Here is a 114,249-nt window from a genome sequence, read left to right on the forward strand (position 1 = left end):
CCGCCGACGACCATCCCGGCACCCCGCGGCTGTTCACCGAGCGTTTCGGCCACCCCGACGGACGTGCCCGGATGCTGCCGGTCGACCACGTCGAACCGGACGAGGGTGTCGACGACGGGTTCCCGCTGACCGTGACGACCGGCCGGGTGCTGGTGCACTACCAGTCCGGTGCGCAGACCCGCCGGGTCGCCGAGCTCGCGGAGGTGTCGCCGGAGGTGTTCGTCGAGGTGCACCCGGACACCGCCGCCCGGCACGGTCTCGGCGACGGCGACCTGGCCGACGTCGTGTCCCGCCGCGGGACGACGACGGCGCGCGTCCGCTGCGTCGCCACGCTGCGCCCGGACACGGTGTTCTTGCCCTTCCACTTCGGCGGCGTGGGGGCGGCGAACAACGTCACCAACCCGGCCCTGGACCCGGTGAGCCGGATGCCGGAGTTCAAGGTGGCCGCGGTGCGGCTGGAACCCGCCGGGACCGGGCGGGACACCACCGTCGGAGCCGCCGGAGCCGCTGACACCGCCGGAGTCGCGACCGACGGCCTGGCCCCGGCGCTCACGGTGGGGGCCGGAACGGCCGCCCGAGCGAGCCGGTCCGCGCGCTGATCCGTCGTTCGCGCGCGTCCGGACGCGCGCGGGCCGTGGATCACCGCGCGAACCGTGGATCACCGCGCGGGCCGGGGATCACCCATGGCGGGTGGTCCCCGCGGTGGCCGGACCCCTGGTGGCCGCGGCACCTGGCACGGGCTCCGCCGCACCTCGCACGCCCTCGGCCCGCCTCGTCGGTCCCGGCACGGGCGCCGAGGTGGGCGGAACCCGTGCGGGGTCCCGGCTCACGGTCTGCGCCCGCCGAGAATGAGGACCTCGTAACGCCCGTGCAATGGCGGGCGTTCCCCTCGTAACCCCCCGTTCCTACCGTCGATGGCATGAGCAGGCGCGTGGTGGTGATCGGGCACGGCATGGTGGGTGCCCGTTTCGTGGAGGAGGTCCGCCGGCGCGACCCCGACGGCGAGCGGGTGTCGCTCACCGTCCTCGGCGCGGAGTCCCGCCCTGCGTACAACCGGGTGCTGCTGTCCACCGTGCTCGCCGGCGGGCTGCGACCCGCCATGGTCGCGCTCCCCGTCGTCGACGGCATCGACCTGCACACCGGTGTCGCGGCGACCGGGATCGACCGGGCCGCGCGCGTCGTCCGCGCCGCCGACGGCACCACCCACCCCTACGACGAACTGGTCCTCGCCACCGGCTGCCGGGCCTGGCTCCCGCCGGTCGACGGCCTCGCCGACGCGGTCGACCGTGACGTGCCCACCCGCGGTGTGAGCCTGTTCCGCGATCTCGACGACTGCGAGCGCATCCTCGACGCGGCGGTGCCGGGCGCGCGGATCGCCGTCGTCGGGGGCGGGCTGCTCGGGGTCGAGGCCGCCCGCGGGCTCGCCGGACGCGGCGTCGCCGTCACCCTGGTGCACCCGCGCACCCACCTGATGGAGCGCCAGCTCGACCCGGGCGCCGGAGACGTGCTCGCGACCGCGCTGCGCGGGCTCGGCGTCGACGTCCGCTGCGGGGTCGGGGCCAAGGCCTGGGATCCCGACACCGGCCTGGACTGCGACGACGGCTCCCGGGTCGCCGCGGACCACGTCGTCGTCGCCGCCGGGGTGCGCGCGAACGCCGGGCTGGCCGCCGACGCCGGGCTCGCGGTCGACCGCGGGATCCTCGTCGACGACCGCCTCGCCACCGACGACGGCCGGGTGCACGCCGTCGGCGACTGTGCCCAGCACGCCAGTGCCCCGGGCGGGCTCGTGCAGTCCGGCTGGGAGCAGGCCGCCGTCCTCGCCGACCTGCTGACCGGCACCGACCCGGCAGCGCGCTACCGCGGCACCCGCCCGGTCACCCGGCTCAAGGCCCGCGGCATAGACCTCGCCGCCCTCGGCGACCCCACCGCGGGCGACGAGGAGCTGCGTGTCTCCGACCCACGCCGCGGCCGCTACGGCGTGCTCGCGCTGCGCGACGACCGCGTCGTCGGGGCCGTCCTCATGGGGCTCCCCGACGCCGCGGCCATGATCACCGAGCTGTACGACTCCGGCGCCCCGGCCCCCGAGGACCGGCTCGCGCTGCTGCTCGGCCGGGCCTTGCCGGGGGAGGCGTCCTCCGCCACCGACCCCGTCCGCATGCCGGGCACCGCCGTGGTCTGCCGCTGCAACAGCGTCACCAAGAACACCCTGGTCAGCGCCTGGCGCGCGGGCGCCCACGACGTCGACGCGCTCTCGCGGCGCACCCGGGCCGCCACCGGCTGCGGGAGCTGCCGCGACGTCGTCTGCGGGATCCGGGATTGGCTGGCCGACATCGACCCGCCGCAGGAGAGTGCGGCATGAAGGAGCAGAGCATGAGTCGTCTGGTCGTCGTCGGGAACGGCATGGTCGGCCACCGCCTGGTCGCCGCCGTACGGGACCGTGACACGGCGGGGGACTGGGAGATCACCGTCCTCGGCGAGGAGACCCGCCGCGCCTACGACCGGGTCGCCCTGTCCTCCTACGTGGACGGCAAGTCGGAGGAGGAGCTGCGCCTCGACGACGACGAGCTGCGCAGCGATCCGCTCGTCACCTACCACCTCGGCGACGCCGTGGCCTCGATCGACCGCGACGCCCGCCGCGTCACCACCGCGTCCGGCCGCACCCTGACCTACGACGCGCTGGTGCTCGCCACCGGCTCGTACCCGTTCGTCCCGCCGGTGCCCGGCAAGGATCTGCCCGGCTGCTTCGTCTACCGCACCCTCGACGACCTCGACGCGATCAAGGCGGCCGCCGCGGCGGCAGCCGACGACCCGGCCCGCAAGGGGCGGCCGTCGGCGATCGTCGTCGGCGGCGGGCTGCTCGGCCTGGAGGCGGCCCGCGCGATGCGGCTGCTCGGGCTGTCGCCGCAGGTCGTCGAGATCGCGCCGCGGCTGATGCCGGTCCAGGTCGACGAGGGCGGCGGCGCGCTGCTCAAGCGGCTGGTCACCGCCCAGGGCATCGCCGTGCGGACCGGGGTGTCGCTGTCCGCGGTGTCCGCCGACCGCGGTCGGCTCGTCGGAACGCTCTCCGACGGCGTCGAGCTCGACGCCGACCTCGTCGTCTTCTCCGCGGGCATCCGCGCCTCCGACCAGCTCGCCCGCGACTGCGGCCTGCCGGTCGGCGAACGCGGCGGGGTCTGGGTCGACGACCGCTGCCGCACCTCCGACGACGCCGTGTGGGCGATCGGCGAGTGCGCCGCCCTGGAGGGCCGCACCTACGGCCTGGTCGCGCCCGGCTACGCGATGGCCGAGGTCGTCGCCGACCGGCTGCTCGGCGGGCAGGCCCGGATGACGCCCGAGGAGCTGGACATGTCCACCCAGCTCAAGCTGCTCGGCGTCGACGTCGCGAGCTTCGGCGACGCGCACGCCACGACCGAGGGCGCGCTGGAGATCGTCGTCAACGACCCGGTCGAGGGCACCTACTCCAAGCTGGTCGTGTCCGACGACGCGTCCACGCTGCTCGGCGGGGTCCTGGTCGGCGACGCCTCGCGCTACGGCTCGCTGCGCCCGCTGGTCGGGTCCCGGCTGCCCGACGACCCGGTCACCCTCATCTCGAAGGGCGGGGCCGAGCCCGACGCGTCGGCGCTGCCGGACTCCGCGCAGATCTGCTCGTGCAACGCCGTCACCAAGGGCACGCTGTGTGCGGCGATCGCCGACGGCGCGCACACCGTGCCGGAGCTGAAGGCGTGCACCCGCGCGGGCACCACCTGCGGCTCGTGCGTCCCGGCGCTGGCCCGGATCCTGGAGCAGCAGGGTGTCGAGGTCTCGAAGGCCCTGTGCGAGCACTTCGACCACTCCCGCGCGGAGCTGTTCGAGATCGTCGCCGGGGCCGGCATCCGGTCGTTCTCCGACCTGGTCGCCCGCTTCGGCCGCGGCTCGGGCTGCGACATCTGCAAGCCGGTGGTCGGGTCCATCCTCGCGTCGCTCTACAACGAGCACGTCCTCGACGGTGAGCGCGCGACGCTGCAGGACACCAACGACCACTTCCTCGCCAACATGCAGCGCAACGGCACCTACTCGGTGGTCCCGCGGATCGCCGGTGGCGAGGTGACCCCCGAGGGCCTGATCGTGATCGGCGAGGTCGCCCGCGACTTCGGGCTCTACACCAAGATCACCGGCGGGCAGCGGATCGACATGTTCGGCGCCCGCGTCGAGGACCTCCCCGCGATCTGGCGACGCCTGGTCGACGCCGGGTTCGAGTCCGGACACGCCTACGGCAAGTCGCTGCGCACCGTGAAGTCCTGCGTCGGCACGACGTGGTGCCGCTACGGCGTGCAGGACTCGGTCGGCCTCGCCGTCGAGCTGGAGCTGCGCTACCGCGGGCTGCGCAGCCCGCACAAGCTCAAGTCCGGCGTCTCCGGCTGTGCGCGCGAGTGCGCCGAGGCCCGTTCCAAGGACTTCGGCGTGATCGCCACCGAGCACGGCTGGAACCTCTACGTCGGCGGCAACGGCGGCTTCACCCCGCGTCACGCCGAGCTGCTCGTCTCCGACGTCGACACCGAGACGCTCGTCCGCACCATCGACCGGTTCCTGATGTTCTACGTCCGCACCGCCGAGCGGCTGCAGCGCACCGCGCCGTGGATCGAGGCGATGGAGGGCGGGCTGGACCACCTGCGCGCGGTGATCGTCGACGACTCGCTCGGCATCTGTGCCGAGCTCGACGCCGCGATGGCCCGCCACGTCGACTCCTACGCCGACGAGTGGGCCGGCGTCCTGGCCGACCCGCAGAAGCTGGAGCGGTTCGTGTCCTTCGTCAACGCGCCCGACACCCCCGACCCCACCGTCCGCTTCGTCGAGGAGCGGGGACAGAACGTCCCGGCCCCCGGCCGTCCCGACGAGCCCGTCCTGATCGGCCTCCCGGAGGTGTCCTCCCGATGAGCACCCAGCTCGACGCGTCCACCACCACCAGCACCGCCAGCACCATCGCCACCAGCACCGGAGCGACCACGACCGCCGCGCCCGCCCCGGCCGGGACCGAGCCCACCGGCTGGCTCACGGTCTGCCCGGTGGAGCGGTTGCAGCCCGGCCGGGGTGTCGCCGCACTCGTCGGCGACACCCAGGTCGCGTTGTTCCGTCTCGCCGACGGCTCGGTGTACGCACTGGGCAACATCGACCCGTTCACCGGGGCCGCGGTCGTCTCCCGCGGCATCGTCGGCGACCGCGGCGGCGAGCCGACCGTCGCCTCGCCGCTGTACAAGCAGGTCTTCGCCCTGCGCGACGGCCGCTGCCTGGCGGGTGCCGACGAGGGCGACGCTGTGAGCCTGCCCGCGTTCGTGGTCCGGGTGATGGGCGAGGAGTTGCAGGTCGGGCTACGGTGAACACCCCTTCCCGTACCGTCGTGCCCACCACCACCCGCGACGCTCCCGGCCATCTCCGCGCGTCCTCCGCGCCGGCCGGCCGGGACATCGGAGGAACGGAGAACCGGTGACCCGATCCGCCGCACGAGACGTCGCCGCCGCGCCCGACGCGGCGGCGGTGCCACCGCTGGCCGGGTTCACCGTCGGGATCACCGCGGCCCGGCGCGCCGAGGAGCTGGCCACGATGCTGGAGCGCCGCGGCGCCACCGTCCAGCACGGGCCCGCGCTGCGCATCGTGGCCCTCGCCGACGACGCCGACCTGGAGAACCGCACCCGCGAGCTCGTCGCGGCACCACCGGACATCACCGTCGCGACCACCGGGATCGGCTACCGCGGCTGGATCGAGGCCGCCGACGGCTGGGGGCTGGGCGAGGAGCTGCTCGTCGCGCTCGGCCGGTCGGAGATGCTGGCCCGCGGGCCCAAGGCGCGCGGCGCGATCCGCGCCTCGGGCCTGGTCGACGCCTGGTCCCCGGAGTCGGAGTCCACCGCCGAGGTGCTGGAGCACCTGCTCGACCGCGGCGTCGAGGGGACCCGGATCGCTGTACAGCTGCACGGCGAGCCGCTGCCCGACGTCGTCGACGCGCTGGAGATGGCGGGCGCCGAGGTCGTGACGGTGCCGGTCTACCGGTGGGCACCGCCGCTGGACCTCGCCCCGCTGGACCGGCTGATCGACACCACCCTGACCGGCGGGATCGACGTCCTGGCGTTCACCAGCGCCCCCGCCGCGGCCGGGATCCTCGCCCGTGCCGGGGAGCGGGGTCTGCGCGAGGACCTCCTCACCGCGCTGCGCGGCCCCGTGCTGGCGCTGTGCGTCGGCCCGGTCACCGCGGCACCGCTGGAGGCGCTCGACGTGCCGACCGTGCAGCCGCAGCGCTCCCGGCTCGGCGCGATGGTGCGGACCTGTGAGTCCGTCGCCCCGGCCCGTGCCCGCAGGCTCCCGGTCGGCGGCCACCAGCTGGAGCTGCGCGGATACGCGGTGCTCGTCGACGGCAGGTTCTGCCCGCTCCCGCCGACGCCCATGGCGTTGCTGCGGCTGCTCGCCAGGCGGCCCGGCCGGGTCGTGTCCCGCGCCGAGCTGCTCGCCGCGCAGCCCGGTGGGGCGGGCGACGAGCACGCCGTCGAGAACGCCATCGCCCGGCTCCGCGCCGCACTCGGTGTCCCCGGCCTGGTGCAGACCGTGGTGCGCCGCGGCTACCGGCTCGCACTGGAACCCGAGCACGGCGCGCACTGCGCCGAGGACCCGGAGGTGACCCGGTGACCGGACTCCCGCTGCTGCTCGTCGCGCACGGGTCGCGCTCCGACGCCGCCGACGCGGTGATCCGGTCGCTCGCCGAGGCCGTCGCCGCGCGCGGCCCGCAGGTCGAGATCTGCTACGTCGACGTCCGCGGTCCGAAGGTCGTCGACGCCGTGATCGGGCTGCAGGACCGCGGCCACGACGGCGCCGTCGTCGTCCCCGCGTTCCTCGCCGCCGGCTACCACGTCCGCACCGACCTGCCCGCCCAGCTCGCCGAGGCCGGCGCCGACCCGGCCCGGTTCGCGGTGACCCGCTCCATGGGGCCCGACCCGCTGCTCGCCGCCGCGGCCCTGGACCGGTTGCGCACGGCCGGCTACCGCGACGGCGACGCCGTCGTCCTCGCCGCGGCCGGCTCGTCGGACCCGTCCGCGGTCGCCCAGGTGCACGCGAGCGCCGGGATGCTCGCCCGCCGGGTCGGCCGTCCCGTCCCGGTCGGGTTCGCCGCCACCGGCAGCCCGTCGGTGGCCGAGCTGGTCACCCGGCTGCACGACGCCGGGGAACAGCGGGTCGCGGTCGCGTCCTGGCTGCTGGCACCCGGTGTCTTCCAGACACGGCTGCTCGGATCGGGCGCCGACGTCGTCGCCGACCCGCTGGGCGTGCACGACGACGTGGTCGCCGCCGTCCTCAAGCGCTACGCCGCCGGGGCCGCCGCGGTGCTCGCCGCCTGACCGTGCCCCGGCCCGACCCGGACCTGGTCGCCCGGCTGCGGGCGGCGGGCTGCGTGTTCGCCGAGGACGAGGCGGCGCTGCTCGCGACCGCGGCCGACGGCCCGGAGCGGGAGGCACTCGTACGGCGTCGTATCGCCGGTGAACCGCTGGAACACGTCCTGGGCCGGGTGGACTTCGACGGGCTGAGGGTGCGGATCACCCCCGGGGTGTTCGTGCCGCGCCGTCGCAGCGAGGCACTGGTGCACGCGGCCGTCGCCGCGCTGCCGGACCTCGCTCCCGGGCACCGACCGCTGGTGGTCGACCTCTGCTGCGGCTGCGGTGCGCTGGGCCTCGCCGTCGCCCGCCGGGCCGCCGCCGACCGTCACGGCGCCGACCGTCATGTCGCCGACAGTCGCGCCGCCGACTCCCGCGCCGTCGATCTCCACGCGGCCGACGCCGACCCGGTCGCCACCGCCTGTGCCGCGGCGAACCTGGCCGGGATCGGGACGGTGCACACGGGCGACCTGTTCGCCGCGCTCCCCGGCCGGCTGCGGGGCCGGGTCGACGTGCTCGTCGCGAACACCCCCTACGTGCCCAGCGGCGCGATCGCGTCGATGCCCCCGGAGGCCCGCGACCACGAGCCCCGCGCCGCGCTCGACGGCGGCGCCGACGGCCTCGGCCCGGCCCGCCGCGTCGCCGCCGGGGCGGGGGAGTGGCTCGCTCCCGGCGGGACGCTGCTCATCGAGACCGGCACCGCACAGGCGCCGGTGCTGGCGGAGGTGTTCACCGCGCACGGGCTCACCGCCCGGATCGGCACCGACGACGACCGCGGCGCGACCTGGGTGCAGGGCCGCGCTCCCCGCTGACCGGGGCGTCTCGGTCGGCGACGACGGGTCACCCGGTGGTGATCACCAGGCGTCCGGGCCCGTCGGCGGTCCAGGCCCGCTCGACGTCGGCCAGCTCCGCGGTCCGCACCGGCACGTCGAGACCCTCGGTGACGACGGCGTCCAGCAGCCGCGGCAGCTCGGCGAACAGCAGCGCCGGGTCGATGCTCCCGCCGCCGCTGCCGGTGACCTCGATCCGGCGGGCGCGCAGGATCGCCGCGTCCAGCTCGACGGTCCGCCCGGCGAGCGAGCCGATCTGCACGTAGCGCACCGGCCGCCCGCCGTGCTGCAGGCTGTCCGAGCGCAGCGCGTCGAACGCCGCGACCGCGACCGGGCCCCACAGGTAGTCGAGGACGACGTCGGGACCGCCGTCGAGCGCGGCCACGAGCGCGGCCGTCGTCGCGGCGGGGTCCTCGCCGATCCGGATGCCGACGACGCGGTCGTCGGCGCAGACCCGCTCCAGCGCGGCGGGGTCGCGCCCGGCCGCGACCACCCGGCCCGCGCCGTGGTGCAGCGCGATCCGCACCGCCAGCGAGCCGGAGGCGCCGGTCGCACCCAGGACCAGGACCGTCCCGCCGGTCGGGACACCGCGGTCGGCCAGCGGCATCCACGACGACATCGCCGGGTTGACCACGGCCGCGGCGAGCTCGGTCGGCAGCGCGTCCGGGACGGGCACGGCCCAGCCGGCCGGGACCAGTGTGCGTTCGGCGATCGTCCCGTACGGGTCGGGGCAGCCACCGGTGTAGACGCGGCGGCCGTCGAGCTCGGCGATCCCGTCGACGCCGGCGACGAACGGCAGCCGATCCCCCGCGGAGTAGTGGCTGCCCGCGGCGACCGAGCGCACCAGCTGGTGCACCCCGGCGGCGAGCATGCGCACCTCGACCGTCCCGGCGACCGGATCGGGATCCGGGAAGTCGGCGTACGCGGGCGGGGTGGTGAACGACGTGACGACAGCGGCCTTCATGGGGCACCTCCGTTGAACATTGTTCAAATCCAGGTGGCCTACACTCCTCTGAACACTGTTCAACGTCAAGGGGGGCCGGTGGCGCTGCACCGCGAGGCCATCGTCGACGCGGCGTTCGAGCTGCTCGCCGACGGCGGGCTCGACGCGATCACCGCCCGCGCGCTGGCGGCTCGGCTCGGGGTGCGTGCGGGCGCGCTCTACTACCACCTGCCGGACATGGCGGCGCTGCGCGACGAGATGGCGACGCGTGTCGTGCGGCGGGTGCTGCAGCGCGTCGGGGAGGCGGCCGGGTCGGACTGGGCGACACTGTTGCGGACCGCGGCGGCCGGCACCCGGGACACGCTGCTGGGCTACCGGGACGGGGCGATGCTCGTCGCCGGCACCCGCCTGCTCGACGACGAGGCGCTGCGCTCCCTGGAGGTGCCGCTGGCCGCGCTCGTCGCCGCGGGGTTCGCCCCGCTCGACGCCCAGCGCGCGCTGGCCACGGTGAACGCCTACGTCGTCGGGTTCGTGATCGAGGAGCAGGAGCGCCGGGACCCGGTCCGCGGCGCCGCGTACACCGCCGAGCACCGCCGGGCCCGGCTCGACCCGGATGCGCAGCCGCTCAGCCACGCCCTGAGCGACGAGGTCGTCGCACTGCCGGAGGGGGCCTTCACCTGGGGGGTGGAGGCGATCGTCGCCGGGATCGGCGCGCGCCGTGGCGGGTGAGGCCGGTCAGCGCCTGCGGTGCTCACGGGGCAGCCGGCCGTCGACCATCAGGATCCCCTCGGCCCGCAGCCGGGCCGCCTGCTCGGCGGCGAGGTGCGGGGCCGAGCGCCCGTCGGAGCGCAGCACCCGGTGCCACGGCAGGTCGTGGCCGTCCTCGGCGAGGATCCGGCCGACCAGACGCGCCGAGCGGATCCCGGCGAGCTCGGCCACCTCGCCGTAGCTGAGGGTCTGCCCGGGCGGGATCGACCGGACGACCTCGCGCACCCGCTCCAGGATCTCGGAGTCCACGCCTGCAGTCTGACGCTGTCGGTGCCCCGTGGTCTCATCGCCCCATGAGCCGAACAGCCACCGAGCAGGCGTCGCCGCGCCTGGTGCGTGCGGACCCCCGGCCCGCTCCCGCGCGGGAGTGGACCGGTGCCGCCGCGCGGGTGCTCGCGCACGAGCGCGGCGCGCTGCGGGTGCTGGGCGGGCCGGGCACGGGCAAGACGAGCCTGCTGCTCGACGCGGTGGTCCGGCGCATCCGGGCCGGTGAGCCGCCCGGGTCGGTGCTCCTGCTGGTCGGCAGCCGCCGCGCCGCGGAGGAGCTGCGGGGCCGGCTGACGTCGCTGCTCACCGCGGGCGGCGGCGAGCTCGCCGGGGACTTCGGGGTGCGCACCACCCGTGAGCTGCTGGTGCGGACCGTGCACTCCTACGCGTTCGGGGTGCTGCGGCTGCACGCCGCGCGCCACGAGGACCCGCCGCCGCGGCTGCTGGCCTCGGCGGAACAGGACGTGGTGGTCCGCGAGCTGCTCGCCGGGGAGATCGACGGCTGGAACGGCACCGTCCCCGGCTCGGGCTGGCCGGAGCGGCTCGACCCGGCCCTCGGACTGCCCGGGTTCGCCGCGGAGCTGCGGGAGCTGCTGCTGCGGGCGGCCGAGCGCGGGCTGGGTCCGCGGGAGCTGGCCGAGCTGGGGCGTGAGCACGGGCGTGAGGAGTGGGTCGCCGCGGCCCGGTTCTTCCGCACCTACGAGGAGGTCACGTTGCTGCGTGGGTCGGCGGGGCGGGGCGCCCCGCAGGTCACGGCGCCTGCGCTGGACTCGGCCGAGCTCGTCGCCGCGGCGCTGGACACCCTGGCCGCGGACCCGGACCTGCGTGAGCAGGAGCGGCGCCGGGTGCGCCACCTCCTGGTGGACGACGCGCAGGACCTCGACCCGCAGCAGATGGAGCTCGTCGCGGCGCTGGCCGAGCACGCCGGTTCCACGCTGCTCGCGGGCGACCCCGACCAGGCGGTCCTGACCTTCCGCGGCGCGGACCCGCAGGGCCTGACCGTGCTCGACGCGCCCACCGAGGTCCTCACCGTCGACCACCGCCAGCGGCCCGGGGTGCGGGCGGCGGGCCTGCGGGTGGCGGAGAAGCTGCCGGGCGCCGGGGTGACCCGGACCCGGCGCGGCCCGGAGCAGGACGACGGGGCCCCCGAGGCCCCGGACGGTCCGGACGGCCCGGACGCGGCCGGGGTGGGTGAGGCCCTGCAGGTCCGGGTGTTCGGGTCGCCGTCCGCGGAGGCCGGCTGGATCGCCGACCGGCTGCGGCGCGCGCACCTCGTCGACGGGGTGCCGTGGTCGGACATGGCGGTGCTGTCGCGGTCCGCGCGGCGCACCCTGCCCGCGCTGCGCCGGGCTCTCGCCGCGGCCGGGGTCCCGCTGGCCGCACCACCGGACGAGGTGCCGCTGCCGCGCCAGCCCGCCGTCGTGCCGCTGCTGCTGGTGCTGCGCGCGGCCTGGCGACCGTCCGCGATCGACGCCGACCTCGCGACCGCCCTGCTCACCTCACCGTTGGGCGGCGGTGACCCCATGCGGATGCGACGGCTGCGCCGCGGCCTGCTGCGGATGCACGCCGCCGCGGGGCACGACGTCCGGACCTTCGCCGACGACGACCGCGTCGAGGCGGGTGAGGTCGACCCGGCCGCGGCGAGCAGCGATCCGCTGCTGGTCGAGATGCTGCGCGACGCGGTCGCGGGCCGGCCCGACCCGCTGCCGATGCTCTCGCCCGCCGAGGCGGCACCGATGCGCGACGTGGGCCGCCTGCTCGACACCGCCGCCCGCTCCAGCGGTGCGGGTGACCAGGTCGAGGAGACGCTGTGGAAGGTGTGGCGGCGCACCGGTCTGGCGAAGCGCTGGAGCGAGGCGAGCGCCCGTGGGGGGCCCGGCGGCGCGGCCGCCGACCGGGACCTCGACGCGGTGCTGGCCCTGTTCGACGCGGCCGCCCGCTACACCGACCGGCTGCCCGGTGCCGACGTCGGCGGGTTCCTGGAGTACCTGCTCGACCAGCAGCTGCCGGGGGAGACCCTGGCCCCGCAGGCCCCCCGGGGCGGCGCGGTCGAGCTGCTCACCGCGCACGGCGCCCGGGGCCGGGAGTGGACGGTCGTCGCGGTGCCCGGGGTGCAGGAGGGTCTGTGGCCCGACGTACGGCTGCGCGGCAGCCTGCTCGGCCACGAACGGCTCGTCGACCTCGTCGGCGGGGTCGCCGCCCCCGACGACGCGGTCTCCCGCACGGCGCCACTGCTCGCCGAGGAGCGCCGGCTGTTCTACGTCGCCTGCACCCGTGCCCGGACGACGCTGCTGGTCAGCGCCGTGCAGGGGGAGGACGAGCAGCCCTCCCGGTTCCTCGACGAGCTCGACCCCCGCCCCGCCGACGCCGCCGAGGCCCGCCCGGTGCACCGGCCCGAGCGGTCCCTGGTGCTGGCCGAGCTGGTCGGGGAGCTGCGTCGCGCCGTCACCGAGCCCGACCACGGCGACCCGGGGCGCGCCGCGCGTCGTCGCCGGGCGGCGACCCAGCTGGCCCGGCTCGCCGCGGACGGCGTCCCCGGGGCCCATCCCGACGACTGGTACGGCGTCGCCGAGCTGTCCGACGGCGCCCCGCTGCGCGCCGAGGGCGAGCTCGTCCCGATCTCCCCCTCCGACGTCGAGACGATCGCCGGCTGCCCCCTGCGGTGGGTGCTGTCCCGGCACGGCGGCGACGAGACCGGCGCGCTGTCGGCGGTCACCGGGTCCCTGGTGCACGCACTGGTCCAGGCCCGTGCCGCCGGGGCCGACCCGGCGGAGCTGGAGGAGGCACTGCGGTCGGCGTGGCGGCGACTCGACACCGGGGCCCCGTGGTTCGGGCGTCGCGAGCTGGTCCGGGTGCGCGAGATGCTCGCCGCCTTCGACGACTGGGTGCGCCGCAGCCGTGCCGAGGGGCTGGAGCTGGTGGCCGTCGAGCAACCGGTGCAGCTGGATCTGGACGCCGGGGACGACAGCGAGGGTGACGACCCGGGGGCGCCGGACGGCGGCACCGTCTCCGGTGGCGAGACACCGGACGGCCCCGCGCTGCTGCCGGTCGACACCGACGGCGGTCCGGGGCGCGGCGGCGGTGCCGTGCGGGCGGCGCGCCGGGTCCGGCTGCGCGGTCGGGTCGACCGGCTCGAACGCGACGACCAGGGGCGTCCGGTCGTCGTCGACGTCAAGACGGGGAAGACGGCCACCTCGGCGAAGGCCACCGCCGAGCACCACCAGCTGGCCGTCTACCAGCTCGCGGCCTCGCTCGGCGCGTTCGACGAGCTCGTCGGGGCAGGGGTGGAGCCGGGCGGGGCGCGGCTGCTGTTCCTGGCCGACCGCAAGGCGAGCGGCGAGGCCAAGGAACCGCAGCAGGCGGCGCTGCGCCCGGAGGAGATGGGGCACTGGCGGGACGTGCTGATGACCTGTGCCGAGGACTCGGCAGGGGCGGTGTTCGTCGCCCGCGCCGGGCCGGACTGCGACCGCTGCCCGGTCCGTACGAGCTGCCCCGCGGTCGAGACGGGCCGCACGGTGGTGGACGGGTGAGCGGGCCCGGCCCCACCGAGCGGACGCCCCGTCGGTCAGGGCCGGTGGTCAGGTCACGCGCGCCGGTCGGGCCCGGCGGTCGGCGACGCGGTCGATGACCAGCGCCGCACCCAGCCCGAGCGCGACCGCGGCGCAGAATCCGCCGACGGTGTCGGTGGCGTAGTGCGCCCCGAGTCGCACCATGCCCGCGCCGACGGTGCCTCCGGCCAGCAGCGCCGTCGCGGCCAGGGTGGCGACGGCAGGTCCGGTGCGGGCCACCGGCAGCAGCCCCACCAGCAGCAGGGCGACGACGAGCCCGATCGAGACCGCACCGCCGGTGTGGCCGGAGGGGAACGCGTAGCCGTCCGCGGTGGCGGTGCCGATGGTGCGCCCGATCAGTGGTTTGAGCACCGTCGTCGCGATGCCGGTCAGGCCGGGGCCGACGACGGCCAGCACGGCCAGCCGCGGTCGTCGCAGGTACAGGGCCAGCCCGGCGAGCAGCAGCGCGAACAGCACGACCGTCGGCGGGGAGCCGAAGGTGACCGCGTCCGCGAGCAGCGAGCCCGACCGGTGTCCCAGCGCGTCCACCACGGCGTCGGCGTCGCGGTCGATCCGCCCGGCGGTCGCGTCGCCGCGGTAGGCCCAGGCCAGGACCGCGAAGACGGCGACGGCCGCCGCCACGATCAGTGGCGCCGGCCGTCGCAACGGTCCCAGCAGGGACGGGTCGTCGGGAGTGGGGCGCACCTGGCCCAGGTTAGCCCGCGCTGGCGAGCCCCAGGGCGGTCGCCAGCCGTCGCAGGTCGCCCTCCGGCTCCGCCATCCCGGGCGTGATGAGCTGGGCGCAGACGTGGTCGGCGCCGGCGTCGAGGTGCTCGTCGAGCCGGGCCGCGACCTGCTCCGGGGTGCCGTGCGCGACGAGCGCGTCGATCAGGGCGTCGCTGCCGCCGTCGTCGAGATCGGACTCCGCCCAGCCGAGCCGCTTCAGGTTGTTCCGGTAGTTGACCAGGCTCAGGTAGGGCTTCTCGACGGCCGGGCGACCGAGGGTGCGCGCAGCGGCCGGGTCGTCATCGAGCACGACCTTGTGTTCCGGCGCGATCAGCGCCCCGGCGCCGTAGCGTTCGCGCGTGGAGCGGGTGTGCTCGGGCGTGGTCAGGTACGGGTGGGTCCCGGCGGACCGGTCGCGGGCCAGGTCGAGCATCTTCGGGCCCAGTGCGGCGACCGCGCGGCCGTCGGTGGGGACCTCGAGCTCGTCGAGCCGGTCGAGGTAGGCGACGAGTGCGGCGTACGGCCGGGTGTAGTCGCTGGTGGCCTCCGGGTGCCCGACGCCGATCCCCAGCAGGAAGCGTCCCGGGTGCCGCGCCTCGATGCGGTGGAACGACTCCGCGACCTCGTCGGCGGGGGTGGCCCAGATGTTCACGATGCCGGTCGCCACCGCCAGCGAGGTCGTCGCGTCGAGCAGCGACTCGGCCAGCGCGAGGTCGCCGGGCGGTGAGCCGCCGACCCACACCGCACCGAACCCGAGCTTCTCGATCTCCGCGGCGAGATCGGGGGACAGCCCCGTCTCGTGCCGCCAGACGCCGTACCGGCCGAGGGAAACACTCATGGTGGTGACTACCACCGCGCGGGTCCGATCATTCCCGGTCCTACGATGGTCCCTCCACTACGCGAGAGGCTGGAACAGCAGTGATCGACCTCAAGGCGGCCCGACAGGACCCGGACACCTTCCGCACGGCGCTGTCCCGTCGCGGCGCGTCCGCGGACTTCGACGCCCTGCTGGAGGTCGACGCCCGCTGGCGAGAGGCCACCGACCGCGTCGGCAGCCTGCGCGCCGCGGCCAAGCAGCGGCCCAAGGGCAGGCCCACCCCGGAGCAGGTGGAGCAGTTCAAGCAGGAGAAGGAGGAGCTGCGCGCGGCCGAGGACGCCCTCGCGGTGGCCGACACCGAACGGTCCGAGATCCTCGCCCGCATTCCGAACCTGCCCGACCCGACCGCCGCCGACGGCATGGCGGAGGAGGACGCGGTCACCGTCCGCACCTGGGGCACCCCGCCTGCCTTCGACTTCCCCCCGCGCGACCACCTGGACCTGGCGTCGTCGACGGGCCGGGTCGACATGGCCCGGGGTGCGCGGCTGTCCGGGTCGCGGTTCGCCTACCGCTTCGGCGACGTCGCGCGGCTGGAGATGGCGCTGTTCCGCTACGTCATGGACAAGCTCGCCGGCGAGGGCTTCGTCCCGGTGCTCGGCCCGGTCCTGGCGAACGAGCGGGCGATGTACGGCACCGGCTTCCTGCCGACCGAGGCGTCGAACCTCTACGAGCTGGAGAAGGACGGCCTCTACCTCACCGGCACCTCCGAGGTCGCGCTCGCCGGGATCCACATGGACGAGATCGTCGACCTCGACGCGCTGCCCGCGAGCTACGTCGCGTTCTCGACGAACTTCCGGCGCGAGGCCGGTGCGGCGGGCAAGGACACCAAGGGCATGTTCCGGGTGCACCAGTTCGACAAGGTCGAGATGTTCGTCTACTGCCTGCCGGAGAACTCCCGGGACGTGCACGAGGAGCTGCTCGCCCACGAGGAGTCGATCGTGCAGGAGCTGGGGCTGCCCTACCGCGTGCAGAACATCGCCGTCGGCGACCTCGGCAACCCGGCCGCGAAGAAGTACGACATCGAGGCCTGGTTCCCGGTGCAGGAGCGCTACCGGGAGATCACCTCGTGCTCCAACACCACCGACTACCAGGCGCGACGCCTCAACGTCCGGTTCCGCCGCGAGGCCGGGGCGCCCACCGAGAACGTGCACACGCTCAACGGGACCGGAGCCACCGCCCGCGCGATGCTCGCGATCATGGAGAACTTCCAGGACGCGAACGGGACGGTCACCGTGCCGGAGGTGCTGCGGGCCCACGGCGCCCCCGCGACGGTCGGCACCCCGCCGGCCTGATCGCTCTACCGCAGACGGGGTGACGCGCGCGACCTCCTGACGGAGCAACCGAACGGGGTCCCGTGCGTCCTGCTTGCGTGGAGAAACCGGGGAGTGGTGTGTCGCGGGGCGGGGAACGCCCGGACACCTCGCAGCACACCGCCGTCGGTGGTGGGCGCCCCCTCGGGCCCGACGCCCGTCGGCCGTCCGCCGTGCCGTCTCCCGAGCCGTCCGCTGTGCCGTCTCCCGAGCCGTGGCCGACCGGACGACGGGCCCGGGCGCGCCGCGCGGGCGTGACCTCCGGCGCCGAGATCGCCGAGGCTACCCGCGGGCCGTCCGCCGCCGCCCGGGGCGCCCTACCGGGGCCCGTGTCCCCGGTGCCGCGGGCCCGCGGGCCCGTCCGCGCCGACGGCACCGTCGCGGCCGCGAGCGTCGGGGACGGAGCGGAACGCACCGTGGAGACCCGCGCCGTCGCCGCGCGCCGGTCGACGGGCAGGCACCTCGCCCCGGACGCCGTGCCCGGTCCGCGCCGCGGGCCCCGGCCGCCCACCGCAGCCACGGCGGAGGTCGGTGGCACCGCAGCCAGGCCGGTCCCGCCGCGGACCTCGGCCGAGCCGACCCCCACCGCGCAGATCCCGAGAGCGCAGATCCCCACAGCGCAGATCCCCACAGCGCCGGCGCCGACTCCGCCGGCGTCGACCCCCGTGCTGCGGACCTCGAATGCACGGGTTCCCGCAGCCCCGGGGCCGATCACCACCACGTCCCGCCTCCGCCCCACCGAACGCGGAGCCCGGGCCACGGCCGCCCGGGCCGGCCGCCCGGACCGAGCCGGGCACCCGGACAGAGCCGTACGCCCGGACCGCGCCGTCACCGGCCTGCGCCGCCGGATCGCGCACGGCGCCGGGGCGATGGCGCTGGTGCTCGTCGCCGCCGCCGGGCTGACCTGGACCGTGCTCGTCCCGCCGGACGGCACGGCCGGCGCCGACCCGGCGACGTCCGCGCTGGACAACCAGCTGCCGCCCCCGCCGCCCCCACCTCCGCCACAGCAGTGGCGTCAGGTCGGCGGCGACGAGTTCGACGGCTCCCGCGTCGACCGCTCCACCTGGACCGTCTACAACTCGCCCGGCGGGTTCGGCAATGGCCTGCGCCGCCCGTCCGCCGTCGGCGTCGGCGACGGCCTGCTCACCGTCACCGCTCGCCCCCGGGCCGCGGGCGGGGGTGTCTCCGGCGGCGTCGCGATGCACGACGGACAGCTCTACGGCCGCTGGGAGTTCCGCGCCCGCACCGACGCCGGCACCGGGTACAGCCCCGCGATCCTGCTCTGGCCGGACTCCGAGCGGTTCCCCGACGACGGGGAGCTCGACATGATGGAGATCCCGTTCGGCGCCCGGCACGCGGCCACCGCCTTCGTCCACTACGGCGCGCAGAACCACATCCTGTCGACCGCCAGCCCCGGCGACTTCACCCAGTGGCACACCTTCGCGCTGGACTGGCTGCCCGACCGGATCAGCTGGTACGTCGACGGGGTGAAGAAGTGGGAGGTCACCGACCGCCGCGCGATCCCCACCACCCCGATGCACCTGGCCATCCAGCTCGACCAGGGCCCGGCCTCCGGGTGGATCCCCGCTCCGGACGCGTCCACCCCCGACGAGGTGCGACTGCAGGTCGACTGGGCCCGCGTGTTCGCACCCGTCGACGACGCCGGATAGCGCCCGAGACCGAACCGGGACGACGGCGGGGGCCGGGCACCGCTGTCGGTGGGGCCGGGTAGAACGGTCCCCGTGGACCCCACCCCCGCCGAGCTGGCACGTGCGCTCGGTCTGCACCCGCCGACCGAGGAGCAGGCCGCGGTCATCGCCGCGCCTGCCGGGCCCGCGCTCGTCGTCGCGGGGGCGGGGGCCGGCAAGACCGAGACGATGGCGGCCCGCGTCGTCTGGCTCGTCGCGACCGGCCGGGTGCTGCCCGAGCAGGTCCTCGGGCTGACCTTCACGCGCAAGGCGGCGCAGCAGCTGGGCACCCGCGTCCGGTCCCGGTTGCGCCGCCTCGCCGGGGCCCGGATCCTCGACGACCTGGACCCGTCGGGCGCCCGGCGCGCCGCGCTGCTGGCGGGCGAGCCGACCGTCGCCACCTACCACGCCTACGCCGGGCGCCTGGTCGGCGAGCACGCGCTGCGGCTGCCCGCAGAGCCCGCCGCCCGGCTGCTCGGCCCGACCGCGGCCTGGCAGCTGGCCCACCGCGTCGTCTCCACCTGGGCCGCGGACCTGGAGATCGACCGGGTACCCGCGACCGTCACCGGCTACCTGCTCTCCCTGGCCGGGGAGCTGGGGGAGCACCTCGTCGAGCCGGACCAGGTGCGGCGCCTCGCCGAGCGGATGCTGCCGGTGCTGCAGCACGCCCCGCCCGGCAAGCGGCAGCGCGCCGAACCCTCGGCCGGGTACAAGGCCCGCATCGCCGCGCAGCGGATGCGTTGCGAGCTGCTGCCGCTGGTCGAGGAGTTCGCCCGGCGCAAGCAGGCCGAACAGGCCATGGACTTCGCCGACCAGATGGCCCTCGCGGCCCGCATCGCCGAGGCCGACCCGGAGGTCGGGCGGATCGAGCGTGCCCAGTACCGGGCCGTGCTGCTCGACGAGTACCAGGACACCGGGCACGCCCAGCGGGTGCTGCTCCGCGCGCTGTTCGGCGTGCCGCCGGGGCTCGCCCCGGAGCCCGGCGACGACCCGGAGTACCGCTCGGTCACCGCGGTCGGCGACCCCTGCCAGTCGATCTACGGCTGGCGCGGCGCGAGTGCCGGGAACCTGGCGCGCTTCCGCACCGACTTCCCCGCCGCGGGCGGCGACCCCGCCCCCGTGCACGGCCTGCTCACCAGCTTCCGGAACCCGGCCGAGGTGCTCGTGCTGGCCAACCGGGTCTCCGAGCCGCTGCGGACCGCGCCCGGCGCCGTCCGGGTGGGGGAGCTGCGCCCGCTCGACGGTGCGGGCCCCGGCGACGTGCGGGCCGCCCTGCTGCCCGACGTCGCGGCCGAGGTCGCCTGGACCGCCGACGGCATCGCCGAGCTCTGGCACGCCGGCCACGCCGACGGCACCCCGCCCACCGCCGCGGTGCTGGTCCGGCGCCGCTCCGACATGGACGCGCTCGCTGCCGCGCTGCGCGACCGGCGGGTCCCGGTGGAGGTCGTCGGGCTCGGTGGGCTGCTGTCCACCCCCGAGGTCCGCGACCTCGTCTCCGCGCTGCGGGTGGTGTCCGACCCGCTCGCCGGGCCGGCCGCCGTACGGCTGCTCACCGGGCCCCGGTGGCGGCTCGGGATCGCCGACCTGGCCGCGCTGTGGCAGCGCGCCCGCGAGCTCGTCCCGCACCGCCCGGCGCGCCCCGGGCCGCTGTCGGCCGCCGACCTGGCGCTGGGGGCACTGCCCGGTGAGCAGGCCGAGCAGGCCGGTCTCGTCGACGCACTCGACGACCCGGGCGGCCCGGAGCGCTACTCCTCGGCCGGGTTCGACCGGATCCGGCGCATCGGCCGCGAGCTCGCCCAGCTGCGCGCCCGCACCGCTGCCCCGCTGACCGACCTGGTCGCCGACGTGGAGCGGACCCTGCTCCTCGACGTCGAGACGGCGGCCCGTCCCGGCCCCACCGGCCGCGCGCACCTCGACGCGTTCGCCGACGTCGTCGCCGACTTCGCCGCCGGCGCGGACGTGCCGTCGCTCCCGGGCCTGCTCGACTACCTGGAGACCGCCGAGCAGGCGGAGGAGGGGCTGACCCCCGGCGAGGTGGAGGTCGCCCCGGACCGGGTGCAGATCCTGACCGTGCACGCGGCGAAGGGGCTGGAGTGGGAGGTCGTCGCCGTCCCGCACCTGGTCTCCCAGGTCTTCCCCGGTCGCAAGATGTCCGGGTCCTGGCTGAAGGACCCGGCCGCGCTGCCGGTGCCGCTGCGCGGCGACGCCGACGACCTGCCCGGTCTGCACCTGCCCCCTCCGGGCGCCGACCGCAAGCAGGTCGAGACCGCGCTCGACGACCACGACGACGCCCTCGACGAGCGCCGCCTCGCCGAGGAGCGCCGGCTGTTCTACGTCGCGCTCACCCGGTCCGAACGGGTGCTGCTGGTGTCCGGGCACCGCTGGCCCGCGACGGGGGAGCGGCCGAAGGAGCCGTCGGTGTTCCTGACCGAGCTCGCCGAGATCCTGGAGGGGCCCGGCGGCTCCGAGGTCGGCGTGCTGGAGCACTGGGCGCCCCCGCCCGAGATCGACGCCGGGAACCCGGCGCTCGGCGTCGAACGGACCGCTCAGTGGCCGCCGGACCCGTTCGGCGACCGCGCCGACGACGTGCGCTCCGGGGTCGAGATGGTCCGCGCCGCGCTGCGCGCCCGGCGGCCGAAGCGGCCGCGCCGCGCCGCGCAGACCGACCAGCTCGCACTCGAGCTGCCCCCGGCCCCCGACCCGGAGTCCGGGGCCGGCGTGGTCGACGCGGAGGGGGATCCCGAGGGCTGGGCCGCCGACGTCGACGTCCTGCTCGCGGAGCGGGCCGCGGCCGCCCAGCGGCCCACGGTGTCGCTGCCCGGGCGGCTGTCGGTGAGCCGGCTCGTCGAGCTCGCCGACGACCCGGACGCGCTCGCCGTCCGCCTGCGTCGTCCGGTGCCGATGCCGCCCAACCCGCACGCCCGCCGCGGCACCGCCTTCCACGCCTGGCTGGAGCAGCGCTTCGGTGCGGAACGCCTGCTGGACATCGACGAGCTGCCCGGCGCCGCCGACGAGTCGGTGTCCTCGGAGGCCGACGCGACCGAGCTCGCCGAGCTGCAGGCGGCGTTCGAGGCGTCGGAGTGGGCGGACCGCCGGCCGGTCGAGGTCGAGGTGTCGTTCGAGACGGTGCTGGCCGGGGTCGCCGTGCGGGGCCGGATGGACGCGGTGTTCGCCGACCCCGACGGGGGCTGGACGGTCGTGGACTGGAAGACCGGCGGCCTGCCCGCCGAGGACCGCAGGCAGGCGGTCGGGGTGCAGCTGGCCGCGTACCGGTTGGCGTGGGCGGCGCTGCAGGATGTCGAGCCCGACCGGGTGCGGGCGGCGTTCCACTACGTCCGCGAGGGCATCACCCTGCGCCCGGCGGACCTGCTCGACGCCCGCGCGCTGCACGACCTCGTCGCGGGAGTGCCGACGGTCCCCGCCGAGCCATAGTCATGGTCCCACCGCGGACCGTCGCGGCACCGTCTCGCGGCATCGGCACCGTCTCGCGGCATCGGCATCGGGGCCGGCATCGGGGCCGGGCGCGGGTGCGGACGCCGGCCCCAGCCCCGGACAGCGGAGAGCCCGCGCCCCCGGTGACGGGGACGCGGGCTCGGCGCGTGGGGTGGTTCGGGTCGGTGTGGCTGTCGGTGTGGCCTGTCAGTGTGCCTCGGCCTTGGCGATGCCGGCACCGGTCAGGGACCGGACCTCCATCTCGGCGTACTTGCTGCCGTCGTGGCGCTTCTGCCCGATGTAGGTACCGACCACACCGAGCAGGAACGACAGCGGGATCGAGACCAGACCGGGGTTGGCCAGCGGGAACCAGGCGAAGTTCACGTCCGGGAAGATCGAGGTCTCGGACCCCGAGACGACCGGCGAGAACACGATCAGCACCAGGGTGCTGATCAGTCCGCCGTAGATCGAGTACAGGCCGCCGGTCGTGTTGAACCGCTTCCAGAACAGCGAGTAGAGGACCGTCGGCAGGTTCGCCGACGCCGCGACGGCGAAGGCCAGCGCGACGAGGAACGCCACGTTCTGGTCCTTGGCCAGGATGCCGCCGACGATCGCCACGATGCCGATCACGATCGCGGTGCGGCGGGCGACCCGGACCTGGGTGGCCTCGGTGTCCTCGACGTTCCCGCGCTTGATCACGTTGATGTAGACGTCGTGCGCGAACGACGCCGACGCGGTGATCGTCAGACCGGCGACGACCGCCAGGATCGTCGCGAACGCGATCGCGGCGATGATCCCCAGCAGCACCGGGCCGCCCAGCGCGGTGGCCAGCAGCGGCGCCGCCGAGTTCACCTTGCCCGGCGCGTTGTTGATCGCCTCCGGACCGACCAGTGCACCGGCCGCGAAGCCGATGACCAGCGTGAACAGGTAGAACAGGCCGATCAGCCAGATCGCGACCTCGACCGAGCGGCGGGCCTCCTTGGCCGTGGGCACGGTGTAGAAGCGCATCAGCACGTGCGGCAGGCCCGCGGTGCCGAGCACCAGCGCGATGCCGAGCGAGATGAAGTCGATCTTCGAGGTCAGCGACTTGCCGTACTGCTGGCCGGGGGCGAACAGGCCCTCGCCCTTGGGCGAGCCGTCCGCGGCGGCCTGCATGATCGCCGAGAAGTTGAAGCCGAACAGCGCCAGCGCCCAGATCGTCATGACCAGCGCGCCCGTGATCAGCAGCACCGCCTTGATCATCTGCACCCAGGTGGTGCCGCGCATGCCGCCGATGAGCACGTAGGCGATCATCACGACGCCGACGACGGCGATCACGACACCCTGGGCGAAGGCGCCGGAGATGCCGAGCAGCAGCGACACCAGCGCACCGGCGCCGGCCATCTGCGCGAGCAGGTAGAAGAACGACACCGCGAGCGTCGAGGTGGCCGCCGCGGCGCGGATCGGGCGCTGCTTCATCCGGAACGCCAGGACGTCGCCCATGGTGAAGCGGCCGGTGTTGCGCATCAGCTCCGCCACCAGCAGCAGCGCGACCAGCCACGCGACCAGGAACCCGATCGAGTAGAGGAAGCCGTCGTAGCCGTTGATCGCGATGGCACCCGCGATCCCCAGGAACGACGCCGCCGACAGGTAGTCACCGGCGATCGCGAACCCGTTCTGGGTGCCGGAGAAGCCGCCGCCCGCGGTGTAGAAGTCGGCCGCGGTCTTCTTCGCGTGCCGGTTGTTGACGTAGAACACGATCCCCAGCGTCACGACGACGAACGCCAGGAAGATCGAGATGTTGAGGGCGGGGTTGCTGTCCGCCGTCGCCGCCAGGACTGTCGTGCTCATCGGGTCCCCTCGATCTCGCCGCGGAGCTTCGACGACAGTGGGTCGAGCACGCGGTCGGCGTAGCGGATGTAGACCACGGTGATCGCGAAGGTCGACACGAACTGCAGCAGCCCGAGGATCAGCCCCAGGTTGATGTTGCCGAGCACCGGGGTGGCCATGAAGTCCGTCGCGAAGCTCGCGAGCAGCACGTACAGCAGGTACCAGGCCAGGAACCCTGCGGTCACCGGGAACACGAACCCGCGCAGCCGCCTGCGCAGCTCCTGGAAGTCGGGGCTCGCCTGTGCGGCGGCCCAGTCGGGAGCGCCCGGCGTCGGATCGCCGGGCTGCTCGTCGGACTCGGTCGTACTCACGTATGCCTCCTTGCACAAGCCACGCACGGCCACGGGACCGGACCCAGGAAAGGGCCTTCGGGCCGTGTGCGGAACCCCACACGCACGCTCCGGGCGACCCAAGATGCAAGCGGCCGACGACCGGACGATCGAGCGCGGCACCGGACGACGAGCGGTCTTGACGACGATGTCGCCGCTACGCTAAAGCGCTCACTCTCGATCGGCCAGATGGAGCCGTAGCATCGTAGCTTCCGCGTCCGACGGAGCGTGATCGCCCAGTGACACTGCGATCATGACGAGGAACGCGCAGGGCACCGACCACAGCGCCGGCTGGGCGAGCAGCATCCCCGCGGTCCCGCCGAGCCCGAGCGCGGCACCCAGTGCCATCGAGCCGAGCGTCGCGAGGAGCCCGGTGACCATCCCGGCGTAGGCGCCCCGCGCGGTGAGCCCCTTCCACCACAGGCCCAGCACCAGCAGCGGGCAGAACGTCGACGCCGCGACGGTGAACGCCGAGGTCACCGCCGCGCTGACGTCGACGCGCACCATCAGCAGGGCCGCCGGGACCACGGCCGCCGACGCGGCCAGCGCGGTCAGCCGCAGCCGGCGCAGCCCCGAGGGCATGAGGTCGTGTGCGAGCGCGCCGGACAGTGCGAGGAGTAGCCCGAGCGAGGTGGCCAGGAACGCGGCGAAGGCGCCCGCGGTGAGCATCGCGGTCAGTGCCGCCGCGGTGCCGCCGCCGGTGACCCGCCCGGGCAGCGTGACGATCGCGGTGTCGGTGCCCTGCGAGAGGTACAGCTCGGGGGTGAGCACCGTGCCGAGGAGCCCGTAGACGATCGGGAACAGGTAGAACGCGCCGAGCATCGCGACGGTGATCGCCGCGGTCCGCCGGGCCCCGCGCCCGTCCGGGCTGGTGTGGAACCGCACGATGATGTGCGGCAGCCCCATCGTCCCCAGCGCCGTCGCGACCAGTACCGACCAGGTCGTGAGCAGCGGCGAGGTGTCGACGGTGCCGAGCAGCGGCAGCGCCCACTCGGCGCCGCCGGGCACCGGCAGCGACGCGTGGTCGCCGCCCAGCTCGGGCACCGCGGCGCCGTCGGGGAAGACCCAGACGGAGTCGGCGGCGGCGTGGTGCGGGCCGGGGGCGAGCGGGACCGGCGCCCCGTCGACGACCACGACGGTCGGCTCGGTCAGCACCAGCTCGGTGTCGAGCCGGAAGTCGACCGGGGTCGTGGCGGTGAACCGGGTGAACTCCGGCGGTGCGGCCATGTCGGCCCGCAGCGCCGGGCCCGCGAGCAGCAGCAGCCAGATCGCGGGCCCGGCGAACAGCAGCAGCTTGAGCGCGAACTGGAACGCCTGCACGTAGGTGGCCGCGCGCATCCCGCCCAGCGCCAGGGTCAGCCCGACGGCGAGCCCGGACACCACGACCCCGACCCAGTAGTCGACGCCGGACACCAGCGTCAGCAGCTGCCCGGCCGCGACGATCTGCGGCACCAGGTAGAGGACCGCGATCACCACGACGACCACCGCGCAGAACCGGCGCAGCGACCGCGACCCGAGGCGGGCCTCGGCGAACCCGGGCACGGTCAGTGCGCCGGAGCGGCGCATCGGCGCGGCGACCAGCGCGAGCATCAGCAGATAGCCCGCCGCGAACCCGACCGGGTACCAGAGCGCCCCGGTGCCCTCCTTGATCACCAGCCCGGCGACGCCGAGGAACGAGGCCGCCGACAGGTACTCCCCGGAGACCGCGGCCGCGTTGAGCATCGGCGAGGTCCGCCGGGACGCGACGAGGAAGTCCGAGGTGGTCCGCATCGCCGCGACGCCCCGTGCCCCGATCAGCACCGTGACCAGCAGCAGGGCGACGACCGCGGCGGCCGTCACGGGCGTTCCGCGCGTTCAGCCCGGCGCAGGTGCCACCACGCCAGCAGCCCGAGCAGCGGATACGGCAGCCAGGCGACCGCGATCCAGCCCAGCGGGAGCCCGCCGACCCGCCACCGGGCCAGGTCCGGCGCGAGCCGCAGCAGCACCGGCAGCCCGAACAACAGCACCGCGGCGCAGGCCAGGGTGACCACGGCCCGGCGCAGCTGGGCCCGGCGCAGGCCGCGGGCCCGCTCGGCCAGCCCCGGGTCGAGCGCCGCGGTCGGCTGCGGGCGCGGTACGGCCGTGGCCCGCTCGGGTGGTGCGCTGACCGCGACCCGGCGCGGGCGGGAGCTCACGGCCGCCCCCGGCCGCTTCCCTGGCCGCCGTCGCCGTCGGGGCCGCGGTGGCCGTCGAGCGCCCCGGCGGTGGCCGCGGCGAGCAGCTGGTCGCGCAGGTCCCGGGCGTGGCGACGGCTGACCGGCACGTCACCGGCGTCGGTGTGGGCGAGGAGACCGCCGCCGGCGTCACTGCGCAGCTCGCGGACCGCGGGCAGGTGCAGCAGGAAGCTGCGGTGCACCCGCACGAAGCTGTGCGGGTCCCAGTGCTCCTCCAGCCGCGACAGCGGTATCCGCACCAGGTGCGAGCCCTCGGGCAGGTGCAGTCGCACGTAGTCGCCGTGCGCCTCGACGAAGCGGACGTCCTCGCGGCGGACGTAGCGGCTGCGCCCGGCGGCCTCCACCGGCAGCACCGCGAGCTCGTCGACACGGGGCAGCGCGGGCCCCGGCGGCTCCGGAGAGCGCACACCGGGGGCGCCCGGCCGGGCGGCCGAGCGGCCCGCCCGGGCCCGGTGCACCCGGCCGAGCGCGTCGGCGAGCCGGTCCGCACCGACCGGCTTGAGCAGGTAGTCGACGGCGCCGAGTCCGTACGCGGCGACGGCGTGCTCCTCGAACGCCGTCACGAAGACGATCTCCGGCGGGGTGGCCATCGCGGCCAGCACGCCGCCGAGCTCCAGGCCGTCCATCCCGGGCATGGTGATGTCGAGGAAGACGGCGTCGAACCGGCCGGTGGGGATCGCGCGCAGCGCCTCGACCGCGCCACCGGCCCGGGCGACCTCGCCGACGTCGGGCGCGTCGGCCAGCAGCGCGCAGATCTCGTCGAGGGCGGGGGCGACGTCGTCGACGGCCAGCACCCGCAGCGGTGCGGCGGAGGGGGCCACCTCAGATCACCACCCCGGGCTGGAACCGCGGGATCCGCAGCACGATCCGGGTGCCCGCGCCGGGCGCGGTCTCGATGACCAGGCCGTGGTCGGGGCCGTAGACCGCGCGCAGCCTGCGGTCGACGTTCACCAGCGCCAGCCCGGCCCCCTCGGCGGTCCCGGCCAGCACGTCGCGGGCGTGCTCGGGGCTCATGCCCGGACCGTCGTCGTCGACGGTGATGACGCAGACGTCCCCCTCGGCCTCGCCGCTGACCTGCACCAGCCCGCCGTCGGCGGAGCGCTCGACGCCGTGCTGCACCGCGTTCTCCACCAGCGGCTGCAGCGCCAGCACCGGGACCGGCACCGGCAACACCTCGGGCGCCACCCGTACCTGCACCCGCAGCCGCTCGCCCAGCACCGCGCGGGCGAGGGTCAGGTAGGCCTCGACCGACCGGAACTCCCCGGCCAGCGGCACGTAGTCGCCGCGTGCGGCCAGCGAGTGCCGGATGAACTCGGCGAAGGTCTCCAGCAGGTCGCGGGCGCGCGCCGGGTCCGAGCGGACGAACGAGGCGATCGTGGTGAGCGCGTTGTAGACGAAGTGCGGCGAGATCTGGGCCCGCAGCGCGCGCAGCCGGGCGGCCTCGGCCTCGGCCTCGCCGTCGGCGAGGCGGGCGCGTTCGAGGGCGTCGGCGACGAAGGCGGCGGCCCGGCGGGTGGCGGCGGACCCGACCTCACCGGCCAGGACGAGCACCGGCCCGTCGCCGACGGGCAGTGCTGTGCGGCCGGCCTCGGTGAGCCGCCGCCCGCGGGTCCGCCCGGCGAGCGCGAGGCCGTCCGCGCGGCCGGGGCCCCACCAGGAGTCGGGCAGGCCGGGCCGGACCAGGCCCGCGGCGTCGGCACCGCAGAGCCCGGCGAGCCGGCGCAATGCCTCGGTCGCGGCGGGGGACCCGGCCGGTTCGCGCAGGCCCGCGGCCACGGCGACGCCCGTCTCGAGCGTCTCGGTCGGGTCCGGACCCGGTGCGGCAGCACCGCGGAACCGGCGTGCGCTCAGCCGCGGCCGCAGCGACGTGCGCGCGGTCGGCGTCGCACGTTCGTGGTCCCCGTCGGCCGACACCTGGGTGAGGATAGGGCCCGCGCGGTCGGTGCGGCGCGACCTGGGCGCTAGCCTGCGCAGGTGATCGGCTCCACCCGGCTCAGCGCACTCGACCCGCATGTCGAGGGTGCGCTGCGGATGCCGGACACGCGGTCGGGTCCGGTGCGCTCGCTGATGACCCGCCTGGTGATCGCGGTGTTCGCGCTCGGCGCGACGACGTTGATCGTCTTCTTCGGGCGCGACGGCTACCTCGACAACAACGGCGCGGGCGAGATCTCGCTGCTCGACGCCCTCTACTACGCGACGGTGTCGCTGTCGACGACCGGCTACGGCGACATCGTCCCGGTCAGCCCGATGGCCCGCGGCATCAACATCGCGGTGATCACCCCGTTGCGGGTGCTGTTCCTGATCGTCCTCGTCGGCACGACCGTCGAGCTGCTCACCGAGCGGTCGCGGCAGTCGTTCCGGATCCAGCGCTGGAGGTCGCGCGTGCGCGAGCACATCGTCGTCGTCGGCTACGGCACCAAGGGTCGCGCGGCGGTGGAGACGCTGCTGGGCGACGACGTGGACCCCGGGAAGATCGTCGTCGTCGACACCGACCGGGCGCGGCTGGACGTGGCGTCGGGGCTGGGGCTGGTCACCGTGTCCGGCAACGCGACCCGGTCCGCGGTGCTGCGCATCGCCGGGGTGCAGCTGGCGACGACGCTGGTCGTCGCCCTGGACCGCGACGACACCGCGGTGCTGGTCACCCTGACCGCCCGCGAGCTGTCCAAGTCCATCTCGATCGTCGCCGCGGTGCGCGAGGCGGAGAACGTGCACCTGCTCCGCCAGTCCGGTGCCAGCTCGGTCATCGTGTCCGACGAGACGGCCGGCCGGCTGCTGGGCGTCGCGACCCGCTCGCCCGCGGTCGTCGAGGTGGTGGAGGACCTGCTCACCCCGGACGCCGGCTTCGCGATCTCCCAGCGCCAGGTCGAGCCGACCGAGGTCGGCGGCTCGCCGCGGCACCTGCCCGACATCGTGCTCGGCGTGGTGCGCGGCGAGCAGCTCCACCGGGTGGACTCCGCCGCCGTCGACGCGCTCGAGCGAGGCGACCAGCTGCTCTACGTCCGCAAGGCCACCCCGCCGGACGAGGAGTAGACCCCTCGGCCTGAATCGGCCCCTTGACCTGAATCGGACTTCAGGTCGCACGGTGGTGACCATGCGATCACCGACCGGCTACACCGACCTCGCCGGGCTCATGACCCGGTTGACCGGCGACGAGAAGCACGAGGCCGCCGCGACCTCCACCCTCGACGTCCTCTGGGTCCTCTACGACCGCATCCTGCGCGTCGACCCGCAGCACCCGGACGACCCCGACCGCGACCGGCTCCTGATCTCCAAGGGGCACGGCCCGATGGCGCTCTACGCCGTCCTCGCCGCCCGCGGCTTCCTCGACCCCGCGACCTTCGACCGGTTCGCCGCGTTCGACTCGAACCTCGGCCACCACCCCGACCGCACCCTCGTGTCCGGCGTCGAGATCTCCTCCGGCTCGCTCGGGCACGGGCTCGGCCTGGCCGTCGGCACCGCGCTCGGGCTGCGGCTGGCCGGGCGCGACGCACGCACCGTCGTACTGCTCGGCGACGCCGAGTTCGACGAAGGGTCCAACGCCGAGGCCGTCCAGTACGCCGGCCGGGCCGGCCTCGCCGGGCTGACCGCGGTCGTCGTCGACAACAGCTCGGCCTCGCACGGCTGGCCCGGCGGGATCGCCGCGCGCTTCGCGGTCGAGGGGTGGGCGACCGTCGACGCCGACGGCCGCGACCACGACGCGCTGGAGCGGGCGTTCCGCACCGACCACGCCGACCGGCCGCTCGCGGTCGTCGCCCACGTCGAGCCGAAGGGGAGCGTCCGATGACCGGCTTTGCTCTGCTCACCGATACGCAGCACGCCACCACCTCCGAGCCCGCGACCCCGCCTGACCTGCGGGAACGCTTCTACGGCCTGCTGCCGGAGCTGCTCGCGGCCGACCCGCGGGCCGTCGCGCTGCTGGCCGACATCGGCGCCGGCTACATCGACGCACCGGCCGCCGTCGCCGACCGGGTGATCAACCTCGGCATCCGCGAGCAGCTGCTGGTCTCCGCCGCCGGTGGGCTCGCGCTGGCCGGGATGCGCCCGGTCGTCCACACCTTCGCGCCGTTCCTCGTCGAACGGCCCTACGAGCAGCTCAAGCTCGACCTCGGCCACCAGGGCGTCGGTGCGGTGCTGGTGTCGGCCGGCGGGTCCTACGACATGGCGGGCGCGGGGGAGACCCACTTCGGCCCGCGCGACGTGCCGCTGCTCGACACCCTCGAAGGCTGGACCGTGCACGTGCCCGGGCACGCCGACGAGGCCGAGGCGCAGCTGCGCGCCGCCCTGCCCGGCGACGACCGGGTCTACCTCCGGCTGTCGGGCGCGTCCAACGCGCGGCCGTACGGCACCGGGCCGTCGATGACGGTGCTGCGCCGCGGGGGCCGGGGGACGGTCGTCGCCGTCGGGCCCCTGGCGGACCGGACGCTCGCCGCCGTCGAGGGGCTCGACGTGACCGTGCTCTACGCGCCCACGGTGCGCCCGTTCGACACGGCGACGGTGCGCGCCACCCTGTCCGAGCCGGACGTCGTGCTCGTCGAGCCCTACCTGGCCGGGACCTCGGTGCGGCCGGTGGCCGAGGTGCTGCGCGACGTGCGGCACCGGGTGCTCGGACTCGGGGTCGGCGCGGCCGAGCTGCGCCGCTACGGCAGCCCGGACGACCACGACGCCGCCCACGGCCTGGACGTCGCGGGTATCCGGCGATCGGTGACGCGCTTCCTCTCGTAGGGTCGGGGCCGTGCGTCTGGCCACCTGGAACGTGAACTCCGCGAAGTCCCGGCTGCCCCGGCTGCTGCCGTGGCTCGACGAACGGGAACCCGACGTCGTCTGCCTGCAGGAGACCAAGCTCTCCGACGACGACTTCGCCGCGAGCTTCGACGAGGCACTGGCCGAGCGCGGCTACGCGTGGGCGCACCACGGCCAGGGCCGGTGGAACGGTGTCGCCCTGCTGTCGCGGGTGGGGCTCGACGACGTCGTCCGCGGCCTGCCCGACGAGCCCGTCTTCACCGAGGGCGGGCTCGCCGAGCCGGACGCGCGCGCCGTCACCGCCACCTGCGGCGGACTGCGGGTCACCTCGGTGTACGTGCCGAACGGCCGCAGCCCGGAGGACCCGCACTACGCCTACAAGCTGCGCTGGCTCGCCGCGCTGCGCGAGCAGGTCGCGGCGGGCGACCCGGACTCGACGGTCGTCGCCGGGGACGTCAACATCGCCCCCACCGACGACGACGTCTGGGACCGGTCCCTGTTCGACGGCGCCACCCACGTCACCCCCGCCGAGCGGGCCGCGCTCGCCGCGCTGCTCGGGACCGGGCTGCGCGACGTCCTGCGCGAGCGCTGGCCCGACGAGCGGGTCTTCAGCTACTGGGACTACCGGGCCGGCCGCTTCCACCAGGACCAGGGGATGCGGATCGACCTCGTGCTGGCCGGATCGGGCCCGGCCGACCGGCGCGCCGCGGTGTGGGTGGACCGCAAGGCACGCAAGGGAAAGCTGCCCAGCGACCACGCCCCGGTCGTCCTGGACCTGGACGAGGCCCCCGACGGCGACGTCGGGCCGGTCGTCCCGCCGCCGTCGGCCCCGGCGCCGCTCAGCCGTCGGCGATAGCCACTCGCCGCCCGCCAGGTCCGCCGCGCGGTTGGAGCTGCGCCACATGGGGTAGGGCGATAGCCCATAAGGCCTAGCAGTGACTCCCGGGGGATGACTCGCATGACGCGTAGGACCATGACCAGCCCGCGCCGGATCAGCCGCACCGTCGGTGCCGCCGTCGCCGCGGCCGCGCTCGTCGCACTGACCGCCTGTGGTGGCGAGACTCCGCAGGTGCCGAACCTGCCGGACAACCTGCCGCAGGTCCCGGGCGTCGGTGACCCGCGCCAGGCGTTCGGCGACGCCCACCAGAAGGCCCTCGGGCTCGCCGCGCTCGGCGGCATCGGCCTGGAGCAGGGTGTCGGGAACACGGTCAAGGAGCTCGCGCCGCAGGTGCAGGGCGAGGGCCAGCAGCTCAACGACAAGCTGCGGGGGCTGGCGTCGGCGATCGGCGTCTCGCTGCCCGACCAGGTCTCCCCGGAGATCCAGGCCCAGGTCGACGACCTGAAGGCCCGCACCGGTGAGCAGTTCGACCAGGGCTGGCTGCAGGCCGCGCAGGCCCAGGTCGGAGCGCTCAGCGACCAGACCCAGCAGCTGCTGAACGTGCCCGGCCTGCCGCCGGAGCAGCTCGACCAGGCCCGGGCGCAGCTGACGAACCTGGGTGAGCTGAAGACCAAGCTGGACCAGGCCGCGGCCGAGGCCGGCGCCACGACCCCGGGCTCGGGCTCGGGCAATGCCGACGGGAACGGCTCCGGCGCCGACGGGAACGCCGCCGGAAACGGGACCGCGCCCGGCAACGGCTCCGGCAACGGGGCCGGCGACGGGCCTGCCTCCGGTTCCGGCTCGCCCGCCGTCGACGCCGGTACCGGCGGCCAGGCGGCGTCGGCCTCCGACGTCGCGCTGCCGGTCGCGCTCGGCGGCGCCGGGTTGCTGCTGCTCGTCGCCGGCGCCGTCCGGCTGCGTCGCGCCCGCGCGTGACCCGTCGGCGCCGGCGCCCGGCCGGGGGCGTCCGGGGAGCGGCCGCGCTGCTGCTCCTCGGCGTCGTCCTGCTGGGCTCCGGCGCCGGTCTCGCGCTCGGCGGTGACACCCGCCTGGAGGCGAGCGACCTCGGCGCGGTCCCCGCGGAACCCACCGCCGCGACGCGCGCGGTGCCGGTGGCCCGGGTACTGCCGGTCCTGGCGCCGCCCGACCCGGTCGCGGTCCCCGGGGCCCCGATCGCGCCGCGCGAGCCGTGGACCGTCTCGGCGGTCTTCCCGCGCCCCGCGGCCGAGCCCGGCGCCGCGGCGCCGCCGGTCGTCCCGGCCGTCCTGGAGCTCCCCGCGCGCGGCCTGGCCGCACCCGTCGACGCGGTCGGCACCGCCCCGGACGGCGGGATGGTCGTCCCCGAGCAGGTGCGCACGGTCGGCTGGTGGGCACCCGGCGTCCTGCCGGGCGGCACGACCGGGAGCGCCGTGATCGCCGGCCACGTCGACTCCCGCACCCAGGGCATCGGGTTCCTGTCGGTGCTGCCGCAGCTCGTCGTGGGCGAGCCGGTCGTCGTGCGTGGCGCCGACGGCCGCACCGCCGGCTACCGGGTCGTCGCGCGTCGCGAGTACGGCAAGCACGACCTGCCCCGCGAGGTGTTCCGCCGCGACGGCGACCCGCAGCTCGTCCTGATCACCTGCGGCGGGGTGTTCGACCCGGCCGCACGGAGCTACGAGTCGAACATCGTCGTCTACGCCGTCCCGGAGCCCTGATCCGTCGCCGGCCCTGCTGCGTCACGGTGAGCAGAGCGGCCACACCGGATACCCGGTCGGCCCCTCGCCGGCGACCGCCTACCCTGACCTGCGTGAGCAGCACCGTGACCGCCCCGCAGGAGACGACCGAGGCCCCGGAGTACGCCGCCGTCCGCGAGGCCGCGCAGCGCGCCCGGGCCGCCGCTCCGGCCGTCCGCGCGGCGGGCGAGGGCCGGATCGACGACGCCCTGCGCGCCGCCGCGTCGCTGATCCGGGACCGTGCGCACGAGCTGCTCGAGGTCAACGCCGCCGACGTCGCGGCGGCCGAGCGGAACGGCATGGCCGCGGGTCTGCTCGACCGGCTGCGCCTGGACCCCGAGCGGCTCGCCGGCATCGCCACCCAGCTCGAGGTGCTCGCCGCGACCCCCGAGCCGCCCACCGAGTGGCCGGTCCGCACGCTGGAGACCGGCGAGCGGGTGTTCGAGCGACGCATCCCGGTCGGCGTCATCGGCGCGGTGTTCGAGGCCCGACCGAACGTGACGGTGGACGTCGCCTCGCAGGTCCTCAAGGCCCGCAGCGCGGCCGTCCTGCGCACCGGGTCGGCCGCGCTCGGCAGCGCCACCGCACTCGTCGAGCAGGTGCTGCGCCCCGCACTGGCCGACGCGGGGCTCCCCGAGGCCGCCGTCCAGCTCGTCCCGCTGCCCGGCCACGCCGGCGCCGAGGCACTGGTCGGGCTGCCCGACCTGGTGCCGCTGGTCGTCGTCCGCGGGTCCGGGGACGTCACCCGCAAGCTGTCGGTGCTCGGTGCGACCGCGGGCACCCGGGTGCTCGCCCACGCCGACGGCGGCGGCGTGCTCTACCTCGACGCCAGCGCCACCGAGGCCGACGTCACCCGCCTGGTCACCGACTCGACCGACCGGCTCGGGGTCTGCAACCGGCTGAACCTGCTGCTCATCGACCGGCCCGTCTACGACACCCTGCTGCCGGTCGCGAAGGCCGCCCTCGACGCCCGCGGCGTCGCGCTGTCGCTGCCCCCGCACGACCACCCGCTCGGCCACGAGTGGGCCCTGGACTCCGGGGCGGAGGCGCACGTGACCGTCGCCGTCGTCGACGGGCCGGACGACGCCGCCGACACCGCCGCCCGGGAGACCTCCGGCCTGGCCGCGACGATCTGCGCCGCCGACGAGCAGGTCGCCCGGCGCTTCATCGACCGCTACACCGGCACCGGGGTGTTCTGGAACGCGCCGTCGCGGCTCCTCGACGGCTACAAGCTGCTCGGGCTGCCCGAGACCGGCATCAACGTCGACCACACCCCCGGCCCGCGCGGCCCGGTCACCTACCGCGACCTCGGGCTGCGCCAGTTCGTGATCCTGCCGCCCGAGCACGCCTGACCGGGCAGGTTGTCGGGGGTGGGGGATAGCCTCGCTCCCGTGTCCGTGATCGCCGACCAATCCGCTCTCGAGCTGCACCGGGCCACGCTGGCCAACGGGCTGCGCGTGCTCGTCGTCCCGGACCCGGCCACCCCGGTGGTCGGGGTCTCGGTGCACGTCGACGTGGGCTTCCGTTCCGAGCCGCAGGGCCGCACCGGCTTCGCGCACCTGTTCGAGCACCTGATGTTCCAGGGCAGCGAGAGCCTGGAGAAGCTGGAGCACTTCCGGCAGGTCCAGTCCGCGGGCGGGATCTTCAACGGCTCGACCCACCAGGACTACACCGACTACTTCCAGGTGCTGCCCGGCGCGGCGCTGGAACGGGCGCTGTTCCTGGAGGCCGACCGGCTGCGGGCCCCGAAGCTCACCGTCGAGAACCTGCGCAACCAGGTCGACGTCGTGAAGGAGGAGATCCGGCTCAACGTCCACAACCGCCCCTACGGCGGGTTCCCGTGGATCCTGCTGCCCCCGGTCCTCTACGACACCTTCCCGAACGCGCACAACGGCTACGGCGACTTCTCCGAGCTGGAGCAGGCGAGCCTGGACGACGCGGCCGCGTTCTTCGACACCTTCTACGCGCCGGGCAACGCCCTGGTCACCGTGCACGGCGACCTGTCCGAGCACGGTGTCGACGGCACCCTCGCCCTGGTCGAGCGGCACTTCGGGGACATCCCCGCCCGGCCGGTCCCGCAGCGGCCGTCGTTCGCCGAGCCCGCTCCCGGTGCCGAGCGCCGGCAGGCGGTGGCCGACGCGCACGCCCCGCTGCCCGCACTCGCGCTCGGCTACCGCGTCCCCGACCCGGCCGCCGAGCCCGACGCCTACCTCGCCCACGCCATGCTCGCCACCGTCCTGGCCGACGGCGAGGCCTCACGGCTGCAGCGCCGCCTCGTCCACACCGACGAGCTGGTCACCGACGTCTCCGCGTCGAACGGCCTGATGGGCGGCCCGTTCGACGCCCGCGACCCCGACACCTTCACGATCACCGCGGTGCATCCGGCCGAGGTGTCCGCGGACCGGGTCACCGCCGCCGTCGACCAGGAGCTGGACCGTCTCGCCGAGCAGGGTCCCGGCACCGAGGAACTGGAGCGCCAGACCGCCCGCTGGGTGGCCGCGCTGCACCGTGAGGACGACCGCGTGATGTTCCGGATGCTCGGGCTGGGCGCCCGGGAGCTGCTCTACGGCCGCGCCGAGCTCGCCGTCGAGCTCCCCGGCAGGCTGGCCGCCCTGACCGGGGCCGACGTCGCCGCCGCGGCCGCCCGGCTGCGGTCCTCCGGGCGGGCCGTCCTGCTGGTCGAGCCGGCCGCCGAACCGGCCGGGGACGGCGACGCGTGAGCGCCCCGACCCGTCCCGGCACCGTGAACCACACCGAAGGGGGCCCTGCGTGAGCGCCGCCCGCACCCACCGCAGCGCGGAGGAGATCGGCCGCACCGAGCGCGGCCCCCGCCCGCTGCCCGCGCTCGGCCGGACCAAGGAGGTGCCGCTGCCGGACGTGCTCACCGAGACCCTCCCGAACGGGCTGACCGTCCTGGCCGCCCACCGTCCGGGGGTCCCGCTGGTCGAGACCGTCCTGCGGATCCCGGCCGCCTCTCCGGAGCCGGTCGCCGACGCCGCCCGCACCGCGGGCACCGAGGTGCTCGCCGAGACCATCCTGACCGGCACCGCGGGCCGCGACCGGATCGGCATCGACGACGCACTGGCCTCGGTCGGCGGGGAGCTCGGTGTCGCCGTCGACCCGGAGTACCTGCAGGCGGGCGGCTCCGCGCTGGCCTCCGGGCTGCCGACGGTCCTCGACGTCCTCGCCGACGTCCTCACCGCCGCCACCCACTCCGACGCCGAGGTCGCCCGTGAGCGGTCCCGGCTGGCCGAGCGGATCGCGGTCGCCCGCGCGCAGCCGCGCACCGTCGCGCGCGAGGCGCTGATGCGCCGCCGCTTCGGCGACCACCCGATCGTCTCGGAGATGCCGACCGCCGAGGCCGTCGCCGCGGTGACCCCGGAACAGGTGCGGGAGCTGCACGCCGACGTCGTCGTCCCGGACGGCGCGAGCCTGGTCCTCGTCGGCGACATCGACCCCGAGGCCGCGATCGCGGAGGTCGCGCGCCGGCTGGGCGGGTGGACCGGCGACCACCCCGCGCGCCGGCTGTCCGCCCCGCCGGCGCCGCAGGCGGGTGACCTGGAGCTGGTCCACCGGCCCGGCTCCGTGCAGTCCCAGCTGCGGCTCACCGCGCCCGGCCTGGACCGCACCGACGAGCGCTACACCGCCTTCCAGCTCGCGAACCTCGTGTTCGGCGGCTACTTCTCCTCGCGCTGGATGGAGAACATCCGGGAGGACAAGGGCTACACCTACGGCGCGCACTCCGGCCAGGAGTTCGTGCCCGGCGGCGCGGTGCTCGGCCTCGACGCCGACGTCGCCTCCGACGTCACCGCCGCCGCCCTGCTCGAGACCCGCTACGAGCTCGGCCGCATGGTGGCGGTCCCGCCGGCCGAGCAGGAGGTCACCTCGGCCCGTCGCTACGCGATCGGCTCGCTGCTGATCTCGTTGGACAGCCAGTCCGCGCTGGCCGGCACCCTGTCCGCGCTGCACGCCGCGGGGCTCGACGTCGACTGGCTCCGGGACCGGCCGCGCCGGCTGGAGGAGGTGACCGTCGACGAGGTCGCCGAGGCCGCCACCGCGCTGTTCGCACCGACCCGGTTCACCGGGGTGATCGTCGGGGACGCCGACGTGATCGGGCCACCGCTCGCCGCGCTCGGCGGCGTGGTCCGCGGAGGCGGGCGATGAGCCGCGGGGACTTCTCCCTGACCGAGGAGCCGGTGCTGTCGCGCAACGCGCTGTCCCGCGACGAGAACCGGCGCCTCGACCCCGGCTACGTGCGCGACACCTGGGCGACGGCACGCGTCGTCGTCGTCGACGAGTCGGGCCGCACCCCGGTCGACTGGGAGGTCGAGCCGGGCCGCGAGTTCCGCGAGGTCGACGCCGCCGCCTGGGACGACGCGGCGGGCCGCGGCGGGCACGTCCGGACCCGCGCGGGCACCGACGTCGCCGTGGAGCCGCCGGCCGAGGCCGTGCTGCTCGGCGAACGCGACGGCGTCCCGTACTGGGCGGTGCGTGTCGGGACCGAACGCACCGCCGACAGCGACATCTTCACCGGCGAGGGGGAGTGGGCCGACCTGCGCGCCGCCGGCGCGTTCCTCGACCCGCTCGGATCGGGCCTGCTCACCGGTGCGGTCGCCACGCTGAACTGGCACGACCGCGCCCGGTTCTGCGCGATCGACGGCACCCGCACCCGCCCGCACAACGCGGGCTGGGCCCGGGTCTGCGACAACGGCCACGAGGAGTACCCGCGCACCGACCCGGCGATCATCTGCCTGGTGCACGACGGCGCGGACCGCGTCCTGCTCGCCCGTCAGCCGGTGTGGCCGGCCGGGCGCTACTCGGTGCTCGCCGGGTTCGTGGAGTCCGGCGAGTCGCTGGAGGCGTGCGTGCACCGCGAGATCTCCGAGGAGGTCGGCATCGCGGTGTCCGACGTGCGCTACCTCGGCAGCCAGGCGTGGCCGTTCCCGCGGTCGCTGATGGTCGGCTTCCACGCGATCGGGGACCCGGACGTCCCGCTGACCCCGCAGGACGACGAGATCGCCGACGCCCTGTGGATCACCCGGGACACGCTGCGGGCGGCGCTGGCCCGCGGCGACTGGGGCTCCCGGGACGAGCCCGACCCCGGCGACGGCCCGGTCGTCATGCTGCCGGGCAAGGTCTCGATCGCGCGCACCATGCTCGAGTCCTGGGCGGCCGCCGGGGGCTGACCCGCCGCAGACGAAGCGACGGCCCGCCCCCGGTGAGGTACCGGTGGCGGGCCGTCGCGCTCCGTGGTGGGAGATCAGGGGAGGTGTCAGACCCCGAGTCGGGTCTTCACCTCGGAGAAGCTGGGGTTCGTCGCGACCGACTCGTCCGGGAACACGACGGTCGGCACCGTGCGGTTGCCGCCGTTGGCCTTCTCGACGAACGACGCGGCGTCCGGCTCGCGCTCGATGTCGATCTCACGGTAGCCGATGCCGGCCTGGTCGAGCTGCAGCTTGAGTCGACGGCAGAAGCCGCACCAGCTGGTCGTGTACATCGTCAGGTCCGCCATGTCGGGTACAACCGGTCCGCTCCGCGGATTCTTCCCCGTCGGCTGTGACCTGCCCGGCACCCGGACGGGCGGGACGGGCGACCCGTGACCGTCGGGGGTGGGTGTCAGGATGGGTGGGTGCCGTCCCGATCCGCCGCCCGCCCCGCCCGTGCGACCCGCGCCGTGCCGGACCCGGCGGCCCCGGTCGGCGCGGACGGCCTGGACCCCGAGCAGCGGGCCGCGGTGTACGCACCGCGTGGCCCGGTGTGCGTCCTCGCGGGGGCGGGCACCGGCAAGACCCGCACGATCACCCGGCGGATCGCGCACCTGGTGACCTCGGGCCACGTCGCCGCCGGCCAGGTACTGGCCGTCACCTTCACCGCCCGGGCCGCGGGGGAGCTGCGCACCCGGCTGCGTGCCCTGGACGCGTCCGGGGTGCAGGCCCGGACGTTCCACGCCGCCGCGCTGCGTCAGCTGCGCTACTTCTGGCCGCAGATGGTCGGTGGCAGCCCGTGGCCACTGCTCGACGGCAAGCTGCGGCTCGTCGGCCAGGCCGCCGCCCGCGCCCGGGCCGGCACCGACTCCGACGCGCTGCGCGACCTCGCCTCCGAGATCGAGTGGGCGAAGTCCACGCTGGTCGCCCCGTCGGACTACGCGGCCGAGGCCGCCCGCCGCCGTCGCGACACGCCCGGCCCGGCCGAGCAGGTGGCCGCCGTCTACGCCGCGTACGAGGAGCTGAAGAACGCGAGCGAGCAGCTCGACTTCGACGACCTGCTCCTGCACACGGCGATCGCGCTGGAGGAGCACGGCGGCGTCGCCGAGGAGTTCCGGTCGCGCTACCGGTGCTTCGTCGTCGACGAGTACCAGGACGTGACCCCGCTGCAGCAGCGCCTGCTCGACGCCTGGCTCGGCGACCGCGACGACCTGACCGTCGTCGGCGACGCCAACCAGACGATCTACACCTTCGCCGGTGCCTCACCCCGCTACCTGCTGGAGTTCCCGCGCCGCTTCCCCGACGCCGCCGTCGTGCGCCTGCAGCGCGACTACCGCTCCACCCCGCAGATCGTCGGCTGCGCGAACCAGCTGATCGGCGCGGCCCGCAACCGGCCCGCCGGGTCCCGGCTGCAGCTCGTCGGGCAGCTCCCGCCGGGGCCCGACCCGGACTTCTCCGAGCACGAGGACGAGGCAGGGGAGGCCGCCGCCGTCGCGGGCCGGATCCTGACCCTGATCAACGATGGCACCGAGCCGTCGGAGATCGCGGTGCTCTTCCGGATCAACGCCCAGTCCGAGGCGTTCGAGCAGGCCCTGTCCGACGCCGGGGTGCCCTACCAGATCCGCGGCGGCGAGCGGTTCTTCAACCGGCCCGAGATCCGCCGGGCGATGCTCGCGTTACGCACCGCGGCGCCGGACCAGCGGCCGGGCACCGACCTCGTCGACGTCACCCGCGCGGTGCTGACCGCGCGCGCCGGGCTGACCGACGAGCCGCCGAAGGGTGCCACCCTGCGCGCGCAGTGGGAGTCGCTGCTGGCGCTGGTCGGCGTCGCCGAGGAGCTCGCCGCGGTCGAGCCGCAGGCCGACCTGCACCGGCTGTGCGTGGAGCTGGAGACCCGCGCCGACCACGCGCAGGCGCCGGTCGTCAACGGCGTCACGCTGGCGTCGCTGCACGCGGCGAAGGGCCTGGAGTGGGACGCGGTGTTCCTCGTCGGGCTCGCCGACGGCACCCTCCCCATCGGCCACGCGGGTGACGACGAGGCCGCCGTCGAGGAGGAACGCCGGCTGTTCTACGTCGGAGTCACCCGCGCCCGGCGGGTGCTGTCGATGTCGTGGTCGCTGTCCCGGGCCTCCGGTCGCGGACCGAAGCGACGCCGCTCGCGGTTCCTCTACGGACTGATCCCGGACTCGCATCCCGCGTCCCGGGTGGCCGGCGAGCGCCGCCCCGGGGGCGCCCGGCCCAAGTGCCGCGTCTGCGGGACGCCGCTGTTCGGCACCACCGCCACCAAGCTCCTCCGCTGCGACGACTGCCCGTCCGATGTGGACCTGGAGCTGCTGGACCGCCTGAAGCAGTGGCGGGCGGCGGAGGCGAAGGCGCAGGACGTGCCCGGTTTCGTCGTGCTCACCGACGCCACGCTCACCGCGATCGCAGAGCAGCGGCCGGCCGGCCCGTCGGCCCTGGTCGGCATCCCGGGGATCGGCGCCGCCAAGCTGGACCGCTACGGCGACGAGGTGCTCCGGGTGCTCGCCGAGCACGAGGCGGAGGGGGCGAGACCCCCTCTTCGGTAGGGATCTGCGTGAACTTCCGGCGAGACTTCGAATAATCGGTTGCCGTGCCGTGTGCAGCACTTCTAGTGTCGTCGGCACCAGGTGGAGCGCCACGCTCCCGACACAGACGCGTCGCGCGGGAGACCGCGGGCGGAACCGGAGGAGGTGACGAGATGGGCACGATCAACACGACCGACCTGATCGGCACCGCCCTGTCCGTTCCGGCCCCGGTGTGCGTCCCGGAGCAGACCGTCGTCGCGCACGACGTCGCTCACGCGGGCATCGCGGTCACCGCGGAGTCCGGCGTCCGTCGTCGTCAGCAGGGGGTGGCGCTGCTCGCGCCGTCGACGCCCCGTTCCACGGGTGAGGTGTACCCGCAGGGCGGCATGTCGGTCGCGGTCGCCGGCCCGATCTTCGATGACAAGTGCACAGCTGCGTTCGTTCCCGGGCGCCGAGGGGGTACCTGACCTCCTCAGCACCCAGCGAGTCCCATCGGGGCCGCGGAACCCACGCACACGGGTTCCGCGGCCCCGATTTTTTTGTCCCAGGTTCCGTCCCGAGAGATGACACACCCTGACCAGACCGGTCCTGACCTGTAGCAGAGAAGTTCGATCGAGGAGGTCGATCGTGTACGTGCGATCCGTTCCGTGTGACGGCGGAATGATCACCGAGCAGTCCGGCGCCGGCGTTGGACCCGACCAGGTGCGGCTCCGGTCGGTGCCGAGCGGGCCGTCCGGCCGCGGCTCGGCCCTGCCCTGCCGCAACGGCGACGCCGACCTGTGGTTCGCCGAGGCCCCGGCCGAGCTGGAGGAGGCCAAGTCCCGCTGCGGCGGCTGCCCGCTCCGGCAGGCCTGCCTGGACGGCGCGCTGGAGCGTGCCGAGCCGTGGGGCGTGTGGGGAGGCGAGATCTTCGACCACGGTCGGGTGATCCCGCGCAAGCGCCCGAGGGGGCGTCCCCGCAAGGCCGACCTGGAGCGCGACCGGGCACTGGCCCTGGCCGCGAGCCGCTGACCACAGCACCACCGGCGCGACCCGCACCGCGGCACCGCCGAACCACCAGACCCGAGGAGACCGACATGAACGACCTGAAGCCGGCACCGGCCGTGCGACCGACGTCCCACACCGACCGTTCGTCCCACCTCGTGAACCAGGAGAACGTGATGACGCTCATCCAGGAAGCGTTGGCGAGATCCCATCAGCAGGAAGCGCAACGGGTGGCGGCCGAGCACCGGCTCGCGCGCCGGATCACCGCGGGCCGCGGCTGGTCCTGGATCGCGGCCTGGGCCGCCTCCCGAGCCGAGCGGGCGCGGCTGCGCGCCGGCTGATCTGCGGCCGACCCCTCGGTGCCCCGTCCGGACTTGCGTCCGGGCGGGGCACCGTCGTGTCCGGGACCTGCCGTGCCGCGGGTGGGAGGGTGCCTGCTCGTCGCTGTGCTCTGCTCACCGATACGCAGCACCGCAGCTCAGGGGGCCTGCGAGCCGGAGAAGGCGTCGGCGAACTCCGGCGACGGGGCGATCTCGGTGATCACGTCGACCAGCACCCCGTCCGGCCCGGCGACGATGAAGTGCCGCTGTCCGAAGGCCTCGTCCCGCACCGGGAGCAGGGCCTCCAGACCGCCGCGGACGACGAGGCGGTCCCATTCGGCGTCGACGTCGTCGACCTCCATGTTCACCAGCATCCCGCCGGCCGACCGGCCGCGGTACGCCGCCGGGATCGTCGGATGGTCCCGGTCGAGCAGGGCGAGCTCGAAGCGCCCGCGCCGGAGGCTGACGTACCAGTCGGCGTCGAAGACGCTCTCGAATCCCATCGGCCCGGTCCAGAACGCGCGGGCGGCCGGGAGGTCGGCCGTCGCGAGGACCGGGTAGCAGCTGTGGAGCACGGTGCACCCTCTTTGCGTACCGTCGGTATGTGAGCGAGTTCAGCATACCATCGGTATGTCAATCGGGTGATGGCGCGGCCGTCCGGTCCGAGCGAACTGGCTGCCGAGTCGTCGGGGTGGCACCTGGTCGACGCGCCGGGAGAATCCGTCGAGCGCGCAGTGGTGGCGGCCCGGCCGGGCCGTGCTCGACCGGGCGTCCCCGCCTCCGCGACGAACCCGGAGACGGCGCTCACCTGCAGTGCTGCGTATCGGTGAGCAGAGCAAAGCGACGACAGCACACCCCTGCCCGGAGGACCGGTGGAGCGAGGGGAGGGGTCAGCCCGTCGGGGCGTCCGGCTCGAACATCTCCGGCTGCCACTCGGCGACGATCTCTCGCAGCCGCACGTGGGAGTCGAGCTGGCACAGGATGCCGACGGTCCCCATCGTCACCCGGTGCACCAGCAGGAACCGCGGGGGCAGGTTCAGCGACCGGCCGATGGCCGCCTCCGGGCTGCGGAGGTCACCGACCCGCTCGGCCTGCTGCTGGATCCACCGGCGGCTGAAGTGGAACTCCTCGGTCCCCAGCGGCTCGGTGAAGGGTGCGAGGTAGCCGAGGATCTGCTCGGACTCGATCCGGGCGCCGTCGCGGACGAACCCGGCCGAGCGCATCAGGGCCATCAGGTCGCCGCTGCGCCTCTCGAGCGCGTACTTGGTCATCGTGACCAGCTCGGGCGGCATGCCGTCGGGCATCCGGGCGACGGCACCGAAGTCGAGGACGAGCAGGCGGCCGTCGTCGAGGATCCCGAAGTTGCCGGGGTGCGGGTCGGCGTGCAGCAGGTGCGCGCGGTCCGGCGCGGAGTAGTGGAAACGGGCCAGCTGGTTGCCCGCGTGGTCGCGCTCCTCGCGGGTGCCGTCACGGATGATCGAGGCCAGCGGACGGCCCTGCACCCACTCGGTGATGACGGCCTTGGGTGCGGACCCGACGACGCGGGGGATCTTCACGTCCGGGTCGTCCTCGTAGAACGCGGCGAACTCGCGCTGGTAGGCGGCCTCGTCGCGGTAGTCGAGCTCCTCCTCCATGCGGTCCTTGAGCTCCGCGACCAGCGGCTTGATCTCCATCCCGGGGACCAGCGGCTGCAGGATGCGGCTCATCCGCCCGAGCTGGCGCAGGTCGGAGCGCAGCGCCTCCTCGGCGCCGGGGTACTGCACCTTGACGGCGACGTCGCGACCGTCGCGCTTCCAGACCGCGCGGTGCACCTGGCCGATGCTGGCCGAGGCGGCAGGGGTCTCGTCGAAGTCGGCGAACCGGGACCGCCACGACCGCCCGAACTGCTGGGTGAGCATGTAGTCGACGTCGGCCATGGGCATCGGCGGCGCCGCGGCCTGCAGCTTGGTGAGTGCCTCGCGGTAGGGCTCGGCGTACTCGTCGGGCACGGCCGCCTCGAACACGCTCAGCGCCTGCCCGAACTTCATCGCTCCGCCCTTGAGCTCGCCGAGCACCTCGAACAGCTGCTCGGCGCTCTTGGCCGCGAGCTGGGCGGCGATCTCGTCGCGGTCACCACCGGTGAGACGGCGCCCGAATCCTGCCGCGGCACGTCCGGCGACGCCGAGCGGGAGGCCGGCGAGCTTGGCGGTGCGCGAGACGGTCCGTCGGGGAATGTCGCTCACACCATGATTGTCCACCCGGCCGGGGTGGTCCCGCACGGCGCGGTGGGCCCCGACGCACCGTCCGGTACCGGCCCGGCCGCTGCGCCGCAGGGGCAGCCGGGGCGTCGGAACCCCGGTCGGGTGACGACCGTCGCCGCCTCCGCGCCGACCTCCAGTACCGCTCCCCACGACGCGGGCGGCGCCCCGCCGCGCACCGGCCCGTCGACGGCGGCGAGCACCTGACCGACCGCCACCGCCGCCGTCGCGACCAGCACGTGCGGTGCCGCCGACGACGGCACCCCGGCCGTGCCGGGCGCCCCGGCGCAGTCGGGACACGGCCCGCGGCCGGGCAGGACGAGCGGCCCGACCGCGCCGCAGCCGTCGCGCAGGGCCACGAACAGATGCTCCATCGGCGACTCCGGCGGCAGCGGCCCGTCGCCGACGAGCACCACCAGGTCCGCGGGGACCCGCCGGGGCGGATCGGTGCCGACGCCCGCGTCGCGCAGGAAGGCGCGTAGCTCGACCTCGCGGTCCCGGCCCGGCCCCACCGGCAGCCCGGCCAGGACGTCGTCGGCGCCCGTCACGCCGTGCACCTGCGGGTACAGCTGTCCGATCCCGGCCCGGGCCAGCCCGGCGACGACCGCCACGGCGAGTGCGTCCGCGCCGCGGACCTCGACGAGCGTGCCCTCCCGGCGCCGCCGGACCCGGTCCTCGACATCGGGGTCGGCGAGCAGCCCCGCCCGCCACAGGACGGCGAGCAGCACCGCGACCTCGTCGTCGCCCCGGGTGAGCGCGCCGGTCGCACACGGCCCGTCGACGAGCCGGTCCAGCGCGGCGACGGCGGCGGGGGACAGCTCCTCCAGCAGCCGGGCCCGCGGTGGGCCGGACCCGATCCGGCGGGACCGCGGCCCGGTGGGGAGGACGGCGAGGTGGGCGGCGAGCGCGAGCCGTGGGGGCAGTCCGGTCACCCTGGCCACGGTGCCCGGTCCGCGTGGCGACGGGGCCGGAACGCGTCCGCACCGTTCGCACCCGCGAACCGCGGCGGCCTACCCTGGAGCCATGGCGAGTCCCCCGGTAGAGGTCCGACGCAGCGCCCGCCGGAAGCGCATGGTGAGTGCCCGGCGGGAGGGGGAGCGGCTCGTCGTGTTCATCCCGGGCTGGATGTCCCCCGAGCAGGAACGCGACTGGGTCGCGGAGATGGTGAAGCGGGTCGAGGCGAGCGAGGCACGTCGCCGCTCACCGGGCCGCGACAACGACGAGGCCCTGATGCGCCGCGGCCAGGAGCTGTCGAAGCGCTGGCTGGAGGGGCGGGCGCGGCCGTCGTCGATCCGGTGGGTGCCGGTGATGCGCACGCGCTGGGCATCCTGCACCCCCGACGACGCCACCATCCGGATCAGCGAACGCCTGCGGGACGCACCGGGCTGGGTCGTCGACTACGTGCTGGTGCACGAGCTGGCCCACCTGCTGTCCGCCGCGCACGACGACGTCTTCTGGTCCTGGGTGCGCCGCTACCCGCGCACCGAGCGGGCCATCGGCTACCTGGAGGGCCTCAACGCCGCCGCCGAACTCGGCATCAGCGGTGTCGACGGCGACCCGGCCACCGCCGACGAGACCGACGGGTCCGCCGACACGGACGGAGAGGTCGGCGGGTTCGGCGGGACCGGCCCCGGGGTGGAGCCGGTCCGCGCGACCGGGACCTGAGCCGGGCTCAGGAGCCCGACCGGCCCGACCCGTCCTCGCCGTCGGTGCCGTCGGTGTCCTCCGAGGAGGGCTTCTCCGACGACCCGGACGAGTCCGAGGTGCCCGAGGACGAGGTGTCCGACGAGGTGCCGGACGACTCGGCCTTCTCCGCGTCCTTCTCCGCGTCGGCCGCCATCTGGCGCTCGAGCTCGGCGATCGGGTCGTCCGGGACGGCCCCGCCGGCCGTGCCGCCGCGCACGAAGGCGGCCGGGTCGTCCAGGTCGTCGGCCGACGGGATCAGGTCGGGGTGGGCCCAGACGGCGTCGCGACCCTCGACGCCGCGCTCGGCGCCCAGGAGCTTCCACAGGTCCGCCGCGGCCCGCAGCTTCCGCGGCCGCAGCTCCAGCCCGACGATCGTCGCGAACGCCTGCTCCGCGGGTCCGCCCGAGGCGCGACGGCGACGCATCGTCTCGCGCATCGCTTCGGCCCCGGGCAGGCGCTCGGACAGGGCCTCGGCGACGACGGTGTCCACCCAGCCCTCGATCAGGGCGAGCAGGGTCTCGAGCCGGGCCAGCGCCGCCTTCTGCGCCGGGGTGTCCTCCGGCTCGAACATGCCGGACTGCATGGCCTCCTGGATCGACTCCGGGTTCGACGGGTCGATCCCGCGGGCGAGCTCCTCGATACGTGAGGTGTCCACGGTGATGCCGCGGGCGTACTCCTCGACGGCGCCGAGCAGCCGCTCGCGCAGCCAGTGCACGTGGGTGAACAGCCGCTGGTGGGCGGCCTCGCGCGCGGCGAGGAAGAGCGTGACCTCGCCGGCCGGGCGGTCCAGGCCCTCGGTGAACCGGGCGACGGCCTCGGGCAGCAGGGCCGACGTGCGCTCCGGGCCGACCGGGATGCCGAGGTCGGTGGAGGTCAGCACCTCCTTGCCGAGCTGGGCCAGGCCCTGGCCCAGCTGGCTGCCGAACGCCATCCCGCCCATCTTGCCGAGCATCCCCAGCATCGGGCCGGCCGCGCCGCGGACCTCCTCGGGCAGTCCCTCGACCCAGGCCGAGGACAGCCGCGTCGCCACCGGGTCGCAGAGCCGCTTCCAGGTCGGCATCCCGGCCCGCACCCAGTCCGAGGGCGTCCAGGCCTTCACCTCGCCGCCGGAGGAGGGGAACGACGTCGCCGGGTCGAGCCACAGCTCCGCGAGCTTCACGGCCTCGGCGACCCCGCTGCGCTGGGCGTCGGTGAGCGACGACGTCGACTGCGCGAGCTGCTGGGTGGCGATCTGGGCGGCGAGGTCGTAGTCGACGGGCCCACCGTCGCCGGAGCCGCTGCTGGAGAGCATCTGGCCGAGCTGGGACAGCATCTGGCCGAGCTGGCTCATGTCGAACTGGCCGCCGCCGGGAATGCCCGGCATGCCGGGGAGCCCGCCCATGCCGAACGCCGCGAACGGGTTCTGGCCCGCGCCGCTGGACGGCCCCGAGGGGTCGTCGGACTGCGGGTGCGACCCGAAGCCGAACGGGTCCTTCGGGCCCTCGGGCTCACCCTTCCCACCCGTGCCCGACGCACCCCCGTCCTTGCCGGAGGCGTCGCCGGAACCCGAGTCGGGCTGGTCGCCGGGCTCGCGGTCGGGGTCACGGTCGGCGGGGCCGAAGCCGAAGGGGACGTCGCTCATGGCGTCCACCGTACGCGGGGCCGGGGGGTGGTCGCCGCCCCACGGCCGGTGGATCGGGCCTGGTGGGGCCGTGTTCGCTGTGGGCGGACCGGGGAACTAGGAGCATCCGGCGGGCGTACCGCCGGTGTCGAGGGTGGTCAGCGCGCCGACCGCCTCGTCGAGGGTCCCGACCCGCACCAGCTGCAGCCCGTCGGGTGCGTCCTCGGCGGCCTCGGCGCAGTTCGCGGCCGGCACCAGGAACGTCTGCGCGCCGACCTCGCGGGCCTTCAGCATCTTGAACCGGATGCCGCTGATCGGGCCGACCCGGCCCTCCGCGTCGATGGTGCCGGTGCCGGCGACGAACCGGCCGCCGGTCAGCGGGCCCGGGGTCAGCTTGTCGACCAGCGCCAGACTGAACATGAGGCCGGCCGAGGGGCCGCCGACGTCGCCCAGGGAGATGGTCAGCTTCTGCCCCTCGGCGGGCGAGGTGGCCGGGGTGATGCCCAGGAAGGCCCGCGCCGGGTCGTCCGGGTGGGCGGCCGGGGTGACGGTGACCCGGCTCGGCGCGGCGTCCCCGCGCCGGATCGTGAGCGTGACCGGCTCCCCGGGGCGCGCGGCGCCCATCGCGTCGAGCAGCCCCTGGACCGAGGTCACCGGGGTCGCGCCGACGGCGCGGATCTCGTCGCCCGGCTCCAGCACCCCCGCCGACGGCGAGCCGGGGGTCAGCGCGCCGACCGTGACCCGGGTCGGCAGGTGGAGGTGGTTCAGCGCCGCGGCCTCGGCGTTCGCGATCGAGCCGTCGAACTCCTGCTGGTTGGCCTGCGTGACCTGCTCGGTGGACTCGCCGGGCGGGTACAGCGACCAGCGCGGCGCGAGCCGGTAGGTGCCCGAGGCCCACATGCCCAGGGCCCGCAGCGTCGAGATCCCGTCGGTGACGCCGACGGTGGTCATGTTCAGGTGCCCGGTCGTCGGGTAGGTCGGCAGCCCCTCCGCCGACACCACGGGCGTGCCGTCCACCTCGCCGAGGGTGTCGAACGTGGGCCCGGGCCCGAGGGCGACGACCGGCGCGGGGACCACCGTCCCGACCGCGGTGAGGGCCAGCAGCACGAGGACCGCGGTCACCCACGTCGAAGATCGAACGCCCACGGGACGGAACCCTACGATCGTGCGACGGCGGGGGTGCGCCCGACCCCGGTCCGTCCTGCGACGATGCGGGTCGGGGTGCCGGTGCCGAGCTGCCCGATGTGTCGTTTTCGTCCCGACACGCCGGGACCCGACGGCGACTTCACCGAACCTCCGTACAGTTGCCCTCGGAGAACCGTGCCGTCACCCCAGCCGGCCGCGCTCTCCACGTGTCGTACCCGAACTGTGGAGTGTGCCCGTGTCGTCCATGCGGCCCCCTGTGGGAGCGCCGTCGCTGACCCGCCGAACCCGGATCCTGCTGGTCGCCGCGGGCGTCCTCGTAGTGCTTCTGCTCGGTGGCTCGCGGCTGTTGAACTTCTACGTCGACTACCTGTGGTTCGGCGAGGTCGGTTTCCGGAGCGTCCAGCTCACCCGGCTGTTCACCCAGATCGTGCTCTTCGGGGTCGTGGCCCTGGTGGTGGGTGGTCTGGTCGCGCTGACGCTGTGGCTGGCCTACCGGTACCGCCCGGTCTTCGTGCCGGTGTCCGGCCCCGAGGACCCGGTCGCGCGCTACCGGACCACGATCATCCAGCGCCTGCGCCTGTTCGCCGTCGGCGTGCCGGTCGTGATCGGGCTGATCGCCGGTCTCTCGGCGCCGGCGCAGTGGGAGACCGTGCAGATGTTCCTGCACGGCACCCCGTTCGGCCGGGCCGATCCCGAGTTCGGCAACGACATCGGGTTCTACGCCTTCACCCTGCCGTTCCTGCGGATGAGCCTGAACTGGTTGTTCGTCGCCGTCGCGATCTGCTTCGTGCTCGCGCTGGTGACCCACTACATCTTCGGCGGCATCCGGCTGTCGGGCCGCTCCGGCTTCGTCTCCACCGCCGCGCGGGCCCAGCTCGCCGTGCTCGCCGGGGTGTTCGTGCTGCTCAAGGCCGTCGCCTACTGGTTCGACCGCTACGACCTGCTGTGGTCCAACCGGAACGCGCAGACGTTCTACGGCGCCACCTACACCGACCTCAACGCGGTCCTGCCCGCCAAGCTGATCCTGCTGGTCATCGCGGTGATCTGTGCGCTGGCGTTCTTCGTCGCGGCGTTCCGCCAGAACCTGCAGATCCCGGCCGTCGCCGTGGTCATGCTCGTCGTGTCCTCGATCCTGGTCGGAACGGCGTTCCCGCTGGTGCTGCAGCAGTTCGTCGTCGCACCCAACGCGAACGTCAACGAGGCCCCGTCGATCGAACGCAACATCGCGGCGACCCGGGACGCCTTCGGCATCGGGCCGGACAAGGTCGACATCACGCCCTACGCGGGCACGTCGGAGGCCACACCGGCCCAGGTCCGGGCCGACACCGACACCATCCCCAACATCCGGCTGCTCGACCCGGGCAAGCTCAACCGCACGTTCACCCAGCTCCAGCAGCGACGGAACTTCTACGGGTTCTCGCCCAACCTGGACATCGACCGCTACACCGTCGGCGGCCAGACCCGCGACTACATCGTCGCGGCGCGCGAGATGAACGCCAACGGCCTGGTCAACAATCAGCAGGACTGGATCAACCGGCACCTGGTCTACACCCACGGCAACGGGATCGTGGCCGCGCCGGCGAACCAGGTGAACGAGGCGCTGGAGGACGCGGGCGGCTCCGGCGGCCTGCCGAACTTCCAGGTCTCCGACACCCAGCAGCAGGGCTTCGTGCCCGTCCAGCAGCCCCGCATCTACTACGGCGAGCTGCTCGACAACCAGTACTCGATCGTCGGCGCCGAGCCGGGCACCCCGCCGCGGGAGTACGACTCCGACGAGGCGCAGTACACCTACACCGGGGCCGGCGGCGTCCCGATCGGCGGGCTGTTCAACCGCACGGTGTTCGCGCTGGCCTACGGCGAGCGGAACATCCTGTTCAACAACTCGATCAACGCCGACTCGAAGATCATGTACGTCCGGAACCCGCGGGACCGCGTGCAGGCGGTGGCCCCGTGGCTGACGCTGGACAACGACCCGTATCCGGCCGTCGTCGACGGGCGGGTGCAGTGGATCATCGACGGCTACACCACGCTGCAGAACTTCCCCTACGCCGAGCGCGTGCAGCTGGGTGACGCCACGTCGGACTCGCGGCTCGGGCCGAACGGCCAGCAGCTGCCGAACGACACGATCAGCTACCTGCGCAACTCGGTGAAGGCCACCGTCGACGCCTACGACGGCACCGTGAAGCTCTACGCCTTCGACGAGACCGACCCGGTCCTGCAGACCTGGGAGAAGGCGTTCCCGGGCACGGTCGAGCCGCGCTCGGCGATCACCCCGGACCTGCAGGCCCACCTGCGCTACCCGGAGGACCAGTTCAAGGTCCAGCGTGAGCTGCTGACCCGCTACCACGTCGACGACCCGAACGAGTTCTTCTCCACCGTGTCGTTCTGGGACGTCCCGTCCGACCCGACCGTGCAGGGCGGCAACGGCGGCAGCCAGGACGCGCAGCCCCCGTACTACATCTACGCGGGGCTGCCGGGGCAGGAGGGCGCGTCGTTCCAGCTGACCAGTGCGCTGGTCAGCCTGCGGCGGCAGTTCCTCGCCTCCTACGTCTCGGCCAGCTCGGACCCCGACACCTACGGGAAGCTGACCGTGCTGCAGCTGCCGAACGAGACCCAGACGCTCGGCCCGCAGCAGGTCCAGGCCCGGTTCCTCGGCTCGCCCGAGGTGTCGTCGGAGCTGAACCTGCTACGGCAGAACCAGACCACGATCGACTACGGCAACCTGCTGACGCTGCCGGTGGCCGGTGGTCTGCTCTACGTCGAGCCGGTCTACATCGAGCGTGCGGGCGGGCAGGACAACTCGACCTACCCGCAGCTGGCCCGCGTCCTGGTGTTCTACGGCGACCGGCTCGGCTACGACGCGAGCCTGTCCCGGGCTCTCGACGAGGTGTTCGGCGCCGGCGCCGGTGCCGCCGCCGGCGGAGCCGCCCCGACGACCGGGCAGCCCGGCCGGCCGACGACGCCCACGACCCCGACCACGCCGAACGGTCAGGGCGCCCAGACCCCGGCGGCACCCAATGCGGCGCAGGCGACCGCGGCACAGCAGATCCGCACGGCGTTGAACGACCTCAAGGCGGCCCAGCGGTCCGGTGACTTCGCCAAGCAGGGCGAGGCGCTGGCGGCGCTGGACCGTGCGGTCGCGGCGTTCCAGAGCGCCGGCGGCTGATCGCGGCTGGTCCTCGTCGGGCCGGACCCCCCTGCGGGTGGGGTCCGGCCCGGCGTGTAGGGTTGTGCCTACAACACAGACGGAATGCACGCGGTTCCGTTCGGCGCGGGGTGGAGCAGCTCGGTAGCTCGCTGGGCTCATAACCCAGAGGTCGCAGGTTCGAATCCTGCCCCCGCTACCACTCACGAAGGCCCCCGAGGACACCTCGGGGGCCTTCGTCGTTGCGAGGTCCCCGGACACCGGAACCGACCCCCCCCGAGGGGCCGGTGAACGTCCGGTGTACGGTGGGGACACACCACAGAGGTGAGACAACACAGACGGGACCGCACGCGGTCCCGGACGGCGCGGGGTGGAGCAGCTCGGTAGCTCGCTGGGCTCATAACCCAGAGGTCGCAGGTTCGAATCCTGCCCCCGCTACCACTCACGAAGGCCCCCGGGGGACACCCCGGGGGCCTTCGTCCTGTCAGGGGGTCCGCGCGTACTCGGCGACGACCACGCCCGAGCGGTACGGCGTCGACCGCACCAGCTCCCAGGACCGCGGGTGGTACCCGCCGGCGTCGTCGAACAGGGACTTGCCCGCCCCGAGGACGACCGGGTTCATCTTGAGCACCAGCCGGTCGATCTCGCCCGCCAGCGCGGTCGCGAGCCGCCCGCCCCCGCAGAGCCAGATGTCGGCGCCGTCGCGGCGTCTCAGCTCGCGGACGAGCTCCACCGGGTCGCGCCCGGTCAGGGTGATCCCGGCGGGCACCGCGTCGGCGGGGCGGCTGCGGGACAGGACGTACTGCTCCAGGTGCGGATACGGGTCGACGGTGACCGACAGGCCTGCGGCATAGGTGTTCCACCCCATCAGCACGGTGTCGAAGCGGGTGTTGTCCGCGGTCAGCCCGAGCATCTCCAGCCCGACGGCCGGGATCGTGTCGGTCCAGTCGCGCAGGATCATGTCGATGTGGTCGCCGGTCTGCGGGAAGGCGTCGAAGGTGTCGTCGGGGGCCGCGATGCGGCCGTCGAGCGACACCGCGACGTAGTAGACGAGCTCACGCACGGGCAGACCTCCGGGGTCGATCAACCACGACTGCTGTCGTGGTTGATCGAAAGTACAACAGGCGTCGTGGTTCGTCTACGGTGCCCGTATGGCACGCAACGACGACCGCAGGCAGCGGCTGGCCGACGCCGGGCTGGCCGTGCTGGCCCGCGAGGGCGCCCGGGGGCTGACCCACCGCGCGCTGGACCGGGAGGCCGGTGTCCCGACCGGCACGGCGTCGAACTACTTCCGGACCCGCGCCGAGCTCGTCCGTGCGCTGGCCGACCGGATCGGGCAGCGGCTGGCGCCGGACCCGGAGACCGTCGCCGGGCTGCGGGCGGGGGAGGCGGGGCCTGCGATGTTCGCCGACCACATCCGCGACGTCGTGCGCCGGCTCGGCGCCGAACCCGAGGTGACGCTGGCGCTGTTCGAGCTGCGCCTGGAGGCCGCCCGGCGGCCGGAGGTCGCCGAGGTCATGGGGGAGTGGCTGCGCGCGGCGTTCGCCGGCGACGTCGCCTACAACCGGGCCGCGGGGCTGCCCGGCGGGCCCGCGGAGATCGCGCTGTTCCACTACGCGGTCGACGGCCTGCTCCTGGACCGGCTGACCCTGTCCATCGACCCGGACACCCCGACCGACGCCGTCGTCGACGCGCTCGTCGACGGTCTGCTCCCGCCCGCTCAGGGCGCCGGTGCGACCTCCAGCACCCGATAGCCGCGCTCGGAGGCGAGCCGGGTCGTCGGGAAGCCCTGCTCGTCGCTCAGCCACCGTTGCAGCGAGTCCGAGCCCAGGTTCTTCGCCACCACCAGGTAGGCCCGTCCGTCGGGGAGGAGCCGCGGGAGCCAGCGCAGCAGCAGCTCGTGCAGCGCGGCCTTGCCCGAGCGGATCGGGGGGTTGGAGTAGATCCCGGCGAAGGTCACGTCGTCGGGAACCTCCTCGGGCCGGCAGGCGGTCACGTTGCCCAGCCCGGCCGCCTCGGCGTTCTCCCGGGTGAGGCCCAGCGCGCGCTCGTTGAGGTCCACCGCCCACACGGGCAGCCGACGGCGCCGGCTGGCCAGCGTGAGCGCGATGGGGCCGTAGCCGCAGCCGACGTCGAGCAGCGGCCCGCGGACCGGCGGCATCGGCGCGGTGTCGAGCAGCACCTTCGTCCCGCGGTCGAGGCGGCTGTGCGAGAACACCCCGGTGTCGGTCACCAGCGACAGATCCACGTCGGAGGTGTGCAGGCGCACCGACCCGCGGTGGCTCGCGACGGACGGCGTGGCGCTGAAGTAGTGGTCACCCACGCCGGGTGATGCTACGGCGGGGACACTGGGTGCATGTCGACACCACAGCCGATCCCCGAGGACGTCCCCATCCGTGAGGAGCCGATCCGGATCGGCCAGTTCCTCAAGCTCGCCGGACTGGCCGAGGACGGCGCGGACGCCCGCGAGATCCTCGAGGCGCGCGAGGTCACCGTCAACGGGGCGCCGGAGCACCGTCGTGGCGCCCAGCTCCGCCGTGGCGACGTCGTCTCGGTGGCCGGGCGGAGCCTCCGCCCGGCCTGAGGCTCACCAGCCGAGGTGGTCGAAGGCCGTCGACAGGGTGGGGGCGAGGGTCTCGGCGTAGGTCGCGGTCAGGTGGTTGTCGTCCATGTAGACGAGCACGTTGCCCACCTCGCTGCGGCAGAGCGCCGGGTCGCAGATGCCGTCGGACACGTCGGCGAACACCACGTTCGGCGGGACGCCCGGGACCACCGACCACGGCGGGTACGGCTGGTACAGCGTGTGCCGGTCGACGTCGCAGTCCGGTGCGCCCCGGCCCTGCGTGGCGACGCAGTCGACCACGTTGAAGTCGAACCGCGGGTTGTCGCGGACCGCGACGACCGGGATCCCGGCCGCGTCGAGCCGCTGCCAGGCCTGCACGAACCCCTCGGGGGTCTGCTCGTGCAGCCCGGGACGCACGTCGCGACTGGCGAGGGTCAGGACGGCGTCGGGGTGCATCTCGACCAGCTGGTCGTGCACCGCGGCGTTCCAGTCGGTGCAGCCCTGGTCGTCGGCGACGGTCTCCGAGCGCACCGACATCGGGCAGGCCCCGCGGAACATGCCCACCATCGACCAGTTGCGCTGCTCGGCGATCACCGCGAGCGCGGCGGCGTACTGCTGGGCGTGCGAGTCGCCGACCACGGCGACCGTCCGCTCCGAGGTCTCCGGGTCCGGCGCGGGCACCGTGCAGACCTCCAGCTCCGCGCCGTGCTCGGACGGCCCGCAGTCCCAGCTGGTGCCGTGGTAGCTCCAGTCGTCGGGCGCCTGCACCAGCGACGGGGTCAGCTCGGCGTCGGCCGGGTCGAGCGAGGCGAGGTCGAACTGCGGGGACAGCGCCCCCGCGCCAGGGTGCGACGGCGAGCCCGCCAGCACCGGCGTCGACGCCCGCGCGGTGGCCAGCCCGTACCAGGACCCCGCGGCGACGAGCACCGTCAGCGCCAGCACCCCGCCGGTGCGCAGCGCGCGGCGTACGTCGAGCGCGGCGACCCGCTGCTCGACGAACCGGTGGGTCAGCCAGGCCAGCACGAACGACACCGCGATCACGGCGGCGCCTGCTCCAGGTCCAGTCGGTCCTGCCCGGTGCGCACCAGCGTGAGCGTCAGGATCGGCCAGTGCCACAGGTACAGCGGGAACGAGAGGTCGCCGATCGTGCGCAGCACCCGTCCCGACAGCAGGTGGTCGACGCCGAACCGGTGCCCGGACCGCCCGGCGACCAGCACCATCGCCGCGGCCAGCGTCGGCCAGAGCGCGGCCCAGCCGGGGAACGCGCGGTCCACCTGCAGCAGGATCCCGCAGGAGACCAGCGCGACCACGCCGCCCCAGCCGAGCACGGCGCGGGTGCCGGGGGTCAGCTCCGGCCGGTCCTCGATCCGGGAGATCCACAGCGCCAGCAGCCCGCCGAGCGCGAACTCCCAGATCCGCGTCGCGGAGTGGAAGTAGGCCAGCGGCTGGTTCACCAGCGTCAGGTACCCCGAGTACGCGAACGACGCCCCGCCGACGGCGAGCAGTGTGCCGGTGAGCCGGCGGTGCAGGTCGGCCCCGTCCCGCCGGGTCGCGATCGCGACGCCGGCCACGACCAGCGGCGCGAGCAGGTAGAACTGGCCCTGGATGGACAGCGACCAGAAGTGCTGGACGATGCTCGCCGCGTTGTCGCGGGCCGCGTAGTCGACCGAGTTGTGCGCCAGCTCCCAGTTCTGCAGGAACAGCAGCGACGCGACCGTCTCCCGGACGGTCGGCATCCACCGGTTCTCCGGCAGCAGCCAGAACCCGGCCACCACCCCCGCGGTCAGGACCACCGTCATCGCCGGCAGGAGCCGGGAGAACTGCCGTCGCCAGGTGGCGAGCACGTCGATCCCGCCCCGCGCCGCGGCCCGGTACAGGCCACCGGTGATGAGGAAGCCGGTGATCAGGAAGAACACGTCGACGCCGCCGGAGACCCGGCCGACCCAGACGTGGTAGACGACCACCAGCAGCACCGCCAGGGCGCGCAGGCCCTGCAGCTCCGGACGGAACCGGGAACGCGTGGCACCGCCGGCGGTCGTTCCGGTGCGGGCGGCGGGTGCTCCACCGGGAGACGTCACGAGTGGCAGCTCCTCGTTCGGCACGGTCGGGTAAAGGAAAGTTTACGTCCCGGCCGCTCAACGACGACGGCGGTCACCGGGTTCCCCCGGTGACCGCCGTCATGGGTCAGGGTGTCGCTCAGTATCCGATGTATCCGCCGTGGCTGCCGACCCGGCCACCCGCGTCGAGCGTGTCGATGCCGTAGCGGTCGATCATGTACCGGACGCCCGCGGTGATGTTCGCGATCGGGTCGGTGATCGACCGGTCCGCGAAGTCCGGGTGCACGTAGGCCGCGAACGTCGAGGGGATGACCTGCATGAGGCCCTCGGACGGGTTGCCGGCCGCGGCGTTGGAGTCCCAGTTGTTGATGGCGTTGGGGTTGCCGTTGGACTCCTTGAGGATGATCCGCTTGAGCCCGGCCGCGTAGGACTGGGACAGCCCCATGTGGTCCAGGGCCTCGGCGATCCAGCCGTCCAGCCCGCCCTTGGCGACGATCGCGTCGATCCGGGCCTTCTCGGCTGCGCGCGCCTGCTCGGCCGCGGCGGCCTTGGCGTGCTCGGCGGCGATCTTCGTCGCGATCTCGTGCGCCTTGCCCAGCGACGCGAGGTCGGCGTCGGCGGCGGGGGCCGCGGACTGCAGCGTGCCCGACGCGGCGGACGACTGGACGAAGGAGACCGGGCTGAAGAAGCCGGAGGTCGAGCCGTCGGTGGCCTTCGTGGCGGACGGGATGTTCGCGGAGTACGCGGCCAGCGTCGTCGCGGCGGTGGTGCCGCCCTCCTCGGCGTCGGCCTGCGCGGAGGTCCCGTCCAGAGTGGTCGGGACGATCGCGGCGAACGCGCCGGAGGCGAGCACGCCGAACGCGGCGCCGGTGGCGGCCGTGCGGGTGCCCGCACGCCGTGCGGCGTGCGCGGGGCCACCGTGCCGCGGCGAGCGGAGGGACGGCGCAGCGGCCGTTGCTGCGGGTGTGGTCGCCACGGATCGGGGGAACCCGTGGTGGCCACCGGGGGAGCGGTGTCCGGTCAAGGAAACGCCTTTCAGATCACGGACGGCACCGCGCACGAACGGCCGGGTCGGGGGTCCCGGGTGAGCCGGTCGGGGAGTCCGGCTCCAGCCCGCTCGTGATCGGGCCGTGATGACTGGGGACAACCGTAGAGGCCCCCGCCCCGGGGGTCCAGCACCGGGGTTGTCGGTCGCCGCGCGACAGGCACCGTTCACCGGTTTCGTGATCTTGAGCGTGTGCGCGAGGCAACCCGATGGACGGTGCAACCCGGCCGACGGACGGTGGTCTCCGCAGGTGGCGGGCAGGCGACGAACGGCGCAATACTTGAGTTGGCTCAAGGTTTTCACGGGCCGTCCCCGTGCGCGGAGCGGCGCGCGGGGACGGCCGCGGCGGGGTGGCGGACGGGGGACGGGGATGGACACGGGCGACCTGTTGACCATCGGGGAGATCGTCGAGCGCAGCGGGTTCCCGCACTCGGCGCTGCGCTACTACGAGCGCGAGGGGCTGATCTCCGCGACCCGGACCTCGGGCAACCAGCGCCGCTACCGGCGCAGTGTGCTGCGCAGGCTCGCGTTCGTCCGGGCGGCCCGGTCCATCGGGATCGGGCTGGAGGAGGTCCGTACCGCCCTCGACGCGCTCCCCGCCGACCGCACACCGACCCGGTCGGACTGGGCGCGGCTGTCGCGGTCCTGGCGCGGCAGGCTCGACGAGCAGATCGAGGCGCTGACCGCCCTGCGCGACGGCCTCGACGGCTGCATCGGCTGCGGCTGCCTGTCGATGACGACCTGCCGTCTGGTCAACCCCGACGACGCCGCCGCCGCGTACGGCGACGGCGCCCGGACGCTGCCCGCCGCGCTGCGTCGCCCGCCGGTGCACGGCCGGTGAACCCTGGGTCGCGACCGCTGCCGTGGCGGGCCGGGATGCCTAACCTGGGGTCGTGACCGATCTCGTACCGGACCGTTGGTTGACCGTCGACGGCCTCGCCAACGCCCGTGACGTCGGCGGCCTCCCGCTCGACGGCGGGGGCCGCGTCCGCACCGGCGTCCTGCTGCGCACCGAGTCCCTGGAGGGGCTGGGCCCGGCCGCCGTCGCGTACCTCACCGACGAGCTGGGCGTGGTCCAGGTGCTGGACCTGCGCACCGACCGCGAGCGCACGACCTACGGCCTCGGTGCGCTCGCCGACGCCGGGGTGCCGGTGCACCGGCTCAGCTTCATCCCCGAGACCGGCATCGCGCTGCCGGAGACCGGGGACGCCCACGCGGCGCTCGACCCGATGCTCGGCCACTACCTCGCCTACCTGGAGGGCCGGGGGGAGTACGTCGTCGACGGGGTCCGCCGGATCGCGGCCCTGGACTCCGGCACGACCGTCGTCCACTGTGCCGCGGGCAAGGACCGCACCGGGGTGCTCGTCGCGCTGGTGTGCGCCGCGGTCGGGGTGCCGCGGGAGGAGATCACCGCCGACTACGCGCTGTCCGCGACCCGGATCGACGCCCTGTTCGAGAAGTGGACGACCGCCTCCGGCGAGCCCATGCCGCCCGCCGACGAGCTCGACCGGCACCGCCCGCGGGCCGAGGTCATGGCCGAGTTCCTGCGGCTGCTCGACGAGCGCCACGGCGGCCCGGTCGGCTGGCTGCAGGAGAACGGCCTCACCGACGACGAGCTGGCGCGCCTGCGGGCCCGGCTGCGCGAGGAGAGTGCCTGAGCACCCTCAGGGCAGCTCCTCGATCGGCACCATCGGGTCGAGCTTGCGCAGCGACCCCGGGTCCCCGGTCACCGCGGGCCAGCCCCGGCGCCGGGCGGCGGTGACGACCTGGCCGGTCACGATGTCGTCGAGCCCCTGGGAGGCGAGCAGCAGCCCGGCCTCCTGGGCGCTCTCCGGGGAGAGCTCGTGGATCACGGTGTTCGGCAGGCCCAGTAGGACCTGCAACGCGGCGTGGTGCTCGGCGTCGACCATCGACCAGGCGCGGCCGAGGGCGGCGCTGGGCACCGCGAGCACGATGTTCTCCTCCACCGCGGCCCACACCAGGGCGCGCATGTAGACGGGACGACCGGTCGCGAAGGCCGCCAGAGCCGAGGCATCGAGGACGCGTCCGCCGATCATCGCGGGCTCAGCCGACGGCCACGGGCGGAACCGGGCGCAGCGAACGGCGCGCGGCATCCAGCTCGTCGGCCGGCGGGGGACCGCCGTAGAGGTCCGCGAGGGTGGCCAGGGAACGGTCCCGGTCCTGCCGTGCCTGCACGGCTTCCGCCACGTAGGCGGACAGGCTCGCCGCCGATCCGCGGGACACCGCGTCCCTCGCCTCTGCCACCAGCTCGGCCGGCAGCGTGACCGTCACCCGCTCGCTGCGCATACCGGAATGGTACTCCGCGCATACCGCCACCGGCCACGGGCACGCCGTGGGAAGCAGGTTACCGGCGGGTATGGAAGGCTCCGGGGCGGGACAGTGCCGACCTCACACGCAGAACGGGTGCATCCATGGACCTGACCTTCACCCCCGCCGAGGAGGAGTTCCGCGAGGAACTGCGCTCCTGGCTCCGCGCCCACATCCCCGACGAGTGGACCCGCCCCGGGTTCTGGGAGTCACTGGAGGACTCCGAGAGCTTCCGGCTGCGGCGCGACTGGGAGCGGGACAAGGCCGACGCCGGGTTCGCCGGCATCCAGTGGCCCGTCGAGTACGGCGGTCGCGGCGGCACCCCCGGCATGAAGGCCATCTACGACGAGGAGACCGTCCGCGCCCAGGCGCCGCGCACGGTCAACCCGCTCGGCCTGACCTTCCTCGCGCCGACGGTCATGGCGATCGGCACCGACGCGCAGAAGAAGGAGATCATCGGCCCGCTGCTGCGCAACGAGGTCGTGTGGTGCCAGGGCTTCTCCGAGCCCGGCGCCGGCTCCGACCTCGCCGCGCTGTCCACCAAGGGCGTCCGCGACGGCGACGACTTCCTCGTCAACGGACAGAAGGTCTGGACCACCAACGCCGTGCACGGCGACAAGATCTTCACCCTGGTCCGCACCGAGGCCGGGTCGGAGAAGCACCGCGGCATCTCGATGCTGCTGATCGACATGAACCAGCCCGGCGTCACCGCGCGGCCGCTGCGCCAGATGAGCGGGGCCAGCGAGTTCGGCGAGGTGTTCTTCGACGACGCCCGCGTCCCGGTCACCGACTGCCTCGGCGAGATCGGCGACGGCTGGCGCACCGCGATGCTGCTGCTGTCCTTCGAGCGCGGCGCGTCCGGCATCTCCCAGTACACCGAGTTCCGTCGTCAGTACGACGAGATCGCCGCCGTCGCGCGGAAGCTGGGCCGTGCCGACGACCCGGTGATCCGCGACGACCTGGCCCGCGTCCTGACCGAGCTGGAGTGCCTGAGGCTGCACTCGATGCACGTGCTCACCCAGGTCGAGCAGGGCCGCGACCTCGGCTTCGAGGCGTCGATGACCAAGCTGCAGTGGTCCGAGGCGTTCCAGGACCTCTGGGAGGTCTACGACCGGATCCTCGGCGAGGACGCCACGCTGGACGCCCTGCCCGACGGCACCGACCTGCGTCCGCTGCACGCCCAGGCCATGTGGTCGCGCTCGGTCACGATCTGGGGCGGCTCGTCCCAGGTGCAGCGCAACGTCACCGCCGAGCGCGTGCTCGGCCTGCCCCGCTGATCCGCAGGAGGAGCCACCGATGTTCTTCGCACTCACCTCCGACCAGCAGGAGTTCGGCGCCGCGGTGCGCGACTACCTGGCGCAGCGGTTCGACCTCGCCGCCGTGCGGACGGTCGTCGAGAACCCGTCCGACGACGGCAACCCGGCGTCGCTGTGGCGCGCGGCCGGCGAGCAGGGTTGGACCGCGGTCACCGTCGACGAGGACCACGACGGCCTCGGTCTCGGCCTGGTCGAGGCCCAGGTGATCGCCCGCGCGCTCGGGGCGGGCGTCGCGCCCGGCCCGTGGCGCGGCACCGTGCTGGCCGCCGACGCGATCCGGCTCGCCGGCTCCGACGAGCAGAAGGCGGCCTGGCTGCCGAAGCTCGCCGCGGGCGAGGCGGTCGGCGCGTTCACCACCCGGGGCAGCGCCGCGACCGGTCTGCCGGTGGTGGAGTACGGCGCCCTGGCCGACGTCGTCGTCGCGCCGGCCGAGGACGGCCTGCCCGGGCTGGCGCTGGTCACCGGAGCCACGGCGTCGCCGGTCGGCAGCTACGACGGCACCACCCGGCTCGCGTCGTGCAGCGGCGGGACCGCCGAGGCGCTGCCCGGCACCACCGTCGAGCTGCAGCGGCTGCTCACCGACCGGGCGACCGTGCTGGTCGCCGCGGACCTGGTGGGCATCGCCCGCGAGGCGCTGACCCGCACCGTCGCCTACGACCGCGAGCGCACCCAGTTCGGTGTGCCCGTCGGGTCGTTCCAGGCGCTCAAGCACGCGCTGGCCGACCTGCACGTCGGGGTCACGATGGCCGAGCACGCGGCGCTCTACGCCGCGCACGCGGTGGACACCGGGCTCGACGACGCCGAGCTCGCCGTCGCCGTCGCCAAGGCCAAGAGCAGCGACGTGGCGCTCCAGACGACCGCGGCGATGATCCAGTTCCACGGTGGCATCGGCTACACCTGGGAGCACGAGGCGCACTTCTTCTACAAGCGCGCCAAGCGGCTCGCCGGCCAGTACGGCGACGTCGCCGTCTCCCGCGAGCGGATCGCCTCCCTGACCGTCGGCGCCTGACCCGTCCACGGGCCGCGCTTCGTCCGGCCCGGCCCGCTCACCGCGGCCGGGCCGGAGGCCGGCGCGAGGCCGGCGCGAGGCCACAGTGCACGCCGTCTGCTCAGGGCGGATGTGCGCTGTGGACTCGCGCGCCCGGCCCGGACGTGGGACCGTCGGACGATGGCACCCGTCACACCGGTCAACGCCACCGCCGCCGCTCTCCTCGGCCTGCTCCACGGAGGGCCGATGACCGGCGGGCAGCTGGTGGCAGCGGCCGGTGAGCGGTTCGGGCTGTTCTTCTCCGTCACCCGCAGCCAGGTCTACCGCGAGCTGCCCGCGTTGACCGAGGAGGCGCTGCTGCGTCTGGGCAAGCAGGGCCCGCGGGCCAGCCAGCAGTACGTGATCACCGCGGCGGGCAAGCGGTCGTTCAAGCACTGGCTCGCCACCGGCGGCGACGCCGACGCCGTCCGCAGCCCGCTGGTGCTGCGGCTGCTGCACGCGGGGACGCTGACGGTCAAGCAGCGCACCGAGCTGGTCGCGGCCGCCCGTGAGGCCTACGCCGAGCGGCTCGCGGTGGCGCGTGCCGCCGCCCGCGCGACCGACGACCCCTACGGCCGCCCGGTCGCGGACTTCGCCGTCGCCCACACCCGGGCGATGATCAAGCTGATCGACGCGATCCCCCAGGACTGAACCGGGGCGCACCCCGCGTACCCTCGACCGTTGTGAACTCCGACGTCCAGGCCGACCTGAAGGACCTCGACACCACGCTGTCCAGCATCGAGGCCGTCGCCGACGTGCCCCGGCTGCGCCAGGAGATCGAGGAACTGTCCGAGCAGGCGGGCCGGCCGGACCTCTGGGACGACGTCGACGCCGCCCAGCAGATCACCAGCCGGCTGGCCTATGCCCAGGGCGACCTGCGCCGGCTGGACGACCTGCGCCGCCGGCTCGACGACCTGCCCGTGCTCTACGAGCTCGCCGAGGACGAGGGCGACGAGTCCGCGGTCGCCGACGCCGACGCCGAGCGCGCGAAGCTCCGCAGCGAGATCTCCTCGCTGGAGGTCCGCACGCTGCTCTCGGGCGAGTACGACGAGCGCGAGGCCCTGGTGACCATCCGCTCGGAGGCGGGCGGGGTCGACGCCGCCGACTTCGCCGAGATGCTGCTGCGCATGTACCTGCGCTGGGCCGAGCGGCACGGCTACGGCACCGACGTCTACGAGACGTCCTACGCCGAGGAGGCCGGCATCAAGTCGGCCACCTTCGCCGTCCACGCCCCGTACGCGTTCGGGACGCTGTCGGTCGAGGCCGGCACCCACCGCCTCGTGCGGATCTCGCCGTTCGACAACCAGGGCCGGCGCCAGACGTCGTTCGCCGGTGTCGAGGTGGCCCCGGTCGTCGAGACCTCCGACCACATCGAGATCGACGAGAAGGACCTGCGGGTCGACGTGTTCCGCGCCTCCGGGCCCGGCGGTCAGGGCGTCAACACCACCGACTCCGCGGTCCGGCTGACCCACATCCCGTCCGGGATCGTCGTCGCCTGCCAGAACGAGCGCTCCCAGCTGCAGAACAAGGCCTCGGCGATGGCCGTGCTGCAGGCGAAGCTGCTGGAGAAGCGGCGCCAGGAGGAGCGCGAGCTGCGCGACTCGTTCAAGGAGGCCGGGTCCTCCTGGGGCAACCAGATGCGCAACTACGTGCTGCACCCGTACCAGCTGGTGAAGGACCTGCGCACCGAGCACGAGGAGGGCAACCCCTCGCAGGTGCTCGACGGCCAGATCGACGAGTTCATCGAGGCCGGCATCCGCTGGCGCAAGCAGACCGAATCCGCCTCGTGAGCCGGGGTCGTCGCGCGGCCGCCGCCTGCGGCGCGCTCGTCCTGCTCGCGCTCGCCGGGTGCACCGGCGGTGCCCAGGAGCCTGCCGCGGACGGCGCCCCGCCCGCGGCCGTCGCCGCACCGTCGGCCCAGGACGCCGTGGCCGCGGCGGGCACCGCGCTCGTCGACGCCGGCTCGGCGCGGGTCGACGTCGAGCTGGACTCGGTCACCGGCCCGGTGCGTGCCTCCGGTCCCGCCCGCTTCACCCCGTTCGCCGCGGACCTCACCGTGGCCCTGGGCACCCGTGGCGCCCAGGTCAGGGTGCTCGACGACCGTGCCTGGGTCCGCTTCGGCGGGAGCGACCGCTGGCAGCCGCTGTCCACCGGGCTCGTCCCGGTCGGCGCCGTCGGCGGGATGCTGCACGCCGCCCCCGGCCTGCGCGACGTCGTCGCCGCGCCGGGGACCACCGACGTCGACGGCGTCGCCGCGACGACCTACACCGGGTCCGTGGACCTCGCCGCCGCACGGGCCGGTGCCCCGGACCCGGCGGTCGGGACCCGTCTCGACGAGCTCGCCGGGCTGGTCTCGCCGACCCCGCGGTTCACCGCCTGGCTCGGCGCCCCCGACGCCGCCCCCGCCGACCGCGGACGGCTGCTCCGGCTGCGTCTGGAGCCACAGGCCCCGGCCACCGGGACGCGGACAGCCGGTGCCGCCGTCCCGGGCGCGGTCACGGTCTCGTTCGCCGACCCCGGGCTGCCGGTGGAGATCACCGCCCCCTGACGACGCTCCCGCGTCCCGTCGTTCGCCCGCCTCGCGTCTCGTGCCTCGCGCCTCTTGCCTCGCGCGTCGCGGGGTGCGCGTCGCGGTCCGCGCCGCGCCCCGGGTCGGTCGCGGTGCGCCGAGATGCACCTCAGCGGGCCGCAGAGATCGACAACTCCCGCTGAGCTGCATCTCGGCGCGCGTCCGACGCGCGGCGGGACGGATCGGCGGTGCGGCGGGTCGGTCGGTGCGGCGGGTCGGCTCGGCCGGGCGGCGCGGCGGGGCGGTGCCGCGGGCGAGCCCGGGCGGGCTCAGTCGGCCGCGGTCGCCCCGCGGGTCAGGGCGGCGAGCGACACGGCGGAGAGCGCGGCCGCGGTCAGCATGGTCACGGCCATCGCCGTCGCGCTCGACCCGACCAGCGGCGAGACCAGGGCCCCGAGGCCGAACTGGGTGGCCCCCAGCAGGGCCGAGCCGGCCCCGGCGCGGTCACGGACCTCACCGGTGGCCAGCGCCGCGCTGTTGCCCATCACGAAGCCCAGCGTCGTCAGCGTCGCGAACAGCAGCACCAGCACCGGCCAGCGCGCCGCTCCCAGCAGCGCGACGACCAGCAGGGCCGCGCACAGCACCACCAGTCCGCCGACGGCCGTCACGAGCTGGCGCCGTGGGGCGATCCGCGCGGCGAGCCGGCCGCTGACGACGTTGCCCAGCACCAGGCCGGCCGCGTTCGCCCCGAAGGCGAGGGCGTACTGCGTCGTCGAGAGGCCGAGGGTCTGCTGCAGCACGAACGGCGACCCGGAGATGTAGGCGAACATCATCGAGAACGCCGTGGCGAAGGCCAGCACGTAGCCGACGTAGCGACGGCGGCGCAGGAGCGCGCCGACGTCGGCGAAGGTCCGTCGCACACCGCCGGTGCTGCGGGCCGTGACCGGCAACGTCTCGTGCACCGCGACCAGCGACGACACCAGCATCAGCAGGGCCAGCCCGGCCAGCACCACGAAGATGCCCCGCCAGCCGACGACCCCGCCGAGCGAGCTGCCGATCACCGGTGCCACCACCGGCGCGATCCCGTTGATCGCCATCATCAGTGAGAACAGCTGCGCGGTCCGCGCACCGGTGGTGCGGTCGGAGATCATCGCCCGGCTCAGCACCAGGCCGGCCGCCCCGCCGAAGCCCTGCAGGAACCGGGCGACGACGAGCACCGCGACCGACGGCGCGACCGCGCTCGCCAGGCACGCGACGAACAGCAGCACGGTGCCGGCGACGACCAGGCGTCGCCGCCCCCAGCTGTCCGAGAGCGGGCCGATCACCAGCTGCCCGACGGCCAGCCCCACCAGGAACGCGGTCAGGGTCAGCTGCGACGCCGACGCCGAGGTCCCCAGCTCGGCCGCCACCGTCGGCAGCACCGGCAGGTACATGTCGGTGGCCAGCGGCGCGACGGCCGTCAGCAGCGCGAGGACGCTGATCCACACGCCGTCCGGGACGGTGCGGCCCCGCACCGTCCTCGGCGCGGCCTGCTCGGTACCCACGGTCATGACTGTCCTCTCCTGTGACGATTACCTATGAAGGTATATATGACCTGTCGCGTAGTATCGCGTCTGTGACCGAGGTCAAGGAGCGTGACGACGACTGGGCGGCCATGGTGGACGCCGTGCACGACCTGTCGCGCGTGCTGCGGGCGGCGGGTGAGCACGCGGTCGGGCTGGACGCGATCACCGGGTCCGAGCACGAGGTCCTGCGGTGGGTCGCCGCGCGTCCCGGGCATCCCGTCTCGACGGTGGCGCGCGGGCTCGGCCTGCAGGCCAGCAACGTCAGCACCACCGTCCGATCGCTGGTCGAACGTGACCTCGTGGAGCGCCGGGCCGACCCGGCCGACGGTCGTCGTGCCCTGCTCCACCCCACGGCGCGGGCCGCCCGGCACCGGGAGCTGCTGGTCGCGGCCTGGTCGCGGCAGATCCGGGTTGCCCTCGACGACCTCGACGACGCCGACGCCGTCACGCTGCGGGCGGCGGCCCCGGCCCTGGACCGGCTCGCCGGTGCGCTCGACCCGTCGCGGGCCCCGGTCGTCGCCGGACCGGACTGACGGGCGTGTCGTCACCGCCCGTGCACTCCGGGCGGCGGTACCGTCCCGCTCCGTGATCGAGCTGCGGGACGTCACCAAGCGGTACCCGACGTCCGGGCGTCCGGCGCTGGACCGGGTCTCCGCGACGGTCGGGGCGGGCGAGTTCGTGTTCCTGATCGGACCGTCCGGGTCGGGCAAGTCGACGCTGCTGCGGCTGCTGCTGCGCGAGGACGTCCCCACCTCGGGATCGATCCTCGTCGACGGCCTCGACGTCGCTGGGCTGCCCCGGCGCAAGGTGCCGCGGCTGCGCCAGCGGATCGGCTGCGTTTTCCAGGACTTCCGGCTGCTGCCCAAGCGCACCGTCGCCGGCAACGTGGCGTTCGCGCTCGAGGTGCTGGGGCGCAAGCCGTCGGAGATCCGGATCGCGGTCCCGGAGCTGCTGGAGATGGTGGGGCTGCAGGGCAAGGCCGAGCGGCTGCCGCACGAGCTGTCCGGCGGCGAGCAGCAGCGCGTCGCGATCGCCAGGGCGTCGGTCAACCGGCCCCCGCTGCTGCTGGCCGACGAACCCACCGGCAACCTCGACCCCGAGACCGGGCGGGAGATCATGCAGGTCCTGGAGCGCATCAACCGTGGGGGCACCACGGTGCTGATGGCCACCCACGACTCGTCCATCGTGGACGCGATGCGCCGCAGGGTGATCGAGCTGGCCGACGGCGCCGTGCTGCGCGACGAGGCCCGCGCGGTGTACGGGGCGGGCCGGTAGATGCGCCCCGCCCTGCTCACCCGTGAGGTCTCCTCCGGCCTGCGCCGCAACGTCACGATGACCGTCGCGATGGTGCTGACCACCGCGGTCACCCTGATGTCGGTCGGTGCGGGCCTGCTCGTGCTGCGCACCATCGACGACATCTCCGCGCTCTACACGAACCGGCTCGAGATCCAGGTGGCGCTCACCCCGGACGTCTCGGAGACCGATCCCGACTGCAGCGGGCCGACGTGCGCGTCGCTGCGCAGCGCGCTGGAGGCCGCCCCGGGCGTCGGCGGGGTCACGTTCGAGTCCCAGCAGCAGGCCTACACCCGCTTCCGCGAGCTGTTCGCCGGGCAGTCGGTCGCCGACGTCGCCCGGCCGCAGTCGCTGCCCGCCACCCTGCGGGTCACCCTCACCGACCAGCAGGCGGGCGCCGCGGCCGCCCGGGCCGCCGTCGAGGGCAGGCCCGGGGTGCGCGGGGTGATCGACCAGCGCGACGTCGTCGGGACCCTGTTCGACTTCCTGAACGGGGTGCGCAACGTGGCGTTCGCACTCGCCGTCGTGCAGGCGCTCGCGGCGATCCTGCTGATCTCCAACACGGTCCAGGTGTCGGCGTTCATGCGGCGCACGGAGGTCGGCGTGATGCGCCTGGTCGGGGCGACGCGCTGGACCACACAGCTGCCGTTCCTGGTCGAAGCCGCCATCGCCGGTGCCGTCGGCGGGGCGCTCGCCGGGATCGGTCTGGTCGCGGCCAAGTACGCCGTCGTCGACGACCTGTTCGCCGCGATGGGGCAGGCCGGGGTGATCCCGCCGGTCCGGATCTCCGACGTGCTGGTGGTCTCGGCGCTGCTCGTGCCCACCGGTGCGCTCGTCGCGGGGATCACCGGCTACGTGACGCTGCGGGCCTACGTGAAGGTCTGAGCGCTCGGCCCCGCGGGGGCGAATGCCGCGGCGTGGTCGCGGGCGAACTCCTCCAGGGTGCGGGCCGGGTGGCCGGTGAGGACGGCGACGGCGTCGTCCACCCGGGCCGCCTCGCCGCGCGCGTAGTGGGCGTAGTCCTCGACCAGTCCCGCGGCCTGCCAGGGTGGCAGCACCCCGTCCAGGGCGGCGGCGAACGCCTCCGGGGTGAGGTCGTCGAACGACACCGGGTGTCCGGTCGCCTCGGCCAGGGCCGCCGCGATCTCGGCGTGGGTGACGGCACGCGGTCCGGTCAGGTCGTGCACCACGCCGTCGGATCCGGCGCCGGTGAGCACCGCCGCGGCGGCGTCGGCGATGTCGCGCACGTCGATCGCGCTCACCGCGGCGTCGCCGATCGGGGTGCCGAACCGGCCGGTCGCCGCGACCAGGGGGGCGAAGGCCAGCAGGCCCTGCAGGAACAGGTTCGGCCGCAGCACCACGTGGCCGATGCCCAGGTTGCGGACGTGCTGTTCCACCGCGGCGTGCCAGCGCAGGAACCGCACCGGGGAGTCCGCCCGCGCCGCGAACTGAGACAGCAGTACCAGCCGGTTCACCCCGGCGGTCGCGGCGGCGTCGGCCACCGCGATCTGGGTCGTCGCGGCGTCGGGAGCCGAGGGGGAGTTGAGGAACGCCGCGTCGACCCCGTGCAGCGCCGCGGCGACGGCGCCCGGGTCGCGCAGGTCGCCCCGCACGACCTCGACCCCGACGCCGGCACCGGCACCGGCCAGGCGGTCGGGATCGCGGACCAGCGCCCGCACGGTCACGTCCCGGCCGGCCAGCGCGGTCAGCAGATGCCCGCCGATCCCACCGCTCGCCCCGGTCACCAGCACCGTCGTCGTCATGCCCGCCTCCTGTGATCATTGGTCCGATACGAGAGCAGTGCTCTCGCAGATGAGTCTGCACGCGGCGTCGCCGAAGTGCAAGAGCACTGCTCCGGCGATGCCGCGGTCGGATACCGGTGGCGCACCGCGGGTAGGCTGGTGGTGTGAAGGAACAGGGCCGGAAGGTGATCGCGCAGAACCGTCGGGCCCGGCACGACTACGCGATCCTGGAGGAGTTCGAGGCCGGGGTCGCGCTCAAGGGGACCGAGGTGAAGAGCCTCCGTCTGGGCCGGGCGTCGCTGGTCGACGCCTTCGCCACGATCGACGACGGCGAGGTCTTCCTGCGCAACCTGCACATCCCGGAGTACGTGCGCGGCAGCTGGACCAACCACGAGCCGCGCCGCACCCGCAAGCTGCTGCTGCACCGCGGGGAGATCGACCGGCTGATGGGCAAGACCCGCGAGGGCGGGCTCACCCTGGTGCCGCTGTCGCTGTACTTCAACGACGGCAAGGTCAAGTGCGAGATCGCGCTCGCCAAGGGCAAGAAGGACTACGACAAGCGCCGCGACCTGGCCAAGAAGGACGCCCAGAAGGAGATCGCGCGTGCCGTCGGCCGCGCGGCCAAGGGGCGGGCCCGGGACCTGCGCGGCTGAGCCACGGCCCGCCTAGGGTGGGGCCGTGGATCTTCCCGTCCCGCCGGTCGACGATGCCGACGTGCCTCGCTGGACCGCCGAGCTGGGCCTGCCCGGCCTGGTCGACGTGCACGTGCACTTCCTGCCCCAGCGGATGCTCGACAAGGTCTGGGCCTACTTCGACGCCGCCGAGACCCACTACGGCACCCCGTGGCCGGTGCACTACCGGCTGCCCGAGGACGAGCGCTATGCCGTCCTGGAGCGGCTCGGCGTGCTCGCGTTCGCCCCGCTGACCTACCCGCACAAGCCGGGCATGGGGGAGTGGCTCACCGGCTGGGCGGGCGAGTTCGCCGACAGCCACCCGCGTGCGGTGCGCACGGCCACCCTCTACCCGGAGCCCTCGGTCGTGGACTACCTCGGCCGTGCCGTCTCCGACGGGGCGCGGCTGGTCAAGGTGCACGTCCAGGTCGGCGGGTTCGACCCGCGGGACCCCCTGCTGCGCGACGCCTGGGGGCTGCTCGCCGACGCGGGTGTCCCCGCGGTCGTGCACTGCGGCGACGGGCCGATCCCCGGCGAGTACACCGGGCTGCAGATCTTCGCCGAGGTGCTCGAGGCCCACCCGGACCTGCGGATCGTGCTCGCCCACGCGGGCATGCCGGACTTCCGGGGCGCGCTGGAGCTGCTCGACCGGTTCCCGAACCTGGTGCTCGACACGACGATGGTCGGCACCGCGTTCTCCCAGCGGCTCTCCCCGCTGCCGTCGGGCTGGCCGGCGCGCCTGGCCGAGTACCCGGGCCGGATCGTGCTCGGCACCGACTTCCCCAACATCCCCTACGCCTACGCCGAACAGCTCGCCGCGATCGCCGACTGGGCCGCCGCCGAACCCCGCCTCGGCGCGCCGTTCCTGCGCTCGGTCCTGCACGACGCCCCGGCCGCGCTGCTGGGCGTCGACGACACGAGGAGTTCCTAGATGGTCAGCCCACAGCACGACCCGACCGGAGGAGCCGCCCCGGGTGAACCGGTCGACATCGCCCTCTACGGCGCGACCGGTTTCGTCGGCGGCCTCATCGCCCGCCACCTCGCCGAGCACGCCCCGCCCGGGGTGCGCATCGCGCTGGCCGGGCGTTCGGAGGCCAAGCTCGCCGCGACCCGGGCGTCGCTGCCCGGGTCGGCCCGGGACTGGCCGCTGATCGTCGCCGACGCCGCCGACCCGGCCGCGACCGACCGGCTCGCCGCGGGCGCGCGCGTGGTGCTGAGCACGGTCGGCCCGTACGCGAAGTACGGCCTGGGGCTGGTCGGGTCGTGCGCGAAGGCCGGTACCCACTACGCCGACCTCACCGGTGAGGGGCTGTTCGTCCGCGAGGCGATCGACCGCTTCCACGAGACCGCCCGCGCGAGCGGTGCGCGGATCGTGCACTCCTGCGGCTACGACTCCGTCCCCTCCGATCTGGGGGTGTGGCTCGCGCACCGGGCCGCGCAGGCCGACGGCGCCGGCGGGCTCACCGAGGTCCGCACGGTCGCGACGATGCGCGGCGGGGTCTCCGGCGGCACGGTGGACTCGCTGCGCGGGCAGCTGGACACCGTCCGCACCGATCGCGACGCCCGGCGTCTGGCCGCCCGTCCGCACTCGCTGAGCCCCGACCCCGCGGCCGAGCCGACGCCGTCGCAGCCCGCGGACGCGGGGCCGCCGGCCCGGCTCCCGGACGGCACCTGGACCGCGCCGTTCGTGATGGCGTCGTACAACACCCGGATCGTGCGCCGCTCGAACGCGCTGCTCGACCACGCCTACGGCCGCGGCCTGCGCTACGGCGAGCTGCAGGGCTGCGGGCGCGGGGTGTCCGGCGCGGTCGCAGCGGCGGTGGTCACCGCCGGGCTCGGCGCGCTGGTCGGCGCGTTCATGGTCCGGCCGATCCGCCCGCTGCTGGACCGGGTGCTGCCCGCGCCGGGCACCGGGCCGTCGGAGCGGACCCGCGAGCGCGGCTGGTTCCGGATGGACGTCCGCGCCGAGACCGAGTCCGGGCGTCGCTACCGGGTGCGGGTGTCCGGCCCCGGGGACCCCGGCTACGCGGCCACCGCGGTGATGTTCGCCGAGGCGGGCCTCGCCCTGGCCCTGGGCGGGTCCGCGCTGCCCGACCGCGCGGGCTGCCTCACCCCGGCCACCGCGCTGGGCGACGTGCTGGTCGACCGGCTGCGCGCCGCGGGGCACACCTACGAGGTCGCGGCCGGGTGACACGCCACCCACCGGCAACCGGAATGTCCGGGCGGGCGCGGGGCGTTATGCTGTGCGTCCGTCCGGGTACGTCCGGGCGGAGTGCAGATGGACCGCGGGTCCCGCGGGACCCGACCAGGGGGTGAACGGTTTCGACTCCGATCGTTGATCGAGGTGAAGCGTGCCGAGGAAGGCGACGATGATCTCGTTAACCATGCGTCGCAAAAAAATAAGTGCCGACAACAGTCGCACTGCCCAGAGCGCTTACGCGCTCGCTGCCTGATCACCAGGTAGGGGCTGTCGGGCCGGAGGCGTCCCCGCTCCGGGTCCCGACATCATTCAGGGGACTCACCCTGCGGTTCGGCCGCGGAACCGCAGGGGACATCCAACAGCGGCTGGGATCGTCACACCGGCTTGTTCGCGTGACCGGTGGATCCGAGTAGAGACACAGCGGACTGCGCACGGAGAAGCCCTCGTGAACCGACGGAGGACCCGGGTTCGATTCCCGGCACCTCCACCGCCCAGCGGCCCCGTCCCGACCCCGGGACGGGGCCGTTCCCGTCTCCCGGGAGGGTCGCTCCCCGGGAAGGATCGTTGCGCGGCGAAACTGTGCATTGCTAACATCTCTGGTGGGAGTGATGCCGATGACCGCCGTGACCCAACCCGTGCCCACCTACCCGATGGCGCGTGAGTGTCCCTTCGACCCGCCCGCCGAACTCGCCCGCATCCGTGAGGACGAGTGCCCCGCCGGGGGGTCGGGCGTCGCCCGCGTCCGGATCTGGGACGGCAGCACGCCGTGGCTCGTCACCCGCTACGACGACGTCCGCACCGCGCTCGCCGACGAGCGGCTGTCCGCCGACGCCGACCGCGAGGGCTACCCGGCCACGTCGCGGTCGCGACACGTGCGGTCCCAGGGGCGCCGCCGCAGCTTCATCATGATGGACGGTCCCGAGCACGCCCGGCACCGGCGGATGCTCATCGGCGAGTTCACCGTGCGCCGCATCGAGCGCCTCCGGCCGCTGATCGAGCAGACCGTCACCGAGCTGCTGGACGCCATGGAGGCCGGGGAGAACCCGACCGACCTGGTGCAGGCGTTCGCGCTGCCGCTGCCGTCGCTGGTGATCTGCCACCTGCTCGGGGTGCCCTATGTCGACCACGCGTTCTTCGAGGCCCAGAGCCGGATCATGGTCGACCTCACCTCCAGCGCGGAGGCCTCGGCCGCGGCGTCGGACGCGCTGCAGGACTATCTGGCCGGACTCGTCCGGGCCCGGCTGGCCGAGCCGCGCGACGACGTGCTCGGCGGCATGGCCGCCCGGGTCGCGGCCGGGGACCTCACCGTCGACGAGGCGAGCGCCTCGGCGCTGCTGCTGCTCGTCGCCGGGCACGAGACGACGGCGAACATGATCGCCCTCGGCACGCTGACCCTGCTGCTCCACCCCGACCAGCTCGCCGCCGTCCGCGACGGCGACGCCACGCAGGTCCGCGGCGCGGTCGAGGAGCTGCTGCGGGTCCTCACCGTCACCCACATCGGCCGTCGCCGGGTCGCGACCGAGGACCTGGAGATCGGCGGCGTCACGATCCGGGCGGGGGAGGGCGTGGTGCTCGCCGCCGAGGCGGCCAACCGCGACCCGAGGCAGTGGCCGCACCCCGACGAGGTCGACGTGTCCCGCGGGACGAACCGGCACGTCGCGTTCGGGTTCGGGGTGCACCAGTGCCTCGGGCAGCCGCTGGCCCGCCTCGAGCTGCAGATCGCCTATCCGGCGCTGCTGCGGCGCTTCCCGGGGCTGCGTGTCACCGTGCCGGACTCGGAGATCGCGTTCCGCGACGACATGGCCGTCTACGGCGTGCACGCGCTGCCGGTGGCATTCTGATGTCCATGCGCGTGATCGTGGACAAGGAACTGTGCATCGGGGCCGGCCAGTGCGTGGTGACCGCGCCCGACGTCTTCGACCAGGACGACGACGGAATCGTCGATCTGCTGACCGACTCGCCCGCCGAGGGCGACCGGGACGCGGTGAAGGAGGCCGAGCACGTGTGCCCGGCCCGCGTGATCAGCGTCGAGGACTGAGCCCGCTCAGGCGGCGCTGACCCCGATGAGCATCCCGACCAGGTAGGTCGCACCGGCCGCGATCGCGCCGAACGCCAGCTGGCGCAGCGCCGCCGCCCACCACGACCGGGAGGTGAACCGCGAGGTCAGCGCCCCCGCGACGAGCAGGCCGAGCCCGCCGACGGCGAGACCGAGCGCCAGTGAGCCGTAGCCGAGCAGGAACGTCAGCAGCGGGATCAGGCCACCGACCGCGAACGCGGCGAACGACGACGTCGCCGCCACCCACGGCGAGGGCTTGTCGTCCAGGCTGACGCCCAGCTCCTGGCTGACGTGCATCCGCAGCGCCAGCTCAGGGTCGCGGTGCACCTCGCGCGCGACGGCGTCCGCCGTCTGCCCGGTCAGTCCCATCTCGCGGAACCGGGCGGCCAGCTCGTGCTCCTCGGCGCGCGGGTGCAGCACGAGCTCGCGGCGTTCGACGGCGGCCTCGGCGTCGAGCGCGTCGTTCTGGGTGCCGACCGAGGCGAACTCGCCCAGGGCCATCGAGAACGCCCCCGCGACGACGCCCGCCAGTCCGGTCAGCACGATCAGGTCGCGGTCCGCCCCGCCCCCGCCGACGCCCGCGATCAGCGCGATGGTGGTGACCAGGCCGTCCATCGCGCCGAACGTCGCGGCGCGCAGCCAGCCGCCCGAGACGTCCCGATGGGAGTGGTCGTGGCTGTGGTCGGCGAGTTCCGCCTCCAGCTCCGGATCGTTCACGCCCGCAACGATAGGACGGATGCGGTCGCCGCGCGGCGGTGCGCGACCGGCCCGACACTGGGTCGATGTCGTCCGATGACACGGCTCCGCTCTGGCTGTTCGCCGACCAGCTCGGTCCGCACGTGTGGGACACCGAGGAGTTCGCCGACCGCGAGATCGTGATCGTCGAGTCCGCGCGGGCGCTGGGCAGGCGTCGCCACCACCGCCAGAAGCTGCACCTGGTCCTGTCCGGGATGCGCCACCTCGCCGAGCAGCTCGGCGACCGGGCCACCCACCTGCGCACCGACACCTACCGCGAGGCACTGGAACGCGTCGGCCGCCCGGTGGTGGTGCACCAGCCGACGTCGTTCCCCGCCTCGGACATGGTCCGCCGCTTCGTGCGGGAGGGGCTGGTCACCGAGGTCCGGCCCACCCCCACCTTCGCGCTGGGGAAGGACGAGTTCGACGCCTGGGCCGGTGACCGCGAGACCTTCCGGATGGAGGACTTCTACCGCGCCCAGCGCGAGCGGTTCTCCGTGCTGATGGACGGGGAGGAGCCCGTCGGCGGGACGTGGAACTACGACCACGACAACCGCGAGTCCCCGCCGAAGGGCGCCCGGACACTCGACGTCGAGCCGCCCTGGGAGCCTCGCGAGGACGACGTCGACGCACGCGTGCGGGCCGACCTCGACGCGGCCGGGTACCCCACCGTCGGCCGGGACGGACCGCGCCGCTTCGCCGTCACCCACGAGGAGGCGACCGCGGCCCTGCGGCACTTCGTCCGGCACCGTCTGGACACCTTCGGCCCGTACGAGGACGCGGTGCTGGAGCAGGACTGGGCGATGGCGCACTCGTTGCTGTCGGTGCCGATGAACCTGGGTGCGCTGCACCCGCTGGAGGCGGTGCACGCCGCCGAGCAGGCCTACCGCGACGGGGACGCCCGGCTGTCCAGCGTCGAGGGGTTCGTCCGTCAGATCCTCGGCTGGCGGGAGTACGTCTGGCAGCTGTACTGGCGTTTCGGGCGCGGCTACACGCGTCGCAACCACCTGCGGGCCCGCACGCCGCTGCCGGACTGGTGGACCGACCTCGACGCCGACGCCGTCACCGCGAACTGCCTGTCGCACGCACTGGGCGGGGTCCGCGACCGCGGCTGGACCCATCACATCCCGCGCCTGATGATCCTCGGCAACCACGCCCTGCAGCGCGGCTACCGGCCCGCGGAGCTCAACGACTGGTTCGCGACGGCGTTCGTCGACGGGTTCGCCTGGGTGATGCCCGCCAACGTGATCGGGATGAGCCAGCACGCCGACGGCGGACGGATGGCCACCAAGCCCTACGCCTCCGGCGGCGCCTACATCAACCGGATGACCGACCTGTGCTCCGGCTGCGCCTTCGACCCGACGGTGCGGGTGGGGGAGAAGGCCTGCCCGTTCACCGCGGGCTACTGGCAGTTCGTGCACCGCCACGAGGAGACGATGGCGGGCAACAACCGCACCGTCCGTGCCGTCGCCACGATGAAGCGGCTGACTGACCTCGACGCGCTGCTCGAGCAGGAGTCCGCCCGCGAGGAGTTCTGACCCGGCGGGATCGCTAGGCTCCTCCGTCGTGACCGCAGCCCGCCCGCTCGACGTGCTGGGCACCGTGCTGCGGCTGGGACTCGCCGCGGTCTGGCTGGTGTCGGGAGCGGTGAAGCTGAGCGAGCCGTTCACCACGGCCGTCGCCGTCGCCGCCTACCGGGCGCTGCCGGACGCTCTCGTCGTGCCGGTGGCGACCCTGCTGCCGCCGCTGGAGATCGCGCTCGGCATGCTGCTGCTCGCGGGCCTCGCCACCCGGCTCGCCGCGGTGGTGGGCACCGTGCTGCTGCTCGCGTTCGTCGCGGGGCTGGTGCAGGCGTGGGCCCGCGGGCTGGCGATCGACTGCGGCTGCTTCGGCGGCGGCGGGCCGGTCGACCCCGACGACACGAGCTACGGCCCGTCCCTGCTGCGCGACCTCGCCTTCACAGCGGCCGCGGTGTTCCTGGCGGTGCGCCCGCGGACGCTGTTCTCCCTCGACGGGCGCGGGGACCGGGCCGGGACACACGACCACGACCGGCGGGCGCCGGCGGACGCGACGGAGGAGCACTGATGGGACAGAGTGAGCGCGAGCGCCGGGAGGCCGCGCAGGCCCGGCTGCAGGCGGCCGGGATCAGCCCGCCGCGGACCTCGGGCGGGCTCGGTCGCAACCTCGGGATCGGCGCCCTGGTGCTGGTCATCGCCCTGGCCACCGGCGTCTACGTGCTGTACCAGAACTACCAGCAGGCGACCGTCGCGACCTACCCCGTGACCCGCGACGGCGTCGTCGTGAAGGCCGGGAACCAGGCCGCCCCGGTGACCGTGGACCTCTACGAGGACTATCTCTGCCCCGCCTGCAAGCAGCTGGAGAGCGGCGTCGGGAACCAGCTCACCACCGCGGTGAACGAGGGCAAGGCGAAGATCAACTATCACCACATCGTCATCCTCGACGAGCGCTCGACCCCGCCCGGCTACTCCACCCGCGCCGGCAACGCCGCACTGTGCGCCGCCGACGCCGGGATCTTTCCCGCCTACCACTCCCGCCTCTACACCGACCAGCCCGCCGAGGGCAGTGCCGGGAAGTCGGTGCAGGAGCTGATCGCGCTCGGCACGGAGCTGGGCGCCAAGGGCGACTTCGCCGGCTGCGTCACCCGCCAGGCCAACAGCCAGGCGATCGCCGACGCGACCAGGGCCGCCGTCGCCGACCCGGCGGTGGCGCCCGGTGGCCGGTTCGGCACCCCGACCGTGATGGTCGACGGGGTCAAGATGGATCTGAGCAACGGGAACTGGCTGTCGAAGGTGACGGGCTGACCGCACCCACGCTCACACGCGGCAGGAACCACTGCACCAGCGGCCCGACGGCGAGCGCGTAGACCACCGTCACAGGGCCGAAGACACCGCCGAGCGACCACCCGACCAGCACGACCGTCACCTCGATCGCGGTCCGCACCAGCCGTACCGACAGGCCGGTGCGGGCCGCGAGCCCGGTCATCAGCCCGTCCCGCGGGCCCGGTCCCAGCCCGACCCCGATGTAGGCGGCCGTCGCCACCGCGTTCAGCACGATCCCGGCGACGGCGAACCCCACCCGCAGCCACAGCGCCTCCGGGGCGGGCAGCACCGCGAGCGCCAGGTCCACCGTGACCCCGATGACGACGACGTTGGTCACCGTGCCAATCCCCGGCCGTTCCCGCAGCGGGATCCACAGCAGCAGCACCCCGACCGCGACGACGACGGTCACCGCGCCCACCGACAGCGTCGTACGGCCGGCGACGCCCTGGTGGAACACGTCCCAGGGGGTCGACCCGAGGGTCGCGCGCATCGTCAGCGCCATCGAGACCCCGTAGGCGACGAGGCCGGCCACGAGCTGGGTGAGTCGCCGGGTGCGCCGCGGCATCCGCAGCGACCAGCGGGAGTTGTCGATCGTCACGAGATGGCATGCTGCTTCCACCGGTGGCCTGTCGTCACCGTGCCACTCGAGCGAAAGTGGATCGGGAATGACGCAGGGGATCGGGGCGGAGCGCCTCGCCGCGCTGTGCGGCGACGTCCACGGCGGGCGCGGCCCGGCGTACCGGGTGCTGGCCGATGCGGTGCGGGTGCTGACCGGCGACGGCCGGCTGCCCTCGGGCACCCGGCTGCCGGCGGAGCGGCCGCTGGCCGAGGCACTGGGCGTCAGCCGGGTGACGGTCGCCCGTGCCTACCGCGAGCTGCGCGACGACGGCTGGGCCGAGGCCCGGCACGGGGCGGGCACCTGGGTGCGGCTCCCGGACCGGACCGGTGGCGTCGACGGGGTGTGGGCACCCGGGCCGGTGGACCGTGGCGCGATCGACCTCGCCCACGCCGCCCCCGCCGCGCCCGCGGTACTGCCCGACCTGGTCGCCCGCGCCGTCGAGCGGGGTGCCGCGGAGCTGGCCGGACACGGCTACGGGCCGGACGGCCTGCCTGCGCTGCGGGCCGCGATCGCCGACCGGTTCACGACCCGGGGGCTCCCGACCGGGCCGGAGCAGGTCGTCGTGACGGGCGGGGCGCTGCAGGCGATCGGGATCGTCCTCGCCGAGCTGGCCGGGCCGGGGGACCGGGTGCTCGTCGAGCATCCCACCTACCCGTCGGCGCTCGACGTCGTCGCCGACGCGGGAGCGGTCGCCGTCCCGGTGGCGGTGGACGGCGCCGGCGCGACGCCCCAGACGGTGCTGCCTCGGGCCGCCCGGCAGACCGCGGCGCGGGCCGCGTACCTGATGGCGGACTTCCAGAACCCCACCGGCCGTCTGCTCGACGACGACGCCCGCGCCCGGCTGGTGCAGCGCCTCGCCCGTCAGGGCACGGTCGCCCTGGTCGACGAGACCTTCGCCGAGCTGGACCTGCGCGGGGGCGCCACGGGGCCGCTGCCGTGTGCCGCGCACGCCGCCGGACCCGACGACGTCGTCACCGTCGGCGGACTCAGCAAGATCGCCTGGGGCGGGCTGCGGATCGGGTGGGTCCGGGCCGGCCGCGAGCGCGCGGCCCGGCTGCGACGACGACTGGCCAGGGCCCAGCTGGCGCTGCCGGTGCTGGAGCAGCTGGTCGCCGTCGAGGTGCTGGAACGGCTCGACGTGCTGCGGGCCGAACGGGTCGGGGTGCTGCGCACCGGGCGCGACCTGCTGGCCGCCGAGCTCGCCGCGACCCTGCCGGACTGGCGTTTCACCGTCCCCGACGGTGGGCTCGCGCTGTGGTGTGACCTCGGTGCCCACGTCTCGACGGCGCTGACCGCGGCGGCCCCGCGGCACGGTCTGGTGCTGGCGCCCGGCCCACGGTTCGGGGCCGGGCACGCGTTCACCGACCGGCTGCGGGTGCCGTTCACCCACCCCGGACCGGTGCTGACCGAGGCGGTGCGCCGGCTCGCCCGCACTGTCGCCGACGTCGACGGACCCGGGTCCCGGGCGACCGCCGCCGACCCGGCGACCCGGGCCGGCGTCGTCGTCTGAGCGGGGTCAGATCACCAGGTCGATGAGCAGCACCAGGACCAGGCCGGAGACCGAGATGACGGTCTCCATGATCGACCAGGTCTTGATGTTCTGGCCGACGGTGAGCCCGAAGTACTCCTTGACCAGCCAGAACCCGGCGTCGTTGACGTGGGAGAAGAACAGCGAGCCCGCGCCGATCGCCAGCACCAGCAGTGAGGTCTGGGTCGGGTCGAGCGTCGGCAGCAGCGGCACGAGGATCCCCGCGGCGGTCACCGTCGCGACGGTCGCCGACCCGGTCGCGAGCCGGATCGCCACCGCGACCAGCCAGCCCAGCAGCAGTGCGGAGATGCCGGCGCCGGTGGCCCAGCCCGCGATCATCGCGCCGATCCCGGTGTCGACCAGGGTCTGCTTGAACCCGCCGCCCGCGGCGACGATCAGCACGATCCCGGCGATCGCGGGGAGCGACCTCTCCAGCGAGCCCATGATCCCGGCGCGGTTCATCCCCGAGCCGGTGCCGAGGGTGACCATCGCGACCAGCACCGACAGCAGCAGCGCGACCAGCGGCGTGCCGACGAAGTCCAGCGCGGCGCGCACCGGGTTGCCCTCGGGTGCGGCGATGTCGCCGACGGCCTTGCCCATCATGAGCACGACCGGCAGCAGCACCGTGAACAGGGTGGCGGCGAACCCGGGGCGCCGGGTGGGACCGCCGTCCGGCACGTCGCGGCCGGCACCGGAATCGGCACCGGCGTCGGAATCGGCACCGGACCCGGGACCGGCGTCGGCACCCGCGCCGGTCCCGGCCGATCCGGCGGACGCGGCGGACGCGGTGGTGCTCCCGGCCGCGACCGGGGACTCGAACAACGCGGGCGGGGAGACGTCGACCCAGCGGGCCGCCAGCGTCGCGAACAGCGGCCCGGCCAGCACGACGACCGGGATCGACACGAGCACGCCGAGGACCAGGGTGATGCCCAGGTCGGCGTCGAGGATGCCGATCGCGGCGAGCGGGCCGGGGTGCGGCGGGACGAGACCGTGCATCGCCGACAGCCCGGCCAGTGCCGGGATGCCGACGGCGATCAGCGAGACCTGGGCCCGGCGCGCGACCAGGAAGATCACCGGCATCAGGATGACCAGACCGATCTCGAAGAACATCGGCAGGCCGATCAGTGCCCCGACGGCGGCCATCGACCACGGCAGGGTCCGCGGGCCGGAGCGGGAGACGATCGTGTCGACCAGCCGGTCGGCACCGCCGGAGTCGGCGAGCAGCTTGCCGAACATCGCGCCCAGCGCGATCAGCGTGCCGACGCTCGCGGCGGTCGAGCCGAACCCGTCGGAGAAGGCCGCCACGGCGTCGCCCATCGACATGCCCGCCACCGCCGCGACCAGCAGCGAGCCGATGGTCAGGGCCAGGAACGGGTGCAGCGAGAACTGCGTGATCAGCAGGACCAGCGCGACGATCCCCACCAGCGCGGCGGTCACCAGGCGGCCGGCGGACGCGACCGGCTGGGCCTGCTCCGCGGCCAGGACGAGTGCGGGGTGCAGCGTCATCGCGGGGCCACCTCCGACCCGGTGGCGGCGACGGCGCCCGCGACGATCTCGTCGACCGGCCTCCGGATGTCCAGGGTCGTCCCGGCCTCGTCGGCGGCCAGCGGCTCCAGGGTGGCCAGCTGGGAGTCGAGCAGCGCGGTCGGCATGAAGTGCCCGGAACGTCCGCCCATGCGCTCGGCGAGCACCGCCGCGTCGCCGGAGAGGTGCACGAACACCGTCGACGGCGCGTGGGCGCGGAGCCGGTCGCGGTAGGTGCGGCGCAGCGCCGAGCAGGCGACGACGAGCCCGGTGCCGGTGTGCTCGGCCAACCGGGCGCCGACGGCGTCGAGCCAGGGCTCGCGGTCGGCGTCGGTGAGCGGTATCCCCCGGGTCATCTTCGCGACGTTGGCGGCCGGGTGCAGACCGTCGGCGTCGGTGAACGGGACACCGAGTGCGTCGGCGAGGGCGGCACCGACGGTGGACTTCCCGGAGCCGGACACCCCCATCACGACGACGAGGGGGCGGGGTGGTGGCTGGTGTGTCGCCGGCTGTTGCGTCACTGCATCGGCTCCTCACGGTGTGGCGGCATCGGCACGCGGACCGGGAGTACCCGGGCCGTTGTGGGTCCAGAGTCGGTCAAAAGTATTACTTTTTCAATACCGGATCGGTTCAGATATGCCTTTTCCGGTGCCCGGCATCGTGAGGTGGCACGATTCGACCGTGAGCGGCGCGACGGAGGGCACGGGACTGCACGCGGACGTCCTGGACCGGCTCGGGACCGCGATCGCCGCAGGCACGATCGGCCCCGGCGAGGTCCTGCGGGCCGAGGAACTGGGCGACCGCTACGGGGTGTCGCGGACCGTCGTCCGGGAGGCCGTGCGGGTGCTGGAGTCGATGGGCCTGGTGCGCAGCAGGCGCCGGGTCGGCACCACCGTCTCCCCGCGCGGGCAGTGGAACGTGCACGACCCGAGGGTGATCCGCTGGCGGCTCGACGGCCCGGGTCGCGACGAGCAGCTGCGGTCGCTGTCCGAGCTGCGCTGCGGCGTCGAACCGCTGGCCGCCGAGCTGGCGGCCGACCGGGCCACCCCGGAGCAGTGCGGGGTACTGGTCGGCGCGGTGATGGACATGACCGCGCACGGCCGCGCCGGGGACCTGTTCGCCTACCTGGAGGCCGACCAGCTCTTCCACCGGACCCTGCTCGCGGCCTCGGGCAACGAGATGGTCGCGGCGCTGGGCGACGTCGTCGCCGAGGTGCTCGCGGGGCGGACCCGGCACCACCTGATGCCCAGTCGTCCGGAACCGGAGGCGATCCGGCTGCACCGCGACGTCGCCGACGCCGTCCGGGCGGGTGACGCCCCTGCCGCCGGAGCGGCCATGCGGGAGATCCTCCGTGAGGCGGATGCGGCGATGCGGGCCGGCGTGACGCGCGCGCCCGATCAACGATTGTGATGATGGTGCGGATTCGGGCGTATCGATCGGTCGCCCGCGATCGACCTGGGGAGTGGACGCGGCGAGATGTCGCGGGACGGTGACGAACGATTGAGATGATCTTGTAATGGCCGTACGTCGGGTGACGGAAGAGCTCCAGCGACTGGGCTTGTCGGGCTACGAGGCCAAGGCCTACGTGGCGCTGGTCAGCGCGGGCGAGGCGGTCAACGGGTACGAGGTGGCGAAGCGGTCCGGGGTGCCGCGCAGCACCGTCTACGAGACGCTGGGCAAGCTCGTCGGCCGCGGCGCGGCCTTCGAGGTCCGGGCCGCCGACGGCACCGGCTACGTCCCGCTGCCGCCCGCGACGCTGCTGGAGCGGATGCGCCGCGACTTCGACCGCACACTGGGCATCCTGCAGAACGAGATCCCGCGGCTGACCGCGCCGCCGCAGGTACGGCTGGTGCACTCGCTGACCGAGCGCCGGATGCTGCTCGAACGGGCCGAGGACGTCGCCGCCGCGGCCCGCTCCGAGCTGTACGTGCTCGGCTGGCCGGAGGACGTCGAGACCCTCAAGCCCACGGTCCGCCGGGCCGAGGAGCACGGCGTCGACGTCGCCACGGTCGTCTTCGGCGTCGACGACGACCCGGTCGGCTGGCACATCGAGCACCGCTACTCGGCCCCGTCGGCGGTCGAGGACAACCTCGGCCGGCGGATGCTCGTCGTCGTCGCGGACCGGGACCAGGCGGTGATCGGGGGCCTCACCGCCGACCGCACCTGGGGCCTCTACACCGACGACCCGGCCGCGGTGCTGCTCGCGCACCTCTACGTGCGCCACGACATCGCGATGCACCGCGTCGCCGACCGGTTCGCCGAGCACGGGTTCGACGAGTTCTGGGCCGACGACCCCGCCCTGCGACGGCTGCGCGAGCCCGTCGGCGAGCCGGTCCGGGCCGCCGACGGCGCACCGCGCTCGGTCGGCCCGGAGACCGACACCGTCGGCGGCCTCGGTGACGTCGGCGGCGTCGACGATCTCGGCGACGCCGCCGACCCCGACGGGGACGACGGCCGGAGCCGGGCCGGCTGAGCACGGCCCCCCGCGCCCTCGGCCCGCGCCCTCAGCCCGCGGGCACCTGCGCCGGCCTGCGCCCGCCGAGGTGCCGGCCGAAGAAGTCGAGGATGATCTGCGCCCGCTGGACTCGGTGGCGCGGCGACCCGTCCCGCGACATCCCGTGGCTCTCCTCCGGGAACCGCCAGTACTCCACCGGCCGCCCGAGCAGCCGCAGCGCGACGAACAACGCGTCGGCCTGCTCGACCGGACACCGCAGGTCGTCCTCGGAGTGCAGGATCAGCATCGGCACGTCGATGCCGCGGACGTGGTGCAGCGGGGACATCCGCCGGTACTCCTCCGGCGCGTCCAGCCACGAGCGGCCCAGCTCGTGGCCGAACCACCCGGCCGCGTCGGAGCTCCAGTCCAGCGACTCCAGGTTGTTCACCGCCCGCTCGCTGCAGGCGGCGGCGAACCGGTCGGAGTGGTGGGCGGCCAGCCACGAGGTGAGGTATCCGCCGTAGGACCCGCCGAGCACGCCCACCCGGTCCCGGTCGAGCTGGTCGAACTCCGCGAGGGCGCCGTCGAGCGCGGCGAGCACGTCGTCGGCGTCGATCCCGCCCCAGCCGGTCCCGGGTGCGGTCTCCGCCAGCGGGCTGCGGATCGCCCGTACCCGGTCCTGGGTGTAGCCGGTCGATCCGTGCGGGTTGCACCACACGACGGCGTAGCCGGCGACCGCCCACAGCCGGAACTCGTCGAACCAGGCGTCGGCGTACTGGGTCATCGGGCCGCCGTGGATCGACAGCAGCACCGGCAGCCGGCCGCCGGCGCCGGTGGCGGGCTCGTCGGGCAGCAGCACCCAGGTGTCGATGTCGCCGTCCCCGGCCGGGGACGGCACGGCCAGCCGGTACGGGGTGCGCCCGCGCGGCACGGCGTCGTGGAAGGGCTCGGTGAGCGCGGTGAGCCGGCGCAGCGACCCGTCGTCGGTGACGTGCAGCTCCCCGAGATGGTCGTGGTCGGTGACCAGCACGACGGTGCTCCCGCCCGCCCGGTCGTAGGCGGCGACGGCCCGCGCGCCGGTCAGCAGCGCCTCCGCGGTGCCCGCGCCCGGTCCGTCGGCCGCGACCCGGTACAGGTGCACCCCGCCGCGGTCCTCGCAGGACACCAGCAGGTGCCCGTCGTCCCAGATCGGGGCGCGGGCGCCGGGGAAGGGCCGCCAGGTGCGGTCGATGCCGGTCGCCAGGACGTCCTCGCGCCCGGTCGCGATGTCGACCAGCGCCGGCGACGCGTGTGCCGGGGCCGCCAGGTGGTCGTCGGAGGCCAGGGTGGCCAGCCGGGTGCCGTCCGGCGCCCAGGACGGGTGCGTGTGGTGGCGACCGCTGCGGGTGAGCAGCCGCGGCTCGCGGCCGCCCGCCGCATCTCCGCCCGCCGCGTCTCCGCCCGCCGCATCGACGAGGTAGATCCGCGCCGTCTCGTCCAGGTCCCACCCCGGCTCGCGGTCCGCGACGACGGCGAGGGTCCGCCCGTCGGGCGACCAGGCGGGCGACGAGTGCTCGTACGGCCCGCCCGCGACGGCCACCGGGTCGCCGCCCCCGGCGTCGACGACGAACACCGTCGACGGACGGTCGATGATCCAGCCCTCCCCGTCCAGCCGGCTGAACAGCCGGTCGATCCGGCGGGGTTCGCGGGCCCGGTCGTCGTCGCCGGTGGCCCACCGGGCCGCCCGCTCCCGGGACACGAACGCGATCCGGGTGCCGTCCGGCGACCACACCGGCTCGGAGATCCCCTCCGGACGCTCGCAGACCACCACCGGCTCGCCCGGGACGCCGATCGGCAGTACCCGCAGCCGTGCGCCGCCGCCGTCGCGCCCGGTGACGACGGCGAGCCGCGTCCCGTCCGGCGACCAGGCGGGGGAGGAGTCTCCGTGCTCGGAGCCGGTCAGCCGCCGCGGTGGACCGCTGCCGTCGGTCGGCGTGAGCCAGATCGCCGTCCGGTACCGGTTGGCGCCGAGGTCGACGCGGCGGACCGCGACGGCGACGTGCGCGCCGTCCGGGGACACTGCAGGGGGGCCGAGGGTGACCAGTCGTCCGATGTCAGAGGGCTGCACGGGGTCGACGGTAGGGCGCGACGCCGGGAGGGGCACCCCCCTTTCCGGGCCGGAAACCGGCCGGTGTAGTGTTCTTCATGTCGCAAGGGGCTGTGGCGCAGCTGGTAGCGCACTTGACTGGCAGTCAAGGGGTCAGGGGTTCGAATCCCCTCAGCTCCACCCTTCTTCACCAGGCCAGGACTAACGTCCCGGCCTTTTTCTTACCCGGATGCAGTCGTTGTGAGTGATCAGCCGAGTGTCCATGCCGGGCGGTCCGATCGGCGGCTGACTTGCGCTGTGTCCGACGGGATCACGGTGCGCCGACGGGCGCAGATGGTCCGGGGTCGCGGGAGGTGCAGAGGGTGCGGGTTCCGGCGACGAGCTATGCCGGCCGATGGCCGCGCCGTGGTGTCGTGACGGTGACCCCGGATGAAGTGGTCTTCGAGCCGAACACGGCAGAGAAGCGGCTACGCGCCGACGGTTTCTCGGTCCCGGCACACGACATTCGGTCGGTGTCGGTCGAGCCCCGGAGCATCCGTCGACCGACGTCCTGGGGCAGCCATCGCGTGCTGTGCATCGAGACGCCAGGGCGTGAGAGTGTGCTGAGGCTCGGTGTGGATCACGGTAGGCACGTGGCTCCACTGGTGTCGGCGATCCTCACCGGGGCCGAGGACGAGCGGGCCGTTCGCAGAATCGGGCGGAAGGTACGGCACCAGTTCCCGACCGTGTCGCTCTGGGGACAGACGTTCGCAACGTCGCTGCTTCTTCTGGCTCAGCTCGGCCCGGCGCTGTTGTGGGGCGATGCCCCGCTCGACGCAGGCCGTATCAGCCTGAGCATCATGATCGCGCTCCTGATGAGCGTCTACCTGGCCGTACTGGTCCACAGGGGTGTTCAGCGGTCGTCCGCGTGATCGTCAGGAGCGGCGAGAGTGCCACCGCCGACGGGTTGCTCACGAGGATGTCCGCGTACCGACCGAGGACGAAGGCGGGTAGGGGCGACGCCGTCGCTCAACGTGGTCCGTCCTCGTCGCGCGGTCCGTGGCGGGCTCGGCCCCAGGGGCGGTGGGTATGGCACTCCCAGGATCGTCGAGTCCTTCCTCCCGATCCGAGGATTCGCAGAATGAGAGGGGACGCACGGCTCACCAGTGGAAGCAGGAAACCGTGTACCCCACACACCGGTCGAAGGAGAACCCCATGACGAACAATCGCACGGCCCTGGTCACCGGCGCGAATCAAGGCATGGGGAAGCACGTCGCCACGGGCCTGGTGGCAGACGGGTACACGGTGTACATCGGTTCCCGGGATCTGGGTCGGGGCGAGATAGCCGCCAAGGAGATCGGGGAGGGCGCGGTGGCCGTTCAGCTCGAGGTCACCGACACCGAGTCGGTCGCGGCGGCGGCGAGGCGGATCCGTGAGGAAGTCGGCAGCCTGAACGTGCTGGTCAACAACGCGGCGATCTCCACCACCCGCCCGGGCAGGGGCGACCTCGAGTCGAGTCGCGCCGCGTCCATGGCCAGCGTGGTCCCGCTCGACGAGGTGCGGGGTGTGTGGGAAGTGAACGTCATCGGCGCGCTGGCCGTGTACCAGGCCATGGTGCCGCTGCTGCAGGCGGCCACCGACGCCCGGGTCGTCAACGTCACCAGCGCCCTCGGATCCCTGACCCTTGCCGAGAACCCCGAGCTCGACCTCCGGGCCAACTTCAGCACGTCGTACGCCGCGTCGAAATCGGCACTGAACGCGGTGACGCTGGCCATGATGATCGAATCTGAGACGACCGGCATCAAGGTCAACCTCGTGTCACCCGGCTTCGCGAACACCCAACTGGTCAACTTCCAGGGGACGGACACGATCGAGGACGCCGCTCGCGAGATCCTCCGCGTCGCCCGGCTCGGTCCGGACGGAGCGCACGGCACCTTCACGACGTGGGAGAACCTCGCCCTCCCCTGGTGATCGCCGGTCCCCTCCATCACGATGAGGCTTGCCCTAGACCTACACAATGTAGCCTCAGAGCATGGCGGCTCGAGGTGAACGACCCGACGGCCGGACCCGCCCCCGCGAGGTCCAGGGCTTCCGCCACGGTCGGGTCCCGCGGGCGGTACGCGCACGACAGCTCGTGGAGTGCGCGGAGGCGTTGTTCCTCGAACGCGGACTGCAGGCTGTGTCGGTCGAGGACGTCTGCCGGGCGGCGGGGGTGAGTCGGCCGGTCTTCTACGACCACTTCGACTCCCTGACCGGCGCCTACATCGCCTGCGTGCGCCGGATCCGCGTGGAGTTCCAGGAGATGGTGGTTGCCGAGATGGCCGGGACCGAGACGGCGGAGCTGTCGGTCCTGTTCCAGGTCGCGGGGGAGGCGTTCTTCTCTCTCATCGAGCAGGATCCGCGCCGCTGGGCTCTGTTCTACGGCTTCCCGGGTCTGTACGGGGAAGCGGCCGAACAGCTGGAGAGCCTGCGTGAGGACAGCGTTCAGGTCATCGCCGCGCTGATCAGTGCTCGCCGTCCGGAGCTGAGCGAGGCCGATGTCATGGTCGCCGCGCAGATGATCTCCGGTGGCGGCGAGCAGCTGGGCCGTTGGTGGCTCCGACACCGTGGCGAGGCCTCTCGCGACGACGTCATCGGCGCCTACCGCCGCTACACCAGCGCCGCGCTGCACAGCATGTGACGGGCCGATCCTGCGTCGATCGCCCTCGGGCTGCAGTGTTCGGACCTGCCGACGTCAGGCGCACGAGAACGACGCGGAACCGGCTAGGACGGGGATCAGGATCTGGGGCGGCGCCCCCCGCCCTCACCGCGGCAGGCCTACCCGGAGCGGGTGTCGGTCACGGCGATGACCCCCGTCGTCGAGCGGCAGGGGCATCCAGTGGCCCGGCGAGTTCCGCGTGCATGACCTCGACGTAGCCGTCAAGCGGGTGATGCGACTTTGCTCTTTCCGGGGTGACCGACGCTGTGTAACCTACACAGCGTCGGTCAAGCAGTGGGCCGCAGCCAGCAGGTGAACCGGGCCTCGGTGCCCGTCCACCTCACGAGCACACGATGCGGCGATGACGGCCGGTTCCGGCGCACCGGACCCTCCGAGTGCGACCGCGACGATCCGGCTCGACGCCACTCCCGGACGGAGGAGCGACGATGCACGACCAGCACGAGCAACTCGGGCCACCTCGGGCATTCGTCGCCCGGATGCGCGAACGACGGCGACGCCACACCCACACCCCGACCGAACGCGACGACCCCGCCCGCGCCGACGGTGCCGAGGTGCGGGTGGAGTCGTCGACGACATGGTGGGCCTGGCTCTGCGGCGCGGCGTCCTGCGTCGTGGAGATCGGCTCGGCGGGCGGCGGGCACACCAGGGCGGGAGCCGGGGCCGCACGCGGGGACTACATCGTCGTGGAAGGCGACCGGGACTCCGCCGAGGCCACACGGCGGCACCTGCACCTCGACGGCCTCGACCGCGCCCACGTCCACTGCCCGACCGGCGACGGGGCAACCGCGCTGCTGGACCTGGCCGGGCCGCTGCTCACCGGCTGCGACCTGGTCAGGTTCGACCTGACCGGGACCGGTGCAGCCACCCTGCCCCAGCTCCTGCCCCTCGTGGAACAGCGGCGCCCCATCGTGTTCCTGCACGGCTACCACCGCTGTTCCTCGCTGGACCAGCTCCTCGAGCGGCTCGTCGGACGCGGGTTCGTCCGACTGTCGTTGTCCGACGGCCTGCGCAGCAGCTGCTCCCATCCCGGCCTCGCCGGCAGCCCGACGGTCCTGCTCGTTCCCGCCGAGCAGTGCCGCAACCTCCCCCGTCGACAGACCCGAGCAGCAACCGACACCGACCCCGCCGACGACGGGCACACCCCGGCGCGGCTGGTCGGCTGAGGCCGGAGGCGACGAGTGAATCGGGCTCTGGCACGTCCTGCTCGGTCGGCGGTTCCCCGCGTTCCGAGCGCAGGATCCGTGGAACGCACTGGTCGTGGTCCGGGTCCTCGGCACCGCCCCGAGCGCCCGGATGCCGTCGGGTCGGCTGCGACCGCGGTGTGCGTGGGCCTGGTGCTGTGGTCGGTGACGTCGCTCGGCGGCTCAGGTCTGGCGTCGGTCCCCGCTGCGATCGATGATCAGAACCCGGCTTCCCCGGCATCGGCGCCGTCGTCCCTCGGTTCTGGCCCCGGTTTCGTGTCAGAAGCAGGGCCACCGTCGACAACGTCCACTGTGACGGCCGGCGTCGAGCCAGCGGCCGCCACCACTGCCATGCCGGACCAGCGCGCGAGGATCGCGGTCGAGGTCGCGATGAAGCAGATCGGGCTGCCCTACATCTGGGGCGGGAACGGCCCGGAGAACGGGCACCGCGGATTCGACTGCTCCGGGCTCACCACCTTCGCCTACGACAAGGCCGGGGTCGAGCTGCCGCGCACCGCGCACACCCAGTTCCGCCAGGGCCCCCGCGTGCCCGACGGCACCCTGCTGCAGCCCGGGGACCTGGTCTTCTACGGCACCTACAGGAAGGTGCACCACGTCGGCATGTACATCGGCTCCGGACGGATGGTGAACGCGCCGACGTTCGGCAAGCCGGTGCAGACCGCCTGGTACCGCTACAACGGCGACGACTACATCGGAGCCACCCGCCCCGCCGCGACAGGCACCGGCGCCCTGCCTACTGTCCCGAATCCTGCCGTCCCGGAGCTCCCGGACCCGACCATCCCCGACGTCACCGAGTTCCCCGCACCACCCGCACCACCACTACCACCGGCCCCGAACCCCTTACCCGAACCCGCGCCGAGGCCGACCGCGATCGCGATGCCGGCCCCGACGGTGGCGGCGCCCGCTCCGGTCCCGACGCCGGCGCCCGCTCCGCTTCCCGAGGGCCGCCCGGACGCTGCCGTAGCGCCCCGGCCGCGTCCGACATCACCTCCCACCCCGACCCCCACACCGAATCCACCGCCCAGCCCGCCGCGACCGACCCCCACCACGTCGGTCCCCACGCCACCACCCACCCCTACGTCCACGGCTGTTCCCCCGACGACCCCGGTTGCTCCGCCCACCACCCCGACCGCCTCCACGGTGGTGCAGGCGGTCTCGCTGACCGACCCGACCGGCCAGACACACCCGGCCACGCCCGTGACCACCAGCGCCAGTGGCCTACCCACCACGACGGGGTCCTGGGCCGGCCCCGACCGATGGGTCCTACGCGTGGCTGCAGCACTGCCCGCAGCGACACCAGGGGCCGGCCTGGTGTTGCACCTGGCCGACGGGACCACCCGCACCTTCACCGTGCAGACCACCCGCAACACGACCACCGCGGCCGCCGCATCAACGATGAGTCCACTGGTCGTCCTGGCGCCGGCAGGACCGGGGGAGTGGGTCGTCACGACCGCCCGATGAGCAGACGGGCGCCTGCTACTCGCCGAACGCGCGGGCCATGGCGGCGGCCTCGCGGCCGTCGTGGGTGTTCGGGGAACCTCCCGTGCCAGTGGCTCACCGGCCCGCCGCGGCCAGGGCCGGCCGGTCGGGGCGCGGTCGGGAGGCGCCGGCGGGCGGCACCACGGCGGGGCTCGATCGACGGACGCTTCATGGGGGCAGATCACGTGACCACACCCAGACGAGTCGGGCCGGGTCAGTCGGCGTCGCGGAGGAACAGGACGGCGTCGAGTTCGTCGAGCAGGTCGTCGTCGATCGGGAAGTAGCCGGGGTGGCTCGTCGCTCGTGCTGCGCGTCCGGTGCGCAGGTCGCGCAGCTCCTGCCCTGCGACGAGCTGGCGGTCCGGCGGGCGGGTGGCGAGAGCGCCCCCTGCCGTCGACGGGTCGGGCTCGCCGATGCCGTGTTCCCCAGCGCTGCCGACGGCCGTCGCGACCACGGCGTACCCGTCGCCGAGCCGGGCGGCCAGATGCGCTCCGGCGGGCTGCCAGCGCAGCGTCGTCGGCGGGACGTGGACGCCTGCGATCGTGACTCCGCCCCAGGCCATCGTCGACGTCCCGGTGCGCAGGTGTTGGTGGTGGGCGAACAGCAGCACCGGTGTGCGCCGGGCGAGTGCCGCCACGTTGTCGGCCATCATCGTGTCCCGCAGCGCGCACAGGAGGCCGGCGCGGTCGTCGGATGGGCGGGCCATCGCGGCGTGGTGGGCGAGCAGACCGGTCGCGGTGCGCGCGGCCAGCTCGGCGTCATCGAGGCCGGGGTCGCCCGCGCGGCGCAACGCCGGTGCCTCGGCCTCCAGGGTGCGGGTGAGGTCGTCGGCGAGCAGTCGCACCTCGCGCACCCGCTGCTCGCCGCCGACCGAGCGGTCCGGGTCCAGCATCGCCATCGGCTCGGCCCACGGTTCGTCCGCGCCGAGGAGCCGGGTCAGCGTGTCGCGGTCGCACGGCAGAGCACGGTCCAGGTCTCGGCCGCTCAGGTAGTCGTAGAGATGCAGCAGCGTGGCCCGCGGGCTCGGGGTGGCGACCATCTCCATCGGGCCGTCGAAGCCGGTGACCCGCACCTGGTCGCCGGTCGGGAGACCGGCGTTTCGCTCGCGCGCCCAGCGCACCAAGTCCCGGTTCGCCGGCGAATCACCGAATCCGTGACTGAACCCGTGGGCCATGACCTGGTCCTCGGTCAACCCCTCGCAGCCCGGGGCGTGGCGGACCCAGGCGTCCACGAGGCGACCGGCCCAGGCGTCGCTCTCCAGTGCGATCGTCCGGAAGCCGGCGTGCTCGACGATGTGCTCGAACACCTCGTTGCGCACCCTCGGGAACGCCTCGATGCCGTGTACCGGCTCGCCGAATCCGAGCACCCAGGGCATCGTGCGGCGTTCGGTCAGTAGGCGGTACACGAGCGCGGCCGGGTTCGAATCGTGTGTCGTAGTCATGTCCCTGAACGGTATCCTTGAACCTCCAGTGGGGACTTTGCGCTTATCAGCACTGGGAGACTGCCCAAAACCCTCAACCGGAGCGATAGGATGCGTTCGATCGACCTGGCCCGTGAGCACGGTCTGTCGACGCAGGCCGTGCGCAACTACGAGGCCGCCGGCATCCTGCCTGCGGTGCGGCGCACATCCTCGGGATACCGGGCCTACACCGAGCAGCACGCCCGCGCGCTGCGGGCGTTCCTCGCGCTGGTGCCAGGGCACGGACACGGCACCGCGCGGGCGATCATGGTCGCCGCCGTCGATGGGCGGACCGCCGACGCGCTGGAGCTCATCGACCGCTCACACACGGACCTGGCAGAACGACGCAGGGTGCTGGACGGTGTGCGACGTACCTTGTCCGGGCTGACCGATGTGGACCTCCCGCCCGGGCCGGGGATCCCGATCGGCGCGCTCGCCCACCGGCTGCAGGTGCGGCCTGCGACGTTGCGGCGCTGGGAGGCTGTCGGGCTGCTGCGACCTGCGCGCGACCGCGCGGGGCACCGCACCTATCACCCAGCCGACGTTCGGGACGGGCACGTGGTCCGGGAGCTGCGTCGTGGCGGGCACCCGATCCCTCGCATCGCCCCCCTGCTCGACGAGCTCCGCGCTGCCGGGGACGCGGCCGCGCTGTCGGCGGCCCTGGACGAACGGCGTGGAGCGCTCACCGCTCAGGCTCGCGCCATGCTCCGCGGGGCGGGCCTGCTCGATGCGTTCCTGTCGGACACGGCATGTCTCCCGATGTCGTCGTCCTGATGTGAGAGCGCGGCTTCGCGACATCGCCGTTGTTCTTGGGCGCCGCGCGTGCCGGGCAGGGGCTCAGCGCGGCGATGCGGCGACCTCGACGATGGCGCTGATCATGAGCATCTATGCGGAGGCTGTGAGGCGCCGCCGCGCCGGCGCCGTCTACCCGGTCGCCGGAGGGGGCGGCCCACTCCGCCAGTCCGACCTGCATGCACTGCACCGCATGTGTGCCGGTCCGGTCGTCATGGCAGCTGCGCCTCGACGGCATCGGCCCCAGCCACGGTGCCACCGCCGTCGCGGGCCCGGGTGCGCATCCGGTCGATGCTGTCGCGGATTCGCGGACTGGAGGTGAGCTCTCTGACGCCCCATCGCGCGTCCTCCTTCTCGGCTACTGCCAAGTCTGGAGGTGCCTGGGCATCGGGGGTCACTTCAGGAGCGTGACCGGATGGGGCTCTGCGGCGGCGTGGTCAATCGCCATCGGTGATGCGGGTGGTCGGTGATGGCTGCGTCCCGGGGGTGCCGGTGGTGACGTGCCAGTGCCCTTCGCCTGCGGGAGTGAGGACGGTCAGCGGGGCGGTGCTCGTGGCTGCGTCCGCGGTCGCGAGGGTCTGGGTGCCGGTGATCGAGACCGGGACCGACGTCCCGTCGGCGAAGCGCAGCACGAGTTCGCCGCCGGTGGAGGTTGTGCTCAGCGGGTGTGTGAGCCGGACGAGAATCCGCTGGTCCGAGGTCCACGCGCCCGGTTGGGCGGGGAGACCGTCGCTGCCGCGGTCGACCGCGGCCAGTCCGATCACCGACCCGGAGTCGACCAGTGCGATCGGCGGGTGCCCGGTGCCCCACACCGTTGCGGGTGGAGCGGTAGACGGCGCGGCGTCGTCTGGAGCAGGTACCGGTGATGCAGACGTGTCGGGACTGGCAGGCGAGGTCATTCCTGTGGTGGGGGCCGGTGCCGGGTTGGGGGTGGGCATGATCGGTGCCGTGGTGGCAGAGGGGCGGGGGCTCTGCAGCGATGGCTTCGCGCCCGCAATCGGTGTCGTGGGTGCTGCGCTGACGGTGCCGGTCTCGGGCGCGGGGGTGGGTGCTGCGGCATGGCCTGTCGAGGCGTTGGGCAGTGTCGGCGTCAGCGGGGGCGTGGGGACGGGCAGCGGTGGAGCGGGCGGGGCGCGGAAGATCGGCTGGTCCGGGATCCGCGGGTCCGGAAGCTCGGGAACGGCGGGGTCGGGCAGCGACACCGCGCCTGTCCCGGTCGTGGCGGAGCGGGTGGCGCCGATGTAATCGTCGCCGCCCCACCGGAACCAGGCGGTCCGCACCGGCTGGCCGAAGGTCGGGGCGTTCACCATGCGCCCTTGTCCGATGTACATGCCGACGTGGTGGACCTTGGCGTAGGTGCCGTAGAAGACGAGGTCTCCGGGCAGTAGCTCGGTGCCGGCCGGGACACGGGGTCCGTGGCGGAACTGGGTGTGGGCGGTGCGCGGTAGCGCCACACCGGCCTTGGCATAGGCGAAGGTCGTGAGTCCGGAGCAGTCGAATCCGCGGTGCCCGTTCTCCGGCCCGTTGCCGCCCCACACGTAGGGCAGCCCGATCTGCTGCAGCGCAACCCGCACCGCGAGCTGTGCCCGCTGCTGTTCAGATGCCCCGCCCACCGCTGCCACCTCGACGACCGCGCCGGTCGGCTCCACGTGGCTCACATCGTCGGTGTGGAGCGCCTCATCGATTCGCGGCCCGAGTACCGGCCCGAGTGGGTTCGGTAGCGAGTTACCGGCTGGCGAGGGCGGGCGCGCCTCGAGTACCGCGGCCGGTGCTGGTTGGGCGATCAGCGTGCCATCGATCGGGGACAGGAACAGCGCCGCGTACCACCACACCAGCCCGGCCGAGATCGCTGCCACGGCGACCCACACTCCCCGTTCTCCACGCTCGACCGCCTCTGGCCGACGAGTAGCGGTGCTTGGTCTGCGGGGTCTGCGGCGGGCGATCACCGTCGACTTCCTTCACCGCGGAACTGCTGGACCTGCCGGCCGGTCATGTCAGGAGTTCCCTGCCGGGTAGAAGGCGACCCACTCGAACTCCGCCCGAGCTGGTACCGCGTCGGCTGTGGGGGAGGACTGGACCCACAGCCTGAGCTGTACCGGGTGCTCACTGGTAGCGGGCGCCGGGACCAGCGGAGCTTCCTGGAGCAGGCGCCCGTCGAGGAACAGCCGGGTCGACGAAGCCGTGCGCTCGACAGCCCAGTGCTGCCACGCAGGCGTCCCGTGAGCGACGGAGGCCTGTTCGACCATCCGGGAATCCAGATGCGGCTCCTCGCCTAGACCGGCGACCTGGCTCTCGATCCCGCCGACGGGCACAAGATCCATGCCCACGACGGCGGACGGATCCGCACTGGGCTGGACCCGGACTCGCATCTCCCATCGGCCGACCGCCGCCTGCGGCGCCCAGACCGCGACTGTCGCCCCGCTGGGTGCGGCTGCTCCCGGCGTCTCGGCAAGGGAGGCCAGCGGCCCGTGCAAGATGGTGACCTGGTCGTCGACGGTGAGGCGATCAGATCCGGATGTCATTGCGCCGTCGATGTCGGTCAGTACTGCTGTCCAGCGAGCGATTCCTGCCTCCACACGATGAATCTCGGCCGGAACGCCCCACGGCGTCGCGCCTGCCGCCGTCCCGGGACCTCCCGGGAGCACCGGCTGGACCGAGGGAACGGGCGATGCAGAGGGCATCGCTGAGGGCGAAGGGCGAGGAGGCACTGGTGCTGGGGCGGTGCTGCTCGGCTGTGAGTGGGGAGTGGGGGAAGGTGGCCTCGGAGCCGGAGCCGGAGCCGGAGCCGGAGCCGGAGCCGGAGCCGGAGCCGGAGCCGGAGCCGGAGCCGGAGCCGGAGCCGGAGCCGGAGCCGGAGCCGGAGCCGGAGCCGGAGCCGGAGCCGGAGCCGGAGCCGGAGCCGGAGCCGGAGCCGGAGCCACGACCTGCCCTGCCGCCACCGTGCTATCGCCGAGAGGCGGACCGGACGGCGCAGGAGGGACCTCAGGACCCACCGCGATGACTTCGTAGCCGGGCGCCGCTGCTGGCGGGCTATCACTGTCAACCGTCGGCCCCGATATCACCGCCGACGGCACACCACCGTCAGCAGGGGCTGGCATGGCGACTGCGGGCGGGGGCACCTCGCTCCACGTCCCTCCTGTCCCATCTGGCCCAGCCGCGGCCGGCCCTACTGGTACGACTGCCATCGCTTCCCAGTCGGTTGTGGTGTCAGGTGGGGAAGACTCGGTAGCTGCTCTAGGAACTGTTGCGCCGACAGGAGAGGGAGAACAGAACAGGAGGACTATAGTCGCGGAGATCGCGAACAAGAATTGCAAACCTCCCGCAGTTCCGTTTGGTGTGCGCACTCGTCGTCTCCTGTTGAGCGAGATATCCGGAAAGAGTGACCAGGCTTGCTTTTCGCCATTGTGGATCGCGGAGCGCGCAGCAAGCATGCTCAGTGCGAGTTGTGCGAGATCGTCCAGACCGATACCTGAGATGGCATAATTCGGCTACGAGTTCAGCTCAACGCTGGTGCGGTACTAATCAAAGTGGTCGATACTTGAGTATCGGAGCTCGGGTTCTCGTTGCCGACGCTCGGAACCCTGACTCACTGAGGTCGGCCACCGGTCGGGGAGCTAGCTGCTTTAGAGGCTAGGGCGTGGGATTCTCCGCTTCTGTGCATGGGTCAGCATCATCGAGCTTAAGGTCTACATCTGATGCCAAGGAAGATCTGAGTCTTCGAATAGCATTCTCCAAGTGGTGACTGGGAAGCTCTCTGACGGCGGCTTGAAATCATCCAGGGTGCGCTCCAGGTCGGTCGCAGTTAGAACCGCGTAGCCATTGCGTACGAGGATGCGAATAATCTCCTCGCCGCGAGTGGACAGTGGCTGCGTTGTCTCAGTAAGAATGTCTTCGCGTCGGATCTCGTCGACTTCGGGTGGGGTTTCCACGGCTAGAGAGAACGGTCCGACTCGGGATATCCAGATTGTCCATTGAGGCTGACGGGAGAGGCTTAGTCTGCGTGGTGGGTCAACAGTAACTCGAAAGCTGACTCCATCGTCCTCGTCTGTCCAGTCGCGAACCCGGCCAATCTTGCCCAGTTCAGGGATGACCGAAGTCCAGATCTTCTCCCGCTGCCTCTCGGTCAAGAACTGGAAGTTTGGAGCCTGTAGATCTCCGTACGCTGCACGTGCGGCTTTGAGAATTTCTTCTTGTCTTCTAGAGAACTCTATCGCCATGGTGATCCATGAATCCCTCCTGTTTTAGGGTTCTGGCTGACGCGAACAGACTTCTGCATCCTACCTCCAGGCGAGACCCGTCCGACTGGCCATGGAAATCTCATCACTCGGATGTGTGAGGCGCTCCGTGCCTTACGCCCGAGCAGCCAAGCTATTCGAGTATGGACGTTCGCCCAGCGCCGACCGAAGAAGAAGAACGAGTTCTTCTTTCCTGGCCTGGTCTTCAGGCGATTACGGTATTCGGAAGTTCCACGAATGTGGCCGTTCTGGCGGGCAATATCGATCCTTGAGCTGATTCGTCTGAAGCCTGCACGGAAGCCTGCTCTGGCGTGTGAGGTCTTACCTGCGACCCGGATAATGCGAAGGCCAACCTTGACGGCGGCTCCAGCTCCGACGGCGTTAGCTGCGCCTACTAGTGCCATCTGGGCGGCTCTTCGCCAGTTTCCGGTTGACGCGTAGCTAATTGCGGCTACTCCTGCGCCAATCATTCCGATGGGGCCTGGAACCCAACTGGCCAACTCTCCGACTCGTGCAGCGACGCGAGCGACAGAGCGGAAGGCGGACCGCCAGCTCCACTTGCCGTCCAGGTCGCTGCAGTTGATGGGGTCGCCGCTGCAGTAGTCGTAAGCGGTGGCGTTGCCTCCAGGTTCGGAGTCGGCCTGCAGGAAGCGGCCGGATCCGGGGTCGTAGACCCGGGCACCCATGAGAACGGTGTCGCCGAGCGTCTCGCTGGATCGTTGCTTTCCGCCAAGCCATCCGTAGCGAGTGGTTCCGGCGGCAGGAGTGTCGCTGGAAGGTGCTCCGAACTCGTCGCTGTCGAGCACCGTCGCGGCACCGGTGGTGCCGGCGGAGTCGACGGGGACGGTGGTCATGACGTCGCCGTGCAGGTTGAGTAGCTGCAGGGTGATGTTTCCGTCGAGGGCGGTGGTGGCGGCGAGGTCGCCGTCGGGGCCTTCGATGTTGCGGGTGAGGTTGTCGGGCTGGGTGATGTCTTCGGCGATCCAGCGGGGTTCGTCGTTGTCGGCGCCGTAGTGGTTGATCTTGGTGTAGTTGTTCAGCCAGTTTCCACTGACGTTGCGTTCGCTGGTGATCGCTCGGAAGCGGTGTCCGGGGTCGAGGGTCCAGGACATGCGCTGGTCGCCTTGTTGTTGGGAGGCGACGAGGTCGTTGGTGTAGTAGGTGCTGGTCAGGCCTGCGGGTGTGGTGGTGATGCGGCCGAAGGCGTCGTAGGTGTAGCCGGTGTCGGTGATGCGGTCAGCGGAGTCGTAGGTGTGGGTCTCGGATTGCGCGGGGTCCCCGGAGGCGGGGCAGACCCCGGCGGAGCTTCCGGTGCGGGTGGTCTTGCCGGTGCGGTTGGAGCGCCGGTCATAGGTGTAGTCGCGGATGGTGCAAGCGCTCGTGGACAGTGCAATCTGAGTCGCCGAGGTGAGCCTGCCCCAGCGGTCATAGGCAAGAGTCTTGTTTGATCCAGGGCCGGTGAGCGAGATGATCTCGCCACGAAGATTCTCGACGCTGTTCGACGAGGCGATGATCATGTTGTCGCTGGCACGGATGTAGGTGCGGCCGGTGACCTCGCCTGCCGGGTCCTGGGTACTGAGCATGCGGACGCCGCCGGGGAGCCCCTGTTCGAGGAGTTGTGAGTCCGGGCCGTAGCGGGCGGTGAAGGTGCCGGCGATGCTGTCGGTCATCGAGGTGAGGAGGCCGCGGGGGTCGATGTCGCGGTCGTAGGTGAAGGTCTGGGTGGTGCCGAGGCTGTCGGTGATCTTGAACGGTTTGCCGTACTGATCGAACTCGGTGGTGGTGGTTGCGCCGTCGGCATCGGTATAGCTGCGCAACCGGCCAAGAAGGTCGTAGCCGCGGGTGATGGTCGCGCCGTCGGGCAGAGACGTGGTGATGGCATTGCCCGAGACGGAGTCGTAGTTCGTAGTGACCTTTCCGACCGAGGTGCCGACATTGCCGGTGAGCTCGACGGCGGTCACGCGGTCGGCGAGGTCGAAGGTGGTGATGGTGGTGCGAGTCTCGTTCGCGACGGTCTCGGATACCCGAGTGGCTTCGCCGAATCGGTTGTAGGACTCGACTCGCTTGGAGGGAAGTAGGGTGGTCATTCTTGCTGGATCGTGTCCAGCTACTGCCCCACCGACGGTGGTCATGCACGCGGATCCGGCCCATTCAGGGCGGTTTCCGCAGCCTGCGTCGGCTGAGTTGGTGCCGGCGGTGTAGAAGACAGCTTTCGTGGTGCCGGCGTCGGTGCCGGTGGCGTCGATCTTGCGGGATTCGATGGCGCGGCCGCGGTCGTCGAGCTTGACCTGGGTCGTGAGTGGTGCGCCGGTGGGCCCTTCCGCGTCGAGGGTGGTGCTGGTCGCGGCGCGCATGGCCCAGCCAGAGACACCGCCGAGGGCGGCGTCGTAGCCGGTCTTGGTGACCCGGACGTCCTGCAGGCCGGTCATGCCGATGGACCGTTCCCGATCTTGTAGACACCGGTCGTAGACTGCCGCTGATCGCAGCGGAGGGGATCGCGTGGCGACACGCCGCCATTTCACCCAGGAGTATAAGGACCAGGCCGTCAGTCTTGTCCTCGATTCCGGCCGAACAATCGCCGAGGTAGCGAAGAGTATCGGCGTCCACGAGATGACGTTAGGCAAGTGGGTGAAGAAAGCACGCGAATCCGGGCAGGTCCCGGACACGGACCTGTCCGAACCGGAGCGGGCCGAGCTGGAACGGCTCCGCAAGGAGAACACGACCCTGCGAATGGAGCGGGACTTCGCAAAAAAAGTAGCGACCTGGTTCGCGAAAGAACAGCCGTGAAATACGCGGCGATCGCGGACTGGGCAACCGAGGGCGAGTATCCGGTCACGTTCATGTGCGCCCAGCTCGGCGTGGCCCGACAGGGCTACTACCGGTGGCTCAAGACCGGACCCAGCCAGCGGGAACGCACCGACGCCGAGCTCACCGACACGATCCGAGAGATCCACCACGACCTGCGCGGTGACCCCGGCGTGCGCCGGGTGTGGGCCGAGCTGGTCGCTCGCGGCCACCGGACCGCCCGCAAGCGGGTCTGGCGGCTCATGCGCGCCGCCGGCCTGCAAGGCCGCCACCCTCACACCTGGCGCAAGACGACCGTCGCAGGTCTACGCCCGATCGACGCCCCGGACCTGATCGGGCGTGACTTCACCGCCGAGGCTCCCGACACCCGCTGGTGCGGCGACATCACCTACATCCAGACGGTCGACGGCTGGGCCTACCTCGCCACCGTGATCGACCTGCACTCCCGCAAGGTCGTCGGCTACGCCGTGGCCGACCACCTGCGCACCAACCTGATCATCGAGGCCCTCGCCGCCGCCCTGCTCACCCGCCGCCCACCAGCCGGAGTGATCATGCACAGCGACCGCGGGACGCAATACACGAGCCGGGAGTTCACCGACTTCTGCGCCGCCAACAATGTGGCCCGATCGATGGGCCGACGCGCCACCTGCTTCGACAACGCCGTCGCCGAGTCGTTCTTCGCCAGCTACAAGAAAGAACTCATCCACACCCGGCCATGGAACGACGTCACCGAGGTCCGACAGCAGACATTCGCGTGGATCGAGAGCTACTACAACCGTCGCAGACGGCACTCCACCCTCGGATACTTGACACCCACCGAATACGAGCTAGGATTCAGGAAAATAACCGACTTGGCAGCCTAAACCGGCGTCAAAGAAATCGGGAACACTCCACGACGACCTGCGCTCCGCTGCGTTCAGTAGTGATTAGGTGGTAGTTGGTGCCGTCGGGTTTGCCTTCGTCGTAGGTGTTCACGACCTGGGCGCGGGCGTTGACCAACTCGTCGGGGTCGGCGTTGAACGCGAGCCGCTGGATCGGGGCGAGGGAGCTGATCGGGTCGAGGCCGTCGGCGGAGTAGGTGTTCTGAGTGTCGAGCCAGGTGGCGCGGGTGCGGGTGTCGTACTGGGCGAGGCCGAGGTCGGCGAGCTTGGTGTCGGAGTCGGGCAGCTGGCCGAGTGCCAAGGCCCGGTTGGATGCTTCGAGGACGCGGGTGGTGTTGCCGAAGCGGTCGTACTCGACGGTGTCGATGTATCCGCCGGGCGTGGCGGTGTTGACCTCCTTCGCCGAGGCGTTGAGGTAGTGCACCGTCGCTGCGGCGTAGCCGTCAGGGCCGGGGGAGGAGCTGGTCGCGGTGGGTGTGTTCGTCGGGTCCTCGGGGCCGAACACTGCGGTGGCGTCTGTGGGTAGGTCGGCCTGGGACCAGGCCGCCGCGGAGGGGCCGTCGAGGTCATACGGGCCGCCGGCACCGCGGGTGAGCGGCACGTTGTAGACGATGGTGGTGGCGATCTCGTCGCCGAGCTGGTCGGCGGTGCCGGGGACGAGGCTGGGGCGGCGGACCTTGAGCAGCCGGCCCGGGTTGGTGTCGGGGACCGGCGAGATCCCGAGGGTGCCGGCGGCGCCGTAGTCGTAGTTCCACGGCAGCTCACCGGTGGCCGATGCCGAGGTGACGCGGCCGTCGGCGTCGTAGCTGTAGACGGTCTTGATGGGCTGCGGCAGGCGTGGGTCCCATGCTTCGCGCAGCCGGCCGAACTCGTCGTAGGCGTAGCGGGCGACGTCGATGCGCTCCATCGCCCCGTTGGCCGGGTTCGTCGTCCAGGCCGCGACCGCGCGGACCTGCCCGGCGGTGTCGCCGAGCTGGCCCGGGGCCGCGGTGGTGGCGGTGGCGTAGGAGTACTCCAGCGCCTCGCAGCCCCGGGCCGGGGTGGTGGCGGCACAGTCGCCGACACCGGTCTCGGCGGGTGCGATGACCCGGCGGACGCGGACGACGTCGTCGACGGTCTCGTAGACGTAGCGGGTGGTGGCGGCCTGGATCGGCGGCGCGGTGGATGAGACGAGGTACGGGCCGATGGCAGCGGCACGGTCGAAGGTGGTCAGGGTGCCGTCGGTGTGGACCGTTCCCGATCTTGTAGACACCGGTCGTAGACTGCCGCTGATCGCAGCGGAGGGGATCGCGTGGCGACACGCCGCCATTTCACCCAGGAGTATAAGGACCAGGCCGTCAGTCTTGTCCTCGATTCCGGCCGAACAATCGCCGAGGTAGCGAAGAGTATCGGCGTCCACGAGATGACGTTAGGCAAGTGGGTGAAGAAAGCACGCGAATCCGGGCAGGTCCCGGACACGGACCTGTCCGAACCGGAGCGGGCCGAGCTGGAACGGCTCCGCAAGGAGAACACGACCCTGCGAATGGAGCGGGACTTCGCAAAAAAAGTAGCGACCTGGTTCGCGAAAGAACAGCCGTGAAATACGCGGCGATCGCGGACTGGGCAACCGAGGGCGAGTATCCGGTCACGTTCATGTGCGCCCAGCTCGGCGTGGCCCGACAGGGCTACTACCGGTGGCTCAAGACCGGACCCAGCCAGCGGGAACGCACCGACGCCGAGCTCACCGACACGATCCGAGAGATCCACCACGACCTGCGCGGTGACCCCGGCGTGCGCCGGGTGTGGGCCGAGCTGGTCGCTCGCGGCCACCGGACCGCCCGCAAGCGGGTCTGGCGGCTCATGCGCGCCGCCGGCCTGCAAGGCCGCCACCCTCACACCTGGCGCAAGACGACCGTCGCAGGTCTACGCCCGATCGACGCCCCGGACCTGATCGGGCGTGACTTCACCGCCGAGGCTCCCGACACCCGCTGGTGCGGCGACATCACCTACATCCAGACGGTCGACGGCTGGGCCTACCTCGCCACCGTGATCGACCTGCACTCCCGCAAGGTCGTCGGCTACGCCGTGGCCGACCACCTGCGCACCAACCTGATCATCGAGGCCCTCGCCGCCGCCCTGCTCACCCGCCGCCCACCAGCCGGAGTGATCATGCACAGCGACCGCGGGACGCAATACACGAGCCGGGAGTTCACCGACTTCTGCGCCGCCAACAATGTGGCCCGATCGATGGGCCGACGCGCCACCTGCTTCGACAACGCCGTCGCCGAGTCGTTCTTCGCCAGCTACAAGAAAGAACTCATCCACACCCGGCCATGGAACGACGTCACCGAGGTCCGACAGCAGACATTCGCGTGGATCGAGAGCTACTACAACCGTCGCAGACGGCACTCCACCCTCGGATACTTGACACCCACCGAATACGAGCTAGGATTCAGGAAAATAACCGACTTGGCAGCCTAAACCGGCGTCAAAGAAATCGGGAACACTCCAGTGTCGGCGAGGGTGAAGGTGTTCCCGTTCTGGGACAGGGTCAGGTCCTCGGCGCCGGGTTCGGGGAAGTAGACCCCGTTCGCGGCGCGGGTGAACCACACCTTCCCGCCGTCGACCATGTCGATCTGCACGACGTTGTCCAGATCCACGGTCAGGCGGGAGTAGTCGACCTCAGCAGCCTCGACTGAGATCCCGCCGAGCCACTGCGGCCCGAAGGGGGCGACGAGCTCGCGCACCGACAGGTCATCGATCAGTACCGTCTTGCCGGAGCCGGGGGCTTGGCCGTTGTAGAGGCGGATGAACGCCTCGGTAGCACCCGCGGGGATCGGAACCTCGACCTTCAGCTCGACCCAGGCATCGGTGACGGTGGGCTTGGGTGTGGAGATTGCCTGGTAGGCGCCGGCGGCGTTCTTGATGACCACGGTGATGGTCTGGCCGCGCGGGTCGGGCGGGTTGATGCCGGTGGCGGCGGGGACATACATCCAGCCCGAGACGCGGTAGAGGCGTCCGGCGCGCATCCCGAGGCGCATCGCGCCGGCGTCGGCCTCGATCGCGGCGAAGGTGTCGGTGCCGGTCCCGGTGGCGGGTGGGGTGATCTGCAGGGACTCGGTGCTCTCGTGGCCGCGGTCGGTCACCCGGGCCAGCGTCGAGGCCGTGGGGGCGAACCCGGCGGTGTCGGTGCTGATCTTCTGCTGGTTGACGGTGAGACGTTCGCGCTGGGGCTGGTAACCGGCGCGGGGGTCACGTGAGGAGGCCGAGCGGGTCACCGAGAGGCCGAACTCTTCGACGTCGGTGGAGGCTTGGTCGAGGTCGCCGGTGAGCAGGTTCAGCGATGCCCCGCCGATGTCCTCGGCTTCGGCGCCGTCAGCGTCAGGGTCGACGATCGCGGTCTGCCACGCCGTCGAGTACGGGTTCGACCCCTGGGCGTCGGTGGCGAGGATGGCCTTGACCTGCACGACGCCGGTGACCGAGCCGAGGGTGTCGGTCGCGGTCCAGACCGCGAGCCCGCCCGGGGCGGGTCCGCCGAGGGAGGCGAGGGGGACAAATCCGGGGTCCATCGGTGCGCCGTCGCCGCGGCGCAGGTGCGGGGTGGGGATGTCGGCCTCGATCGCCGCGCCGGGGCCGCGACGCCACAGGAACTTCACGTGGGTGAGCTCGGGCGGGGCCTGGACCTGAATCGGAAGGCGGGACACGGTGCGCTGGGACTCGGTGGGTTGCAGGAGCCCGGCGCGGCCGATGTTGAACCGCCACGCGACGACTGCGGACAGGTTCCCGGCGCGGTCCTTGCTGCGCACGTTGAGCACGTGCGACCCGTCCGAGGGCGGGGTGATCGATGCGGTCGCGACGCCGGAGCTGTTCGCGGCGACCTCGGTGGCCGGGGTGGTGTCCAGGCCGTAGACGAACCCGGTCACATCCGGGGAGTTCGAGGGGCGGGTGAAGGTGAACGACCCGGCCTGCCCGGCGCCCTTGTTCCAGCTGCCGTCGGCGGGGTAGTCGCCCGAGGCGACCAGCGGTGCGCCGGGGGCGGTGGTGTCGACGGTGAAGTTCAGCCACTGGACCGTCGCACCGGCGTAGGGGCTGAGGACCATCTTCCAGGTCTGGCAGTTGTTGGAGACCCGTTCCCAGATGACCAGCCTGGTGCCGTTGGTGGTCGAGCAGCTCTGGTCGAGGACCTTGTTCGCGTTCTTCACGGCGAACTTGTAGATGCCGTTGGTGGCGCCCTGGCGCTCGATGCGCCATTTCTGGCAGTCGCCGTTCACCTGGTCGTAGGTGGAGATCGGGTTGCCGTTGGCGGTGGCGCAGTTGGTGTTGTCGATGACCTGTCCGGAATGGCGGACCCGGAACTGGTAGAAGCCGTCGCCGGTGCCCCAGGGGAAGAATTTCTGGCATTCGGCGCCGTTTCCGGGCCATTGGTTGATGGGGGAGCCGTTGGTCTTCGCGCAGCCGCCGACGTCGGCGAACTGGCCGGATCTCTCCGAGCGCAGGGCGACCCAGCCGTCGTCGGCGATGTTGCGGGACCCGTCGATCGTGGTCGCCCGGAACCGGTAGGTCTTGCCCTCCTGCAGCAGCCCGGCCGGGACCTTCCACTGGGCGACGCTGCCCGAGGGCACCCCGGAGCGCCAGTAGTCGGTGATCAGGGTGTCGCCCTCGTAGATGTAGAAGGCGGCGGTGACCGCGTCGCCGTCGGGGTCGACCGGGGTGAACGACAGCGTCGGGGTCAGCGAGCGGGTGTAGACCGCGCTGTTGGTGCCGCCGCGGTCGGAGACGTTCAGGCCGGTGGCGGGCTTGGGGCGGGTGTTGTAGGTGACCGTCAGGTGCGGGGTCGCGCCGCCCTCGGCGCTGGAGAACTTCTTCCACCCCAGGGTGTCGGACTCGTTCTCGGCCTTGAGGACCATCGACCCGGTCGCGACGTTGATCGAGGCCCAGTAGTCCAGCAGGCGGGTCACGTCGTTCTGGGTCCAGGTCGGGCCGCAGGCGTTGTTGCCGCGGGTCACGTTCGACACGGCCCAGCGGGTGTAGGGGTTGGGCTGGTTCGACCAGCGGGTCCCGGTCCCGACCAGCGCGGTGTCCCAGACCTCCCAGTTGCGGGGCTGACAGCCCGAGGAGTGGATCGCGTACAGGTTCAGGTTGGACTGCAGGACCTTGTTCCCGCGGAAACGGGAGACGTCGAAGTGCAGGTAGGAGCGAGCTTTGGTGGTACCGCCGTCGTAGCTGCCCAGGCGGAGCTCGGTCTGCCCGGACTGGTCGGTGTTGGCGATGTTGGACTGGGTGAAGGTGTCGAAGTTCGTCCAGATGGTGATGCCCGGGTCGATCGTCACCGGGTACTGGCGGGCCGGGTCGGCGAGGAACGCGGCGTCCGCGGTCACCGTCGCGGCGACCACTCCGGTCCCGGCGACACCCTGACCGGGGGCGCGGGGCTGGGAGCGCTGCTGCTCGGTCTGGGGCGGTGCGCGCCCCGAGGGCTTGTCCAGCTCGAGGGTGCCGATCTTCTTCACCGTCGCGGGGCTGCCGGAGGCCTCGTCGACGCGGGCGTCCCACATCATCGGGCCGGGGAGCGCGCCGATCACGCTGCCGTCGTCGTCGATGATCTGGGTGTTGCCGTCGGCGTCCGCGCGGGTCTGCACGCCCTTCGCCCGGATCGGCAGGGTGAAGGTCAGATCCCCTGCCGCGGGGCGGGACTTCACCACGAAGAACTGTTCGAACCCGGTCCGGGTCGCCTTCACCTGCAGGTCCACCCCGGGCCGCACCTCCGGGTAGGTCGCCACGTTCCCGGTCAGTACCGGGGCCGGGAGCTTCCCGGGATACTGGACCGCGACCTCACCGGCTGCGCCGGTCACCGCCGCCAGGTCCTGGGCCTTCCCGTCCTGCCCACCAGCACCGGCGAGCACCAGCCCGCGTGGGTGCGCCCCGGGGCGGACCTTGCCGTCCGCGCCGGCCACCAGATCCAGGTTCAGCGGCACCCAGCCGCCCTCACGCTGCACACGGATCGGGCCCGCGTTGAGCTCGGTGGTCTGCGAACCGTCCGGGTTCACCCACGTCGTCTCGGTCTCGGTGCGCTCGGACAGCGCCTCGATCCGCCGGTTCTGCAGCCGTGCGGTCACCCGCGCCGAGTCCACGTCCGCAGCCTCGGCAGGGCCCAGTCGCTGCGCAGTCGTCACTTCCGGAGATGGCGCCGCCGAGGCTTCCGACGGGTCCAGCACGATGACCACACCAATGGCCACGATGAACGCCAGAAACGTCGACATGATCCGCATGCCGGGATGCCACCCCGACTCGTCACTGCCGATCGCCAGGAAGAACGAGAAACGTGAAGGACGAACCGGATCCACTGTAGCCACCCAGAAAGCCGGACCACGGAATCCAATTCCGGATCGATCAGCAGGACACGTTCACCGAGCAACGGAAGCTAAGCCGGGAAACAGGGTGAAGCGCACTCACCCCAAGGGCTACGAACAGGACCGAAACCGACAACCCCACCAGTCGCCTCAGTCCCAAGTGGACGCGCGCAACCCCCGATCGTGTCGTTTGGACGATCGCGAGGCGGTAACCCTCGACGCCGCCAAGGACTGTGTGACAACGCAGCTGTCGCGTTCGGACACTGCGGGCACCGATTGCGCGGCAGCGCGACCGGGATGTGTGGGGGCCGCCGGGGAGTCCGAGCACGCGTCCTCGGCTGCCCACACGGGCGGGCCGCACGGTGGCTGACGAGCTCCGGGACGTCCTTCGAGCGCTCAGTGACAACGACTCCGGCCGCCCGCTCGCGGTCGGCGCTACCCCACCAGACGGGCCACCGTCGCCGCCCCGGCGATGACGGCCGGTAGCCCGAACATGGCCGCCAGACCCCCGGGGCTCAGCTGTTCACGGACGTGGAACATGTAGTCCCCCCACCCCTCGGCCTGCTCGGTCCCGCGGATCACGATCCAGGACGGCCGCCACCAGCAGATGACGAGCCAATCGACGATCACCAGGTCGATCAGGCAGAACGCCAAGAACGTCGCGAACGCCATCCCGTAGGCCTGCAGGAAGCCCTCCGCCCGCACACCGTCGATCCAGGTCCAGGTCGTGACGAACACGGATCCGAGCAGCGTGACCAGGAAGATCGTCGAGAGGGCGATCCCGCGTCGGCGCTCCGCGGGGGTGAACTCGGGCAACAACGCCTTCACGTCGTCCGGGACGTCCCCGGCGAGCGCCGCGAACCCCCACCTGGCGGTGACGAACAGCGCTGCCGTGGGGATCAGCAGCAGCGGCAGTCCGACTCCGACGACATGGTTCCACCACATGACGACTCCTCACTCGGTCGACTCGGTACGACTCCTCTCCGTCAGTCCGGGACCGATGAGCATGCCGGACGCGAGCGGTCGGACGGGTGTTCCGTGCGACACGGCCGGCCCCGCGCCGTGGCTGCCGACGGCGCAGTGCACCGTGCCCTCCCGGGGCACGGCCCGGGCTCTGCCGGGACATCGCCCGGCAGTGGGTCGACCTGCGCGCCCAGTCCGGTACGGAGCACGTGTCTCGGTGGCCACCCGGCAGCGGGTCAGCCGGTGACCACTCCGCCCGAGTCGCCGACGGGACCACCGACCGCCGGTCGTCGGCGGCTCCGGTAGGCGGCGACGCTGGCGCGGTGGGCGCAGGTCCGTGTGCAGTACTGCTTCGAGCCGTTGCGGGAGAGGTCCGCGAACGTGGCCCGGCACGACGCCCCGGCGCAGACCCCCAAGCGGTCCGGACCGAGCGTGGTGATCACGGCCGCGAGCGCCCCGAGGGTGACGGCGGCCAGGTGGGCCGCAGGGCGGTCGGCGTCGGCGACGACGTCGGCCCACCATCCTTCCTCGTCCCGGCGGATCGTGGGGACGACGCGGTGGTGACGTAGTCCGGCGTTGACGATCTCCGCTGCGCGGTCGGCGTCGGAGCCGGCCGTCTCGAGCACGGTGCGCACCGTCGCTCGCACCGCCCGGACCTCCGTGAGGTCGGCGTCGCTGAGCGGAGGCGACGCATCGCGCTCACCGGCCGGCAGATGGTCGACGAGGAAGGTCCGCAGCTGCGGCAGGGTCTCGAGATCGTCCTCGCCACGGACCGGCCGCCAGGTGTTGGCCAGGTCCACCGCCGTGGCCACCCTGGCCGGGGTGTAACAGGCATTCCGCATTCGACGTATCTCCCGGCGCCTTCTATCGTGACACTCGTAGCAGCTTTAGCGTGTCACAGGAAGGGGGCGACGTGGCTGTCGAACGGTTCGAGGTCACCGTCACCGACGCCGAGATCGCCGATCTGCGTGACCGGCTGCGTCGGACGCGCTGGCCCGAGCGCGAGCCGGTGGCGGACCGGTCGCAGGGCCTGCCGCTCGCCGAGGCGCAGGAGCTGTGCCGCAGCTGGGCCGAGGACTACGACTTCGGGTTCGCCGAGCGGGTGAACGCCTTCCCGCAGTTCCGCACGACGATCGACGGCCTCGGCATCCACTTCCTGCACGTCCGTTCGCCCGAGCCGACCGCGTTCCCGCTGGTCCTCACGCACGGATGGCCGGGATCGGTGCTCGAGTTCCTCGATGTGCTGGGCCCGCTGACCGACCCGCGCGCGCACGGCGGGGACCCGGCCGACGCGTTCCACGTCGTCGCGCCGTCGCTGCCCGGCTACGGATGGAGCGACAAACCCGCGACGACCGGCTGGGGTGTCGAGCGCACGGCCCGTGCCTGGGACGCGGTGATGGTCTCGCTGGGCTATCCGCGCTACGGAGCCCAGGGTGGTGACTGGGGTTCGGCGGTGTCCGGCGCGTTGGGCGAGGTGGCTCCCGACCGGGTCGCCGGCGTCCACGTCAACCTCGGCTCGGTCGCGCTGGGCGGGTTCGACGACCCGACGCCGGCGGAGCGCGCCGCCGCGGAGGCCGAGCAGGAGTTCGCCCGCTCCGGTCGGGGCTACTCGGCGCTGCAGTCGACCCGCCCGCAGACGATCGGCTACGCCCTCACCGACTCTCCCGCAGGTCAGGCCGCCTGGATCGCCGAGAAGTACCTGGCCTGGACCGACGGGACGAGCGCGGTGTCACGACGGGCGCTTCTCGACGAGATCTCGGTCTACTGGTTCACCGCCTCGGCCACCTCGTCGGCGCGCCTGTACTGGGAGAGCTTCGCCCGGTTCCGCGACCCGGTGCACGCGCCGTCCGGACTGTCGGTCTACCCGCACGACATCACCCGCCCCTCGCGACGGGAGGCCGAGCGGCGGTTCACCGACCTGCGCTGGTTCGCCGAGCTCCCGCACGGCGGCCACTTCGCGGCGCTGGAACAGCCGGCGTCGTTCGTCGAGCAGGTGCGCGGCTTCTTCCGTCTCGTTCGGTGAGCGGTGCTGCGCGGCATGGCCTCCCGGCCTCGGGCGGCAGTCGGGGTGCCGGCGCGGGCCGGTCGTCCCGGTGGTCACCGGTTCCTGAACTCGCGCGGTGAGACGCCGAACCGCCGATGGAACACCCGGCTGAAGTGCGCCGGATCGGGCAGTCCGCACCGACGCCCGATCGTGGCGACGGACTCGCGGCGACTCCCCGGGGAGGTGAGCGCCCGCACCGCCGCCTGCAATCGCTCCTCCCGGATGAGCGCGGCGACCGTGTGCTCCTCACCGGCGAAGACCCGGTGCAGGTGGCTCACGGAGATGCCGCACGCCGCGGCGATCGTCGCGGGGGACAGGTCCGGGTCCCGGAAGTGACGCCGGACCAGGGCACGGACGAGGGCGACGGGGACCCGGGAGGGCTCGCCGGCCGGGGCGGTGGGGACCAGGCGGGAGACCGCGGCCAGCAGCGGCTCCTGCAGGGCCAGGGCGTCCTCCGGGTCGGCCCAGGTCCGGTCGGGCAGGACGAGGGAGTCCACGAGGTGGCGCACCGCCCCGGCCAGACCGTCGCGGGCGGACCCGGGCCGGACCGTGCAGGTGGTGTCCACTCCGTCGGGCAGCCCCAGGAGGCCCTTGGGCATGAGCAGGATCGTGTAGTCGAGGGAGCCCCGGGTGCGGAACTCGAAGGGCCGGGCACTGTCGTAGAGCAGGAAGTCCCCGGGCGTGAGCGTCGCCGTCCGCCCGTCCTGCTCGACGACCGTCGTGCCGCGGTTGACGAAGAGGAGGTTGAGCTCCTCGGGGTCGCCACCCCGCCGGATGTCGCTGTCCCGGCGCCGGAACGTGTGCTCGGTCCCGGCGATGCGTCGGACCCTGGTGTCGCCGATCTCGCGGAACCGGATCCGCCCCTGCACCTGCTGGCTCGCCGGGACGACCAGGAGCGGCACGAAGCGGTCGCACACGCACTCGTGCCAGTACTCCAGTCGCTCGCGGGCGGGAACGACCCTGGTGTCGACCTCCACACCGACCAGTGGACCACCGGGCGCGCCGGTGGGGGTTGCAGCGGCGTGACATGTCTTGTCAATGCGTCGCCTCACGTTGACGCATCGAGAGTCGAGGTCGGAGGGTCGCGCCATGACCGACGCAGCAGACCCCACCACCACGACCCCCACCACCGACGACCGGCCGCTCTACGACCGCCTGGGCGGCTTGCCGGTCGTCACCTTCCTGGCCAAGACGCTCGTGCAGCGGGCCATGCTCAACCCCACCATCGGCCACATCTGGAACCACAAGACCCAGTCCGAGGTGCAGGAGGAGATCACCAGCTTCGTCGAGTTCCTCGGGGAGCACTGGGGCGGCCCGCACACCTACACCGGCCGCGACATGGCCACCGCGCACCGCGGGATGGGCGTCACGGAGGAGTACTGGACCGCGCTCTTCGACGAGATCGTCACGCCCGCCTACGCCGAGTTCGGCCTCCCCGAGCGCGAGGCGAAGGAGATCGACGAGTTCCTCCGCTCGTTCAAGGACGTCGTCGTCGGCAGCCCCACGTTCAAGGACGTCCTCGTCGCGAACCCCGAGATGGACGTGTTGGCCGGCATGGAGAGCGTGGGCGTGCACTGGCCTGCTTCCCGCGCCGCGGGCTGACGAGGCACCGGGAGCACCGCATGGGTGAGCACCGCATGGGTGAGCACCACAGGGGTGAGAACGGACGCGACGGCGACCCGACGGCGTGGCGGATCGACGTGTCACGGGGCTGCATCTCCGCGGGCCTGTGCCTGGCGATCGCGCCGGACCACTTCGAGTTCGTGGGGGTCCGGGCCCGGCCCACCGGCGAACCGCTCGACGAGGAGGGCGCCGCGGCGGTCCTCGACGCCGCGGACCGGTGCCCGGCCGCCGCCATCACGGTGGTCACCGGGTCGTCCCCGGCCTGAGCCGTCCGGCGCGCAGAGACCGACCTCCGCGGGCCGGCACCATGCCCGCGACCACCCGGTCCGCACCGGCGACCCGGCCGCGCAGTGGGAGGGGCGGGCGTGCCCGGGGACGCCCGCCCGCCCCTCCGTGCGCCGGCGGCCGCCCCTGCCACCACGTCGGACGGGGCGGCGCCCGGCTGCTTCTTCTTGTGATCACCAAGGATTCTTGTGGTCACTAAGGAAAGTCCGGGCGGTCGTCCTCGACGATCGGAGGTGTTCGGCCTGTCCAACCGAGAGGGACGACGCGTGAACACCAACCCTGTCCTCGTCATGCCCGGAACGGTGCCCGCGCCGCGCGGCGGGATCCTGCACGATCTGCACGCCCGGCACGACGGCGTACGCGAGGTACTCGCCCGGATCGACGCCGCCGCCCGCGGCCTGGACCTCCCCGCGGTGTCGCCACGGCTCGTCGAGGGCGGCGAGGTGGCTCCCGGGCGGGGCCCCGACCTGCAGTACGTGGAGATCTTCGCGGTCAGCATCGCCACCCACCGCGCGCTGGTCGGGACGGGTGTCGAGCCGGGGGCCCTCGTCGGCCAGAGCGTGGGGGAGCTGTGGGCGCTCGCCGCGGCCGGGTACATCTCGGTCGAGGACACGGTCCGGCTCGCGGTGGCCCGGTCCCGCGCCCTCACCCGGCAGGACTGGCAGGGCACGATGCTCGCCGTCGGGGTGGACGGCCGCCGGGCCGAGCACCTCGCCGGCCTCTTCGGACACCCCGATCTGGTGCTGGCCTGTGAGAACGCGCCGCACCAGAGTGTGCTGAGCGGGCCGACCGCGCTCACCGCCGACATCGAACGGGTGGCCGCGGCGGCGGGCTGGCCCACGAACCGGCTCGACGTGCCCCACCCCACGCACTCGCCCGCACTGGCCCGGTCGGCCAGGGAGCTCCGCGCCGGTGCGCCCCGTGTGCCCTACGG

The 114,249-nt window shown here is 73.5% G+C and carries 104 protein-coding genes, 3 tRNA genes and 1 other RNA gene (2 of these 108 only partly in view); 69 read left to right on the forward strand and 39 right to left on the reverse strand.

Going from position 1 to position 114,249, the window contains the following annotated elements:
* From Ae717Ps2_RS03350 to Ae717Ps2_RS03380, 7 genes are all read left to right on the forward strand, one after another.
* On the forward strand, positions 1-599 hold the end of the coding sequence (locus Ae717Ps2_RS03350; protein WP_083695591.1) for a molybdopterin oxidoreductase family protein. It extends 1,594 nt beyond the left edge of the window; the window shows 599 of its 2,193 coding nt (coding positions 1,595-2,193); its start codon lies beyond the left edge, outside the window; its stop codon occupies positions 597-599.
* 320 nt (positions 600-919) lie between these two features.
* Positions 920-2,359, forward strand: coding sequence for an FAD-dependent oxidoreductase (locus tag Ae717Ps2_RS03355; protein WP_075308131.1), 1,440 nt, complete (start codon positions 920-922; stop codon positions 2,357-2,359).
* An 11-nt stretch (positions 2,360-2,370) separates the two neighbouring features.
* Complete coding sequence (gene nirB, locus Ae717Ps2_RS03360) at positions 2,371-4,914, forward strand: nitrite reductase large subunit NirB (RefSeq protein ID WP_075308129.1); 2,544 nt, start codon at positions 2,371-2,373, stop codon at positions 4,912-4,914.
* A complete protein-coding gene (nirD, locus tag Ae717Ps2_RS03365) occupies positions 4,911-5,354 on the forward strand; it encodes a nitrite reductase small subunit NirD (RefSeq protein ID WP_075333010.1) in 444 nt (147 codons plus the stop codon). The genes nirB and nirD overlap by 4 nt, the downstream gene beginning before the upstream one ends.
* Before the next feature lie 106 nt (positions 5,355-5,460).
* Positions 5,461-6,651 (forward strand): uroporphyrinogen-III synthase, encoded by a 1,191-nt coding sequence (locus Ae717Ps2_RS03370; RefSeq protein WP_075333011.1) that lies wholly within the window; start codon positions 5,461-5,463, stop codon positions 6,649-6,651.
* A complete protein-coding gene (locus tag Ae717Ps2_RS03375) occupies positions 6,648-7,355 on the forward strand; it encodes a sirohydrochlorin chelatase (RefSeq protein WP_075308123.1) in 708 nt (235 codons plus the stop codon). The genes Ae717Ps2_RS03370 and Ae717Ps2_RS03375 overlap by 4 nt, the downstream gene beginning before the upstream one ends.
* A gap of 2 nt (positions 7,356-7,357) precedes the next feature.
* Positions 7,358-8,200 (forward strand): putative protein N(5)-glutamine methyltransferase, encoded by an 843-nt coding sequence (locus Ae717Ps2_RS03380; RefSeq protein WP_075308121.1) that lies wholly within the window; start codon positions 7,358-7,360, stop codon positions 8,198-8,200.
* A 28-nt stretch (positions 8,201-8,228) separates the two neighbouring features.
* Here the strand turns inward: Ae717Ps2_RS03380 and Ae717Ps2_RS03385 are convergent, their stop codons facing one another.
* Complete coding sequence (locus Ae717Ps2_RS03385) at positions 8,229-9,182, reverse strand: zinc-binding alcohol dehydrogenase family protein (RefSeq protein ID WP_075308119.1); 954 nt, start codon at positions 9,180-9,182, stop codon at positions 8,229-8,231.
* Positions 9,183-9,260: 78 nt separating this feature from the next.
* Here Ae717Ps2_RS03385 and Ae717Ps2_RS03390 point away from each other — a divergent pair, with 78 nt between their 5' ends.
* Complete coding sequence (locus tag Ae717Ps2_RS03390; RefSeq protein WP_075308117.1) at positions 9,261-9,890, forward strand: TetR/AcrR family transcriptional regulator C-terminal domain-containing protein; 630 nt, start codon at positions 9,261-9,263, stop codon at positions 9,888-9,890.
* A 6-nt stretch (positions 9,891-9,896) separates the two neighbouring features.
* Here Ae717Ps2_RS03390 and Ae717Ps2_RS03395 read toward each other — a convergent pair whose 3' ends face one another.
* On the reverse strand, positions 9,897-10,178 hold the full coding sequence (locus tag Ae717Ps2_RS03395; RefSeq protein ID WP_020622958.1) for an MGMT family protein: 282 nt from the start codon (positions 10,176-10,178) through the stop codon (positions 9,897-9,899).
* A gap of 44 nt (positions 10,179-10,222) precedes the next feature.
* Here Ae717Ps2_RS03395 and Ae717Ps2_RS03400 point away from each other — a divergent pair, with 44 nt between their 5' ends.
* Positions 10,223-13,726, forward strand: coding sequence for an ATP-dependent DNA helicase (locus Ae717Ps2_RS03400; protein ID WP_083702252.1), 3,504 nt, complete (start codon positions 10,223-10,225; stop codon positions 13,724-13,726).
* Between the two features lie 48 nt (positions 13,727-13,774).
* Here the strand turns inward: Ae717Ps2_RS03400 and Ae717Ps2_RS03405 are convergent, their stop codons facing one another.
* Both Ae717Ps2_RS03405 and Ae717Ps2_RS03410 read right to left on the reverse strand, forming a co-directional pair.
* A complete protein-coding gene (locus tag Ae717Ps2_RS03405) occupies positions 13,775-14,449 on the reverse strand; it encodes a phosphatase PAP2 family protein (protein WP_139318803.1) in 675 nt (224 codons plus the stop codon).
* 10 nt (positions 14,450-14,459) lie between these two features.
* Positions 14,460-15,308 (reverse strand): LLM class F420-dependent oxidoreductase, encoded by an 849-nt coding sequence (locus tag Ae717Ps2_RS03410; RefSeq protein ID WP_075308111.1) that lies wholly within the window; start codon positions 15,306-15,308, stop codon positions 14,460-14,462.
* A gap of 80 nt (positions 15,309-15,388) precedes the next feature.
* On the opposite strand from Ae717Ps2_RS03410, the gene serS reads away from it, so the two are divergent.
* The 3 genes from serS to Ae717Ps2_RS03425 all read left to right on the forward strand — a co-directional run bounded on the left by serS (position 15,389) and on the right by Ae717Ps2_RS03425 (position 21,777).
* Positions 15,389-16,639: a serine--tRNA ligase gene (gene serS / locus Ae717Ps2_RS03415; protein ID WP_075308109.1), complete on the forward strand. Its 1,251-nt coding sequence runs from the start codon at positions 15,389-15,391 to the stop codon at positions 16,637-16,639.
* Positions 16,640-16,854: 215 nt separating this feature from the next.
* On the forward strand, positions 16,855-18,327 hold the full coding sequence (locus Ae717Ps2_RS03420) for a family 16 glycosylhydrolase (RefSeq protein WP_143510289.1): 1,473 nt from the start codon (positions 16,855-16,857) through the stop codon (positions 18,325-18,327).
* A 72-nt stretch (positions 18,328-18,399) separates the two neighbouring features.
* Positions 18,400-21,777, forward strand: coding sequence for an ATP-dependent DNA helicase (locus tag Ae717Ps2_RS03425; RefSeq protein WP_075308105.1), 3,378 nt, complete (start codon positions 18,400-18,402; stop codon positions 21,775-21,777).
* A 207-nt stretch (positions 21,778-21,984) separates the two neighbouring features.
* On the opposite strand, the gene Ae717Ps2_RS03430 is transcribed toward Ae717Ps2_RS03425, so the two are convergent.
* The 6 genes from Ae717Ps2_RS03430 to Ae717Ps2_RS03455 all read right to left on the reverse strand — a co-directional run bounded on the left by Ae717Ps2_RS03430 (position 21,985) and on the right by Ae717Ps2_RS03455 (position 28,102).
* Complete coding sequence (locus Ae717Ps2_RS03430; protein ID WP_075333013.1) at positions 21,985-23,607, reverse strand: cation acetate symporter; 1,623 nt, start codon at positions 23,605-23,607, stop codon at positions 21,985-21,987.
* Positions 23,604-23,957, reverse strand: coding sequence for a DUF485 domain-containing protein (locus Ae717Ps2_RS03435; RefSeq protein WP_060713141.1), 354 nt, complete (start codon positions 23,955-23,957; stop codon positions 23,604-23,606). Before Ae717Ps2_RS03435 ends, Ae717Ps2_RS03430 begins: the two co-directional genes overlap by 4 nt.
* 189 nt (positions 23,958-24,146) lie before the next feature.
* A complete protein-coding gene (locus Ae717Ps2_RS03440; RefSeq protein ID WP_075308101.1) occupies positions 24,147-25,814 on the reverse strand; it encodes a cation acetate symporter in 1,668 nt (555 codons plus the stop codon).
* The gene (locus Ae717Ps2_RS03445) at positions 25,811-26,149 is read right to left on the reverse strand and encodes a hypothetical protein (protein WP_075308099.1); all 339 of its coding nucleotides are present in this window, start codon (positions 26,147-26,149) and stop codon (positions 25,811-25,813) included. Before Ae717Ps2_RS03445 ends, Ae717Ps2_RS03440 begins: the two co-directional genes overlap by 4 nt.
* Positions 26,146-27,009: a LytTR family DNA-binding domain-containing protein gene (locus Ae717Ps2_RS03450; RefSeq protein ID WP_075308097.1), complete on the reverse strand. Its 864-nt coding sequence runs from the start codon at positions 27,007-27,009 to the stop codon at positions 26,146-26,148. The genes Ae717Ps2_RS03445 and Ae717Ps2_RS03450 overlap by 4 nt, the downstream gene beginning before the upstream one ends.
* A 1-nt stretch (position 27,010) precedes the next feature.
* Positions 27,011-28,102: a sensor histidine kinase gene (locus Ae717Ps2_RS03455; RefSeq protein ID WP_233147428.1), complete on the reverse strand. Its 1,092-nt coding sequence runs from the start codon at positions 28,100-28,102 to the stop codon at positions 27,011-27,013.
* A 117-nt stretch (positions 28,103-28,219) separates the two neighbouring features.
* On the opposite strand from Ae717Ps2_RS03455, the gene Ae717Ps2_RS03460 reads away from it, so the two are divergent.
* From Ae717Ps2_RS03460 to nudC, 10 genes are all read left to right on the forward strand, one after another.
* Entirely contained in the window at positions 28,220-29,218 is a 999-nt protein-coding gene (locus Ae717Ps2_RS03460) for a TrkA family potassium uptake protein (protein ID WP_226363087.1), read from the forward strand.
* A gap of 61 nt (positions 29,219-29,279) precedes the next feature.
* On the forward strand, positions 29,280-29,972 hold the full coding sequence (locus tag Ae717Ps2_RS03465) for a transketolase (RefSeq protein WP_075312314.1): 693 nt from the start codon (positions 29,280-29,282) through the stop codon (positions 29,970-29,972).
* Positions 29,969-30,910 (forward strand): transketolase family protein, encoded by a 942-nt coding sequence (locus tag Ae717Ps2_RS03470; RefSeq protein WP_083695597.1) that lies wholly within the window; start codon positions 29,969-29,971, stop codon positions 30,908-30,910. Before Ae717Ps2_RS03465 ends, Ae717Ps2_RS03470 begins: the two co-directional genes overlap by 4 nt.
* A 10-nt stretch (positions 30,911-30,920) precedes the next feature.
* Positions 30,921-31,784: an exodeoxyribonuclease III gene (locus Ae717Ps2_RS03475; RefSeq protein ID WP_075308095.1), complete on the forward strand. Its 864-nt coding sequence runs from the start codon at positions 30,921-30,923 to the stop codon at positions 31,782-31,784.
* A gap of 102 nt (positions 31,785-31,886) precedes the next feature.
* The gene (locus Ae717Ps2_RS03480; protein ID WP_158071452.1) at positions 31,887-32,741 is read left to right on the forward strand and encodes a DUF4142 domain-containing protein; all 855 of its coding nucleotides are present in this window, start codon (positions 31,887-31,889) and stop codon (positions 32,739-32,741) included.
* Positions 32,738-33,499 (forward strand): class F sortase, encoded by a 762-nt coding sequence (locus Ae717Ps2_RS03485; RefSeq protein WP_075308090.1) that lies wholly within the window; start codon positions 32,738-32,740, stop codon positions 33,497-33,499. Before Ae717Ps2_RS03480 ends, Ae717Ps2_RS03485 begins: the two co-directional genes overlap by 4 nt.
* A 92-nt stretch (positions 33,500-33,591) precedes the next feature.
* Positions 33,592-34,869 (forward strand): aldehyde dehydrogenase family protein, encoded by a 1,278-nt coding sequence (locus Ae717Ps2_RS03490; protein WP_083695600.1) that lies wholly within the window; start codon positions 33,592-33,594, stop codon positions 34,867-34,869.
* A gap of 39 nt (positions 34,870-34,908) precedes the next feature.
* Positions 34,909-36,237, forward strand: a complete 1,329-nt coding sequence (locus tag Ae717Ps2_RS03495) for a pitrilysin family protein (protein WP_083695601.1) — start codon at positions 34,909-34,911, stop codon at positions 36,235-36,237.
* A 49-nt stretch (positions 36,238-36,286) separates the two neighbouring features.
* Positions 36,287-37,681 carry a pitrilysin family protein gene (locus Ae717Ps2_RS03500; protein WP_075308088.1) on the forward strand — a complete coding sequence of 465 codons (1,395 nt, stop codon included), beginning with the start codon at positions 36,287-36,289 and terminating at the stop codon, positions 37,679-37,681.
* The gene (gene nudC / locus Ae717Ps2_RS03505) at positions 37,678-38,703 is read left to right on the forward strand and encodes an NAD(+) diphosphatase (protein ID WP_075308086.1); all 1,026 of its coding nucleotides are present in this window, start codon (positions 37,678-37,680) and stop codon (positions 38,701-38,703) included. Before Ae717Ps2_RS03500 ends, nudC begins: the two co-directional genes overlap by 4 nt.
* Before the next feature lie 86 nt (positions 38,704-38,789).
* Here nudC and Ae717Ps2_RS03510 read toward each other — a convergent pair whose 3' ends face one another.
* Positions 38,790-39,014, reverse strand: a complete 225-nt coding sequence (locus Ae717Ps2_RS03510) for a mycoredoxin (protein ID WP_304442433.1) — start codon at positions 39,012-39,014, stop codon at positions 38,790-38,792.
* A gap of 177 nt (positions 39,015-39,191) precedes the next feature.
* Here Ae717Ps2_RS03510 and Ae717Ps2_RS03515 point away from each other — a divergent pair, with 177 nt between their 5' ends.
* From Ae717Ps2_RS03515 to Ae717Ps2_RS03530, 4 genes are all read left to right on the forward strand, one after another.
* A complete protein-coding gene (locus Ae717Ps2_RS03515) occupies positions 39,192-41,288 on the forward strand; it encodes an ATP-dependent DNA helicase UvrD2 (RefSeq protein ID WP_075312306.1) in 2,097 nt (698 codons plus the stop codon).
* Positions 41,289-41,440: 152 nt separating this feature from the next.
* The gene (locus tag Ae717Ps2_RS03520) at positions 41,441-41,734 is read left to right on the forward strand and encodes a hypothetical protein (protein ID WP_020621759.1); all 294 of its coding nucleotides are present in this window, start codon (positions 41,441-41,443) and stop codon (positions 41,732-41,734) included.
* 160 nt (positions 41,735-41,894) lie between these two features.
* Positions 41,895-42,278 carry a WhiB family transcriptional regulator gene (locus tag Ae717Ps2_RS03525; RefSeq protein ID WP_308187986.1) on the forward strand — a complete coding sequence of 128 codons (384 nt, stop codon included), beginning with the start codon at positions 41,895-41,897 and terminating at the stop codon, positions 42,276-42,278.
* A gap of 65 nt (positions 42,279-42,343) precedes the next feature.
* Positions 42,344-42,592, forward strand: a complete 249-nt coding sequence (locus tag Ae717Ps2_RS03530) for a hypothetical protein (RefSeq protein WP_020621761.1) — start codon at positions 42,344-42,346, stop codon at positions 42,590-42,592.
* 137 nt (positions 42,593-42,729) lie between these two features.
* Here Ae717Ps2_RS03530 and Ae717Ps2_RS03535 read toward each other — a convergent pair whose 3' ends face one another.
* From Ae717Ps2_RS03535 to Ae717Ps2_RS03545, 3 genes are all read right to left on the reverse strand, one after another.
* A complete protein-coding gene (locus Ae717Ps2_RS03535) occupies positions 42,730-43,146 on the reverse strand; it encodes a VOC family protein (protein ID WP_075308084.1) in 417 nt (138 codons plus the stop codon).
* A gap of 315 nt (positions 43,147-43,461) precedes the next feature.
* On the reverse strand, positions 43,462-44,793 hold the full coding sequence (locus Ae717Ps2_RS03540; RefSeq protein ID WP_020621763.1) for an AarF/ABC1/UbiB kinase family protein: 1,332 nt from the start codon (positions 44,791-44,793) through the stop codon (positions 43,462-43,464).
* Entirely contained in the window at positions 44,790-45,740 is a 951-nt protein-coding gene (locus tag Ae717Ps2_RS03545) for a hypothetical protein (protein ID WP_075308082.1), read from the reverse strand. The genes Ae717Ps2_RS03540 and Ae717Ps2_RS03545 overlap by 4 nt, the downstream gene beginning before the upstream one ends.
* A gap of 91 nt (positions 45,741-45,831) precedes the next feature.
* Here Ae717Ps2_RS03545 and Ae717Ps2_RS03550 point away from each other — a divergent pair, with 91 nt between their 5' ends.
* Complete coding sequence (locus Ae717Ps2_RS03550) at positions 45,832-46,473, forward strand: M48 family metallopeptidase (protein WP_083695603.1); 642 nt, start codon at positions 45,832-45,834, stop codon at positions 46,471-46,473.
* Positions 46,474-46,480: 7 nt separating this feature from the next.
* On the opposite strand, the gene Ae717Ps2_RS03555 is transcribed toward Ae717Ps2_RS03550, so the two are convergent.
* Complete coding sequence (locus tag Ae717Ps2_RS03555; protein ID WP_075333014.1) at positions 46,481-48,115, reverse strand: zinc-dependent metalloprotease; 1,635 nt, start codon at positions 48,113-48,115, stop codon at positions 46,481-46,483.
* Positions 48,116-48,211: 96 nt separating this feature from the next.
* Entirely contained in the window at positions 48,212-49,216 is a 1,005-nt protein-coding gene (locus tag Ae717Ps2_RS03560; RefSeq protein WP_083695605.1) for a PDZ domain-containing protein, read from the reverse strand.
* 268 nt (positions 49,217-49,484) lie between these two features.
* Between Ae717Ps2_RS03560 and Ae717Ps2_RS03565 the strand changes: the two genes are divergently transcribed.
* The 3 genes from Ae717Ps2_RS03565 (at position 49,485) to Ae717Ps2_RS03575 (ending at position 52,826) form a co-directional block, all read left to right on the forward strand.
* Positions 49,485-52,406 (forward strand): UPF0182 family protein, encoded by a 2,922-nt coding sequence (locus tag Ae717Ps2_RS03565; RefSeq protein ID WP_075334155.1) that lies wholly within the window; start codon positions 49,485-49,487, stop codon positions 52,404-52,406.
* Positions 52,407-52,510: 104 nt separating this feature from the next.
* Positions 52,511-52,587, forward strand: a tRNA-Met gene (locus Ae717Ps2_RS03570).
* Between the two features lie 162 nt (positions 52,588-52,749).
* Positions 52,750-52,826 (forward strand) — tRNA-Met (locus tag Ae717Ps2_RS03575).
* Between the two features lie 43 nt (positions 52,827-52,869).
* Here the strand turns inward: Ae717Ps2_RS03575 and Ae717Ps2_RS03580 are convergent.
* Positions 52,870-53,448 carry a dihydrofolate reductase family protein gene (locus Ae717Ps2_RS03580; protein ID WP_075308074.1) on the reverse strand — a complete coding sequence of 193 codons (579 nt, stop codon included), beginning with the start codon at positions 53,446-53,448 and terminating at the stop codon, positions 52,870-52,872.
* Positions 53,449-53,536: 88 nt separating this feature from the next.
* Here Ae717Ps2_RS03580 and Ae717Ps2_RS03585 point away from each other — a divergent pair, with 88 nt between their 5' ends.
* Positions 53,537-54,139 carry a TetR/AcrR family transcriptional regulator gene (locus Ae717Ps2_RS03585; RefSeq protein ID WP_075308072.1) on the forward strand — a complete coding sequence of 201 codons (603 nt, stop codon included), beginning with the start codon at positions 53,537-53,539 and terminating at the stop codon, positions 54,137-54,139.
* Here the strand turns inward: Ae717Ps2_RS03585 and Ae717Ps2_RS03590 are convergent.
* Complete coding sequence (locus tag Ae717Ps2_RS03590) at positions 54,106-54,708, reverse strand: class I SAM-dependent methyltransferase (protein ID WP_020621771.1); 603 nt, start codon at positions 54,706-54,708, stop codon at positions 54,106-54,108. The two genes, Ae717Ps2_RS03585 and Ae717Ps2_RS03590, sit on opposite strands and share 34 nt — an antisense overlap.
* Before the next feature lie 33 nt (positions 54,709-54,741).
* Between Ae717Ps2_RS03590 and Ae717Ps2_RS03595 the strand changes: the two genes are divergently transcribed.
* On the forward strand, positions 54,742-54,969 hold the full coding sequence (locus tag Ae717Ps2_RS03595) for an RNA-binding S4 domain-containing protein (RefSeq protein ID WP_075308070.1): 228 nt from the start codon (positions 54,742-54,744) through the stop codon (positions 54,967-54,969).
* Positions 54,970-54,972: 3 nt separating this feature from the next.
* Here the strand turns inward: Ae717Ps2_RS03595 and Ae717Ps2_RS38820 are convergent, their stop codons facing one another.
* From Ae717Ps2_RS38820 to Ae717Ps2_RS35950, 3 genes are all read right to left on the reverse strand, one after another.
* Positions 54,973-55,989 (reverse strand): SGNH hydrolase domain-containing protein, encoded by a 1,017-nt coding sequence (locus tag Ae717Ps2_RS38820; RefSeq protein ID WP_233147429.1) that lies wholly within the window; start codon positions 55,987-55,989, stop codon positions 54,973-54,975.
* Complete coding sequence (locus Ae717Ps2_RS38825) at positions 55,986-57,026, reverse strand: acyltransferase (RefSeq protein ID WP_233147430.1); 1,041 nt, start codon at positions 57,024-57,026, stop codon at positions 55,986-55,988. The genes Ae717Ps2_RS38820 and Ae717Ps2_RS38825 overlap by 4 nt, the downstream gene beginning before the upstream one ends.
* A gap of 118 nt (positions 57,027-57,144) precedes the next feature.
* Positions 57,145-57,981 carry a transglycosylase SLT domain-containing protein gene (locus Ae717Ps2_RS35950; protein WP_083695606.1) on the reverse strand — a complete coding sequence of 279 codons (837 nt, stop codon included), beginning with the start codon at positions 57,979-57,981 and terminating at the stop codon, positions 57,145-57,147.
* Positions 57,982-58,420: 439 nt separating this feature from the next.
* On the opposite strand from Ae717Ps2_RS35950, the gene soxR reads away from it, so the two are divergent.
* Entirely contained in the window at positions 58,421-58,891 is a 471-nt protein-coding gene (gene soxR, locus Ae717Ps2_RS03610; RefSeq protein WP_020621777.1) for a redox-sensitive transcriptional activator SoxR, read from the forward strand.
* A 52-nt stretch (positions 58,892-58,943) separates the two neighbouring features.
* Positions 58,944-59,708 carry a tyrosine-protein phosphatase gene (locus Ae717Ps2_RS03615; protein WP_060713116.1) on the forward strand — a complete coding sequence of 255 codons (765 nt, stop codon included), beginning with the start codon at positions 58,944-58,946 and terminating at the stop codon, positions 59,706-59,708.
* A gap of 6 nt (positions 59,709-59,714) precedes the next feature.
* Here the strand turns inward: Ae717Ps2_RS03615 and Ae717Ps2_RS03620 are convergent, their stop codons facing one another.
* The gene (locus Ae717Ps2_RS03620) at positions 59,715-60,107 is read right to left on the reverse strand and encodes a hypothetical protein (RefSeq protein WP_020621779.1); all 393 of its coding nucleotides are present in this window, start codon (positions 60,105-60,107) and stop codon (positions 59,715-59,717) included.
* A gap of 7 nt (positions 60,108-60,114) precedes the next feature.
* Complete coding sequence (locus tag Ae717Ps2_RS03625; RefSeq protein ID WP_020621780.1) at positions 60,115-60,357, reverse strand: hypothetical protein; 243 nt, start codon at positions 60,355-60,357, stop codon at positions 60,115-60,117.
* A gap of 125 nt (positions 60,358-60,482) precedes the next feature.
* Between Ae717Ps2_RS03625 and Ae717Ps2_RS03630 the strand changes: the two genes are divergently transcribed.
* From Ae717Ps2_RS03630 to Ae717Ps2_RS03650, 5 genes are all read left to right on the forward strand, one after another.
* Positions 60,483-61,655 (forward strand): acyl-CoA dehydrogenase family protein, encoded by a 1,173-nt coding sequence (locus tag Ae717Ps2_RS03630; RefSeq protein ID WP_075333015.1) that lies wholly within the window; start codon positions 60,483-60,485, stop codon positions 61,653-61,655.
* Between the two features lie 19 nt (positions 61,656-61,674).
* Entirely contained in the window at positions 61,675-62,703 is a 1,029-nt protein-coding gene (locus Ae717Ps2_RS03635; protein ID WP_075333016.1) for an acyl-CoA dehydrogenase family protein, read from the forward strand.
* A gap of 159 nt (positions 62,704-62,862) precedes the next feature.
* Entirely contained in the window at positions 62,863-63,372 is a 510-nt protein-coding gene (locus Ae717Ps2_RS03640) for a helix-turn-helix transcriptional regulator (RefSeq protein WP_020621783.1), read from the forward strand.
* A 32-nt stretch (positions 63,373-63,404) separates the two neighbouring features.
* Entirely contained in the window at positions 63,405-64,511 is a 1,107-nt protein-coding gene (prfB, locus tag Ae717Ps2_RS03645) for a peptide chain release factor 2 (protein ID WP_060713113.1), read from the forward strand.
* Entirely contained in the window at positions 64,508-65,269 is a 762-nt protein-coding gene (locus Ae717Ps2_RS03650; protein ID WP_075308060.1) for a hypothetical protein, read from the forward strand. Before prfB ends, Ae717Ps2_RS03650 begins: the two co-directional genes overlap by 4 nt.
* 290 nt (positions 65,270-65,559) lie before the next feature.
* Here the strand turns inward: Ae717Ps2_RS03650 and Ae717Ps2_RS03655 are convergent, their stop codons facing one another.
* The gene (locus Ae717Ps2_RS03655; protein ID WP_075308058.1) at positions 65,560-66,780 is read right to left on the reverse strand and encodes a multidrug effflux MFS transporter; all 1,221 of its coding nucleotides are present in this window, start codon (positions 66,778-66,780) and stop codon (positions 65,560-65,562) included.
* A gap of 65 nt (positions 66,781-66,845) precedes the next feature.
* Between Ae717Ps2_RS03655 and Ae717Ps2_RS03660 the strand changes: the two genes are divergently transcribed.
* Genes Ae717Ps2_RS03660 through ftsX form a run of 3 tightly spaced genes read left to right on the forward strand, consistent with a single transcriptional unit; the run spans position 66,846 to position 68,973 of the window.
* Positions 66,846-67,328: a MarR family winged helix-turn-helix transcriptional regulator gene (locus Ae717Ps2_RS03660; protein WP_020625917.1), complete on the forward strand. Its 483-nt coding sequence runs from the start codon at positions 66,846-66,848 to the stop codon at positions 67,326-67,328.
* Between the two features lie 52 nt (positions 67,329-67,380).
* Positions 67,381-68,070, forward strand: coding sequence for a cell division ATP-binding protein FtsE (ftsE, locus tag Ae717Ps2_RS03665; protein WP_043280365.1), 690 nt, complete (start codon positions 67,381-67,383; stop codon positions 68,068-68,070).
* Positions 68,071-68,973, forward strand: a complete 903-nt coding sequence (gene ftsX, locus Ae717Ps2_RS03670; protein WP_075308056.1) for a permease-like cell division protein FtsX — start codon at positions 68,071-68,073, stop codon at positions 68,971-68,973.
* On the opposite strand, the gene Ae717Ps2_RS03675 is transcribed toward ftsX, so the two are convergent.
* Complete coding sequence (locus tag Ae717Ps2_RS03675; RefSeq protein ID WP_075333017.1) at positions 68,958-69,851, reverse strand: NAD(P)H-binding protein; 894 nt, start codon at positions 69,849-69,851, stop codon at positions 68,958-68,960. The two genes, ftsX and Ae717Ps2_RS03675, sit on opposite strands and share 16 nt — an antisense overlap.
* Positions 69,852-69,994: 143 nt before the next feature.
* Between Ae717Ps2_RS03675 and smpB the strand changes: the two genes are divergently transcribed.
* From smpB to Ae717Ps2_RS03705, 6 genes are all read left to right on the forward strand, one after another.
* Positions 69,995-70,483 (forward strand): SsrA-binding protein SmpB, encoded by a 489-nt coding sequence (gene smpB, locus Ae717Ps2_RS03680; protein WP_043280662.1) that lies wholly within the window; start codon positions 69,995-69,997, stop codon positions 70,481-70,483.
* 25 nt (positions 70,484-70,508) lie between these two features.
* Positions 70,509-71,432: an amidohydrolase family protein gene (locus Ae717Ps2_RS03685; protein WP_075333018.1), complete on the forward strand. Its 924-nt coding sequence runs from the start codon at positions 70,509-70,511 to the stop codon at positions 71,430-71,432.
* Complete coding sequence (locus tag Ae717Ps2_RS03690; protein WP_075308050.1) at positions 71,433-72,692, forward strand: trans-acting enoyl reductase family protein; 1,260 nt, start codon at positions 71,433-71,435, stop codon at positions 72,690-72,692.
* A gap of 117 nt (positions 72,693-72,809) precedes the next feature.
* Positions 72,810-73,191: a transfer-messenger RNA gene (ssrA, locus tag Ae717Ps2_RS03695) on the forward strand.
* A gap of 124 nt (positions 73,192-73,315) precedes the next feature.
* A complete protein-coding gene (locus Ae717Ps2_RS03700) occupies positions 73,316-74,542 on the forward strand; it encodes a cytochrome P450 (RefSeq protein WP_075312298.1) in 1,227 nt (408 codons plus the stop codon).
* Between the two features lie 5 nt (positions 74,543-74,547).
* Entirely contained in the window at positions 74,548-74,739 is a 192-nt protein-coding gene (locus tag Ae717Ps2_RS03705; protein ID WP_043280175.1) for a ferredoxin, read from the forward strand.
* Between the two features lie 6 nt (positions 74,740-74,745).
* Here Ae717Ps2_RS03705 and Ae717Ps2_RS03710 read toward each other — a convergent pair whose 3' ends face one another.
* On the reverse strand, positions 74,746-75,474 hold the full coding sequence (locus tag Ae717Ps2_RS03710) for a VIT1/CCC1 transporter family protein (protein ID WP_020625648.1): 729 nt from the start codon (positions 75,472-75,474) through the stop codon (positions 74,746-74,748).
* Positions 75,475-75,539: 65 nt separating this feature from the next.
* Here Ae717Ps2_RS03710 and Ae717Ps2_RS03715 point away from each other — a divergent pair, with 65 nt between their 5' ends.
* Genes Ae717Ps2_RS03715 through Ae717Ps2_RS03725 form a run of 3 tightly spaced genes read left to right on the forward strand, consistent with a single transcriptional unit; the run spans position 75,540 to position 78,314 of the window.
* Positions 75,540-77,030: a cryptochrome/photolyase family protein gene (locus Ae717Ps2_RS03715; RefSeq protein ID WP_075312296.1), complete on the forward strand. Its 1,491-nt coding sequence runs from the start codon at positions 75,540-75,542 to the stop codon at positions 77,028-77,030.
* A gap of 28 nt (positions 77,031-77,058) precedes the next feature.
* Positions 77,059-77,577: a MauE/DoxX family redox-associated membrane protein gene (locus Ae717Ps2_RS03720; RefSeq protein WP_075333019.1), complete on the forward strand. Its 519-nt coding sequence runs from the start codon at positions 77,059-77,061 to the stop codon at positions 77,575-77,577.
* Positions 77,577-78,314, forward strand: a complete 738-nt coding sequence (locus tag Ae717Ps2_RS03725) for a thioredoxin domain-containing protein (protein WP_075308046.1) — start codon at positions 77,577-77,579, stop codon at positions 78,312-78,314. The genes Ae717Ps2_RS03720 and Ae717Ps2_RS03725 overlap by 1 nt, the downstream gene beginning before the upstream one ends.
* On the opposite strand, the gene Ae717Ps2_RS03730 is transcribed toward Ae717Ps2_RS03725, so the two are convergent.
* Positions 78,265-78,897, reverse strand: a complete 633-nt coding sequence (locus Ae717Ps2_RS03730) for a membrane protein (protein WP_043280178.1) — start codon at positions 78,895-78,897, stop codon at positions 78,265-78,267. The two genes, Ae717Ps2_RS03725 and Ae717Ps2_RS03730, sit on opposite strands and share 50 nt — an antisense overlap.
* Positions 78,898-78,997: 100 nt before the next feature.
* On the opposite strand from Ae717Ps2_RS03730, the gene Ae717Ps2_RS03735 reads away from it, so the two are divergent.
* The gene (locus Ae717Ps2_RS03735; protein WP_075333020.1) at positions 78,998-80,461 is read left to right on the forward strand and encodes a PLP-dependent aminotransferase family protein; all 1,464 of its coding nucleotides are present in this window, start codon (positions 78,998-79,000) and stop codon (positions 80,459-80,461) included.
* 6 nt (positions 80,462-80,467) lie between these two features.
* Here the strand turns inward: Ae717Ps2_RS03735 and Ae717Ps2_RS03740 are convergent, their stop codons facing one another.
* Both Ae717Ps2_RS03740 and Ae717Ps2_RS03745 read right to left on the reverse strand, forming a co-directional pair.
* Positions 80,468-81,985 carry an SLC13 family permease gene (locus Ae717Ps2_RS03740; RefSeq protein ID WP_075333021.1) on the reverse strand — a complete coding sequence of 506 codons (1,518 nt, stop codon included), beginning with the start codon at positions 81,983-81,985 and terminating at the stop codon, positions 80,468-80,470.
* A complete protein-coding gene (locus tag Ae717Ps2_RS03745) occupies positions 81,982-82,524 on the reverse strand; it encodes a gluconokinase (RefSeq protein WP_369804809.1) in 543 nt (180 codons plus the stop codon). Before Ae717Ps2_RS03745 ends, Ae717Ps2_RS03740 begins: the two co-directional genes overlap by 4 nt.
* A gap of 160 nt (positions 82,525-82,684) precedes the next feature.
* On the opposite strand from Ae717Ps2_RS03745, the gene Ae717Ps2_RS03750 reads away from it, so the two are divergent.
* Both Ae717Ps2_RS03750 and Ae717Ps2_RS03755 read left to right on the forward strand, forming a co-directional pair.
* Positions 82,685-83,413 carry a FadR/GntR family transcriptional regulator gene (locus Ae717Ps2_RS03750; RefSeq protein WP_043280180.1) on the forward strand — a complete coding sequence of 243 codons (729 nt, stop codon included), beginning with the start codon at positions 82,685-82,687 and terminating at the stop codon, positions 83,411-83,413.
* A gap of 121 nt (positions 83,414-83,534) precedes the next feature.
* Complete coding sequence (locus Ae717Ps2_RS03755) at positions 83,535-84,476, forward strand: TrmB family transcriptional regulator (protein WP_233147432.1); 942 nt, start codon at positions 83,535-83,537, stop codon at positions 84,474-84,476.
* Positions 84,477-84,507: 31 nt separating this feature from the next.
* Here Ae717Ps2_RS03755 and Ae717Ps2_RS03760 read toward each other — a convergent pair whose 3' ends face one another.
* Complete coding sequence (locus tag Ae717Ps2_RS03760; RefSeq protein ID WP_075333022.1) at positions 84,508-86,544, reverse strand: S9 family peptidase; 2,037 nt, start codon at positions 86,542-86,544, stop codon at positions 84,508-84,510.
* An 86-nt stretch (positions 86,545-86,630) separates the two neighbouring features.
* Between Ae717Ps2_RS03760 and Ae717Ps2_RS03765 the strand changes: the two genes are divergently transcribed.
* The 6 genes from Ae717Ps2_RS03765 (at position 86,631) to Ae717Ps2_RS40205 (ending at position 91,884) form a co-directional block, all read left to right on the forward strand.
* Positions 86,631-86,703: transfer RNA gene (locus Ae717Ps2_RS03765), tRNA-Ala, on the forward strand.
* A gap of 233 nt (positions 86,704-86,936) precedes the next feature.
* The gene (locus tag Ae717Ps2_RS03770; protein WP_075333023.1) at positions 86,937-87,434 is read left to right on the forward strand and encodes a hypothetical protein; all 498 of its coding nucleotides are present in this window, start codon (positions 86,937-86,939) and stop codon (positions 87,432-87,434) included.
* Between the two features lie 283 nt (positions 87,435-87,717).
* On the forward strand, positions 87,718-88,473 hold the full coding sequence (locus Ae717Ps2_RS03775; protein WP_075308034.1) for an SDR family NAD(P)-dependent oxidoreductase: 756 nt from the start codon (positions 87,718-87,720) through the stop codon (positions 88,471-88,473).
* A gap of 61 nt (positions 88,474-88,534) precedes the next feature.
* Positions 88,535-89,182: a TetR/AcrR family transcriptional regulator gene (locus Ae717Ps2_RS03780; RefSeq protein ID WP_083695613.1), complete on the forward strand. Its 648-nt coding sequence runs from the start codon at positions 88,535-88,537 to the stop codon at positions 89,180-89,182.
* 464 nt (positions 89,183-89,646) lie between these two features.
* Positions 89,647-90,384, forward strand: a complete 738-nt coding sequence (locus tag Ae717Ps2_RS03785; protein WP_143510293.1) for a hypothetical protein — start codon at positions 89,647-89,649, stop codon at positions 90,382-90,384.
* 369 nt (positions 90,385-90,753) lie between these two features.
* Positions 90,754-91,884: a C40 family peptidase gene (locus Ae717Ps2_RS40205; protein WP_075553648.1), complete on the forward strand. Its 1,131-nt coding sequence runs from the start codon at positions 90,754-90,756 to the stop codon at positions 91,882-91,884.
* Positions 91,885-92,116: 232 nt separating this feature from the next.
* On the opposite strand, the gene Ae717Ps2_RS03795 is transcribed toward Ae717Ps2_RS40205, so the two are convergent.
* The gene (locus tag Ae717Ps2_RS03795; RefSeq protein ID WP_075333026.1) at positions 92,117-93,343 is read right to left on the reverse strand and encodes an erythromycin esterase family protein; all 1,227 of its coding nucleotides are present in this window, start codon (positions 93,341-93,343) and stop codon (positions 92,117-92,119) included.
* 90 nt (positions 93,344-93,433) lie between these two features.
* On the opposite strand from Ae717Ps2_RS03795, the gene Ae717Ps2_RS03800 reads away from it, so the two are divergent.
* Entirely contained in the window at positions 93,434-94,135 is a 702-nt protein-coding gene (locus tag Ae717Ps2_RS03800) for a MerR family transcriptional regulator (protein WP_139320171.1), read from the forward strand.
* Between the two features lie 455 nt (positions 94,136-94,590).
* Here the strand turns inward: Ae717Ps2_RS03800 and Ae717Ps2_RS40210 are convergent, their stop codons facing one another.
* From Ae717Ps2_RS40210 to Ae717Ps2_RS03820, 3 genes are all read right to left on the reverse strand, one after another.
* Positions 94,591-96,009, reverse strand: a complete 1,419-nt coding sequence (locus Ae717Ps2_RS40210) for an NlpC/P60 family protein (RefSeq protein WP_369804810.1) — start codon at positions 96,007-96,009, stop codon at positions 94,591-94,593.
* 138 nt (positions 96,010-96,147) lie between these two features.
* Positions 96,148-96,729: a hypothetical protein gene (locus tag Ae717Ps2_RS03810; RefSeq protein ID WP_143510295.1), complete on the reverse strand. Its 582-nt coding sequence runs from the start codon at positions 96,727-96,729 to the stop codon at positions 96,148-96,150.
* 1,631 nt (positions 96,730-98,360) lie between these two features.
* Positions 98,361-100,817, reverse strand: coding sequence for an RHS repeat-associated core domain-containing protein (locus tag Ae717Ps2_RS03820; protein ID WP_075333030.1), 2,457 nt, complete (start codon positions 100,815-100,817; stop codon positions 98,361-98,363).
* Positions 100,818-100,887: 70 nt separating this feature from the next.
* On the opposite strand from Ae717Ps2_RS03820, the gene Ae717Ps2_RS38075 reads away from it, so the two are divergent.
* Together Ae717Ps2_RS38075 and Ae717Ps2_RS03830 are read left to right on the forward strand one after the other, a co-directional pair.
* Positions 100,888-101,175: a transposase gene (locus tag Ae717Ps2_RS38075; protein ID WP_075333031.1), complete on the forward strand. Its 288-nt coding sequence runs from the start codon at positions 100,888-100,890 to the stop codon at positions 101,173-101,175.
* Complete coding sequence (locus Ae717Ps2_RS03830; protein WP_075333032.1) at positions 101,172-102,056, forward strand: IS3 family transposase; 885 nt, start codon at positions 101,172-101,174, stop codon at positions 102,054-102,056. Before Ae717Ps2_RS38075 ends, Ae717Ps2_RS03830 begins: the two co-directional genes overlap by 4 nt.
* Before the next feature lie 7 nt (positions 102,057-102,063).
* Here Ae717Ps2_RS03830 and Ae717Ps2_RS03835 read toward each other — a convergent pair whose 3' ends face one another.
* On the reverse strand, positions 102,064-103,326 hold the full coding sequence (locus Ae717Ps2_RS03835; protein ID WP_075333033.1) for a hypothetical protein: 1,263 nt from the start codon (positions 103,324-103,326) through the stop codon (positions 102,064-102,066).
* A gap of 39 nt (positions 103,327-103,365) precedes the next feature.
* Between Ae717Ps2_RS03835 and Ae717Ps2_RS38080 the strand changes: the two genes are divergently transcribed.
* Entirely contained in the window at positions 103,366-103,653 is a 288-nt protein-coding gene (locus Ae717Ps2_RS38080; protein WP_075333031.1) for a transposase, read from the forward strand.
* Positions 103,650-104,534, forward strand: coding sequence for an IS3 family transposase (locus tag Ae717Ps2_RS03845; protein ID WP_075333032.1), 885 nt, complete (start codon positions 103,650-103,652; stop codon positions 104,532-104,534). The genes Ae717Ps2_RS38080 and Ae717Ps2_RS03845 overlap by 4 nt, the downstream gene beginning before the upstream one ends.
* Here Ae717Ps2_RS03845 and Ae717Ps2_RS03850 read toward each other — a convergent pair.
* The 3 genes from Ae717Ps2_RS03850 to Ae717Ps2_RS03860 all read right to left on the reverse strand — a co-directional run bounded on the left by Ae717Ps2_RS03850 (position 104,531) and on the right by Ae717Ps2_RS03860 (position 110,175).
* Positions 104,531-108,166, reverse strand: a complete 3,636-nt coding sequence (locus Ae717Ps2_RS03850; protein ID WP_158071453.1) for an RICIN domain-containing protein — start codon at positions 108,164-108,166, stop codon at positions 104,531-104,533. The genes Ae717Ps2_RS03845 and Ae717Ps2_RS03850 overlap by 4 nt on opposite strands.
* 669 nt (positions 108,167-108,835) lie before the next feature.
* A complete protein-coding gene (locus Ae717Ps2_RS03855; RefSeq protein ID WP_075333035.1) occupies positions 108,836-109,345 on the reverse strand; it encodes a hypothetical protein in 510 nt (169 codons plus the stop codon).
* 254 nt (positions 109,346-109,599) lie between these two features.
* Positions 109,600-110,175: a CGNR zinc finger domain-containing protein gene (locus Ae717Ps2_RS03860; RefSeq protein WP_233147433.1), complete on the reverse strand. Its 576-nt coding sequence runs from the start codon at positions 110,173-110,175 to the stop codon at positions 109,600-109,602.
* A 101-nt stretch (positions 110,176-110,276) separates the two neighbouring features.
* Between Ae717Ps2_RS03860 and Ae717Ps2_RS03865 the strand changes: the two genes are divergently transcribed.
* Positions 110,277-111,386, forward strand: a complete 1,110-nt coding sequence (locus Ae717Ps2_RS03865) for an epoxide hydrolase family protein (protein ID WP_075333037.1) — start codon at positions 110,277-110,279, stop codon at positions 111,384-111,386.
* A gap of 74 nt (positions 111,387-111,460) precedes the next feature.
* Here the strand turns inward: Ae717Ps2_RS03865 and Ae717Ps2_RS03870 are convergent, their stop codons facing one another.
* Entirely contained in the window at positions 111,461-112,384 is a 924-nt protein-coding gene (locus Ae717Ps2_RS03870) for a helix-turn-helix domain-containing protein (protein ID WP_158071454.1), read from the reverse strand.
* 112 nt (positions 112,385-112,496) lie between these two features.
* Here Ae717Ps2_RS03870 and Ae717Ps2_RS03875 point away from each other — a divergent pair, with 112 nt between their 5' ends.
* From Ae717Ps2_RS03875 to Ae717Ps2_RS03885, 3 genes are all read left to right on the forward strand, one after another.
* Positions 112,497-113,009, forward strand: a complete 513-nt coding sequence (locus Ae717Ps2_RS03875; RefSeq protein WP_075333038.1) for a group 1 truncated hemoglobin — start codon at positions 112,497-112,499, stop codon at positions 113,007-113,009.
* A 20-nt stretch (positions 113,010-113,029) separates the two neighbouring features.
* Positions 113,030-113,296 (forward strand): ferredoxin, encoded by a 267-nt coding sequence (locus Ae717Ps2_RS03880; protein WP_233147434.1) that lies wholly within the window; start codon positions 113,030-113,032, stop codon positions 113,294-113,296.
* A gap of 285 nt (positions 113,297-113,581) precedes the next feature.
* A protein-coding gene (locus Ae717Ps2_RS03885; RefSeq protein WP_075333039.1) for an acyltransferase domain-containing protein crosses the window boundary here: on the forward strand, positions 113,582-114,249 show its beginning. Its footprint extends 781 nt past the window's final position; only the first 668 of its 1,449 coding nucleotides appear in the window; its start codon is at positions 113,582-113,584; its stop codon lies off the right edge, out of view.

The organism is Pseudonocardia sp. Ae717_Ps2 (assembly GCF_001932475.1).
GTDB lineage: Bacteria > Actinomycetota > Actinomycetes > Mycobacteriales > Pseudonocardiaceae > Pseudonocardia.

Excerpts from the sequence above, each read along its gene's own strand:
- nirB (WP_075308129.1), top strand. The coding sequence starts at position 2,371 with ATGAGTCGTCTGGTCGTCGTCGGGAACGGCATGGTCGGCCACCGCCTG.
- Ae717Ps2_RS03630 (WP_075333015.1), top strand. The coding sequence starts at position 60,483 with ATGGACCTGACCTTCACCCCCGCCGAGGAGGAGTTCCGCGAGGAACTG.
- Ae717Ps2_RS03460 (WP_226363087.1), top strand. The coding sequence starts at position 28,220 with ATGCCGGACACGCGGTCGGGTCCGGTGCGCTCGCTGATGACCCGCCTG.
- Ae717Ps2_RS03400 (WP_083702252.1), top strand. The coding sequence starts at position 10,223 with ATGAGCCGAACAGCCACCGAGCAGGCGTCGCCGCGCCTGGTGCGTGCG.
- Ae717Ps2_RS03555 (WP_075333014.1), bottom strand. The coding sequence starts at position 48,115 with ATGAGCGACGTCCCCTTCGGCTTCGGCCCCGCCGACCGTGACCCCGAC.
- Ae717Ps2_RS03635 (WP_075333016.1), top strand. The coding sequence starts at position 61,675 with ATGTTCTTCGCACTCACCTCCGACCAGCAGGAGTTCGGCGCCGCGGTG.
- Ae717Ps2_RS03820 (WP_075333030.1), bottom strand. The coding sequence starts at position 100,817 with ATGACCGGCCTGCAGGACGTCCGGGTCACCAAGACCGGCTACGACGCC.
- Ae717Ps2_RS03705 (WP_043280175.1), top strand. The coding sequence starts at position 74,548 with ATGCGCGTGATCGTGGACAAGGAACTGTGCATCGGGGCCGGCCAGTGC.
- Ae717Ps2_RS03725 (WP_075308046.1), top strand. The coding sequence starts at position 77,577 with ATGGGACAGAGTGAGCGCGAGCGCCGGGAGGCCGCGCAGGCCCGGCTG.
- Ae717Ps2_RS03530 (WP_020621761.1), top strand. The coding sequence starts at position 42,344 with ATGAACGACCTGAAGCCGGCACCGGCCGTGCGACCGACGTCCCACACC.
- Ae717Ps2_RS03595 (WP_075308070.1), top strand. The coding sequence starts at position 54,742 with ATGTCGACACCACAGCCGATCCCCGAGGACGTCCCCATCCGTGAGGAG.
- Ae717Ps2_RS03430 (WP_075333013.1), bottom strand. The coding sequence starts at position 23,607 with ATGAGCACGACAGTCCTGGCGGCGACGGCGGACAGCAACCCCGCCCTC.
- Ae717Ps2_RS03730 (WP_043280178.1), bottom strand. The coding sequence starts at position 78,897 with ATGCCGCGGCGCACCCGGCGACTCACCCAGCTCGTGGCCGGCCTCGTC.
- nudC (WP_075308086.1), top strand. The coding sequence starts at position 37,678 with ATGAGCCGCGGGGACTTCTCCCTGACCGAGGAGCCGGTGCTGTCGCGC.
- Ae717Ps2_RS03625 (WP_020621780.1), bottom strand. The coding sequence starts at position 60,357 with ATGCGCAGCGAGCGGGTGACGGTCACGCTGCCGGCCGAGCTGGTGGCA.
- Ae717Ps2_RS03780 (WP_083695613.1), top strand. The coding sequence starts at position 88,535 with ATGGCGGCTCGAGGTGAACGACCCGACGGCCGGACCCGCCCCCGCGAG.
- Ae717Ps2_RS03520 (WP_020621759.1), top strand. The coding sequence starts at position 41,441 with ATGGGCACGATCAACACGACCGACCTGATCGGCACCGCCCTGTCCGTT.
- Ae717Ps2_RS03410 (WP_075308111.1), bottom strand. The coding sequence starts at position 15,308 with ATGAGTGTTTCCCTCGGCCGGTACGGCGTCTGGCGGCACGAGACGGGG.
- Ae717Ps2_RS03655 (WP_075308058.1), bottom strand. The coding sequence starts at position 66,780 with ATGACCGTGGGTACCGAGCAGGCCGCGCCGAGGACGGTGCGGGGCCGC.
- Ae717Ps2_RS03465 (WP_075312314.1), top strand. The coding sequence starts at position 29,280 with ATGCGATCACCGACCGGCTACACCGACCTCGCCGGGCTCATGACCCGG.
- Ae717Ps2_RS03675 (WP_075333017.1), bottom strand. The coding sequence starts at position 69,851 with ATGACGACGACGGTGCTGGTGACCGGGGCGAGCGGTGGGATCGGCGGG.
- Ae717Ps2_RS03740 (WP_075333021.1), bottom strand. The coding sequence starts at position 81,985 with ATGACGCTGCACCCCGCACTCGTCCTGGCCGCGGAGCAGGCCCAGCCG.
- Ae717Ps2_RS03700 (WP_075312298.1), top strand. The coding sequence starts at position 73,316 with ATGACCGCCGTGACCCAACCCGTGCCCACCTACCCGATGGCGCGTGAG.
- soxR (WP_020621777.1), top strand. The coding sequence starts at position 58,421 with ATGGACACGGGCGACCTGTTGACCATCGGGGAGATCGTCGAGCGCAGC.
- Ae717Ps2_RS03715 (WP_075312296.1), top strand. The coding sequence starts at position 75,540 with ATGTCGTCCGATGACACGGCTCCGCTCTGGCTGTTCGCCGACCAGCTC.
- Ae717Ps2_RS03480 (WP_158071452.1), top strand. The coding sequence starts at position 31,887 with ATGACGCGTAGGACCATGACCAGCCCGCGCCGGATCAGCCGCACCGTC.
- Ae717Ps2_RS03880 (WP_233147434.1), top strand. The coding sequence starts at position 113,030 with ATGGGTGAGCACCGCATGGGTGAGCACCACAGGGGTGAGAACGGACGC.
- Ae717Ps2_RS03510 (WP_304442433.1), bottom strand. The coding sequence starts at position 39,014 with ATGTACACGACCAGCTGGTGCGGCTTCTGCCGTCGACTCAAGCTGCAG.
- Ae717Ps2_RS03875 (WP_075333038.1), top strand. The coding sequence starts at position 112,497 with ATGACCGACGCAGCAGACCCCACCACCACGACCCCCACCACCGACGAC.
- ftsX (WP_075308056.1), top strand. The coding sequence starts at position 68,071 with ATGCGCCCCGCCCTGCTCACCCGTGAGGTCTCCTCCGGCCTGCGCCGC.
- Ae717Ps2_RS03585 (WP_075308072.1), top strand. The coding sequence starts at position 53,537 with ATGGCACGCAACGACGACCGCAGGCAGCGGCTGGCCGACGCCGGGCTG.
- Ae717Ps2_RS03735 (WP_075333020.1), top strand. The coding sequence starts at position 78,998 with ATGACGCAGGGGATCGGGGCGGAGCGCCTCGCCGCGCTGTGCGGCGAC.
- Ae717Ps2_RS03640 (WP_020621783.1), top strand. The coding sequence starts at position 62,863 with ATGGCACCCGTCACACCGGTCAACGCCACCGCCGCCGCTCTCCTCGGC.
- Ae717Ps2_RS03800 (WP_139320171.1), top strand. The coding sequence starts at position 93,434 with ATGCGTTCGATCGACCTGGCCCGTGAGCACGGTCTGTCGACGCAGGCC.
- Ae717Ps2_RS03550 (WP_083695603.1), top strand. The coding sequence starts at position 45,832 with ATGGCGAGTCCCCCGGTAGAGGTCCGACGCAGCGCCCGCCGGAAGCGC.
- Ae717Ps2_RS03855 (WP_075333035.1), bottom strand. The coding sequence starts at position 109,345 with ATGTGGTGGAACCATGTCGTCGGAGTCGGACTGCCGCTGCTGCTGATC.
- nirD (WP_075333010.1), top strand. The coding sequence starts at position 4,911 with ATGAGCACCCAGCTCGACGCGTCCACCACCACCAGCACCGCCAGCACC.
- Ae717Ps2_RS03775 (WP_075308034.1), top strand. The coding sequence starts at position 87,718 with ATGACGAACAATCGCACGGCCCTGGTCACCGGCGCGAATCAAGGCATG.
- Ae717Ps2_RS03785 (WP_143510293.1), top strand. The coding sequence starts at position 89,647 with ATGCACGACCAGCACGAGCAACTCGGGCCACCTCGGGCATTCGTCGCC.
- Ae717Ps2_RS03690 (WP_075308050.1), top strand. The coding sequence starts at position 71,433 with ATGGTCAGCCCACAGCACGACCCGACCGGAGGAGCCGCCCCGGGTGAA.
- Ae717Ps2_RS03795 (WP_075333026.1), bottom strand. The coding sequence starts at position 93,343 with ATGACTACGACACACGATTCGAACCCGGCCGCGCTCGTGTACCGCCTA.
- Ae717Ps2_RS03470 (WP_083695597.1), top strand. The coding sequence starts at position 29,969 with ATGACCGGCTTTGCTCTGCTCACCGATACGCAGCACGCCACCACCTCC.
- Ae717Ps2_RS03565 (WP_075334155.1), top strand. The coding sequence starts at position 49,485 with ATGCGGCCCCCTGTGGGAGCGCCGTCGCTGACCCGCCGAACCCGGATC.
- Ae717Ps2_RS03620 (WP_020621779.1), bottom strand. The coding sequence starts at position 60,107 with ATGATCGGCGGACGCGTCCTCGATGCCTCGGCTCTGGCGGCCTTCGCG.
- Ae717Ps2_RS40205 (WP_075553648.1), top strand. The coding sequence starts at position 90,754 with ATGCCGGACCAGCGCGCGAGGATCGCGGTCGAGGTCGCGATGAAGCAG.
- Ae717Ps2_RS03355 (WP_075308131.1), top strand. The coding sequence starts at position 920 with ATGAGCAGGCGCGTGGTGGTGATCGGGCACGGCATGGTGGGTGCCCGT.
- Ae717Ps2_RS03385 (WP_075308119.1), bottom strand. The coding sequence starts at position 9,182 with ATGAAGGCCGCTGTCGTCACGTCGTTCACCACCCCGCCCGCGTACGCC.